Source organism: Halalkaliarchaeum sp. AArc-GB, assembly GCF_031432225.1.
In the GTDB taxonomy this organism is placed as follows: Archaea; Halobacteriota; Halobacteria; order Halobacteriales; family Haloferacaceae; genus Halalkaliarchaeum.
Genome location: NZ_JAVKGM010000002.1, coordinates 167,690 through 255,271, shown reverse-complemented (window position 1 = coordinate 255,271; position 87,582 = coordinate 167,690). Strand labels below are relative to the sequence as shown.

General features: G+C 62.1%; 83 protein-coding genes, 2 tRNA genes and 2 pseudogenes (1 of these 87 running past the window's edge). 42 read left to right on the top strand and 45 right to left on the bottom strand.

Features of this window, described 5'->3' with window-relative positions; all coding sequences use genetic code 11:
• Positions 1-372 (top strand): hypothetical protein (locus RH858_RS04800; RefSeq protein WP_310561249.1); only part of this gene is annotated, 372 nt, incomplete at its 5' end.
• Positions 373-692: 320 nt separating this feature from the next.
• Positions 693-2,027, top strand: coding sequence for a hypothetical protein (locus RH858_RS04795; protein WP_310561248.1), 1,335 nt, complete (start codon positions 693-695; stop codon positions 2,025-2,027).
• Positions 2,028-2,122: 95 nt separating this feature from the next.
• Here RH858_RS04795 and RH858_RS04790 read toward each other — a convergent pair whose 3' ends face one another.
• The 3 genes from RH858_RS04790 to RH858_RS04780 form a co-directional block, all read right to left on the bottom strand.
• Positions 2,123-2,359 (bottom strand): hypothetical protein, encoded by a 237-nt coding sequence (locus RH858_RS04790; protein ID WP_310561247.1) that lies wholly within the window; start codon positions 2,357-2,359, stop codon positions 2,123-2,125.
• A 1,231-nt stretch (positions 2,360-3,590) separates the two neighbouring features.
• Positions 3,591-4,262, bottom strand: a complete 672-nt coding sequence (locus RH858_RS04785) for an IS630 family transposase (protein ID WP_310561250.1) — start codon at positions 4,260-4,262, stop codon at positions 3,591-3,593.
• On the bottom strand, positions 4,240-4,725 hold the full coding sequence (locus RH858_RS04780) for a helix-turn-helix domain-containing protein (RefSeq protein WP_310561246.1): 486 nt from the start codon (positions 4,723-4,725) through the stop codon (positions 4,240-4,242). The genes RH858_RS04785 and RH858_RS04780 overlap by 23 nt, the downstream gene beginning before the upstream one ends.
• A gap of 147 nt (positions 4,726-4,872) precedes the next feature.
• On the opposite strand from RH858_RS04780, the gene RH858_RS04775 reads away from it, so the two are divergent.
• Positions 4,873-5,439, top strand: coding sequence for a hypothetical protein (locus RH858_RS04775; protein WP_310561245.1), 567 nt, complete (start codon positions 4,873-4,875; stop codon positions 5,437-5,439).
• Positions 5,440-5,564: 125 nt separating this feature from the next.
• On the opposite strand, the gene RH858_RS04770 is transcribed toward RH858_RS04775, so the two are convergent.
• From RH858_RS04770 to RH858_RS04755, 4 genes are all read right to left on the bottom strand, one after another.
• Positions 5,565-7,262, bottom strand: coding sequence for a hypothetical protein (locus RH858_RS04770; protein ID WP_310561244.1), 1,698 nt, complete (start codon positions 7,260-7,262; stop codon positions 5,565-5,567).
• A gap of 897 nt (positions 7,263-8,159) precedes the next feature.
• Positions 8,160-8,969 carry a hypothetical protein gene (locus RH858_RS04765; RefSeq protein WP_310561243.1) on the bottom strand — a complete coding sequence of 270 codons (810 nt, stop codon included), beginning with the start codon at positions 8,967-8,969 and terminating at the stop codon, positions 8,160-8,162.
• Positions 8,970-9,361: 392 nt separating this feature from the next.
• Complete coding sequence (locus RH858_RS04760) at positions 9,362-9,925, bottom strand: hypothetical protein (RefSeq protein WP_310561242.1); 564 nt, start codon at positions 9,923-9,925, stop codon at positions 9,362-9,364.
• Positions 9,926-10,322: 397 nt separating this feature from the next.
• Positions 10,323-10,397: transfer RNA gene (locus RH858_RS04755), tRNA-Val, on the bottom strand.
• A 123-nt stretch (positions 10,398-10,520) separates the two neighbouring features.
• On the opposite strand from RH858_RS04755, the gene RH858_RS04750 reads away from it, so the two are divergent.
• From RH858_RS04750 to RH858_RS04685, 14 genes are all read left to right on the top strand, one after another.
• Positions 10,521-11,480, top strand: coding sequence for a hypothetical protein (locus RH858_RS04750; protein WP_259535085.1), 960 nt, complete (start codon positions 10,521-10,523; stop codon positions 11,478-11,480).
• Positions 11,481-11,690: 210 nt separating this feature from the next.
• On the top strand, positions 11,691-12,794 hold the full coding sequence (locus RH858_RS04745; RefSeq protein ID WP_259535086.1) for a monovalent cation/H+ antiporter subunit E: 1,104 nt from the start codon (positions 11,691-11,693) through the stop codon (positions 12,792-12,794).
• Entirely contained in the window at positions 12,787-13,065 is a 279-nt protein-coding gene (locus RH858_RS04740; RefSeq protein ID WP_259535087.1) for a cation:proton antiporter, read from the top strand. The genes RH858_RS04745 and RH858_RS04740 overlap by 8 nt, the downstream gene beginning before the upstream one ends.
• Positions 13,066-13,067: 2 nt before the next feature.
• Entirely contained in the window at positions 13,068-13,463 is a 396-nt protein-coding gene (gene mnhG / locus RH858_RS04735; RefSeq protein WP_259535088.1) for a monovalent cation/H(+) antiporter subunit G, read from the top strand.
• 2 nt (positions 13,464-13,465) lie between these two features.
• Positions 13,466-14,032: a DUF4040 domain-containing protein gene (locus RH858_RS04730; RefSeq protein WP_259535089.1), complete on the top strand. Its 567-nt coding sequence runs from the start codon at positions 13,466-13,468 to the stop codon at positions 14,030-14,032.
• Positions 14,029-14,556, top strand: a complete 528-nt coding sequence (locus RH858_RS04725; RefSeq protein WP_310561241.1) for an MnhB domain-containing protein — start codon at positions 14,029-14,031, stop codon at positions 14,554-14,556. The genes RH858_RS04730 and RH858_RS04725 overlap by 4 nt, the downstream gene beginning before the upstream one ends.
• A complete protein-coding gene (locus RH858_RS04720) occupies positions 14,553-14,915 on the top strand; it encodes a cation:proton antiporter subunit C (protein WP_259535091.1) in 363 nt (120 codons plus the stop codon). The genes RH858_RS04725 and RH858_RS04720 overlap by 4 nt, the downstream gene beginning before the upstream one ends.
• A complete protein-coding gene (locus RH858_RS04715; RefSeq protein ID WP_259535092.1) occupies positions 14,908-16,500 on the top strand; it encodes a proton-conducting transporter membrane subunit in 1,593 nt (530 codons plus the stop codon). The genes RH858_RS04720 and RH858_RS04715 overlap by 8 nt, the downstream gene beginning before the upstream one ends.
• The gene (locus RH858_RS04710) at positions 16,497-18,323 is read left to right on the top strand and encodes a Na(+)/H(+) antiporter subunit D (RefSeq protein ID WP_259535093.1); all 1,827 of its coding nucleotides are present in this window, start codon (positions 16,497-16,499) and stop codon (positions 18,321-18,323) included. The genes RH858_RS04715 and RH858_RS04710 overlap by 4 nt, the downstream gene beginning before the upstream one ends.
• The gene (locus RH858_RS04705; protein WP_259535094.1) at positions 18,320-19,786 is read left to right on the top strand and encodes a proton-conducting transporter membrane subunit; all 1,467 of its coding nucleotides are present in this window, start codon (positions 18,320-18,322) and stop codon (positions 19,784-19,786) included. Before RH858_RS04710 ends, RH858_RS04705 begins: the two co-directional genes overlap by 4 nt.
• Before the next feature lie 22 nt (positions 19,787-19,808).
• Complete coding sequence (locus RH858_RS04700; protein WP_259535095.1) at positions 19,809-21,266, top strand: proton-conducting transporter membrane subunit; 1,458 nt, start codon at positions 19,809-19,811, stop codon at positions 21,264-21,266.
• A complete protein-coding gene (locus RH858_RS04695; RefSeq protein WP_259535096.1) occupies positions 21,263-23,104 on the top strand; it encodes a Na(+)/H(+) antiporter subunit D in 1,842 nt (613 codons plus the stop codon). The genes RH858_RS04700 and RH858_RS04695 overlap by 4 nt, the downstream gene beginning before the upstream one ends.
• Positions 23,105-23,203: 99 nt before the next feature.
• Positions 23,204-23,710 (top strand): hypothetical protein, encoded by a 507-nt coding sequence (locus RH858_RS04690; protein ID WP_259535097.1) that lies wholly within the window; start codon positions 23,204-23,206, stop codon positions 23,708-23,710.
• Positions 23,711-23,814: 104 nt separating this feature from the next.
• Complete coding sequence (locus tag RH858_RS04685; RefSeq protein WP_310561240.1) at positions 23,815-24,615, top strand: ZIP family metal transporter; 801 nt, start codon at positions 23,815-23,817, stop codon at positions 24,613-24,615.
• Positions 24,616-24,688: 73 nt separating this feature from the next.
• Here RH858_RS04685 and RH858_RS04680 read toward each other — a convergent pair whose 3' ends face one another.
• Positions 24,689-26,032, bottom strand: coding sequence for a sodium-dependent transporter (locus RH858_RS04680; RefSeq protein WP_310561239.1), 1,344 nt, complete (start codon positions 26,030-26,032; stop codon positions 24,689-24,691).
• Positions 26,033-26,230: 198 nt separating this feature from the next.
• Here RH858_RS04680 and RH858_RS04675 point away from each other — a divergent pair, with 198 nt between their 5' ends.
• The gene (locus tag RH858_RS04675; RefSeq protein WP_310561238.1) at positions 26,231-27,451 is read left to right on the top strand and encodes an ABC transporter substrate-binding protein; all 1,221 of its coding nucleotides are present in this window, start codon (positions 26,231-26,233) and stop codon (positions 27,449-27,451) included.
• A gap of 37 nt (positions 27,452-27,488) precedes the next feature.
• Here RH858_RS04675 and RH858_RS04670 read toward each other — a convergent pair whose 3' ends face one another.
• The 6 genes from RH858_RS04670 to RH858_RS04645 form a co-directional block, all read right to left on the bottom strand.
• Positions 27,489-28,193: an ABC transporter ATP-binding protein gene (locus RH858_RS04670; protein WP_310561237.1), complete on the bottom strand. Its 705-nt coding sequence runs from the start codon at positions 28,191-28,193 to the stop codon at positions 27,489-27,491.
• A complete protein-coding gene (locus RH858_RS04665) occupies positions 28,193-29,020 on the bottom strand; it encodes an ABC transporter ATP-binding protein (RefSeq protein ID WP_310561236.1) in 828 nt (275 codons plus the stop codon). The genes RH858_RS04670 and RH858_RS04665 overlap by 1 nt, the downstream gene beginning before the upstream one ends.
• On the bottom strand, positions 29,013-30,344 hold the full coding sequence (locus tag RH858_RS04660) for a branched-chain amino acid ABC transporter permease (RefSeq protein WP_310561235.1): 1,332 nt from the start codon (positions 30,342-30,344) through the stop codon (positions 29,013-29,015). The genes RH858_RS04665 and RH858_RS04660 overlap by 8 nt, the downstream gene beginning before the upstream one ends.
• On the bottom strand, positions 30,341-31,444 hold the full coding sequence (locus RH858_RS04655) for a branched-chain amino acid ABC transporter permease (protein ID WP_310561234.1): 1,104 nt from the start codon (positions 31,442-31,444) through the stop codon (positions 30,341-30,343). Before RH858_RS04655 ends, RH858_RS04660 begins: the two co-directional genes overlap by 4 nt.
• 99 nt (positions 31,445-31,543) lie before the next feature.
• Positions 31,544-32,164, bottom strand: a complete 621-nt coding sequence (locus tag RH858_RS04650) for a hypothetical protein (protein ID WP_310561233.1) — start codon at positions 32,162-32,164, stop codon at positions 31,544-31,546.
• Positions 32,165-32,234: 70 nt separating this feature from the next.
• Positions 32,235-33,314 (bottom strand): aminopeptidase, encoded by a 1,080-nt coding sequence (locus tag RH858_RS04645; protein WP_310561232.1) that lies wholly within the window; start codon positions 33,312-33,314, stop codon positions 32,235-32,237.
• A gap of 116 nt (positions 33,315-33,430) precedes the next feature.
• Between RH858_RS04645 and RH858_RS04640 the strand changes: the two genes are divergently transcribed.
• Positions 33,431-33,778 carry a hypothetical protein gene (locus RH858_RS04640; RefSeq protein WP_310561231.1) on the top strand — a complete coding sequence of 116 codons (348 nt, stop codon included), beginning with the start codon at positions 33,431-33,433 and terminating at the stop codon, positions 33,776-33,778.
• A 58-nt stretch (positions 33,779-33,836) separates the two neighbouring features.
• On the opposite strand, the gene RH858_RS04635 is transcribed toward RH858_RS04640, so the two are convergent.
• The 3 genes from RH858_RS04635 to RH858_RS04625 all read right to left on the bottom strand — a co-directional run bounded on the left by RH858_RS04635 (position 33,837) and on the right by RH858_RS04625 (position 35,889).
• On the bottom strand, positions 33,837-35,123 hold the full coding sequence (locus RH858_RS04635) for a tRNA pseudouridine(54/55) synthase Pus10 (protein ID WP_259535103.1): 1,287 nt from the start codon (positions 35,121-35,123) through the stop codon (positions 33,837-33,839).
• A gap of 106 nt (positions 35,124-35,229) precedes the next feature.
• A complete protein-coding gene (locus tag RH858_RS04630; RefSeq protein ID WP_310561230.1) occupies positions 35,230-35,421 on the bottom strand; it encodes a hypothetical protein in 192 nt (63 codons plus the stop codon).
• 141 nt (positions 35,422-35,562) lie between these two features.
• Entirely contained in the window at positions 35,563-35,889 is a 327-nt protein-coding gene (locus RH858_RS04625; protein WP_259535105.1) for a hypothetical protein, read from the bottom strand.
• A gap of 387 nt (positions 35,890-36,276) precedes the next feature.
• Between RH858_RS04625 and RH858_RS04620 the strand changes: the two genes are divergently transcribed.
• Positions 36,277-38,136, top strand: coding sequence for an ATP-dependent helicase (locus RH858_RS04620; protein ID WP_259535106.1), 1,860 nt, complete (start codon positions 36,277-36,279; stop codon positions 38,134-38,136).
• Here the strand turns inward: RH858_RS04620 and RH858_RS04615 are convergent.
• Positions 38,133-38,420: a hypothetical protein gene (locus RH858_RS04615; RefSeq protein ID WP_259535107.1), complete on the bottom strand. Its 288-nt coding sequence runs from the start codon at positions 38,418-38,420 to the stop codon at positions 38,133-38,135. The genes RH858_RS04620 and RH858_RS04615 overlap by 4 nt on opposite strands.
• Positions 38,421-38,470: 50 nt before the next feature.
• Positions 38,471-38,911 carry a metal-dependent transcriptional regulator gene (locus RH858_RS04610; RefSeq protein ID WP_259535108.1) on the bottom strand — a complete coding sequence of 147 codons (441 nt, stop codon included), beginning with the start codon at positions 38,909-38,911 and terminating at the stop codon, positions 38,471-38,473.
• Positions 38,912-39,096: 185 nt separating this feature from the next.
• Between RH858_RS04610 and RH858_RS04605 the strand changes: the two genes are divergently transcribed.
• Both RH858_RS04605 and RH858_RS04600 read left to right on the top strand, forming a co-directional pair.
• The gene (locus RH858_RS04605; RefSeq protein WP_310561229.1) at positions 39,097-40,515 is read left to right on the top strand and encodes a hypothetical protein; all 1,419 of its coding nucleotides are present in this window, start codon (positions 39,097-39,099) and stop codon (positions 40,513-40,515) included.
• A gap of 42 nt (positions 40,516-40,557) precedes the next feature.
• Positions 40,558-42,198: an ATP-binding protein gene (locus tag RH858_RS04600; RefSeq protein WP_259535110.1), complete on the top strand. Its 1,641-nt coding sequence runs from the start codon at positions 40,558-40,560 to the stop codon at positions 42,196-42,198.
• 25 nt (positions 42,199-42,223) lie between these two features.
• Here RH858_RS04600 and RH858_RS04595 read toward each other — a convergent pair whose 3' ends face one another.
• Entirely contained in the window at positions 42,224-42,655 is a 432-nt protein-coding gene (locus RH858_RS04595) for a universal stress protein (RefSeq protein WP_259535111.1), read from the bottom strand.
• A 331-nt stretch (positions 42,656-42,986) separates the two neighbouring features.
• Here RH858_RS04595 and RH858_RS04590 point away from each other — a divergent pair, with 331 nt between their 5' ends.
• The 5 genes from RH858_RS04590 (at position 42,987) to RH858_RS04570 (ending at position 49,340) form a co-directional block, all read left to right on the top strand.
• On the top strand, positions 42,987-43,430 hold the full coding sequence (locus RH858_RS04590; RefSeq protein WP_310561228.1) for a pyridoxamine 5'-phosphate oxidase family protein: 444 nt from the start codon (positions 42,987-42,989) through the stop codon (positions 43,428-43,430).
• A 31-nt stretch (positions 43,431-43,461) separates the two neighbouring features.
• Positions 43,462-44,973: a DASS family sodium-coupled anion symporter gene (locus RH858_RS04585; protein WP_310561227.1), complete on the top strand. Its 1,512-nt coding sequence runs from the start codon at positions 43,462-43,464 to the stop codon at positions 44,971-44,973.
• 304 nt (positions 44,974-45,277) lie between these two features.
• The gene (locus RH858_RS04580) at positions 45,278-46,834 is read left to right on the top strand and encodes a CARDB domain-containing protein (protein WP_310561226.1); all 1,557 of its coding nucleotides are present in this window, start codon (positions 45,278-45,280) and stop codon (positions 46,832-46,834) included.
• Between the two features lie 361 nt (positions 46,835-47,195).
• Positions 47,196-48,554 (top strand): glycine cleavage T C-terminal barrel domain-containing protein, encoded by a 1,359-nt coding sequence (locus tag RH858_RS04575; protein ID WP_259535115.1) that lies wholly within the window; start codon positions 47,196-47,198, stop codon positions 48,552-48,554.
• 120 nt (positions 48,555-48,674) lie between these two features.
• On the top strand, positions 48,675-49,340 hold the full coding sequence (locus RH858_RS04570) for a helix-turn-helix domain-containing protein (protein WP_310561225.1): 666 nt from the start codon (positions 48,675-48,677) through the stop codon (positions 49,338-49,340).
• Between the two features lie 291 nt (positions 49,341-49,631).
• Here the strand turns inward: RH858_RS04570 and RH858_RS04565 are convergent.
• The 11 genes from RH858_RS04565 to RH858_RS04515 all read right to left on the bottom strand — a co-directional run bounded on the left by RH858_RS04565 (position 49,632) and on the right by RH858_RS04515 (position 55,547).
• Positions 49,632-49,705: transfer RNA gene (locus tag RH858_RS04565), tRNA-Ile, on the bottom strand.
• A 130-nt stretch (positions 49,706-49,835) separates the two neighbouring features.
• On the bottom strand, positions 49,836-50,558 hold the full coding sequence (locus RH858_RS04560; RefSeq protein ID WP_310561224.1) for an FxsA family protein: 723 nt from the start codon (positions 50,556-50,558) through the stop codon (positions 49,836-49,838).
• A 67-nt stretch (positions 50,559-50,625) separates the two neighbouring features.
• Positions 50,626-50,979, bottom strand: coding sequence for an AzlD domain-containing protein (locus RH858_RS04555; protein ID WP_259535119.1), 354 nt, complete (start codon positions 50,977-50,979; stop codon positions 50,626-50,628).
• A complete protein-coding gene (locus RH858_RS04550) occupies positions 50,976-51,656 on the bottom strand; it encodes an AzlC family ABC transporter permease (RefSeq protein ID WP_259535120.1) in 681 nt (226 codons plus the stop codon). Before RH858_RS04550 ends, RH858_RS04555 begins: the two co-directional genes overlap by 4 nt.
• A gap of 69 nt (positions 51,657-51,725) precedes the next feature.
• On the bottom strand, positions 51,726-52,106 hold the full coding sequence (locus tag RH858_RS04545) for a hypothetical protein (RefSeq protein ID WP_259535121.1): 381 nt from the start codon (positions 52,104-52,106) through the stop codon (positions 51,726-51,728).
• Positions 52,106-52,408: a hypothetical protein gene (locus RH858_RS04540; protein WP_259535122.1), complete on the bottom strand. Its 303-nt coding sequence runs from the start codon at positions 52,406-52,408 to the stop codon at positions 52,106-52,108. Before RH858_RS04540 ends, RH858_RS04545 begins: the two co-directional genes overlap by 1 nt.
• A gap of 3 nt (positions 52,409-52,411) precedes the next feature.
• Positions 52,412-52,690: a ubiquitin-like small modifier protein 1 gene (locus RH858_RS04535; protein WP_259535123.1), complete on the bottom strand. Its 279-nt coding sequence runs from the start codon at positions 52,688-52,690 to the stop codon at positions 52,412-52,414.
• Positions 52,691-52,762: 72 nt separating this feature from the next.
• Complete coding sequence (locus RH858_RS04530) at positions 52,763-53,239, bottom strand: DUF5812 family protein (RefSeq protein WP_259536523.1); 477 nt, start codon at positions 53,237-53,239, stop codon at positions 52,763-52,765.
• Between the two features lie 73 nt (positions 53,240-53,312).
• Complete coding sequence (locus tag RH858_RS04525; RefSeq protein WP_259535124.1) at positions 53,313-53,843, bottom strand: hypothetical protein; 531 nt, start codon at positions 53,841-53,843, stop codon at positions 53,313-53,315.
• A gap of 213 nt (positions 53,844-54,056) precedes the next feature.
• On the bottom strand, positions 54,057-54,614 hold the full coding sequence (locus tag RH858_RS04520; protein WP_259535125.1) for a hypothetical protein: 558 nt from the start codon (positions 54,612-54,614) through the stop codon (positions 54,057-54,059).
• Between the two features lie 84 nt (positions 54,615-54,698).
• Entirely contained in the window at positions 54,699-55,547 is an 849-nt protein-coding gene (locus RH858_RS04515; RefSeq protein WP_259535126.1) for an NAD(+)/NADH kinase, read from the bottom strand.
• A gap of 119 nt (positions 55,548-55,666) precedes the next feature.
• Between RH858_RS04515 and RH858_RS04510 the strand changes: the two genes are divergently transcribed.
• Positions 55,667-56,650: a KaiC domain-containing protein gene (locus RH858_RS04510; protein WP_259535127.1), complete on the top strand. Its 984-nt coding sequence runs from the start codon at positions 55,667-55,669 to the stop codon at positions 56,648-56,650.
• 1 nt (position 56,651) lies between these two features.
• On the opposite strand, the gene RH858_RS04505 is transcribed toward RH858_RS04510, so the two are convergent.
• Both RH858_RS04505 and RH858_RS04500 read right to left on the bottom strand, forming a co-directional pair.
• Positions 56,652-57,011 (bottom strand): hypothetical protein, encoded by a 360-nt coding sequence (locus RH858_RS04505; protein WP_259535128.1) that lies wholly within the window; start codon positions 57,009-57,011, stop codon positions 56,652-56,654.
• A 133-nt stretch (positions 57,012-57,144) separates the two neighbouring features.
• Complete coding sequence (locus tag RH858_RS04500; RefSeq protein ID WP_310561223.1) at positions 57,145-57,942, bottom strand: PHP-associated domain-containing protein; 798 nt, start codon at positions 57,940-57,942, stop codon at positions 57,145-57,147.
• A 121-nt stretch (positions 57,943-58,063) separates the two neighbouring features.
• On the opposite strand from RH858_RS04500, the pseudogene RH858_RS04495 reads away from it, so the two are divergent.
• A pseudogene (locus RH858_RS04495) lies at positions 58,064-58,348 on the top strand (hypothetical protein); the annotation flags it as partial.
• Positions 58,349-58,441: 93 nt separating this feature from the next.
• Here RH858_RS04495 and RH858_RS04490 read toward each other — a convergent pair.
• The 7 genes from RH858_RS04490 to RH858_RS04460 all read right to left on the bottom strand — a co-directional run bounded on the left by RH858_RS04490 (position 58,442) and on the right by RH858_RS04460 (position 63,665).
• Positions 58,442-58,879: a transcription elongation factor Spt5 gene (locus RH858_RS04490; protein ID WP_259535130.1), complete on the bottom strand. Its 438-nt coding sequence runs from the start codon at positions 58,877-58,879 to the stop codon at positions 58,442-58,444.
• Positions 58,879-59,055, bottom strand: coding sequence for a protein translocase SEC61 complex subunit gamma (locus RH858_RS04485; protein WP_119816468.1), 177 nt, complete (start codon positions 59,053-59,055; stop codon positions 58,879-58,881). The genes RH858_RS04490 and RH858_RS04485 overlap by 1 nt, the downstream gene beginning before the upstream one ends.
• 103 nt (positions 59,056-59,158) lie before the next feature.
• Positions 59,159-60,307: a cell division protein FtsZ gene (gene ftsZ, locus RH858_RS04480; protein WP_259535131.1), complete on the bottom strand. Its 1,149-nt coding sequence runs from the start codon at positions 60,305-60,307 to the stop codon at positions 59,159-59,161.
• A 91-nt stretch (positions 60,308-60,398) separates the two neighbouring features.
• The gene (locus RH858_RS04475; RefSeq protein ID WP_259535132.1) at positions 60,399-60,995 is read right to left on the bottom strand and encodes a metal-dependent hydrolase; all 597 of its coding nucleotides are present in this window, start codon (positions 60,993-60,995) and stop codon (positions 60,399-60,401) included.
• 72 nt (positions 60,996-61,067) lie between these two features.
• On the bottom strand, positions 61,068-61,787 hold the full coding sequence (locus RH858_RS04470) for a phosphatase PAP2 family protein (protein WP_310561222.1): 720 nt from the start codon (positions 61,785-61,787) through the stop codon (positions 61,068-61,070).
• 149 nt (positions 61,788-61,936) lie between these two features.
• Complete coding sequence (locus RH858_RS04465) at positions 61,937-63,067, bottom strand: hypothetical protein (protein WP_259535134.1); 1,131 nt, start codon at positions 63,065-63,067, stop codon at positions 61,937-61,939.
• Positions 63,060-63,665 carry a FlaD/FlaE family flagellar protein gene (locus tag RH858_RS04460; protein WP_259535135.1) on the bottom strand — a complete coding sequence of 202 codons (606 nt, stop codon included), beginning with the start codon at positions 63,663-63,665 and terminating at the stop codon, positions 63,060-63,062. Before RH858_RS04460 ends, RH858_RS04465 begins: the two co-directional genes overlap by 8 nt.
• Positions 63,666-63,896: 231 nt before the next feature.
• Between RH858_RS04460 and proS the strand changes: the two genes are divergently transcribed.
• Complete coding sequence (gene proS / locus RH858_RS04455) at positions 63,897-65,378, top strand: proline--tRNA ligase (protein WP_310561221.1); 1,482 nt, start codon at positions 63,897-63,899, stop codon at positions 65,376-65,378.
• A 514-nt stretch (positions 65,379-65,892) separates the two neighbouring features.
• On the opposite strand, the pseudogene RH858_RS04450 reads toward proS, so the two are convergent.
• Together RH858_RS04450 and RH858_RS04445 are read right to left on the bottom strand one after the other, a co-directional pair.
• Positions 65,893-66,045, bottom strand: a pseudogene (locus RH858_RS04450) (IS5/IS1182 family transposase); the annotation flags it as partial.
• Positions 66,046-66,101: 56 nt separating this feature from the next.
• Positions 66,102-66,320: a hypothetical protein gene (locus tag RH858_RS04445; RefSeq protein ID WP_310561220.1), complete on the bottom strand. Its 219-nt coding sequence runs from the start codon at positions 66,318-66,320 to the stop codon at positions 66,102-66,104.
• A gap of 224 nt (positions 66,321-66,544) precedes the next feature.
• Here RH858_RS04445 and RH858_RS04440 point away from each other — a divergent pair, with 224 nt between their 5' ends.
• From RH858_RS04440 to trpG, 6 genes are all read left to right on the top strand, one after another.
• On the top strand, positions 66,545-66,745 hold the full coding sequence (locus RH858_RS04440) for a hypothetical protein (RefSeq protein ID WP_259535138.1): 201 nt from the start codon (positions 66,545-66,547) through the stop codon (positions 66,743-66,745).
• A 69-nt stretch (positions 66,746-66,814) separates the two neighbouring features.
• Positions 66,815-67,723 carry a winged helix-turn-helix domain-containing protein gene (locus RH858_RS04435; RefSeq protein ID WP_310561219.1) on the top strand — a complete coding sequence of 303 codons (909 nt, stop codon included), beginning with the start codon at positions 66,815-66,817 and terminating at the stop codon, positions 67,721-67,723.
• 175 nt (positions 67,724-67,898) lie between these two features.
• Positions 67,899-68,894, top strand: a complete 996-nt coding sequence (trpD, locus tag RH858_RS04430) for an anthranilate phosphoribosyltransferase (protein ID WP_259536524.1) — start codon at positions 67,899-67,901, stop codon at positions 68,892-68,894.
• Entirely contained in the window at positions 68,894-69,541 is a 648-nt protein-coding gene (locus RH858_RS04425) for a phosphoribosylanthranilate isomerase (RefSeq protein ID WP_259535140.1), read from the top strand. The genes trpD and RH858_RS04425 overlap by 1 nt, the downstream gene beginning before the upstream one ends.
• A complete protein-coding gene (gene trpE, locus RH858_RS04420; RefSeq protein WP_259535141.1) occupies positions 69,538-71,154 on the top strand; it encodes an anthranilate synthase component I in 1,617 nt (538 codons plus the stop codon). Before RH858_RS04425 ends, trpE begins: the two co-directional genes overlap by 4 nt.
• The gene (gene trpG, locus RH858_RS04415; RefSeq protein ID WP_259535142.1) at positions 71,151-71,789 is read left to right on the top strand and encodes an anthranilate synthase component II; all 639 of its coding nucleotides are present in this window, start codon (positions 71,151-71,153) and stop codon (positions 71,787-71,789) included. Before trpE ends, trpG begins: the two co-directional genes overlap by 4 nt.
• Here trpG and RH858_RS04410 read toward each other — a convergent pair.
• A complete protein-coding gene (locus RH858_RS04410) occupies positions 71,761-72,459 on the bottom strand; it encodes an SDR family oxidoreductase (RefSeq protein ID WP_259535143.1) in 699 nt (232 codons plus the stop codon). The two genes, trpG and RH858_RS04410, sit on opposite strands and share 29 nt — an antisense overlap.
• 95 nt (positions 72,460-72,554) lie before the next feature.
• On the opposite strand from RH858_RS04410, the gene crtI reads away from it, so the two are divergent.
• The 5 genes from crtI to RH858_RS04385 all read left to right on the top strand — a co-directional run bounded on the left by crtI (position 72,555) and on the right by RH858_RS04385 (position 77,127).
• Positions 72,555-74,063: a phytoene desaturase family protein gene (gene crtI, locus RH858_RS04405; protein ID WP_259535144.1), complete on the top strand. Its 1,509-nt coding sequence runs from the start codon at positions 72,555-72,557 to the stop codon at positions 74,061-74,063.
• Positions 74,064-74,076: 13 nt separating this feature from the next.
• Positions 74,077-74,931 carry a prenyltransferase gene (locus RH858_RS04400; RefSeq protein WP_310561218.1) on the top strand — a complete coding sequence of 285 codons (855 nt, stop codon included), beginning with the start codon at positions 74,077-74,079 and terminating at the stop codon, positions 74,929-74,931.
• A complete protein-coding gene (gene cruF, locus RH858_RS04395) occupies positions 74,928-75,809 on the top strand; it encodes a bisanhydrobacterioruberin hydratase (RefSeq protein ID WP_310561217.1) in 882 nt (293 codons plus the stop codon). Before RH858_RS04400 ends, cruF begins: the two co-directional genes overlap by 4 nt.
• 73 nt (positions 75,810-75,882) lie before the next feature.
• Entirely contained in the window at positions 75,883-76,014 is a 132-nt protein-coding gene (locus RH858_RS04390) for an HVO_2523 family zinc finger protein (protein ID WP_310561216.1), read from the top strand.
• 153 nt (positions 76,015-76,167) lie between these two features.
• Positions 76,168-77,127 (top strand): phytoene/squalene synthase family protein, encoded by a 960-nt coding sequence (locus RH858_RS04385; protein WP_310561215.1) that lies wholly within the window; start codon positions 76,168-76,170, stop codon positions 77,125-77,127.
• A gap of 36 nt (positions 77,128-77,163) precedes the next feature.
• On the opposite strand, the gene RH858_RS04380 is transcribed toward RH858_RS04385, so the two are convergent.
• Positions 77,164-86,388 (bottom strand): LAGLIDADG family homing endonuclease, encoded by a 9,225-nt coding sequence (locus RH858_RS04380; RefSeq protein ID WP_310561214.1) that lies wholly within the window; start codon positions 86,386-86,388, stop codon positions 77,164-77,166.
• A 502-nt stretch (positions 86,389-86,890) separates the two neighbouring features.
• On the opposite strand from RH858_RS04380, the gene RH858_RS04375 reads away from it, so the two are divergent.
• Complete coding sequence (locus RH858_RS04375) at positions 86,891-87,127, top strand: hypothetical protein (RefSeq protein ID WP_310561213.1); 237 nt, start codon at positions 86,891-86,893, stop codon at positions 87,125-87,127.
• 39 nt (positions 87,128-87,166) lie between these two features.
• Here RH858_RS04375 and RH858_RS04370 read toward each other — a convergent pair whose 3' ends face one another.
• On the bottom strand, positions 87,167-87,582 hold the 3' portion of the coding sequence (locus RH858_RS04370; protein ID WP_310561212.1) for a mechanosensitive ion channel family protein. The gene runs 448 nt beyond the window's last position; 416 of the gene's 864 nt are visible here — the last part of the coding sequence; its start codon lies off the right edge, out of view; the stop codon is at positions 87,167-87,169.

The window sequence follows — 87,582 nt, the reverse complement described above, 5'->3', positions numbered from 1 at the left end:
ACAAACATTAAGAAGGGTTCAGACAATCTCATTGAAGCTTTCACCCGATTAAGAGAGGGAGTGCACTATCTCTCTCGTTCACTGAGTATTTGGTTTGACAGACATCCAGTACTCAAGTGGATTATTTTAGCACCAGCAAGCGCAATAATCGGTGGCCTTGGAATCCGGCTATTGACTGGGGTTTACGTCTACTTTTTCGGGGCTACAGTACCGATCAGTAGAGACGTGAAGGTAGAGGTCTTCCCCGCTCCTATTGGCTTCACGCTTTGGGTATTGTTGTTTGCCTTCGTTCTATTCGTGCTACTGGCTTACTTTAGATTTGTCACTCTTCGCCAACGACTTGATGAACTTGAAAAACAAACTCAGGAGTAATATTTGTCAGACAGACTCGTCTCCCATACTCGCCTTCCCGTTCTGACAGTTACTGAAAGATTGTGTGAGGTGTATAAGATACATCGTGCGAATGCAGCATTAGCTTCGATGTGAACCCGATAACAGATCCCTTCAGGAGGTTAATCACCTTTCACGCAGCCTAATACTCGGACTCAGTTAAATCTGCCAAGGGTTGATTACGGGTGACCATGTTCTCCTCTAATAACTGAATGACTGGGGTAGATTGCGAATCCGAGTTAGAGCAGTACGAGTCATTGTTCGGTGACCTGTGGGAATCGGCAGTGATTCGTTCTTCAACTGTGAAACTGGAAGACGGCGTAACGGTCCCAAACGCTGAAATCATCCTTTCAGAGGAAGAATTGGAGCAGCAGGAGGTGATCCCATATTCCGAAGGTGCGTTCAAAATCGTAGAACAGACGGTAAACGATCCGTTTGACCTCCTATGGGATCTTGTTGAGGGAGAGTCGGTGGTAGGCGAGGGCGTGAACATCGAGATGTTAAAGCATCGACCAGAACAGAGGTTTGGAGGTGATCGTGAGGGCCGAGTATTCGAAGACCGGCCCAGCACGGAGGTTCACGTGGTCTTCACTGTTGAGCTCTCCTCCGACCAAGAAGACGAGTACAACACAGTCGTCAACGAGCTTGAGCATCGGATCCAGCGAGCGGAGGAACCGTACTACGACATAGCCAAATGTGAGTACCACTACTTCGACCACCACTTCCGCGGTAAGGCAAAATCCGATCCTGAGATCTTGGTGTTCGCGGAAACAAGGATCGAATTCACAGTCAGCGAGGACAACGTAGTCCATGTCGTCATTCCGGAGGAAATCAAAGACCAAGCCGCTGTCAGCATTCTGCCGCAACGACCCTACGGTACCCGGAAAGGATGGCGAATCGAATTTGCCGATGAAGACCTCAAGGAAACCGACGATGGGCGGCTCAAATTCACTGAGAACCCTGATTTCGACGAGGTCGAAAGAGCGTATATTCTCCTCTTTGTCGGCGATGAAATCTTAGGATTCAAAGATCACTACACCCGGAGCGGAGAAGGTGGCCTCTCGGTCAACTCACGGTACCGGATATTCGACGAATACGACCAGCGTGACACGCTCCCCGACTATCTTCAGGGTGACAATCCTGACGTCTTCGAAATAGCGGTCCTGAATACGTTAAGTACCGCGGGGTATCTCGTCCAGTGGTTCGGCGAATCTGACTTCAAAATTCCGAACTGGTCCCGTGAATCTGAAGGACTGCCTTACGACGAGGTGGACCTAGTAGCCCATAGACCGAATGGCTCCCAAATCCTGTTCGTGGAATGCACCAACAAACGGATCTCCGAGAAGGAATCAATCTTGGACCGGACTGAAGAGATTGCCGCGGTGATCCGCGAGGAAGATCCGGAATTCTCTGATATCGACATAATGGAAAGTTCTCTCCGGAAGATCGTTCCGGTAATCGCCACGCCACAGATGCCCGAGGAACTCAGCGACCAGGTGGTGGCTGAACTAACAGAGAAAGGCATTCTGGTTCTTGACGGCGAGAAACTGACCGAGATCTACAATCTGAGCGCTGAGCACAACGACCCGGTGAAGATAGATATCGACCGAGAGATGTGGAATCTCGATGCCTTCTAGAATAATAATAATGATCTTTTCAACATACCACAAGAGTGAGTATTTATGACACGCTCAATATAGAGTCAAGCGGGTTGATGAACTGTCCTTTCCAACTATGCTTCCCCATCGATTGGTGGACGAAGATCTCGTCCTCGGAAATCTATGATCTCTCCGCTTTCCAGTTCCACCCGAAATAGCATCCCATCCTGCTGTTCACCGGTTATTTCTCCTGCGTCGTCTTCCAGTGTCTCGACGATCGTTCCGTGGACTCCGTGATAGCGGTCGTGATCTGCGTCCGTTGTATCGGGAATATCAATCCGGATTCTATCGCCTTCGTCGAACTGCTTCATGCGGGATACTGGTGCAGAGGAACGCCTACGAATTAGTCTTGTCCCACCTTGACCATTCGCAGTCACACAACTTGCAGGTATAGCATTTCTTGATGCCGGTTCCTTCTTGCTTTTTGAACATCCATACGTTATTCGAACGGCTACACCGTGGACACGTCTCATCGATTTTGCGGGCTATTGGCATGGGCATCTTTTCGGTGAGTTCACAGGCCGCGTTATCTATAGAATTTGTAACACTCCCGGGACCGCCCGTGTCTGTACCCCGTTTGGTTTTTCTCCAGGAGAGAGACCTATGTCATGCTGCAAAAAACAGGGTACTGCGGGACGACTACGTCTTGAAACTCAGAGACTACATATAAACAGCGCAGTATCTCAGTCTCTCTCGTACCTACATGCAGGTACCGCTCGGGAGGGAGTCAACTGGCCTTAGAAGATCGTGAGAGCCGAGAAAACCCGCATTCTGAGATCAAACCGTCAAATACGCCTGTTCGCTCGTCAAGTACGATTGTCTGGAACCAGATAGGCGGGCATCGAGTACCCGTCGCTACTGCGCGAGTGAGCGTCGTGAGCTCATCATCGAAGCTGACAAAGGTCATCTCCCTACTCTCACAGAGGAGGTTTTCTCGGCTTTCATAGTGAGCGTGCAGGCTCGCGTGGGCGTACGCGAGGTCTGTATCAGACTCTCCCCGAAGACGCCTCTCGACCCTCAGATGGTTGATTTCATCGTTTATATACTATTGATTCCTTTCATCGTGGTTACCTCGCCTCAGTCTGGTGATTCTCGCACCATAACATATCGAGGTTCTCGTGAGATACTATTTAGTAATACTACAACCGAGACTACTATTCAGAGAACATCTATTAATGGGGGTTATGTGAATAATCAAGAGGGTACCAACTAAAGGGGAGATTAGGGGCCCACTTGGAGGAACATAGACGACAGTCTCCGAATTATCTGGTACACAGAGTAGAGGTCACTGCTGGACATTTACTTCTTTCAGAAGCCGACTTTTGATGGGTTTCAGTGACTCTTGTGGTTAAGTACAGTTCACCCAAGAGGGAAGCATGGTGCCACACAATAGACCCCTTCGTTATCCTCAGAACCTGAGTTTTCATATGTTCTTGCCAAATTCATGTATTCCGACGCAATGTACGGATTTCCGCCTTAGACACTGTCGGGTCAGTTGAAATCCCGTTCATTAAGTTGCTAAGTGTAGCTTCAACTCTAAATCTATAGGTTCTCTTTGAGTTCAACTGGATAGAGCTGGCGGAGCTTGATTCGAGCATCGTCAGTGGCAAATTGCCAGTCGATGGATCGATTGTCTGTATTGCGGCGCTTTTGCCACGCAGCGACCTCCGCACGGAGGGTCGCTGCGTGGTAGATACGTCGATCAAGACACTGTCGTTTGAGGACGCCAATTTCGATTTCGGCCATGTTCAGCCAACTCCCACGCTTGGGCGTGTAATGGAACTCAAACCGATCAAGATACGCCTGCGCTTGGTCTGGCGGGAAGAACTGGTAGAAGGCAGCAGGCTTGTGGGTATTGAGTTGATCCATCACAACCCGGATGCAGTCCGCATCCGGGTAGTGAATATCTGCGAGTTCGACCATTCGGTCGATCCATTCTGTTGTTCGCCTCTTCTCGGTAATTTCGACGTTCACCCAGCCAGTTAGCGGTTCTGTCGAGAGGTGGAGTCGCTGTTTCCCGTTGCGTTTGTAGCGGTGATCGGAACGAGCGACCGCTCCCGGTCGGGCCGGGAGCGGGTCGCGGTCGTGTCCTCGTAGAGCCTTGCTAGATTCGTCAAAACAGATGACTGGACGGGTTTCGTCGTACGGTTCGTGGTAGAGATTGAGAACATCTTCCATGTAGTAGACGAAGTCAGCGTCCTGTTCTGGAGGTATCTCCCAGTAGCTGGAGAGATGAGGTTTCAGGGCGTTTTTTTAACCGCTGTCGGACGGCCTCGTGAGAGATCGACTCGAAGTCGATCTCGTCAAGGGTAACGAGTTCATCGGCAAGGAGGTGTAGTGTCCACCGAGAGTGTCCTTCTGGCGGTTCGCTACACGCGAGTTTGATGAGATGAGCTTCGGCGTTGCCGTCGATCTTGCGTTCATACTCCCGGTCGGGCTTGCGGCGATGAATCGCCGCGAGCCCCCGTTCGGTGTAGTCCTTGCGGACGTTGTGGACGGTTTGTGGATGACAACCGACGTGCTCACTGATCGTCGCATCAGTGAGCCCGTCGTCAGCTTTCAGAAGGATGCGTGCGCGTGTGTTATCCTGCGCTCTCCGTTCACCGGTGGAAATGAACCATTCCAACGTCTTGCGATCTTCCTCATTGAGATCGACGAGATATTTCTTTCCTCCCATTCCAGTAGATGCGCGCCCAGAGGAGATAACGTTATACTGTCACGGTTGAAGCTACACTAAGGCTGTTCTCAAGGTTGTACAAGATACAGGATGCGTATTTAACATAAGTATTCAGTTTTTATATTGACGAACTTTGTTGACTACTACATGACCGTAGCCCGAGACTTTTTTGACCTCCGGATGGCTGGCCTATATCTCCCCGGCCTTGTTCTACTCATGATCAATCCGCGTGTCCCGTGGCTCTCAGACTGGTACCCTGAGTTTCCTTGGCTTCCACTGATTGCATTCTTCAGTTTACTTTCAGCGGTGTACTTCCACGGGCTATCACGAAACGTGTTCGGACCGGGTGGCCCAGAAGCAAACCCCCTGAAACGGGGTGAAGTTATTAGGGGAATTCAAGTGGCAGTTACTGGGAAGGGACCTCACACAAATCATCCTGAATCGTTCGTTGGAATGATGATGAATTTTCGTAAGAATCCGGAACTACTTGGAAAGAAAGGGACAGTCTTCGTGTTTCTATGGGTGGTCTCGTTTCTTATATGGACGGCCGCGATCCCTTTTTCTATCTACGTGGGTGCTACCCAGTTTGAGTCGTTGTCGGTGACTGCACAACTCCTTCTCTTTGCAGAAATCGTCTGGGTGCTTCAGTGGTATGTGTGGCGGTACTACTCCCCATCGTATCTTCTGGACCGCGATGATTTCAAAAACAGTTAGAACAAGAATAGTCGATTCGGTAGTATTCTCCTTTTGATGGATTGTCGAAGTTTGCCTCTATTGACTCGATACCCTCCAGAACATCACATTTTCCACAATCTGAAACTCTGAGATGGTGTTCGAGATCAACACGGTTTTGGAGGAATCTCTACATGATCATATTCGGGGTACTCTTGGACAATACTACGAAGTTGTTTCCACGTCTCTTCTGGGCTGAAGTTCGATCCAAACTGATTTTTGAACCACTCCCACGTTGGATTCCACCCATATGCTAAGTGCTTGCTTGCAACACTGACAAGCTCGGGATGGGATAACCGCTCAATGCCTTCTTGTTCGGCTGTTCGTTGATACCTTTCGGCGGCTGATTTTGGATTCTCTCGAGCAGGGTAGATACTCAGATTTTCTGGTGTTGTTGCGTTTGGACCTGAATTCGTCTTCTTTTTTTGAGCCAACTTCTCGGTCAACGGCTTTGATTTGGATTTTCCTGCCGATCCTATATCGTACCCCTCATTTTCTAAGTAATCAAATGCGTCTTGCCGACTTGCGCCTTCGCCTGTCAGTGCATGACCGACGACAGTCGCCTGCCACCGCTCAACGCGAAAGATTCGAGATCGGTTGCTTTTTCCGCCGATGATGACTACGTTCTCACCCACCTCGAAGTTCCACTTCTCGTAGTCGCGCTTGGAGAGTTGGAGCGGTGCGTGTTTGTGATCCTTCGTAAACTCTCTGCCCGCACAACCCCTCGCTCCATAAAAATACGCCGGAATCAGGGCATGGATCGGTCGGATTTTGTTCCCAGTTCTAACCTTCCTCCGGGCGAATGGCGTCCCCTTGACTTTCACGACTGCAATACTCCGAGAGCCCCCGGTTGCGAGCGCATACGGTGAGAACTCTTTGGCATTGTACTGATGCCATCTGATTGCCTCAATGGGACCATCTGGAGATTCCTTCTGTTCGATAAGGGGTGTTTCAATTTCCCGTTTATCACAGGAGACTTCCAACACTGTCTTGTCCGTATCAAGAGTTCGGAACAGGGCGTGAGGCCTATAGTCGGTTAGCTGCATTGACTTCGCTGTCAGAGAAGGCTTGAGGAAAACACCCCGTAGGACTGCCTCATACGTCTCTGGGATTTCTGCGGCAGATACAGATGCTTCTCGAATGATCCGGCTGTGTTCCCACTCGGGTTCAATTTTGACTTTCTGAAGCCCGGTCTTCGCATGTTCTACGCCGGGTAGTCGGAACAGTCGTTTTCGATCGTAGAGCGCACAGTCCAACTTTGCGTCTGTTTCTTCACAGAACGTCTTGGCTCGTTCTTTGAGCCGTTTTCGTTGGTTCTCTTCCGATACGAACCGGGGGACATGGACATGAATAGAGCGATTCCCTGAGAAGTATAACTCACATGTGGGGAACGGTACCTTGAGGTAGCCTTCCACGAATTCGTGGAACCATTCGATGAGGGTATCTGCCCCTTCCTCAGGGTACACGTCGCTCTCGACGTGGATTGGATAGAGAACTCGGTCGTTAACCTCGCACTCGTCTTGGAGTTTTGTTGCTACCGAGGTGTAATGCTTAACATCGTAGCCATTTTTTCGCTGCTGTTGGCGCTGATACTGTTCGCGTGTCAGTACATATACAGGACTGGCAGTCGTGGCGTCATCTGGGATCGGATCAAAGATACAACGGAGTTTTGGTGTGCGATTGGGGCCATTGTCCTTGAGGAAGCCATACTGAACGCAAGGAATTTCTTTCCATTGATCGGGAATGTCCGTGATCGCCGTATCGGTCGAAACTGTATCTGCCGTGGAATTATCTATTGTTGACATAAGGTCGGGTGATTAAGCTCTGAGCGGATGGCCTGTACAGGCCGCCTCATTCATGACGGAGATGTAACTCACTCCGTATGAACGAAGATAGACTCACGTCTGGGTTTATATACTCTGTCCGTCGATTATTTGCATGAACGGTTCACAGTCTGGTGATTCTGGCATCATAACATAGACTTCTCTCTCTTAGTGTAGAGTACGTCAGTTCGTGAATTAACAGACCGATAGCACGTACCTGCTACTGAATTATTAGTAGAATCGCTTCACAATATCTGCCTGACTGTTACTATTGCGTGTGGAGCCAATAGACACGGAGCCAACTGGCAGTTGCCCCGTGACGCCGATGATGGTTAGTTGAGGATTGTCAACGACTACAGAAAGCGAATTAATCGACTGGTATTGATCGTCTCCGTCAAGAACAGAAAGATTACTCACGGAGAATTCAGGATGGGCAAGTAGCTTCGCAAATGCTACTCGCTTGTATGAGGTGATCGTGTAGTGCGTGTCTGTTCCTTCCATATGAATCGCCGTCTCCTTTTCGAATGGTTCTCGATATGGATCTTCAGACAGTTGGCTCGGTTCGAGACGTGTTTCGAGGTTTTTCGTGCTTATAGACATGTATGTCTCTGAGGGGTTTCTAACTATTCTTAACAACACCACAACTGGTTCAACTGTGGTGAAGTTATGGCTGACCGGTCGGTGGAGATACTACATTAAGGGATATGATACCCTCCACTCCTGGATAACTGATTTCTCGCAGAACCCGTCGCACTTCTCCCCCCTTTTACAAATGATACCCAGACACATAAAAGTATCTATTTAACACGCAGATTTCATCATGTCTCGCCGTGCATGCGTGTGATTTAGGGTGTAACCATCACAATTATGAATTTGTGATTAAATATGGCTTGTTTTGGTGGTATCAAAATGAGTGCGGACAAACTCGGCAGAGTTTGAGTTGATCTCCATTATGTGCGATTCATGGCCGTGGGAAAACATATCCTCTCGCTCTCGGAAATCCCAGGTGAACGGTCGAAGATGAATCTTTAACCGGTCAAGATCCATTGCATCGTTCACAGTTTCTTCCTGATATGTCTTCACTCGGCCAGTATCTTTGCTCCCCGCAGAGTTGGTTACAACAGGAACGCGCCCCGTGTCCGGTGCCACTCGTATCGCACGGGTGAGCAGTCGGCGGGCGTTCTTGCTGGTAACACGCTTGCACCCATCCGGAATTGGACGAGGACGCCGGGTGAGATTGATATACTCCTTGGGAGTAATCTGTGCAAGTTCTTCGATTGTTACCGGAACACAAAATCGGGTTTCACCGAATCGCTCGGTTGCACCGTCATGTATCGTGTTCGGAAGACGAGTTAGCCGGGCGAAGTCCCGCCCGGAAACAACGTCAATGTAGTCGTCCAGATTGGTCAACCCGGTTTCGTCTTTGAGTGTTTCCAGAAAGTCATTGGTGTATTCTGCAACGCCGTTCCGGAACTGGTTGGCCGTCCCGATCTCTCGGTCCAGGGCTTCGAAATCCACGTACAGGTGGACGCCCTTGTGACCGGACAGCGAAGCCCGCCAGTATTGCTCGCGGTCGGCTTCTAACAGCGCCGTTGCAATCATCCGGGTTCGGACGAGAAGGGCGCTCATCTCTCGCGCCCACTCCGAATCCGGGGCGTCTTTTGAACCCTCGAAATCCAGGTCGATCATTAGCGTGTCGATCCGGGGGATGTTCTTGTTGTTTTAAATTTGGTGTCCATCAGGGAACGAGTAGATGGATATATAACCTGACTTTCACCATGGACTCGGTGATGTTCTGGATTATATGAGCGTTGGAGTACTGCCGTTTTATGTCTCTAACCGCGCCAGTTGATCGATGTTCCCGAAGTCAGGCGGGGGTAGTTTGAACACCATACTTCCATTCTTGCTGGTTATACAGCGTCAAAATAGAGATCCGGAACAGGTTCATTAGACAATAACTGTAGGGCATATCTTTGAATATCATAGTACACACGAGTTAGTTGATGTGTATCTTCGTCGGTCATCCAGCACACCTACCTACCGGATGTTTCAGCAAACAAAATAGCTAACTACGGAAATCACTATTCTCTGAGGTGCTGGAGAACCTGGAGGAACCTGAACGCAGGCTCGTCATAACTCTTCTTAGTACGAGCGGCTTCCTTCTCCAGCTCTCTAATCTTAACCGTGTAGTCTTCATTGATTAGAACCTCAATATCCTCGCCGTGTTTGTCCCGAAACCGTTCTTGCATCTCTTCAAATCCTTCAGGAAGCGTCCCTTTGGGAACGACCGGCGACCAGAACTGAAGACGATAATTATCAGCGTCATCGAAGACATCTTTGAGCAGATCGAGGTCTTCCTCGAATTTCTCCCAAAGTCGATTGAGTGTGTATTGATAGCCTTCATTCCCATACTTATTCCACCATCCTTCGTCGGGGGTACCGGAGTAGAGTGTGCCATGAAGATGGGTCACGACCTCACAGGCATAGACAGTTTGCTCGCCAGATTGCGATTCAACTCCGAGAACGTCAATTTCCATTTGGCGGCCTGCATCCTTCGATCGCTGGTTGTAGGAAACCAATTCGCAATCCTGGATAATACGAAGGTAGGAACCGACAATCAGTTCGCCAATCTGAGTTTGTATCATGGACTCGAACACGGACTCATTTGTGTTAAATGGTCGTCAATGCGATTTTTAAACCCGTTGAATACGCACGTTTTATCTAACAAATGCTTGGCCAGATAGGTATGTGAAATCACTCCCTTGAAACCAATTATATGAACGCTCCTCTTTTGACGTATTTCACGCGCTTGATTCAACAAGGGTGTATTCTGGATTAGGTGAGTAAGGCTGTACAGTGCCCCGAGTCAGATAACACTCTGTCAACAAGTAGCAAGCATTAAGCAGGTGGGCTTCTTCGGTAAAAACGCCACAAGGCTCCGGGACGAAGTAGGGAACCTATTGGAATGAACTGGCCAAGGAGGTCGGTTTATTATAAGGGCCCCTCTGCAGTCTGGGGATTCACGCGAACGAAGTGAGCGTATGGGTTGGGGCGGATTCGAACCGCCGGCCTGCTCCGTGTGAAGGAGCCGTCATAACCTGGCTAGACCACCAACCCGCGAACCAATCTACCCGACGTCCGAACTTAAGCATTGCTTTGTCTTTCGTCTCCGCCGATGCGCGACACCTCTCCACCATCTCCCGGCACAAAACACTCGTATCCCGACCCCGAACACCGACTATGCGCCGCCGTGCCCTCCTGTCCAGTGTCGCTGCCGTGTCGACCGCAGGCCTCGCCGGCTGTCTCTCCGTCGGTGGCGGCTGCTCCCAGGGTCGAACCGTCATCTTCTCTCCAGTCGATGCCGAGGACGTTGCCGACCGCGAGGCCGCCCCCGCGACGGCGGACCGCCCCGAACTGTTCGAGACGCTCCTCGATCGAGTGCTCGACGGCGACGACGTCGAAATCGAGACGATACACCGCGATCCGCTGGGGTGGGTGACCTACTACCGAACCGGCGACGACTACTACGAGTTCTCCTCGACGGTCGTCTCCGAGGGGGACGTGACGGGCCCACAGTATCGCCTCCGCAGAGACGAGGACGTTCCCGCGGAGCCGGAGCCGGCTGACACGCTGTCGTACGCGGAGCTCCCGTTCCAGGATCGGCTCCGCGTCGGCGAGGCTGTCGACTACCAGCCGGAACTGTTCGCGTCCCGGGAGCGCGACCGCGACTTCGAATCCCGACCGTTCGTCGTCGCGTATTTCGACCCCGACGACCAGGAGGATTCACACCTGGCGGCGGGAATCGAGGAATCGTATCTCGGGGCCGGCGGGGGACACTTCGCGATCGACGACCTCGGCGAGGGAACGTCGTCTGCACGCCGGCTCGCCTACGCCGCCGACCACGTCGCTGGCGACACGGCGGCGTTCGCCGACCTGATCTTTGCCGAACGGGGGACGACGATCGATTCACCGCCCGAGGAGGTCGAACAGCTCCTCCTGACTGCTCGCGAAGAGGACGGCCGACTGGAGGTGTGTGACGACGACCCGGGCGAGGAGGGTGAGGCGGATCCGAATCAGGGGGCTGCAAACGCCCTCCAGGACTACCTCTCCGAGCTGGAATCCGAGGTCCCCGGCGACCTCGAGTACGGTCGATACGAGGGAGAGTGGCACCGAATCGGGATCTCCGGATGGGACGTCTGACCAATCCGGTGGATTGTGACTGACTGGGCCGCATTTTACAGGTCGCGAGAGGTATCCAGGGACAGTCAGAGACCGGACAACGGGAATCGACGAAACGTATTTGACACGTTTCTGTGAACTAACACGTATGTGCGGGGTTCACACGGCACCGGTTCGTCAGCGGATGGGGGACGCGTGGCCGGCCGTCTCCGAAACGCCGAGGTGACTGCTGTGAACGTATCCAGTGACGTCCTTCTCCCAGTGTCGCAGTCGCCAACGTTGCCGGCGGTGATCGACGCCGCAGTCGAGCGGGCTGGCGACCAGGCTGTCGAATCGGACGCTCCGGTCACGCTGCATCTGATCCGTGTGTTGCCCCACGTTCGCGACGACGTCGAGGTGGCCACCGACCGCCAACTGAACCGGGCCGAAGAGCGCGCACGGGAAACGGCTCCCTCGTCGGTTTCCGTCACGACCGCGCTCGTCGCGCCGGATCGGTATCTCGCCGATCCCACCGACCACGCCGAGGAGATCCACCGGTACGTCGACGAGCACGGGATCGGACTCGTCGTCCTGGATCCGAACTACGCGATCGACGCGACCGATCCCGACCTCCACTCGATCGGTGCCGCGCTCGAAGACGAGGGCGTTCCGTACGACCGACCCGCGGTCACTGCCGAACGGCGGCTCCCCTCGCGGGCGGAGGTCGTCCGGTTCGGCGGCGTGTTCCTCCTCTCGTTCGGGTTCTATCTCGCCGTCGCGGGCGAGCGGTATCTCTACGCGACGGTGACGGGTGCGCTGACGGCACTCGTCGTCGCCGGACTCCTCAGGAACGTGGTTTTCGAAACCACGCCCAGGGCAGCGCGGGGTCCCCACGTCGTGGTTCGGGGCATCGCGTACGTTCCGTACCTCCTGTGGGAGATTCTCAAGGCAAACGTCGTGATCGCGTACGTGGTGTTGCATCCGTCGCTCCCTCTCGAAACCTATCTGGATCGGATCGACACGCCGCTTTCGGGTGGGCTTCCGGTGACGGGGTTCGCGAACAGCCTCACCCTTACCCCGGGAACGCTCACGGTGGACGCCGACGGTAACGATCTGCTGGTGCATTCAATGACCGCCGGCACTCGTCGCGATCTCCTCGAGGGAGGCCGGGAGCGGGCGATCCAGTTCGTCTTTCGGGGCCGATCAGCTTTGGACCTCCCGGGGCCGATCGAGCGGGACGCAGTCGTCGAACTCGTCGGTTCGGTCCCGATCGATCCCGCAAAGGAGCCCGAGGACATCCCGACGCCGGAAGCCGACGCCGGCGCGCAGGCCACGGAGGGTCCCGCGGATGAGTGAACTCGCCGGAACCGTGATGCTCGGTGCAGCCGGGCTCGTCATTCTCATGGCCGTCGTGGTGTCCTACCGGGTCGCGACCGGGCCGACCACCCAGGATCGGCTCATCGGTGTGAACGTCATCGGCACCTCGACGGTGATCGTCATCGTGTTCCTCGCTGCCGGCCTCGACCGCCCGGAGTACGTCGACATCGCGCTGGTGTACGCGCTGTTGAATTTCCTTTTGAGCCTCGCGATCGCCAGGTTCACATACCACGAAGGGAGGGTCGAGTGAGCATGACGATCCAGACTGCCGTCGTGATCGGGCTCACCGCCGCCGCCGTCTTCTTCACCTTCGTGGGCGCGGTCGGACTCCTCCGTCTCCCCGACATTTACACCCGGGCACACGCCGCATCGAAGGCCGACACCCTCGGGGCTGGCTTCGCCGTCGCTGCGGTGGCGATCCACTTCGGTGTCCAGATCGTGGTGGTCAAGATGCTGCTTTTGCTCGTGTTTATCTACATCACCAATCCGACGGCAAGCCACGCCATCTCCCGGGCGGCGTATCTCCAGGACGCGGCGGTCTGGATCAGGACCGAAGACGGGTCGGGGGAACTGGTCTCGCCGCGGTCGGACGTGGATGAATCACACCTCGAGGAGCAGTTTGCGGAAGGAGAGGGGAAGGAGCCGTGATTTTGGTCGAATTCGTTCTGGTGGCGTTCGTGGTCCTGATGGCAGTTCTCGTGGCGCTCCTCGAGGACATCGTGGGAGCGATTGCCACCTTCGCGGTGTTCAGTCTGGGGCTCGGACTGGTCTGGATCCTGCTTGCGGCGCCCGACGTCGCCCTGGCGGAGGCGGCGGTCGGGGGTGGTATCCTGTCTGTGCTGTACGTTCTCGCGGTGATTCTGACGAGCCGAGGGGTGCCCGACGCCGACCCCGAGGAAGAAGGACTGTTCCGGTCGATAAACCTCCGCGCACTCGCCGTGGTCGTTGCGCTGGCGGTTCCGCTGTTGTTCGCCATCACTGGGCTCCCGGACGTTGGCGACCCAACAGCACCGGCGGTAAGCGAGACGTATCCCGACGGATCGTTGACTCCGTACGGCTTCTACGTGGGACACACGCTCGAGGAGACAGGACTGTCGAACGCAGTCGCGGCGGTGCTCGTCGTTTTTCGGGGGCTCGACACCCTCGGTGAGGCCGTGGTCGTCTTCACCGCCGCTGTCGGCGTCCTGATCGTCCTCGAACGGGAGGTGCTGACGTGACAGATCCCGCAATCGGATCCGACTCCGATCCCGAACCCGGCCGGAACGCTGCCTCACCCACCGATTCGAGGGGCCCGAGTCATCCGCCGTACGTACGCAGTCCGATAATCACGACGGCGGCCCGGACGACAGCCCCGTTCGTGATGACGTACGGCTGGTATCTCGTTCTCTACGGCGCTCACGTTCCAGGCGGCGGGTTCCAGGGCGGTGTCGTTATCGGGGCGACGGTCGTGCTCCTCGGACTCGCGTTCGGACTCCAGCCGACTCGCGAGTGGCTCGACGACCGCGTCGTGACCGGCGGTGCCTTCGTGGGGTTCGGGCTGTTCGGCGCCCTCGGTGCGGGATCGATCGCCGCGGGCGGGGCGACCCTGGAGGTCTTCGTCTTCCCGATTCCGGTGACCATCGTTGTCGAAATCGTCGAGGTCGCGATCGGGCTCATCGTGGGCGGGATGGTCTCGGGTCTGTTTCTCGTCATCGGAGCCGGAGTTCGGGAGCCCGTTCGGGAGAGCGGTGATCGTGCGTGATCGACCCTGTCGTTCCAGATGTCCACCACTACTACCTGATGTTTCTCGCGGTCTTCATAATCGGTCTGTACACGCTGATCGACGACCCACACCTCGTGAAGAAGGTCATCGGGCTCGGTCTGATGCAGATCTCGGTGTTCATGCTGTTCGTCTCGATCGGCTACATCGAGGGTGCCAATCCGCCGCTGGTCGACGAACCGGGTCCGCACGCCAATCCCCTCCCTCACGTCATCGTGTTGACCGCGATCGTGATCGCGGTGTCGCTCAGTGCGCTCGCGCTGGCGATCGTGATCCGCCTGTACGCAGAGTTCGGCACGACCGACGTGAGAGAGATCGAGGAGGCGCTCGCCGATGAATGAGATCCTCCCTCTTTCGGCCGCCGTCGAGGTCACCTCCTGGCGTCCGTTCGCTGCCGTCCTCGTGACCGGAATCGCGGCGTTGTTCATCATGGGACTCGGTCGGTGGCCGAACGTCAGGGACGGGGTAACCGTCGTCGTTGCCCTCCTCAAGTTCGGCCTCGTCGCGAGTCTGGCCCCGGCTGTTCTCGCCGGACGACGCCCGACGACGGACCTCGGGACGCTCGTCCCCGGCGTCGAGTTCGCCTTCCAGGCCGAGCCGCTCGGGATGGTGTTCGCGCTCGTCGCCAGTGGACTATACGTCGTCACCGCCGTCTACAGTATCGGCTACATGCGGGGCCTGTCTGCGGACGAACAGACGCGCTTTTTCGCCGGACTCGCGGCGAGCCTGAGTGCGACGCTGGGTGTTGCGTTCGCCACGAACCTGCTCGTGTTGATCGTCTTTTATGAACTGTTGACGGTCGCCACCTATCCACTGGTCGCACACGACGAATCGAAAAGCGCCAGGGAGGCCGGTTACAAGTATCTCGTCTACGCGTTCAGCGGCGGTGTCGTCGCGCTCGCCGGGACGCTGGTCGTGTTCTGGGCGGCCGGGACGGTGACGTTCGATCCCGGTGGAATCGCCGGCCTCGCCGCGACGGATCCCTCGATCGCCCGGACGGCGTTCGCGCTGCTGGTCGTGGGGTTCGGAGTCAAGGCGGCGGTGATGCCGCTGCACTCCTGGCTTCCCAGCGCGATGGTGGCGCCGACGCCGATCTCGGGGCTGCTGCACGCCGTCGCCGTCGTGAAGTCCGGGGTCTTCGGCATCGCCCGGACTGTCCTCGAGGTGTTCGGTCCCGCTACAGCCGAGGCACTCGGGTTGGCCGTCCTGCTTGCGGTCGCAGCCGGTGCGACCATCCTCCTCGCCAGCCTGCTCGCACTCCGGCAGGACAACATCAAACGGCTGCTCGCGTACTCGACGATCGCACAGCTGTCGTACATCGTCCTCGGCATCGCCTTGCTTACGCCGGCTGCGATCACCGGTGCGCTACTGCATCTGCCGGCACACGCGTTCGCCAAGCTGACGCTGTTTTTCTGTGCCGGCGCGTTACACGTCGAACTTCACCTCGACGACGTGAGCGATGCGGTCGGAGCCGGAGCACGGATGCCGGTGACGATGGGAGCGTTCGCGCTTGCGAGCGCCAGTATGGCGGGCATCCCGCTTTTCGCCGGCTTCACGAGCAAGTGGCACCTCCTCCAGGGCGGGTTCGAGGCCGGCGAGATCGTCGTCGGGCTGTTCGTCGTCTCGGGGGTTCTCAACGTTGCATACTTCTGGCCGGTCGTCTCCGCCGCCTTCTTCGAGACGCAGGAGACCGCCGATCCGAAGCCGCTCATCGACGGGCCGTTCGGGGGCGGCGAGAGGGGCACTGACGCAGAGCAGTTCCAGCGGGTGGAGTCGTGGACTGACGAAACGTCGCTTCTCATGCTCGGGCCGATTCTCGCAACACTGGCGCTCGTCGTCGTCTTCGGGATCGTCCCGTGGGCGACCGGGCTGTACGACCTCGTCGGCCTCGCCGTCGAGTGGTCCACTGGGGGTGATGTTCCGTGACTGCTCCGACAGCCCTCTTCGCGGGGACGATTCCGACCGACGTACTGGCGTATCCACCTGCCGCAATGGTCCTCGTCGCTGCCGTGCTCGTCCTCGTACTTCCCCGACGACCGGCCCACTGGACGGCTTCGCTCGTCCTGCTCGGGGTTCTCGGCTGGATCGCACTGCTCCCGGACGGAACCGGGACGACGGTCCGGTTCCTCGAGTACGACCTGGTCGTCGTTGCGGTCGACGACGTCTCGCGGCTGGTCGGGCTGTCGTTTGCAGGCTTTGGCGCCCTCGCGGTCCTGTACGCCGACGCCGCGGGGTTCGACCGGTGGCATCTCTCGGCGGCGCTGGGCTACGTCGGCGCAGCGCTGTGGGCCGTTTTCGCGGGGGACTGGCTCGGGCTGTTGATCGGCTGGGAGATCATGGCGCTTTCGAGCACGCTCCTGGTGTGGCTTCACGGGGGGGACGCGGTCCGGGCGGGCTACCGGTACGCGCTCTGGCACGGCCTGGGGGGCGGCCTCTTTGCAGCCGGGGTCGCCGCACACGCCGTGGCTGGCGGTACGTTCACGGCGGCTGCACTCCAGTTCGACGGGACGGGGATCGCGCCGGGACTCCCGACGCTGCTGGTGGGGACTGCGATCGCGATTAACGCGGGGGTGATCGGGTTGCACGCGTGGCTACCCGACACCTACCCGCGACCGCACGTCGCCACCTCGGTGTTTCTCTGCGTCTACACGACGAAAACCGCTGTCTACGCCGCCTATCGAGCGTTCCCGGACGGACAGCTCCTCCTCGCGTACCTCGGAGGCGTGATGACGGTTTATGGGGCGGGATACGCGCTGGCACAGAAAGACATGCGCCGGCTGCTGTCGTATCACATTCAGGCGCAGGTGGGATACATGCTTGCGGGCATCGGAATCGGGTCGGCGCTCGGTGTCGCTGGCGGGTTCGCCCACCTGTTCAACAACGTCCTTTACAAGGGTCTGCTGTTCATGGTCGCGGGGATCCTGGTTCTCCGGACCGGGAGGAACCGCCTCGACGAGTTCGGAGCTGTCGGTACCACTGCTCCGGTTCTTCTCGTCGTGTTTCTGATCGCCGCACTGTCGATTTCGGCCGTACCGGGGTTCAACGGGTTCGTGAGCAAGGGGATGATAATCGACGCGAGCGTGGCGGCGGACCGTCCGGCGCTGCGGTGGCTGTTGATCGCCGGCGGGGTTGGGACGGTGATGTCGTTTGCCAAGTTCGGCTACTACGCGTTCCTCCAAGGAACCGGCGAGAGACTCGGGAACACGACCGGGAGGGGGCTCGGGGAGACGTCACTCCAACACGCGGCTGTCGGCGTCGCGATCGCGGTCGCCTGTGTCTTCTTCGGGCTCAATTACGGGGCGCTGTTCTCCCTGTTGCCGGCGACTGACGCCTGGGCTACGGATCCGTACTCGACGTCCCACCTTCTGGACGGGTTCGCGATCGTCGCAGCCGGTCTCGTCGGATTCGTGGTGGCCAAAGGTGTCCTCGATCGACTCCACGGTGGCGTTGACGTCGGCGTTCTCCAGGATCGAATGGCGTTTTACGGGACACGATGGTTCGTCGGAGCCATCAGCGCGACGTATCGCACAGTCGACGACCGGGCAAGCGCCACTGGCTGGGAGGTGGCGCGTGCCGTCCGCGATCCCGTCGAGACGATCGCCGGGCTGCTCCCCTCGAAATACGAGGACCGTTACCGTCGACGCGCCCGGCGTACGCCGGGTGAAACGGGGACGAAGTTCAGCTTCCGTTCGTGCCTGTACCTGACTGCACTGGTCATCGCGTTCGCACTCGGGGTGGCGCTCACATGAGCGAACTCGCCTGGCTGGCCAGCGTCATCGTCCTCGTCCCGCTTTTATCCGCCGTCATCCCGGTGGTCGCTAGCCTCCGATATGATCGCGTCGGCTGGTGGGTCGCCGCGGCCTCACTCGGTATCACGTTCGCCCTCACAGTGGTCCTCGCTGTGGAGATTTTAGCCACCGGCACGATCCGCTACGAAATGGGTGGAATTCCCGCACCCTTCGGCGTCGAACTGTACGCCGATGCCTTCTCGGGGACAGTGCTTCTCCTGGACATTCTCATGGCGCTGGGCGTGCTCGCGTACACCCGGACCGCCGGCCCGCGGGGGAACGCCTTTTATAGCGGCTATCTGCTGCTCACCGGCGGGATGATGGGAATCATCCTCACTGGCGACCTGTTCAACCTGTACATCTTCCTCGAGATGATGGGGATCGCGGCGTACGCGCTGGTCGCCTCCGCGGAGTCCCGATGGTCGACGTACGCCGCGTTCAAGTACCTGATCCTCGGGACTATCGGCGCGATGTTGTATCTCCTCGGGGTCGCGTTTGCCTTCGCGGCGACGGGAACGTTGAACATGGCGGATCTGTCGATCCGGCTGGCCGAAGTCGGCTACTCTGATCCGGTCGTCGTGGCGAGCTTCGCGTTGATGACGATCGGTCTCGCGATCAAAATTGCGCTGTTCCCCCTCCACACCTGGTTGGCCGACGCCCACGCGGCCGCCCCCAGCGCGATCAGTGCACTGATCTCGGGACTGTTACCGGCGGTCGCCGTCTACGCGTTCGTCCGGGTTATTTACACGGTCTTTACAACCGAGTTCCTCGCGGCCAATCCGATTATCGCTGAGGGATTGATATATGGAACGATCCTCAGTCTCCTGATCGGAAACGTCTTCGCGATCCTCCAGCGGCAGATTAAACTCATGCTGGCGTACTCGACAATCTCCCAGTTCGGACTTATCGTGGTTGGACTGATGATCGCAAACGAGACAGCGCTGTTCGGATCGATCCTGCAGATGTTCGGTCACGGGATCATCAAGGGCGGGCTGTTCATCCTGGCGGGGATGTTCGCGCTCCGGTTCGACGCGTACACGCTCGAAGAGTACGCCGGGCTGGCTAAGCGAGCGCCGATCCTGGGAGGGACGTTCGTTGCGCTTTCGATTACGATGATCGGGCTTCCCCCCTCCGTCGGATTCATGGGGAAGTGGTACATTGCGCTGGGGGCCATCGAGGAGGGGCTGTGGTTGATCGCGGTTCTCGTCGTCGTGAGCACGGTGATGACGCTGGCGTACACGGTGCCGTTCATCAACCGGCTGTACTTCAAACCGTTCGACGACGACCGACCGGACCGACCGAACGTCACGACCGGCATGGTGATCGCGGTCGTCCTCGCAGCGGCAGTCGGGCTCACGCTCGGGCTGGCGTCGGCGTGGATCGAGGCCGCCTTGCGCGAGGTCATCGCGACCCTGGTACAATGAACATCCCCGTAGACTTGAGACGATGATACTCACCGGACTGACGCTCCCGATTGCAGTTGCGCTTCCGTACGCGGGAGCCGTCCTCGCGCTTTACATGGGGCGTTCCGTCCGTCGCACAGGGTGGCCGATTGCCGCTGTGACGCTGAGTTCCACGCTGGCTGTCGTGGCCCTCATTACTGTACAGGTCGCCGCCTCCGGCGTCATCTACTGGGAGTACGTTTACGTCCCGGACGTTCGGACGGTTCCCTTCCAGGCCGACGGGCTGTCGGCGACGTTGCTCTTCGTCGGTGCGTCGATGACCGCCGGAGCACTCGCGTACACCCGGTCTGCAGGTCCTCGGGGGAATCGATTTTACGCCGGCTATCTCGTTCTCGCCGGGAGCATCAACGGGCTGGCGGTTACTGGAAATCTGTTTTATGTGATCGTGTTTCTCGAACTCACGTCGCTTTCGATCATCACGCTGGTCGCTGCAAGCGACAAGGAGGGGGCGACGTTTGCGGCGATCAAGTACCTGTTCCTGGCTGCATCCGGCGGCGTCGTCGCTCTCATGGGGGTCGGCGTCGTCTATACCCGGACCGGTACGCTGCTGCTTTCCGAGCTTCCCGATGCGATCGCGGCAGTCGGGTACGCCGATCCCGGATTCCGGATCGCGTTCGCCCTGATCGTCGTCGGCCTCTCGATGAAAGTCGGGCTGTTCCCCCTCCACGGCTGGCTGGCGGACGCCCACGCGGCGGCGCCGGACGCGGTCAGCGCCCTTATTTCCGGGGCGGTCCCTGCCCTCGCCGTCTTCACGTTCGTCCGGATCGTCGTCTCCGCGTTCACGCCGGATTTCCTGGCGGTCGTACCCACGCTCGAGGCGGTGTTCCTTTACGGCATGGTTGCCATCATGCTCGTCGGAAACGTGCTGGCTCTGTATCAGCGCCACGTAAAGCTCATGCTGGCGTACTCGACGATTGCTCAGTTCGGTCTCGTGGCGATCGGTGTGGCGCTGGCAAACGACACGGCCACGTTCGGGGCGATTGTCCAGATGGCGGGCCACGGGTTCGCGAAAGGGGGGCTGTTCATCCTGTCGGGGATGCTCTCTCTTCGGTTCGGAGCCCGGACGATCGAGGAGTACGCCGGCCTGGCCGATCGTGCACCACTTCTGGGTGGGACGTTCGTCGTGCTGGCTATCTCGATGATCGGCCTGCCACCGACCGTCGGATTCGTCGGCAAGTGGTATATCGCACTGGGTGCGATCCAGGAGGGCGCCGTACTCGTCGCCGCCCTGGTCGTCGTGAGCACCCTGTTGACGCTCGGATATACTGTGCCGTTCATCAACGCACTTTACTTCAAACCGTTCGATGAGGAACGATCCGACCGCCGCGACCGCCCCGCCGTTACGCGGGGCATGACCGCCGTCGTCGTCCTTGCTGCCGTGGTCGGCATCCTGCTCGGATTGACGTCGAACTGGATGCTCGAGGTGATGGTCGTCACATGATCGGGCTCGAACTCGTTCCGGCGATCCCGGTCGCAATCGCCGCCCTGCTTGCACTCGTCCTCCCGGACCGGATCAGCTACACGTTTGCCGGCGTCGTCCTGGCGGGGATCTCGATCTGGACCCTCCTCGTCCCCGCCGGTACGGGCCCTGCGGTCGGATTTCTGGGGTTCGACGTGATCCTCGTCGAAGTCGATGAGATCACGCGGCTCGTCGGGGTCGTCTTCGCCGGGTTCGGAACCGCTGCAGTCGGATACGGTGCGATCACGGACGCCGACCGGCGGCATCTCGCCGTCGCTCTCGGTTACGCCGCGGCCGCGTTCCTCGCTGTTTTCGCGGGGGACTGGCTCGGGCTGTTGATCGGCTGGGAGATCATGGCGCTTTTGAGCACGCTTCTGGTGTGGCTTCACGGGAGGGACGCGATCCGTGCGGGCTACCGGTACGCGCTCTGGCACGGGCTCGGCGGCGGGCTCTTTGCCGCCGGGATCGCTGCTCACGCGATTGCAGGAGGCGGGACAACGGCTACCGCGCTCCAGTTCGACGGGACGGGGATCACTCCGGGGCTGCCGACGCTGCTGGTCGGGACGGCGGTCGCGATAAACGCGGGCGTGATCGGGTTGCACGCGTGGCTTCCGGACACCTATCCCCGACCGCACGTGATGGCTTCGGTGTTTCTCTGTGTGTACACGACGAAGACCGCCGTCTACGCCGCCTACCGGGTGTTTCCGGAGGGGAACTTCGTTCTCGCATATGTCGGGGGCGTGATGACGATCTACGGGGCAGGATACGCACTGGCACAGAAAGACATGCGCCGACTGCTGTCGTATCACATTCAGGCGCAGGTGGGGTACATGCTCGCGGGGATCGGAATTGGATCTGCGCTCGGGATCGCCGGCGGATTTGCCCACCTGTTCAACAACGTCCTTTACAAGGGACTGCTGTTTATGATCGCCGGTGCGATCGTGGTCCGGACCGGACGGAACCGCCTCGACGAGTTCGGGGCGCTTGGGACCGCCAGTCCCGTACTCCTTGTCGTGTTTCTGATCGCCGCACTCTCGATTTCGGCGGTGCCGGGGTTCAACGGATTCGTAAGCAAGGGGATGGTGATCGACGCGAGCGTGGCGGCGAACCGGCCCGTGCTGCGGTGGCTGTTGATCGCCGGCGGGGTGGGGACGGTGATGTCGTTCGCCAAATTCGGCTATTACGCGTTCTTCGAAGGGGAGCCCGTATCGGTGCCGAAGACGGTCCGCGGGGAGTGGATCGTTTACGGCGGGATCGCAGCGGCGTGTGTCGTTTTCGGGCTCGCTTACGAACTTCTCTTCGGGCTCCTTCCGGCGAGGGACGCCTGGGGGACAGATCCGTATTCGACGTCACACCTCCTCGAGGGTGTCGCCATCGTCGCGACCGGCCTCGTCGGGTTCGTCCTCTCGAAGAAAATCCTCGATCGACTCCATGGCGGCGTCGACGTCGATCGAGTCGTAGATCCGCTGGCCTTTCGGGGGACGCGAGCGGTCTCACGTGCGATTGCGAGCGTCGCCGCAGGGGCCAACAGAACGACGGCCGACGCCGGCTGGTGGATTCTCGGGACGGTCCGCGATCGTGGAGGGCGGACGATCGGCGACGAGACCGCCGACACGGTGATTTACGCTGCGATCGACGTCGTTCGGGCTCCCCGGAATCGGATCGTTTCTGCCCTTTCACCGCGTCTCCTCGAGCGATATCACCGTCACCAGCAACGAACCCCATTCAGCGAAACGGGATTCAAACTGAGCGTGGAGACCAGTGTCCTCGTTCTCGCTTTCGTCCTCGCGCTGGTCATCGCACTTGCGCTGTACTTTTGAATGTCTCCCTAGTCGACTGCCGGGGATCCGTGCCAAGGTGCAACCCGGTCGTCAACGAGCCGGGCATACGCTGAAGCCGATCGAACCTAATGTGAACACATGACGCACGAACTCCGGTTCTTCGAGCGGATTCGACAGCACGTCGCCTCGCTGTTGCACGCCCCGATTTCGATTCTGGGGCTGTACGCAGAGCGGACGACGCCCCACGACCAGTACGCGCTCACGATTCGACAGCCTTACGAACTGTTCGAGGCTGAACTCCATCGACTGGGGTTTATCAGGAACCTCGTCTCCTCGCTCAAGCGACGGGAGTACGCCGCCCCCGCGGAGGTGACCGTCGCCAGCTGGGTGTGCTATCCCCGGGGAGCATTGCGGAGCCACTATCAGCTCCATCTCGGGCTTTATGTCGGCCCGGACGAGGAGTCGACCGACGTGTATGCCCACTGGGAGCCCTCCTGGATCCGGCATCCGATCCGACACTACCGTGCCCGGGAGGTCGACGCCGAAACGGGGGTACAGAAGATCAGGGACCTGCTGTCCGAGGCGGGGGTGGAGTACGTCGTGAAACCCGTCGAGGACCGTTATCCCCCCGCAGAGACGGCGTAGCACACGTTGGTCCCGACTGAGTAGCACACGTTGGTTTTGGGTGATGTGATCTCTCGGAGGCGAGACGGGCGGGTATTTATCCCGGGCGATGGAACGGGCGGACGATGCCACTGTTCGGCGAGCTGGCGATCGTTTTCGTAGCGGGGCTCGTCACCGGCCTCGCGACGGGACTCGGCGTGATTCCGTTCTTTTTCGTCCGGGAGATCTCCGGACAGTGGCTGGTCGTGTTGTGGGGGCTCGCTGCTGGCGTGTTGCTGTCGGCGGCGTCGTTCGGACTGCTCGTCGAGGGGGCTGCAGACGGGGAGTTCACACACGTCGCGGCTGGCTGTCTCGCCGGCGTCGGGTTCGTCTACGTCGTCGATCGGTTGCTCGAAGATTACGACCTGTTTACCGGTCCCGACGCCTCACCCGACCGACGGACCATGATCCTGGTGGTCGGTGTGCTCACGCTTCACAGTCTCCCCGAAGGGATCGCGGTCGGCGTTGCGTTCGCCGACCTTGATCCAACCGTCGCCTTCGTCGCCGGCGAGTTCGCGGTCTCGACGCTCGCGGTTTCGATGCTGATCGCGATCTCGATCATCAACGTGCCGGAGGGACTGGCGATCGCGATTCCGCTCGTCTCCTCCGGTATGGGGCGGTGGCGGGTCGTCGGCTGGGCGGTGTTTTCGGGGCTCCCACAGCCGATCGGGGCGGTCGGCGCGTACCTGTTGACTGCGAGTCTTCAGCAACTGCTTCCCGTGAGTTTCGGCTTTGCCGCCGGGGCGCTACTGTATCTCGTCGTCGCCGAGTTCCTCCCGGCGGGAGTCACCGCGGGCGAGGGGCTACCCGGTGGCGGCCGAGCCGAACTCGCCGTCGGAACCGTCGTCGGGTTTTTGGGGATGTTGGGACTGTTGACGCTCCTGTGACGGATCTCGTCTGTCGTTATCGAAAGACGGAGATGGCGATCCGAAAACTGCAGATTCGTCAGTCGTCAGCCGATCACAGCAGGTCGATCGCCTCGATCGTCTCAGGGAGTGTTTCGATCAGCCCCTGCACGCTGAGAACTAGCGTGATGCCGATGACGACCAGGATGATCGTCCGAACGTGCCACAGCCAGGCGCCGGGCAGCCACGCTACCGAGACGCCCTTGCTCACCTCGTCGAGCGCTTCGTCGTAGAACCAGCCGACGAACAGCACGAGCAGGAACACCGTAAGCGGGAGGAACAGCTCCGCAGTCACCTGGTCGTACAGCTCCAGGACGGCCAAATCCAGCGCCGTCGGGATTCCCAGAAGGAAGATCCCGCCGGCGACGATTCCCGTGGCGACGGGTCGGTCGAGCCCGAACCGGTCGATGAGGAACGAGACGGTCACTTCGGTGAGGCTGATCGCCGACGACAGCGCCGCCACGAGCACCGTACCGAAGAACAGCACGCCGATGATCCGGCTGCCGGGCAATCCAGCTATGGCGCCCCCGACGCCGATGAACAGCTCGCCCGCCCCGCCGGCGCCGGGCTCGACGCCGATAGTGAACAGCACGGGGAAGATCATCAGGCCGGCCATGATCGCGATCGCGGTGTCCAGGCCGACGATCCAGGCGCCGTCACCCACGAGGCTCCGGTCGTCGTCGATGTAGGAGGCGTAGGTGATCATGATCCCCATCCCCAACGAGAGGGTGAAGAACGCCTGTCCCGCCGCCGCCGGCAGGATCGACGTCCAGTTGGCCGCGACCGCTCCCGGCTCCGGCGAGAGGTAGTAGGCGTACCCCTGTACGGCGCCGTCGAGCGTGAACCCGTAGACGATCAGCACGATCATCAGGGCAACCAACGCCGGAACAAGCGCCTTCACCGCCATCTCGATCCCGCGCTGGATCCCGAGGCCCACGATGATCGCAGTGATGCCCATGAACAGGAGATGGAACAGCAGCGCGTCGGTTCCTGCGGCGATATCGACGAAGTACTCGGCCGGTTCGGCGAAGTACGCCCCCGTTGCACTCGCCAGCGTGTATCGGGTCACCCACCCGGCGACCATCGAGTAGAAGGACATGATGATGAACCCACCCATCACGCCCAGTACGCCGGCGGCTGTCCACGCCCGATAGCCCAGTCGATCGAACGCGTCGATCGGGTTCCGTTCGGACCGGCGACCGATCACGAACTCGACGAGGATCGCCGGCAGGCCGATGAGAAGGATAAATGCGAGATACACCACGAGGAAGGCGGCACCGCCCTCCTGTCCGACCTGGAACGGGAACCGCCAGATGTTTCCGAGCCCCACGGCGCTGCCGACCGCCGCGAGGATGAACCCGATACGAGTCGCCCATTGTTCTCTGTCAGAGGATGACATCCCAAGGTGTCTGTGCATCACTGTTCATTAAAAAACCACTGCATGACGACGGCGTTTCGGTGACGATTCAAAGGAAAAGTGGTGAAAAACCGCAAAATAGTGGGAATTTAAGTAAAACGTCGGGACCGTCCCGGCCGGCAGATATCGACGCTACCATCGAAGTCATTATATGTATGTCTCCCTGTCAATAGTGTGAGTATGTCACACAAGACAAGCAGACGGACCGTGTTAAAAGGCATTGGAGCCGCTGGATTGACAGCCGGACTGGCGGGTTGTGCCGGCGCTGGCGACGACCACGACGCAAGAGTGGGCGTGCTCCAGCCGGCCACCGGCGACCTGGGTGATCTGGGCGCACCGATTCAGGACGCCGGCGTGCTTCCGGGGCTCCAACTCGAAGACGAGGACGTGCCCTACGAAATCGAAATCCGTCGGGAGGACACAGAGACCGAACCCGAAGTCGGGATCGAACGCGCACAGGCGCTTGTCGACGCTGGCTTTCCGTCAGTTACTGGTGCCGCCTCATCGGGTGTCACGATTGCCGTCGCGCAAGACGTGTTTTTCCCGGAGGAAGTCGTCGGGATTTCCCCGGCGAGCACGTCCCCCGACATCACGGACATGCCCGGGGACTATCTGCTCCGGACCTGTCCGACGGACGCGCTGCAGGGGGTCGCAGCGGCGACCCTCGCGTACGAGGATCGTGGACTCGAAACGGCGTCGACGTTCTTCCTGAACAACGACTACGGGCAGGGTCTAAACGACGCGTTCGTCGAGAACTACCAGGAACTGGGCGGGGCAGTGTACGAACAGGAGGCGTTTGAAGCCGAACAACCGTCCTACGACTCCGCACTCGAAGTGGTTCTGGGTGACAACCCGGACCTCCTGTACGTCGTCGGATACCCCGACAGCGGGGAACAGATCTTCCGTGACTTCTACGAGAACTTCGACCCCGACGACACGCTGGTCATGGTCGCCGACGGGATGCAGAGCAATTCGCTCCCCGGAGACGTCGACAACCCGATGTCGAACGTGATCGGGACGGCCCCGGCGGCGGTCGGACCGGGCCGTGAAACGTTCGACCAGCTGTACAACACGGAGTTCGGCAGAAGTCCAGGCGTGTTCACCTCGCAGGCGTACGACGCGACCGCGGTTCACCTCCTCGCACAGTTCCGCGCTGACGAACTTTCGGGGCCGGCCGTCAGCGAACAGATCCGGGAGGTCGCAAATCCCGGGGGCGAAGTGATCACTCCCTCCACGCTCGCGGACGGCCTCGAGATGGCCGCCGACGGCGAGGAGATACAGTACCACGGGGCCTCCAGCGAGATCGTGTTCGACGACAACGGCGACCTCGACGCCGCGACGTTCGACATCTTCGAGTTCGACATCGACGGGTACACCGTCACCCAGCAATTCGAACTGTAACCGAGAAACGAACGTTCGATATTTCCGAGGTCGGAAATCAGCCGCCGAGGAAGTCCTGGCGAACCTGTTCGTCGGCGAGCAGCGCGTCCCCCTCGTCCACGTAGCGGTTCTGCCCCTGGACGAGCACGTAGCCGCGGTCACACCGCCGAAGGGCCTCCTTGGCGTTCTGCTCGACCATCAGGACGGCGGTCCCGTCGGCGTTGATCGCGTCGATCCGGTCGAACATGTCGTCGACGAGATCCGGGGCCAGCCCCGCGCTGGGTTCGTCCAGCATCAGCAGGTCCGGATCCAGCATCAGCGCCCGACCCATCGCGAGCATCTGCTGCTGGCCGCCGCTCATTGTGCCGGCCTTCTGGGCCTTCCGCTCCTCGAGGATCGGAAACCGGTCGAACACCCGCTGCAACCGGTCTCCCGGAACCTCGTCCAGGATGTACGCCCCCATCTCCAGATTTTCCAGCACCGAAAGCGAGGGGAACACGTTGTCGCTCTGGGGAACGTAACCGATGCCTGTCCGGATTATCTGTTCGGGTCGGAGGTCGGTTATCTCCTCGCCGCCGAAGACGACAGAGCCCCCCATCAGGGTCGTGAGCCCGAAGATCGACTTCATCACCGTCGACTTCCCGGCGCCGTTCGGACCGACGATTGTCACGTACTCCCCGTCTTCGACGACGAGGTCGACACCCTCGAGGATCTGGAGGTCCCCGTAGCCGGCGTCGAGGTCCGAGACCGAAAGCAGTGCCATCAGACTTCACCCCCCAGGTACGCCTCGATGACTTCCTCGTTCGACTTGATCGCCGCGGGCGGTCCCTCCGCGAGAACCTGTCCCTGGTGCATGACGACGACGTGTTCGCAATGGTCCATGATTACGTCCATGTCGTGTTCTACGAGCAGGAAGCTGTACCCCTCCTCCTGGAGGTCGTGAATCCGGTCCAGGAGCTTCCGCTCCAGCGACGGGTTGACCCCCGCCATCGGTTCGTCAAGCAGCAGCATCTCCGGATCCGTCGACAGGGCCCGCGCGAGTTCCAGTAGCTTCCGCTGGCCCCCGGAGAGGTTGCCGGCGTACTCTTCGGCGAGGTGGTCGATCTCGAAGAACTCCAGCGTCTCCCACGCGTGGTCCCGAAGCTCCGCTTCCTGTTTGACGACGTTCCCCCGGGCGATCGGGGCGACCGACCGCCATATCGACTCCCCGAGCTGGCCCTTCGGGCCGAGCATCACGTTCTCGAGGACGGTCATCTCGGGGAGCTCCCGGGCGATCTGGAACGTCCGGACGAGTCCCCGATTGGCGATCCGTTCGGGGGTTTCGCCGGTGATGTCGGTTCCGTCGAAGACGACCGATCCACCGTCGGGACGGTGGACGCCGGTGATGCAGTTGAACGTCGTCGATTTCCCTGCCCCGTTCGGGCCGATCAGGCCCGTGATCGACCCGCGTTCGACCGCGAAGCTCGCGCCGTCGACCGCCACGATCCCGCCGAACCGTTTCTCGAGCTCCTCGACTTTGAGGACCGGGCTGTCGACCCTCGTTTCGTCGGCGTTGTCCTCCAGTCGCGTCGCGGATTCGGTGTCACTCATCTGTACCACCTCCCTCGGGTCGGGAGAGATCCGTCGCTGCGGCGATCTCCTTGCGGTCGCCCAGCAGTCCCTCCGGGCGATAGATCATCAAACCCACCAGCACGACGCCGATAAGCACCCACCGGATCTCATCGAGGCTGCCAACGAAGTAGCCGACGAGCGGCATCGGATCCAGCGCGGCGAGTTCGACGAACGCGTCGTAGATCGTCGGTGGCGATCGAACGTCGAGGTTGGACCGAAGGATCGTCCGAACGAACCTGGGGCCCTCCCAGAGGAACGCCGCGAACACGAACCCGCCGACGACGCTTCCGGTGTTCGACCCCGCCCCGCCGACGATCAGGGCGACGAAGATGTAGAACGTGACGACCGGCATGAAAGACTCGGGCGTTACGAGCGACCGGCTACCGATCCAGAGGATACCGGCCAGTCCCATCAGCGCACACCCGAGCGTGAACACCTTGATCTTCGCCCGCTGGGTGTCTTTCCCGAGCGACCTGGCGACGATCTCGTCCTCCCGGATCGCCTTGAGGATCCGTCCGAACGGCGACCTGGCGATCCGTTGTAACAGGAGGTAAAACAAAAGGACGAACGCGATGATCACCAGCGCGTACAGCAGGCGATTGACGATTGACTCCGACACGCCGACCAACGCCCCGACGAGGTACAGCCCCTCCCCGATCACTCCGATCCCAGGCAGATTGAGCAGCCACGGAACGACGGTGTCGACGGGCGTGTATCTGACGCCGCTACCGCCGCCCGTCCCGTATATTCGGTCCCCGTATTCGATTCGGCGGAGGGTTCCCGACGTGATCGTCAGCCGGACGATCTCGGAGAAGCCGAGTGTGATGATCGCGAAGTAGTCGGCTCGCACTCGCAACGCCGGCAGGGCGATGACGGCACCGACGAGTCCGGCTGCCAGGGTTCCGCCGATAACGCCGATCGGGATCGGAAGCCCGAACCCGGCGGGGGTCCCGTCCGGAGACGCCGTCAGAATCGCCATCGTGTAGACGCCGACCGCCATGAACCCCGCGATGCCGATGTTGAAAAGCCCTGTGTAGCCCCAGTGGAGGTTGAGCGCGAGCGTGAGCAGGGCGAACACCGCCGCGAAGAACGTCACCGTCTGGAGGAAGCCAGCGGTTTCGTTGATCGAAACGCCAGTGAATATCCCCAGCAAGCCGAACGCGACGTACGTGGCGAAAACGAGACCCACGACGAGCAGCAAGTCGGATTTCCACCGACCGGCGCTGGCCGTGAGCGTTTCGGGGGCGTCTTCTCCGTCGGTTCCGTCTCTGCCGGTCCCGTTGCCGTCAACTTCTTCGCTCATGCTGTTTCTACCCCCCCGAATAGCCCGTCGGGTTTGAAGATCAACACGAGGATCATCAACGCGAAGGCCGCCACTTCGTTCAGGTCACTGGGGATCCAGACCAGCGAGAGGTTGATCGTGATGCCGATGACGAGCGACCCCGCCAGCGCCCCGTAGATCGAGCCAATCCCGCCCAGGATCACCGCCGCGAAGATCAAAAGTAGCAGGAACCACCCGAGGTTGATGGTGATCTGTGAGCGATCGAGGACGATGAGGTAGCCGGCGACGCCTGCGAGCCCCGAGCCGATGATCCACGTCGCCGTGATCACACGTTCGGTGGAGATGCCGGTCACCAGCGCGAGATCCCTGTTGTCCGACATCGCCCGCATCGACTTGCCGAGTTTGGTGTATTGCAAGAGGAGATGGACCGCGATGATCAACACGACAGCCGAGACGACCAGTGTCAATTCGTGGAGATTGACCCGGTCGATCGGCAGGGACGCGGGCTCCCAGAACGGCGCAGCCGCGACGACCCCCCGGGAGTCCTGGGTGTAAACGATCGCAACGATATACCGCAGTGCCAGTGCGACACCGACGCTGGCTATGAGAAGGGTGATCCCGCCGGCATCGCGGAGCTGTTTGTAGACGAGGCGATCGATCGCCAGCGCGATGAGGATCGTGAACACCGCCGCCGCGATCAATCCCAGCACGATCGCAAACGGGGAACCGACGATGCTCATCCCGAGAGCGCCGGCCCGGGCACCGCCGTCGGCGTCGAGCAACAACCTGCTTCCGAGCCCCGCAGCGCCGACGCCGCCGATCAGATAGGCGACCGTCCAGCCTCCGAACGCGCCGACAGTGACCAGATCTCCGTGCGAGAAGTTTGCAAACCGGAGAATGCTGTACGTCATCGACAGCCCGATCGCCGCCAGGCCGATGTAAAGCGAGTCGACGATACCGTTCCACAGGAGCGACGAGAGTCGTGACGTCGGAAGGTCACCGACGAAAACGAGCCGGACGAGATCCAGCATCAGAACCACGATCCCCAAAAGGAGTAAGAACCCGAACAGATCCTGTGCGGTCGGGTCCTCGACCCGCTCCTTCCACCTTGATATGTTCATCCGTGTCAAGGTACTTCCCCCATACGACATATACTTCACGCTACGTGCCGGTTTTTCCCGCCGCGGGTTTGGGAGGCGCGATCGATATCCCGTCCGGGGCTACCCCGGACCGACGACGCTGAAGTCCGCGGCGATTGCGCCCCCGGGGATTCCCCAGTAAACGAACCTGTAGGGACCGGTTCCGAGCGGCGGACAGACCGAAAGCGATGGCGACGCCTCGGTCTCGCCGAGATCGACGGGTCCGGATTCCTCGAGAGGAAGATCCCAGACGAATCCCTCGCCGGGACCGTGGACGGTCCCCGACTCGCCGCGTTCTCCGTCGAGCCATTCGTCGACGGATTCGTCGGTCGTCCCCCGGACGTCCTGCCAGCCGGCCTCGGTGGCCCGCTGGAGGCTGAACGCCGTTCTCGGGCCGGTCTCCCGGGGTTCGTCCGTCCGGTTTCGGAGGGCGACTCGGACCGTGCTCCCGTAGGCGATCGTCCGCCCGTCCAGCGCCAGTTCGAACAGTGGCTCGCCGTCCCCAACGAACGTCGTGTACGACACCTCGTCCTCCTCGAACGGCGGTTCGAGGCGGCGAAAGCCTTCGTCCTCGCAGACCAGATCCGCCGGCGTTCCCTCGGGCCCTTCAGGCTCCCTCCCGGCGCCTCCGAGACAGCCTGCCGATCCGACTGCAGTTGCTGCACCGAGGGCCGAAAGCAGTCCCCGTCGGGTAACTCGCATGGGACGGTCGAAGGACCGCAGCTAAAAGAGCCTGTCCGCCGTCGCCGATCCTGGCGGTCGAAATCGAAGGCTAGAATCCGTCCTCGAAGACGAACGTCCCGTCCCGCTGGATCGTTTCCCCGTCGACTTCGATGGTCGAGTCTTCGCTCATGTCGACGATCATGTCGACGTGTTCGGCCGACTCGTTGCGTTCGTTTCCGTCCCCGACCGTGTCGGGGTAGGCCGATCCGACGGCCATGTGGACGGTGTCGCCCATCTTCTCGTCGAACAGCATGTTGTAGGTAAACCGATCGATCGCCCGGTTCATCCCGATGCCGAGCTCGCCGACGTATCGGGAGCCCTCGTCGGTGTCGAGGATACTCTCGAGCAGGTCCTCGTTGCGACCGGCGCTGTGGCTCACGACGCTCCCGTCCTCGAACCGCAGCCGGACGTCCTCGATCTCCCTGCCGTATCGATACAGCGGCATGTCGAAGTGAACGGTTCCCTCGAGGCTCTCCCGGACCGGGGCGGTGAACACCTCTCCGCCCGGCAGGTTCGCCTCCCCGTAGTCGTTGAGCGCGGTGTTTCCCGCGATCGACATCGTGAGGTCGGTTTCCTCGCCCGACTGAATCCGCACCTGTTCGCCCTCGTCGAGGATCTCCTCGAGGTTCGCCTGTCGCTCCCGCTGGGCGTCCCAGTCCAGCGAGACGGCGTCCCACACGAAGTTCTCGTAGGCCTCGGTACTCATGCCGGCCAGCTGGGCGTGACCGGAGGTCGGGTACTGTGTGAGACACCAGGTCTTCGAGAGGCGCTCTGTTTTGACCGGCTCCATCGCCCGGTTGTAGTCGGCCGTCGTCTCCGGGTCGACGTCGCTTTTTTCGGTGACGTTCTTCCCGCCGCGGGCGATGACGAAGACGTCGGTCTCCTCGTACAGTGCGAGCCGATGCTCGGGGAGTTCGAAGTCGTCGCTCGATCGCTGAAACGCGCGGTCTGCGCGCTCGGAGTGGCTGAGATACACAGGGTTCGCTCCGCGATCGCCACACAGTTCGTGCAACGCGACGGCGAGGTCCTCGGCCTCCGGCGGCATCTGAATGACGATGTCGTCGCCGGCCTCGATGCCGGTCGAGTGATCGACGATGATCTCGGCGTGTTCGCGAACGCGCGGGTCCATACGCCTTCGGTTCGGGGGCGAGGACATACGCCTTGCGAAACGGGTCACTGCGGGTCGGCAGTTGTCGGAGTGCCCGCACCGACGCCGTTTTGAGGGGTAACTGTGAAATACCAGGCGTGAGCGAGGGGGACGACTGGCGAACGGCACTCTCTGAGGCGGGTGAACTCACCCCGGAGATAGCCGACGCCATCGTCTCGGCACACGGCGACCGCGGCCAGCGGGCGATATCCGCCGTCGGGGAGGGGCGAGTGAAGCAGTACCGGGATTTCACCGTCGTCGTCGGTCTCTCCGAGGAGTACATCGTCGAAAACGGGGACTGCCACTGCAAGGACAGCGAGTACAACCTCGACTCGACGGACCCGGAACAGCGGTGCTGGCACGCGCTGGCGGTCGACGTCGCGGAGGCGCTCGACGCCGTCGACTACCACGATATGTGGTACTCGGAAGTACGGGAGTTCCTGTAGTTGAGCGAGGCTCGGTGCGGCGAACCTCCCCGAGATCACTCCGAAGAGAGTCCGGAGATCACTCCCGGAAGTACTCCGGATCCTCGAACGGCTCTTCTTCGCCTTCCACCGCCAGGACGTCGAGTGCAGTCACCGTCGCTTCGACGCCCAGCAACCCTGCAAGGCTCGGTTCCGTCCGCCCTTCGTCTCCGGAGATCAGCTCCTTTATGTACAGACCACCCTCACCGTCGATCTCGACGGTCGCCCGTCGCGGTCCATCCAGCGTGGCCTCGATGTCGTACACCGTTCGCTCCCGGGTCTTGCTCGCGCGCCGGTGGTCCACGCGGTTGGGAGTGTACTGCTCGACGGTCACACCCTCGAGCGACTCGACTGCCTCCGAGAGCATCTCCTCGTCGACGTCCTCGTCGAACGTCACCGTCGCGCGGTAGCGCTTCGAGGCTGGCAGCCGTTTGACGCGCTCGACCATCTCGTAGGTCGCCAGCCGGAGCCCCTCGACTTCGATAGCTCCGTCGGCGAACGCGTTGACGTCCTCCTCCAGCCGCTCGACGTCGACGCGCCGTCGCGTCGGCTCCGAGACCTCGATCACGAACGGTCGCCCCGTCCCGAGCATCTTCGCGTCGACGTCCTCGCGCCCTGCGCCGTGAAAGGTCGCGTCTGTGCCGTCCATCACGTCCCTGACGATCGGGGCGGTGAGCTCCTCGACGCTTCTGTCGTACAGGTAGCCGGTCCCGCCGCAGTGGTCACACTCCAGTTTCCCCTGGCGCCCCGATCCGTGACACTCCCTGCAGGGCCACTCTGTCTGCGGGATGTCCCGCTCTATTTTCCGGTATCGCCCGTAGACGAACGCGCTGTTTATCTGACGCTCGACTCGGTCGTCGGCGACGTCGATGGTGAACTGGACGTCCGGCCGCTCGAAGGACACTTCCGTGTCGGTCAGTCGGCCGACCCGCTTTCCGACTTCCCTGTTTACCTCCGACTTGAGCGGTTCGCCGGCGTCGTCCTCGAGGCCGGCATCCTCCCTGAGAAGCTGTTCGTTCTCCGCGAGCAGCGGCGGGACGCGGGTTCCGACCTGATACGTCTCGAACTCGACGTCTTCGATCGTCTCGACGCAGCGACGTGCCCACTCGTCGAACCGTCCGCACAGCCCTTCACACACCCAGCAATCGTCGGGTTCGACGTCGTCTGGCTCCTCGTCGGAACGCAGCGCGAGCGCGACCCGGAGCGATCGGCCTCGCTGTTCGTTCGTGAGGCCGTAGCTTCGGTCCGCAAACGGGCGTCCGAGACACGCGTCGCACACGGGTCCTCCCGCCGTGATCCGGGCAGCGACGTCGAGTAAGTCGTCCATACTGTGAAAAACAGTCGTGGCGGTAAACCGTCTTGTGGTTCCGTTTTCGCCCCGGAGCCGTCGTTCGTCCAGTGGACGGTCGACGCCGATCGGGTACCGTCTCCTCTCAGACGACGGCCCGGTGTGCGACGGCGCCGACCGCCATCGCGCCGAGGTAGCCGACGACCGCGGGGAACGCGGCGGCGACGACCGCGACGGCCAGCGCCGCAAAGAAGCCGGCCACGAGCGCGGGGTTCTGTGACGCGTTCGCGGGGCGTGCACTGTGCTGTTCGTAGGGCGATTGGTTGGGGTCTAACATTGTCGTCTCCTGTCTTGTCGCAGTGCGTTTCGCACCCGGGAGACCCTGGAGGGCGTGTCGAGGTGCGATCGATTCGGCGTCAGCGGGGACCGTCTCGTTCCTCGGAGCCGTCAGCGGGGACCGTCTCGTTCCTCGGAGTCGTCAGCGGGGGCCATCCTCGGGGGAAGCCGGCGAGACGCCGACGAGTTCCGCGAGTTCACCGCGCAGGGCATCCGGCGAAGCCGAGGTTCGGAACTGTGCGGTCGCGTCCACGCTGAGATCGTTGAGACGCGGCCGGAGTTCGTGTACCTCGAATCCGACGAGCCGGTCGACCGCCGACGGCCTGGCGAGTTTTGTCTCGACCCCCTCCCGGAGGTCGCCACCGCAGTCGCGAGGAACCTCCACGCGAACGCGAACTTCGATCCGGGCCTGATCGTCGGCCTCGTGGCTGTCGGGGACTGTCCGCCTGTCGTGTCGTGCTGCTGCCATTGGATTCGGGGCTGGGTGGTGTGACGTTTGAAGGCCGAAACGGAGTCGGGGGCGACGGCGACACCTCGCCGGTCGGCACGCGGAGAAAGTGCAGCCGTCGCCGGAAACGTGCGTTACGCGGCGACGGCCGGGAGTCCGACCACGTCACCGCGAGCGAGACGCACGGACCACTTGGGGATAGTGGTCGACGGGTTCGCGGTTGGGTACGTGGTCATGGGTTGATCGACCCGGGGATCCGGGACAGACAGACCGTAGGATGGAGGGATATTAATTTTTGTTTGTGTATGGTACACACTGTCGGATCGTCGAACGACCGGTTTTTCTTCCGTTTTCACGACGTGACTGTAGCCACGTCGTTTATACGGGTTCGGGACCAGAGAACGTGTAATGAGTTCGGACCCGACGGTAACCCGGCTGTTCGGCGGCCCGGGGAGCGGAAAGACGACTGCACTTCTCGATCGGGTCGAGGAGCTGCTGGAGGAAGAGGACGACGTCACCTTTCGGGACGTCCTCGTCGTCTCGTACACCCGGGCGGCGGCAGCCGAGGTCCGGGAACGCCTCGCCGAGCGTCTCGACGTTTCCCCTCGATCGCTGCAGGGGAACGTCTGTACGATGCACGCGAAGGCGTACGAGCTGTTGAACCTCTCGCGTGGGGACGTCGTGGGCGAAGACGACAAAAAGGAGTTCTGTGAGGACTACGGCATCGACTTCGAGGACGAGCACAGCGGCGCCGGACGTCGGACTGCCCGGTCGACGACGATCGGCAACAAGATCATCGCCACCTCCCAGTGGCTCCAGCGAACCCAGCGTGACGTCGCCGACTGGTACGACGTCCCGTTCCAGTGGGACCTAGAGGAGGTCCGTCTCCCGCCGGAGATCGATCCGAACGCTCAGGAGGGCAACAAGTACACCCCGACGTGGCCGTCCTCGGACGACCGCATCGACGTTCCCCAGACGATCCGCGCGTGGCGGGCTTACAAGGGCGAACACGGGCTCGTCGGCTTCGCCGACATGCTCGAACGCGTCGCACAGCGATCACTGTTACCCAACGTGGACTACCTGGTGATCGACGAGTTCCAGGACATCACGACCCTCCAGTACGAGGTGTATCGGGAGTGGCGCCCCCACATGCGGAAGGTGCTGATCGCCGGCGACGACGACCAGGTCGTGTACGCCTGGCAGGGTGCCGACCCCGACCTCCTCCTCGATACCCCGGTCGACGAGGACGTCGTGTTGCCGAACTCCTATCGGCTTCCCTCGCGGATCCTCGACGCCGTCAACGCCGAAGTCAGACACATCGACAAGCGGCAGGAGAAAGACCTCAAACCCCGCAAGGAGGGCGGGCTCGTCGAGGCCCAACAGAACCCCTCGATGCTCGAGGTCGCCCGGAACGTCCGGTACACCGTCGAAAACGACGACGAGGAGACGATCATGGTGCTGTTTCGGGCCCGATATCAACTGTTCCAGTTCATCGACGAGTTCATCGACACCGGGATCCCCTTCAGCGCGCTCACCGACCAGCGGATGTGGACGGATCGACTCACCGACTACGTGCGGGCCATCGAAGCGATCGACGCCGACGAGCCGGTCACCGGCCTGCAGGCGCGCCGACTCGCCGACATGCTGCAGGCGTCAGCGTTCGGCACGAACGACCGCGAGGAGTTTTACGACTTGCTCGAGGAGATCGAAGAGGCGGCCGACGTCGACGACATCGCCAAGATCGACGTCGATCCCGACCGGATCCGCGATCGAGTCCCGTTCATGCCCGGCCCCGCAAGCGCCGGCGACATGCTCCGGAAAGTAACGAGCTTCCAGCGCAACTCCGTGAAGGCGTACTTCGCGGGCGACTACCACGGGATGGATCCCAATCGGGTGCGGGTCGGAACGATCCACTCCGCGAAGGGTCGCGAGGCGGATCACGTGTTCGTCGGCACCGATCTCACGGAGAAGGTGGTCGAACAGATGGCGGCTTCGGTGGACGATCCCGGAGACGTTCCGGGGATCGACGGAGAGTTCACCAAGACGACGAGCCCGGTGCCGATCGTGACCGACAACGAGCGCCGGGTGTTCTACGTCGGGATGTCCCGAGCCCGCGAGCGTCTCGTCCTGCTGGAGAACGTCATCAAGGGCGCGCCGACGCTCCCGATCAGCGTCCTCCTGTGTGGGGAGTCACGCGCCGAACCGATCGACGAACTGCTTGAGGAACTCGGAATCGCGCCGTCGGTAGAAGCAGAGACGGCGACCTAGTCCTGCGGTTCTGTCCCCTCGTCGCCGCCGTCGGTGACGCTTTCGTCGCTGTCGTCCACGCTCCGGAAGCGCCGCGGGAGCAATCCGGAGACGAGTGCTTTCACGATCCGCCCCGGATCGAAGAAGAACTGGGGCAACACGACCATCGCGACGGCGACGGCGACGAGCCCCGCCCCGAACAGCGTCTCCCCGCCCAGGATCCGGAGCACGCCGACGTTGGCAAGCGGGATGGCGAACACGAGCGTCGTCGCCAGCCCGATCATGTCGAACAGTCCGAAACGCATCACAGAGGCTACGCCTCTCGACGATAAAAGTTCCTCGTCCTCCGGATCGGTCACCCGAACAGGCGCGAACAACGGTCGGCCTCGCGGTCGTAACAGTCTGGACACTCATCGGGGAGGTCGACGAACCGGTCGAGCGCGCGGGCCACGTCGTCGCTCATCGCGTGTTCGAGCCGGCACGCCTCCTCGTGGAACCCCGTGGTCTTGCCCAGTTGTTCGACGAGGAACCGTTCGATCCGACAGTGTTTCCGCAGGACGCGTTCGGCTTCGCGCGTCCCGGTTTCGGTGAGCCGCGTCCCCCGGTGTTTCTCGTGGGTTGCGAGCCCCTGTTCGGCAAGCCGATCGACCATCTCGGTTACGCTCGGTGGGGACACTCCCAGCGAGTCGGCCAGCAGTCCAGTTTTGGCCGGCTCACCGTCCCGGGAGAGCAGATATATCTCCTTCAGGTACATCTCGACGCTTTCGCTGTACTGTTTTTCGGGTTCGTGGCTCATGACTCGTTTTCGACTCCCGTGGGTCGTCGTCCGGTGCGGCCGCGGACACGTCGAAGTTGTATCCTCCCGGTCAAGAGGTTTCCCGTTGTGACACTCGCGATTGCGGTGGGTTGTCGGGTGGTCCGGCTCTCAAAAACGGTAACTACACCGAACAGTATTTGAAGGGGTGGTAATAGCTGTGACATATGGTGCGTGATCTGGGGCGGACTCTCGTCGTGGGGTTTCTCGGTGTCGTGCTGTTGCTCTCGCTTCTGGGGGCCAACCTCGTCGTCGGGGTCGACAGGACTGCCCTCGAGGGCGACTTCGTGAAAGAGAGCCTCGAGGAGGAGGACGGGTACGCGGTTCTGCTCGAGGAGATGCAAGCGGGGATCACAAAACAGCAGGAACCGGCCGACGGTACTGCCGAGGGCGAGCCGGATCCCGAGGAACTGCTCGGCGAAGTGCTCACCGAGGAGTATGTCCAGGAACAGACTGACGCGAACGTCGACCGTCTGTACGCGTATCTGCACGGCGAGCGCGAGGAACTGTATCTCGCATTCGAGACGGCACCACTGAAGGACGACCTCGCGGCGAAAATCGCGGAGTCACTCGTGGACGTCGAGGAGATCGCCGAGACGGATCCGCGGTTCGCTGCGCTGCGGGAAAGCGAAACGGAGTTCGAAGCCACGAGAGCGGAGTTCGAGGAGGAACAGAAACAGCGCATTCAGGAGGAAACCACGCCGTACCTCACCGACGAGGAGCTCGAGGAGGCGTACGACGAATCGCGCGAGGAGATCCGCGAGGAGGCGATCGCCGAACTCGAAGCCGATCTCGCACAGGAAGAGTACCCGCCGGCGGTCGAACGCGCTGCACTCGAACTGGGGACGGTGTACGTCGACGGGTTGATCGAGGCGGACCTCACCTACGGGGAGTTCATCGAACGCGTCGAGAACGCCGAGGCGACTCTCCTCGAGGCGGCGGAAACGGCGGCGCACAACCAACTCGACGAGGAACTTCCCGACACCGTCGAATTGACCGAAGGGCTGACCGACGAGGACAGACAGGAGCTGGAGACGGTCCGTGACGGCGTGTCGCTTCTGAGTCTCCTCGCCATCGTGCTGCCGGTGATTGCCTTCGTCGTCTCGGCGCTCGTCGGCTGGGTCGCCGTCACCCGATCGACGAGCCTTCTCGTCGTCGGATCGGCGTCCGCACTCGCCGGAGCCGTCCCCCTCGCGGGCCTGACCGTGTTGCAGGACGTCGTCGTCGAGGAGCTGGAATCCGCCGCAGGCCACGGGGAAATCCAGCCAGAATTCGTGGAACTGTCGCTCGGTCTGCTCGATCGAACCCTGGCGGTGTTCTTCGCTCAATCGTGGGTGCTCGTCGGCCTCGGGCTGGTGCTGGTGGTCGGCGGTATCGCGATTCGCACCGGGATCGTTCCCGTCTCGGATCGGCCGACATCGGGCTCCGACGTCGCAACTGTGGACAGAGACGATGAATCGGTGGAAACCGACGACGGAACGGAGGACGACGAGTCCGGGCAGATGGACGAGAATCGGGAGGGAACTGAAGGGGAGTCGGATCCCGGCGGTGACGACAACTCCGACGACGACCCGACCGTCGGGTGACGTTCCAAAACGTTGATACAGGTGGACGGTACGTCTATCGTAATGGTGCTGTCGACTTCGTCGATTGATCCGCTCTTTCTCGGATACGTTCTGCTTTTCGCTGTTGCCGCGGCCGGGTCCTTCGCGAGTCTGGCGAAGGTCGACGCAGTCGACGACGAAGACACCCAGTGGGGACTGTACACGCTGCTGCTCGCGAGCGGTGCCTGGGCGACGACACACGTCGGCTATCTGCTCGCACCCGCCCCGTCGTTCCAGTATGGCTTCTACGTCGCCGGCCTGGTCGTCGGATTTGCCGCGGTCGGCCCGTGGTTGTATTTCTGTTCGGCGTACACCGGGCGATCGTTACACCGGGACGCCACCATCCGACGGCTCGCGCTCGGAGTGTATCTCGCCGTCGTCGCAGTCAAACTCACCAATCCGTTGCACGGTCAGTACTTTACGACCGAACTCGCGACGGTGCCGTTCTCCCACCTCGCGGTGCTTCACCAGCCGCTCCACTGGCTCGTCATGGGGCTGGCGTACTCGCTTGCGGTGGTCGGGTTCTTCATGCTGTACGAGCTGTTCTTTCAGGTCGGCGGCGACACCAAACCGCTCGCAGTTCTCGTGGCGCTCACCGGACTTCCGGTCGTGTTCGACGTTCTCGGGGCCGTTTCGCCGGTCGTCCTCCAGTTCACCTACTCGCCGATCGGTGTCGCCGCCTTCGCGATCGGGGTGCTTTTTGTCTTCCTCGATCGGTTCCAGCGGGTGCAACTGGCCGGCGCCAGAGACGACCCGGTCGTCGTCCTCGACGACGACGGAGAGCTGTGGGACTACAACCGTCCGGCCCTGCAGCTGTTCCCCGCGCTCGGCGGCGCTATCGGGAAGCGACTCGAGGCGGTCGTTCCACATTTTGCCGACCACGTCGCTGCAGGGGAGGAGCTCATCGAGATCGACCGCGAGGGAGACGTCCGCTACTACCAGCTCTCAACGAACCCGTTCACGACCGGCCACACCCGACTGGGCCGGGCGATTACGCTCACCGACGTCACCCACCGGGAGCGATATCGACAGGAGCTCGAGCGACAAAACGAGCGTCTCGAGGAGTTCGCGGGAATGATCTCACACGACCTCCGGAACCCGCTCAACGTCGCGACCGGCCGGATCGAACTGGCCCGCGAGGAACACGACAGCGAGCATCTCGAGGCTGCACGTGACGCACTCGAGAGGATGGAAGCGCTGATCGAGGACGTCCTCGCGGTGGCGAGACAGGGACAGCCGATCGACGACCCCGAACCCGTCGAACTGTCGACGGTCGTCCGGAACTCCTGGGGCATGGTCGAAAGCGAGGGCGCGGAGATACGGATTACAACCGACCACCGGGTACAGGCGGATCCGGATCGGCTGCAACAGCTGCTCGAGAACCTCTTTCGCAACGCGGTGGAGCACGGCGGTAAGGAAGTGACGGTGACGGTCGGTACCTCGCCGGACGGTTTTTACGTCGAAGACGACGGTCCGGGAATTCCGGAGGAAGAACGCGGGCGCGTCTTCGAGTCCGGAGTCACCACCAATCAGGAAGGGACGGGGTTCGGCCTCGCGATCGTGAACGGGATCGCCAATGCCCACGGCTGGACGGTCGAGATCGTCGACGGCGACTCCGGCGGTGCCCGATTCGAGTTCGGGAACGTGACCGTCCTCGGCGACTGAAAACGGTGGCTGTTGCGCTCGAGCGCTACGCTTCCTCGATCGGCGTCACCATCACCGAACACGGGGCTTCCCGAACCACGCGTTCGGTGACGCTGCCGATCAGGACGCGCCCGAGACCTTCCCGACCGTGGGTCCCCATCGTGATCACGTCGACGTCGTTCTCCTCGGCGTATTCGACGATGTACTTCTCGGCGTGGCCCTCCTCGATCACTGTCGTCACGTCCACGCCGTCGGGCGCGTTCTCCGCGATCTCCGCGAGCAACTCCTCCGCTCGCCGCCGGTGTGCTTCCCTGATCGGTTCACTGTCGAGATTCGCGAACGTCGGCAGCGCTTCCACCTCGATGACGTACAACGCGTGCAGTTCGGCGTCGAACTTCTCGGCGAGTTCGTACGCCCGCTCGATCGCGTTCTCGGCCGCCTCGCTCCCGTCCGTCGGTAGTAGTATCCGTTCGATCATGGTGGACTCCCGACGCCGCCGATCGGCGTCAATCGAAAGTTATCTCTGGATTACAAAAACTGTGCCGGAATCCGACTGTATGTTTAGTTGTCTGCTTTTTCCCTCGCTAGTTAAGATGATAAATTGGTCTCTGCTTGTGGTTTGGGCACCAATTTTGCTAATTCGAACTGGACGGAACTAGACGGGGCCGCTCACTCCCCGAATCTGTCCGAGGTGACCGGTGCGTGTCGGTTCGTCGGGAACCATGTCCACGAGCTTCCGCTGTTCGTTTGTAGTGTTTTCCCGCCGATCCCGTGCGAGCGTATATTACCTCCGGTGACGAACGGTCTCTATGGAAGATGTCAACTACGTGTACACTGCGGGGATGGACGAGGAGGACGTCGACTACCATCTGCAGTCCGGGGAACACGGCGTCCTCGGGTTGGCAGACGGCGACGACGCGTATGCGATCCCCCTGAGTTACCACTACGACGGCGATCGGTTTCTCCTTCGGGTGGGGGAATCCGGCTCGGCGGAGTTCGAGGAGGGCGAGAAGATGCGATTCCTCGAGACGACCGACACCGCGACGTTCGTGTGTTACGATGCCACCTCCGAGGAATCCTGGAGTATTCTCGTTCGAGGCACCCTCCACGAGTGGCAGACGGAACTGGACGACGCGACACTCAACGAGTGGTTCCAGCCGTTCCGGCTGTTCGACGAGGCGATCGAGGACATGCAGTTTACCGTCTACGAACTCCGGATGGTGGAAGTTGTCGGCAGAATGACCATCGAATAATTCGAGACTTCGAACGAACTCAACCTGGACCGTGCACGGACGTCTCACACGCGAGCGCATCGGGCTGCTCTTCGGACCGCTCGCGTTCCTCTCGATTTACTTTTTGAACCCGTTCGGGATGCCTCCCGAGGCAGCTGCAGTGCTCGCGGGGACGCTGTGGATCGCCATCTGGTGGGTGTCCGAAGCGGTCCCGATCGCCGTGGCGGCGTTGCTCCCTGTCGTGTTGTTTCCGGTGACCGACGTGGTTTCGATCGCGGAGGCAACGGCGCCGTATGCGGATCCGATCGTCTTTCTCCTTCTGGGCGGGTTTCTCCTGGCGCTGTCGATCGAACGGTGGGAGTTACACGAGCGTCTCGCATTGCAGGTTATACGTACGGTGGGATTCAGCTCCCGCCGGCTGGTTCTCGGGTTCATGGTTGCGACCGGCGGGCTCTCGATGTGGATCTCCAACACCGCGACCGCGATGATGATGGTCCCGATCGGCGGCGCCGTCATCCTCAAGTTCGCCGCGCTGTCGGATTCACCGGCGGAACGCGGGATGGAACTCCCACAGGAACCGGTCGAGCAGATCGTCTTCGACGCCGATCGGGATCCGGACACGCTCCCGAAGACGAACTTCGGGCTGGCGCTGATGCTCGGGATCGCCTACGGCGCCTCCATCGGCGGTGCGACGACCCTGATCGGGAGCCCGCCGAACGCGATCTTCGCCGGCGTCGCCGAAAGCTCCCTGGGGATCACCGTCGGGTTCCTCGACTGGATGCTGTTCACCGCGCCGGTGTCTGCCACCTTCATGTTGCTCGCGTGGCTGTTTCTGGTGTACACCCTCCCTCCGGAAACCGAGACGATCGAGGGCGGCGGCGAGGTAATCGAGCGGAGCCTGGATGAACTGGGGCGGATGAGCCGCGGCGAGCGGCGGACGCTTCTGGTGTTCGGGCTGGTCGTGGTCGGCTGGATCTCCCGTCCGTTCCTGATCGAGCCGATCGCCCCTGCGGTTTCGGACACCGTCATCGCGATCGTCGGCGGAATCTTGCTTTTCGTCGTTCCGGCCGATCGCACCGACGGGACGTTCCTGCTCGACTGGTCGTCGACCCGGCGGCTCCCGTGGGGAGTGCTCGTGCTCATCGGGGCGGGGTTTTCGATCGCGAACGCGTTCCAGGCGAGTGGCCTGGATCGATGGATCGCCGACCTGATCGGCGCCCTTCCCGAGATGAGTTTCCTGCTGGTTCTCGTGGCCGTCGCGGCCGTCGTCGTGTTCCTGACGGAGGTGAACTCGAACACGGCAACTGCGTCGGTGTTCGTCCCGCTGATGATCGGGATCAGCTACGCGCTGGGCGTTCCCTCGATCTCGCTTATGGCCATCACCGCACTCGTGGCGTCGTACGCGTTCATGCTCCCGGTCGCGACGCCGCCGAACGCGATCGTGTTCGGGAGCGGCTACATGACGGTCCCGGAGATGGCCCGGGTGGGGTTCTGGCTCAACCTCTTCGGGATCGTCCTGGCGACGGCGGCGACGTACCTGTGGCTCCCGTTCGTGCTGGGGTGACGGCAGAAGGCGAACGAAAGAGGTTCTCTCTCCGGGTCGTATCGCGACTGTATTGGGTGGCGGGGGGATTCTCGGTCAATCTATTCGAGTCGTGATTAGGGATCATCGTCCGTAGTCGTCGGTGTGTCGTGACGAATGGAGGCCTTGAGGTACTGTTCGACAACAGGGAACAAATCAAATCATCTTGATTGCGGGTTTGTGCAGTGGGATATGCGCACCTTGTGAGATATGCGACGCAGACGAACTCGAGGACTAATTCATTCGTGCCATAATTTTAACACACGATTGGGCTAAACTAGAGCTAATGAAGCGCCGAACATTACTGGCGACGGGCGCGACTGCTGCGGTTGGAGCTGTTGCTGGCTGTAGTGCTGTATCAGATAATTCTGTTGATGAACCGACGCCGGAAGGTACTGGTGAGGCAGGTGATAAGGGGCTTGAAGTCGCGCAGATAACTGTCCCATCGTTGGTCGGCTATACTGAGGTCATTGATATCGAAATTCGGGTGGAAAACACTGGCGACGCGGAGTTCACTGAAACAGTCGTTTTTGAAATATCGGGGCAACAGGAGGATAGCAGCGAAATTAGTGTTCCAGCTGGTGAATACCAAACCGTTCTGAGGACCGTCGACTTCACCCAATACGACGCAGGTCAACACACAGTGCGTGTGGCGACGGGGTCGGATACCGACGAAGTGCAGTTAATGGTCGGACAACCGGAACCGGCATCGTTTGTCGTCGACGAACTGAGCGTTCCGTCTGACGTGGACCACAACGAGACGTTTTCGATTGAGGCGTCGGTTAGGAATGAAGGAGATCAATCGGGTGAAAACCGTGTCGCTGTCGCTATCGATAACGAAGTATATGCTGACGAGTCAATCGCAGTTGAACCACGCTCGAGCGAAGTTGTTTCATTCGAAATCGAAGAGGTGAGGCTCTTCACTGGCGAATATAACCTCGAAGTTCGGACTGACGGCGACAGTAGAGGGATCAGTCTCAGTGTTTCGCACCCGAACCCGTACAACAAAGAAACGCTCGTCGTCGGACTCGCGCAGGAAGTGCCTGCGCAAGAAGAGATACACGATATCGTCGAGGTATCGCTGGAGTACTGGGAAGAAAACGCAGAAACATATGCCGGTTATCTGATCGAATACGATTATCGGCCTAATGCCGACGATGTAGACGTACTGATAACTGTCGTCGAGGATATCGTGACCTGTGGAACCCACACTGGTGAGATAATGGGGTGTGCTCCGCTGATTCAAACCAGAGCACCAGAGACAGCGAATATACGAATTGTCGCAGGTTATCGGCGCGAGTGGACGCAAGAGACGCTAAAACACGAACTCGGGCATACTCTCGGCCTCGATCACGACGATGAACCGGCGCATATAATGAGTAACGAGGCCGAGGATCGGATCCCCGATTACACTGACCGAATCGCAGCGGTTGACGCCTATAACGATGGAATATCGGCGTGGAACGATGGAATATCGGCATGGAATGAAGCAGTGGCGCATCTTGAAGATCGCGAGGATGCCGAAGCAGAAGAGTGGGCAGAAGAATCTTTCATCAGTTTCGGTGAGGCGGTCGCGAAGTTCGAGGACACCCGAAATGTATGCGAAGAACTTGAGGAAGGGGAATCAGCCGAGATTGGAGAGGAAGCTCGCACGAGGGCAGAATATATAATGGAAGGAGCGAGATCGCTACGCGATGCTGCACAGGCGTATCAACGGGGGGCATACCGGACGGGAGACAACCACGTTGATACAGCGATGGACTACGCTAATGAGTCCGACGAATACGAGATAGCTCCGACCTCAGATCTTCGTGCAGAACTTGGCTTCGCTGTCCTGGAGTAGGCTTTCATGTTTGTATAGAAGACTGGAATTTTGTGTCGGATCTCACCTTTGAAATCCCCGAATCTGCCAAAAACACGGCAAGCGGACGACTGATGGGGAACACTTTTGATTTCGAGTTCCGGAAAGAGCGGATACGACTTGGAACGGCAAGATGCTCCGCCAGGCCTCCCTCCCGAACGATGTCGATCGCAGACTAAAATCATCTCACCCGATATAAGTAGGTTATACCTATAAGCTACAGAGCAATGCGGTTGCGTGCCTTCTATTCTTTTATATGGGACAGGGAAACCATGCCAAAGATCAAGACAGAGCTACTGTATCAACATTCTACCATTACGCTGAATCACTGAAATAGATCCCAATGTCCGGAAACCCGAACCACCCCAGTGTCGACCAATCGGATCGTACCGTTCCCAGAAACCTTCGACAAACAGGCGACGCAGACGTCGACCTCCTGATCTCTACCCGGATTCGGAAGTCACCGTTTTGGCACCTCTCCGTCGAGGAGGGATGCTGGCAGGCGACCGTCTACAACGATATGTACCACCCTCGGGCGTACATCGACCCCGAAGAGGGGGGACTGGAAGCCGAGTACGAACTGCTGGTCAACCACGTAGCGCTGTTCGACGTCGCCGTCGAGCGTCAGATCCGCGTTAAGGGGACTGATGCCGAGGCGTTCGTCAACTACGTCATCACCCGAGACGCGACTGAAATCGAGACAATGCGTGGCAAGTACGCCATCTGCTGCAACCAGGACGGCGGGATCCTCAACGACTTCGTCCTGTTGCGACCCGACGACGACGAGTTCTGGTTCTCCATCGCCGACTCCGATCTGATGCAGTGGTTGCAAGGGGTCGCAGTCGGAACCGACTTCGAGGTCGACATCGACGAGATCGACGTCTCGCCGATGCAGATTCAGGGCCCGAAATCACTCGACGTGATGAAGTCGCTCATCGGTGACGACGCCGAAGGCGTTCCCTACTACGGACTGTTTGAAGCGACGATCAACGACGTTCCGGTGATGGTGAGCCAGACGGGCTTTTCCGGAGAAGAAGGGTTCGAAATCTACGTCCGCGAGGCGACGGAAAACGCCGAAGCGGTGTGGAATCCAGTACTCGAGACGGTCAAAGACCACGGCGGTGGCGTGACAGCAGTCTCCCATCACCGACGTGTCGCTGCCGGTATCCTGTCGTTGGGTCAGGACATGGACTCCGAGACGTCGCCGTTCCAGGTCAACCTCGGCTATCAGGTTCCCGACGACAAGGACGCAGACTACGTCGGCAAAGCCGAACTGGAACGCCAGAAGGAAGCGATCGAAAACGGGGAGTTCCCGTTCGCTCACAAACTGGTCGGGCTGAAAATAGCGGGCGAACCGATCCGGGAGTGGGCTCCGGACTTCTGGCTCATCTCGGACCCGGAGACGGGTGAGGAATGTGGCTACCTGACGTCGGCGTGGTGGAATCCGGAACTCGAGACGAACATCGGCCTCGGATACGTGCCGGCGGAGAAACTGCAGGAGGCGACGGACGTCCCCCTCGACGACTCGATATATGACGTCGACGCCGACGTCGAGTTCGGAGTGCACCTCCCGGACGAGTACGCCGAGGTGCCCGATGAACCCGTCTATGCGACGCTGGCGAAGGTTCCGTTCAAAGAGTCAGCCAATCCCAGTGCCCGCGAACAGGCCAAGATTCACGACAGGAACGACGTAGACGAGTAGAAGTCGGTTCTCCGAAGACGAGCTGTGACGGGGTCTGCGGATTCCTACTCCAAGACACGACTCGCATTCAGAAACTGTGATCGCAAATACTCATATGTTGAAAACTTCTACCCCACAGCAATGGCCGACAGTAAAGCGGTCGTCCGGGTCGAACATCCTGACATCGTGCTCACAGAGACCGTTACGCATGACCCAACTTCGAAAGTCAAGTCGGTGTCGGAGGCAGGAACTGACCCGACGTCGGGAAAATTCTTCTATCACATAACGTCGTCCGATTTCCGCCAGTTCGAAGAGGGATTACGGAATGACCGCACGATTGGTGAATTCGAACGGGTCATCGAAACCGGAGACGGGGAGGCGATCTATAGCTTCGTGTATACAGATGAGGCGAAGATCGTCTCGCCAGTAATTTCGGCTGCGAATGGGGTCATCCTCGACATGGAAAACGACGGGAGCGCCTGGATCCTCACAGTGTGGATGCCCGAGCGAACGGGTCTGGCTTCTCTCTGGGAGTATGCACAACAGAACGACATTACCATCGAGTTACTGCGCGTGAACGAATACGCTAGTTTGGGGAATACGAACGCCGGCTTGACCGATAGCCAACGGGAAGCGCTCCTCGTCGCGGTCGAATCGGGATACTTCGAAGAGCCACGGAACACAACTCTTAGCGAGGTCGCTGGCGATCTGGATATCTCTCAACCTGCAGCCAGTGGGCTCCTTCGACGTGGCATCAAGCGACTCATCATATCGTCACTGATGGACGATAGCGAAGAGCCAGAGTGACCGACGGGTAGCCGCGGCGGGACTTTCGCTTCAGGTGGAGCGGAACTCGATTGAGGCTGTGGCGACGATGACTTCTGTCCTCCGCTTCACGATTTTATAAACATCGGCGGAGGCCGACACGCCAACACACCCCCGGCTAACGAGGATCGCAGTACGCCGTGGACGTGTGGAATACGCTGTTCCGGTTCAAACCGCGAGACCGATCTCTCTCGGGGGTAGAATGCCGAAATTGGGTGGCTGGGGAGTTCCCGGCCCCAATCTCTCCCGGCCGAAAAGGGCCAGGATGGTAGGTGGGCCAACGCGGATTTGAACCGCGGACCTCCCGGTTATCAGCCGAGCGCTCAACCTGACTGAGCTATTGGCCCAGGTGAGCGCAATAGGTCGTTGCGCGGGTAACTGTTTAAGATTTTCCTTTCGATATCGCGTTTACGTCCGTCGATTTCCGGTGCTGAAACCGTCGTTCGGCGAGGTGATTGCCCCCGAGAGAACGGCCTCCTATCCGCGCGGGACGTCGCGAGCGTCCTCGTCTCCGTCGTCCTCGGAGGTGGTGTCGCCCTTCTCCGCCGTGGCGTCGTGGTTCCCGGCGCTGTCGTCGTCCCGGTCGACCTCGAAATCGACGTCGACGACGTCGTTGCCGTCGCCTTTCTCCGTCCCGGTCCTGGTGTCGTCCCCGCCGAACTCCTGATCTTCGTCGAACCGCTCGCGGCCGAATCCGACGCCGGCGCCCGGCCCACCTGGGCCGTCGGCGCCGTCGAATCGTCCCCTCCCGAACTGACTCCCCTCGAACTCGTCGGGGTCCGGGAAGCCGTGGGTCCAGACGCCCCCGGTGACGAAGCCGTCCATCTCCCGGTCGAGGTACGGCACCACGACGTACCGTTTGAGAACCTCCCGGATCGGATACCGCGTGATCGGGATCGAGATGAGGATCCCGATCGCGTCCGTGACCAGCCCCGGCGTGAGCAGGAACGCGCCGGCGGCGATCAACAGCGCACCGTCCATGAGCTCGTCGGTCGGCGGCTCCCCGCGGGCGGCCTTGCGCTGAAGCCGACGCAGGGTGTGTCTCCCCTCCGCGCGCACGAGCAGCATCCCGACGAGCGCCGTGAGCACCACCAGCGCGATCGTCGCGGCCGCGCCGATGTACCCCGCGACCACGACCAAAAGCAGGGCGTCGGCCAGCGGGATCAAAAGCAGCAGGCCGAGGACGTACCGGAGTCGCATACCCGCCCTTCGAGCCCCGACGGTAAAAACTGCGGCGGAGTCCGTCCGATCCGTTTTCGATCCTCCCTCACAGCCCGATGCCGAACCCGAACCGCAACAGCCACAGCGCGCCCATCCCGGCGGCGATCGTCAAAAACAGGTTCTCCGTGCGCCAGGCGACCCCGCCCGCGACCAGCCCCGCCGCGAGACGTTCGTCCATCAGTGAGGCAGCGAGCCCGACGTCGGGATCGATCGTCACAAGCGCCGGCGCGACCAGCGCGGCCAGCACCGCCGGCGGAACGAACCTGAGTGCCCGCCGAACGCGAGGGGGCACCTCGTCGACGCGGCCGAACAGGTAGATGAACGAAAACCGCAGCGCGAACGTCGCCACGCCGATGACGAGGATCGCGAGCCACACCGTCCAGTAGCCGTATTCGGTCACACGTTCTCACCTGCCTCGACCGCGAGGGCGACAACGATTCCAGTGACGGCGGCGATCAGAAGTCCCAGGTTGTACGGGACGCCGGCGGCTCCGACCGCGACGACGGCCGCCACGACGCCGGCTGCGGTCGTGGGACGGTCCTTCATCGCCGGCACCAGAAGCGCCAGGAACACGAGCGGCACCGCAAACGAGAGCCCCAGCTCCGGCGGAACGCCCGTACCGAGCAACACGCCCGCGACCGTGCCCACCTGCCAGACCAGCCAGATCGATCCAGCCACGCCCAGATAGTACGACAGCCGGTCGGTGTCTCCCTCGCGAGAGAACCGCGCTACCGACAGCGCGTACGCCTGGTCGGTGAGCACGTACGACAGCGGCGCCTGGATCCGACGCCGGAACGACCGGAAGTGTGGCGCGATCGACGCGGAGTACATTACCAGCCGGAGGTTGATGATCACGGCCGTCGCAACGACGACCGAAAGCGGGGCCGTCTCGCCGAGCAGCTCCAGCGCGGCGAGCTGTGCAGCGCCCGCGAAGACGATCACGGACGTCGCCACCGCCTGCACCGGGGTCAGTCCGGCCTCGACGGCGGCGATGCCGGCGACCAGCGCGAATGGGACGATACCCAGAAACAGCGGCGACGCGTCCCTGACTCCGGCTCGAAGGTCCTCCCCGTCCACACGGCAACGTGACGACCGGCAGGCAAACGCCTGTCGATTTCTCCGACGGAGTCCGGGAGTGGGCGCCGTTCACTCTCGACCGATGACGACCGCCTCGCGGATCTCGAGGGCGGCGTCGAACTCCTCGCGACGTTTGGATTCGGCGCCGACGCGCCAGAGCTGTCGTTCGTGTGCCCGTCGGAGCGCGTCCGCCTCTCTGTCGGTAACACCCAGCTCCCTGCCGAGTTCCTCCCAGTGTCCTGTCGGCACCAGGAAGACCGACCGGTCGGAGCCCTCCCGGACACACTCGTACTGTCGTCGATACGTCCCGATCCGCCCGGACAGCAACTCCTGTCCGTCGACGAGCAGCTCCGGCAGCCGGTTGGGCGCGACGCTCGCGGTGGCGGCGGCGTACAGCAACACCGGGCCGTCGAACGGCAGGTGCTGTTCGAACGGCTCTTCTTCCGACATCAGCCACCCGCCCGCATCGCCTTCCGTTTGAAGTCTTCGATCAGTCGGTCCAGGATCGCCGGTTCACCCTCGAACGTCACGGTTACCTCGGTGAGCGTTAGCGAGCGACCGATCTCGACGGTGTCCGTCGCGAGGGCCGCCCGCCAGCCGTTCCCTTCGATCTCGGTTGCCGATTCCGGCTCGGCGGCGTCGACGAACTCCCCGCCCAGGTTGCGGAGATATCTGGCGGCGAGCCGGCGAGATATCCCGCGGAAGGACCGTTCACGACGGTCCCACCCGTCGGGATCGATGCTGTCGACCACGGCTCACCCGCCGGCGACCGGGGGAAAGATCGACAGCGTGTCGCCATCCACCAGTTCCGTCTCCAGTCCGTCCATGTGCAACACCTCGCGTCCGTTCTTGAGCACGTTTATGTGTGAGGCCAGCTCCCCCTGGTCGAGCAGCCGCCCCTCGAGATCCGCGTACTCGGATTCGAGCGCCTCGAGGACGTCGCCGACGACGGCGTCGTCGGGGAACTCCCGCGTCGTCGTCTTCGTTCCGACGGTCTCGCGGAACGTCGCGAAGAATCGCAGCTCTAGTTCCATACGGGTAGGCTACGGTCCGCGAGGTTAAAATGTACGTCGGCACCGGCGGTCCTGGATACTCGGCCCGCTCGATCAGGGAAGGTATCGAACCGCGATCACGCCCGGCTCCGATCGGATTTCGACCCGAGAGACGCCCAGCCGGGCGGCCCGCGAGAGCGTCGCCTCCCTGTCCTCGAGAACGTCGGCGACTGCCGCCTCCGTCTCTGACTCCTCGACGGTTATGACGTGAATCTCCCCGACTCCGGCGCGTGTTTCCCGGGTGAGCTCGCCGACCGGTTGTGCCGTGGCGAGTTCCCGTTCGTGTGCGGTCGGCGGCTCGTCGCTCTCCTCGAGCGTGAGGCTGCGCTGCCCTTCGAACTCGACGAGCCGCCAGACAACGCCGAGCGACGAATCCGAGGAGACGACACCGTCCACCGCTTCGTCCTTTGACAGCCCCGGATTCGACTCCAGCGTGTGTACCTGTCCGTCCGCGACGTCTTTCAGTACGGCAGACTCCTCGTCGGCGTGTGTGACGAGAAACGTGCTCTCTTTCGTATCGTCGTCGGTCATCGACGGATGGTATCCGCCGGAGGGGTTTCCCCGTTTCGTCATCCCTCGACAACTGCGTGTACTCCCCTCCCGATCACCGAAAGAGCCGGTGGAACACGCCGATGAGGAGCGCCGCAACGAGGGGGAAAACCGGCGAGAGGAGCTGTGGAACCGCATACAGTGTGGCGACGACGGGAGCGGTCAGTCCCTCGGGAGGCGGCCGACACACCGTCTCGCCGTCGAGGAGGAAACACTCCGGCATCGAGGCAACTCCGCCGGCGTACACGGCCAGAAGAAACAGATAGCCGCTCGCCGCCATCGCGGCGTCGTACCGCCGGTCGTGGCCGGTGCCGCGACGGTGTCTGCGAGCCACCAGAAGCGTCGGCGCAAGCAGCGGTGCCACCAGCAGCACGCCGACCAGGAGTACGAAGCTCCGGGAAAACGAGAGCGTGCCGGCCCGCCCACCAGTCTGTCCGAGCAGGACGATCACCCCAAGGACGAACAGCGTCCCGATAAACGCGGCGACGAGCGTCCCGACGACGGCGTAGCTTTTGAACAGATACGAGTCGCTTTGTCCGAACGCGAACGGGATCGCGCCGACGACGCCGCGGTAGCCGTCTTCCATCCGGTCGAGCGTACGCCCCGTGGCCGATTAAATCCGCCGAATACGGCTGCGTCTGTTCGACTCTTCGGATCTCTCGTGTCGGTCGTTTCGTACCGCCACAACAGCCGTTCGATCGGCGTCGCTCCCCTGTTTATTTTTGTCATGTTAGTGTGTGGCATGAACTCGCGGATAACCCTCTCGGCGGCGATGCCGGGGGTCTCGTCGGGAGCCGGATCACCGTTCCGACTCTTCGACGAACTCCTCGTAAAACTCGGGAGAGAGCTGTTCGCGTTGCCAGGCACGCCGACGGTCCTCGTCGAGGGCCGCCGCCCACACCGCGAGCAGCGACGCGAAAAAGACGGCACCGGGGAGAATCAACGCGGCGGCGGAAACCAGCACTTCCACCGGGAACAATACGAACCCGAACCGGTCGAGCAGGCCGCCGATTTCGGGACCGAACACAGCCCACCGAACCGCGACCGGCAACACCGCGACGATAGGGACAGGGTAGACGACCGCGTTCAAGACCGGGCCGCCGCGCCCCCGGACGAATCCGACCGCAAACACCCCCCAGCAACCGAGGGATCCGAAGGCGCCGGCTATCAGGCTGGGTCCCCGTGGAGCTCCCGGCCCGAACGTCTCGAGTCCTTCGAAAAACAGCACTGCGCACCCGAGATATCCCGCCACGAACCCGGCCGCACCGACGATAACCAAAAGCGCGTGTCCGAGGCGAGTTTCCCCGGTAAACGCCGACAGCCCAACCGGGAGCTGTCTCTCTTCCGGTCGGGTCATTGACCGAAGTGGCGTCGGAGAACGGTTGAAACTTCCGACCTGGGCTTTTCCCAGTCGCACCGGTGTCGGTCCTGCCTGCTTCGTTCAGGAAAGCTTTCCGAGTGCTTCGAAGAAGTCCGAGGCGGGGCCGGCCAGCCTGACGGGGGGATCGCACCGTTCGATCGTCAGTTCGACGGGAACGGAAAGCTCGTGTGGGTTCCGGCCGTCGCTTACCACGACTACGCGCTCGGCGCCGGTGACGCGAACGGTCACCTCGGCGTCGCCGTCGACGACCAGCGGTGGCATCCCGCCGGATGCACACATCTCGTTGACGACGAACCCGCCGATCGATGGATGGACGAGCGGACCGCTCTCCGACAGGTTGTACGCAGTGGAGCCGGTCTGTGTCGCTACCAGCACTCCGTCGGCGTGGCCGCCGGAGTACAGCGAGCCGTCGACCCGCAGGTCGTAGTCGATGCCGCCCCCGTGTCCCCGGCGACCCCCTTGAACGACGATCTCGTTGACGGCAGGCCCCGACGTCCAGCTGTTCGTTCGTGCGCTCACCCGTGGTACCTCGCGCACCTCCTGTTTCCCCCGCCGGTACGCCGTCACCTCCGCACTGATCACCTCGACTGCCTCGGAGGGGGACACCGCGTTGAGGAAGCCGACCTCACCGAGATTGACGCCGAGAACCGGTGTCCCTCCGGCTCCCCTGGCGGCAAACAGGAACGTTCCGTCGCCGCCGATCGAGACGACGAGATCGCACTCGTGAAACGTCTCGACCGGGCGACCGATCAGGTCGGCCGGTTCCCCTCCGTCGACGGCTGCGAGCCGGTCTGCCGTCGCCTCGTCGAGACGGACGGCGACGTCGAGTTCGAGAAGTCGCTCGCGGATCTCGGACGCGAGCCTGGCGGCCCGGACGTTTCCCCGCTGTGCGACGATGCCTACCTCCATGCGACGCGGTTCGACACCCCTCGACAAAAGCACCACGGGTGCGATCCGACGGGCAAAGTTCATCACGCGGGGACTCGATTGTTCGGACAGCCGACACCGGCCATGGGGTCCCGACGAGTATGACCGACAACGACGACTGGTTCGAACGGGCGCTTCGTGAACTCGAAACGGACAGCGAACCGTCCGGCCGGCACGCGCGTCGATCCGACGCGAACGAAGACGCCGACACCGACGAGTTCGGGTTCGAACGGTTCGAGGAGGGGCCGGAATCCGCCCCGGACGATTTCGGTTTCGCCGACTTCGGCGATTCCGACGGATCGGCCGGCGATCCATTCGGCGGGGCAGCACCCGGCGAGACTCCCGGTGGATTCGACGCCGATCTCGAGGAGATGGAACTGGACTCCGACGTCGAGCGAGTCCAGATCGGAATCGACGGCCTCGACAGCATGATCCTCGGTGGTATCCCGAAGCGGTCCCTCGTCTCGGTGATCGGAAGCGCCGGAACCGGAAAGACGACGTTCGCCCTGCAGTTCCTCCAGCACGGACTCGAGGCGGATGAACGAGCTGTCTACCTCACACTCGAGGAGAGCAGGGAGGCGATCCTCTCGACAGCCGAGGAGAAGGGCTGGCCGTTCCGAACGTACGTCGACGACGACAAACTGGCTGTCGTCTCGATGGATCCCATCGAGATGGCGAACAGCCTCTCCAGCATCAGATCGGACCTCTCGCGGCTGGTTGCCGACTACGAAGCCGACAGGCTGGTCCTGGACTCGGTGTCGCTTCTGGAGATGATGTACGACCACCCGGCGAAGCGACGCTCGCAGGTGTTCGAGTTCACTCGGTCGCTCAAGGAGGTCGGAGTGACGACGCTTCTCACCTCGGAGGCGAGCGAGGAGAGCGCGTACACCTCGCGGTACGGGATCGTGGAGTATCTCACCGACGCAGTGTTCGTCCTCCGGTACGTTCGGACCTCGAACTTCCAGGAGACGCGTCTGGCCGTCGAGATCCAGAAGATCAGGGACGCGAACCACTCTCGGGAGACGAAGCCCTACGAGATCACCAACGAAGGAATCAACGTCTACCAGCAGGCGAACCTTTTTTGATTCAAGTCGACGATTGACACCGGTTCTCCACCCGCGCGTCGACGATCAGTTCGCCGTCGACGACGAGATCGTAGTCCTCGCCGGCGATAAACGCTCTGCAGTCGTCCAGTGAATCGAAGCTGAACTCGATCCGTACGCGTCGCTCGCCCGGGTGTCGGGTGAATGCAATGTCTCGGGGTGGACCCCACTCGACCATCCAGGAGATGACCTGGAGTAGCCACCACTCTCGATCGTCAGGGAGGTCTTCACCCATCTCGTAGACGATCTGGCAGTTGTACTCGCCGTCGCCGGAAAAAACGCAACCGGTTCGGTCGGCAGTATCGGGACCCGTCGATCCCGCTCCAAAAGCGATGAACGTCATTTAGCAGATTGTACACCCCAGCTCTACGAATCCGTACTGCTGTATATTATCTGTTTATTTAGGGAATTGTTTATCATGATGAATCCTGCTGTTGATCCGTATCGAGAACTGCCGTCGACTCCGCGGTCGTGAACTAGCTAAACCTGTGGGCTCCCTCGACAGTCACGTCGTCGAACCGGCCGCCGTACGCGACGTGGGTCGGGTGTGTCGGTTCGGTCCCCGAGAGGAACACGCGGTCGAACTTCTCGTAGCTGTTCTCCCAGAACAGGTGTGCGTACTCTTTGAGCCCCTGGAGACGGTGTCCGACGCCGCTGTGCCGCAACACTCGTCGGGGTGTCCCGTCGCGGAGTGCCTCGACGAGGTTAGTTTCCGAGTGGATCTCGGCGTCGAACTGCGTCCACACTTCGCCGACAGTTCTTCGGAGGTGAGCGTACGACGATCCGAACACCGGGAGCCCAGTTTCCCCCGCGATCTCGCGGGCCTTGCCGTTCTGATAGGGAAACAGTTTCGCGTTGTAGGTCTCGATGCCGTCGAGGCGACGGAGGTTCGAGTGGATCTCTGGCCCGGTGAGGCTCACCGTCGCGAACGCGGGATGGGGAACGAGCACGACTGCGTTCTGGCGCTCGAACTCCTGCATCGCGCCCTCGAACGTGATGAAGTCGGGAACTGGCTTGGAGAGCCCGACTGCAAGGAGATGGCGGCGCGAGTGCCAGTCGCCCGTGAACACCTCTCGGGCCGGGACGACCAGCAGTTCCTCGTCGCTGAAGCGTTCGGCCCGCCGTCTGATCTCCGGCAGCCGGGTGAAGTGTGGCGCGTACACGAGGACGTCTATTCCGCGATCCTTCGCACGCCTCGCGACCGACTCGTCGAGCACCTTCACGTGCATGTCGACCCGCGTCTCGGCGCCGCCGGCCGACGTGTTCGCCGCCATACACGGGGATTCGGATCCGCGAGTAAATCGGTTTCCTCTTCGGATTCCGAGGGAGCAGCCAACCGGATGGGGCCCCTCCAGACGGGAAAACGGTTAACCACTGCGGGGGCGTCGTGTCGGTATGGTCCGCTGGAACTGCGGTATCGACGGCTGTGACGCCGGGTTCGACACCGTCGAGGACGCGATCGTTCATCAAACGACTGAACACCAACGACACGAGTGTAACGTCTGTGGGACGATCGTCCCGGAGGGGTACTTTGCGATCCGGCACGCGTTCGAGGAGCACACCCGTGCCGAATACGTCAGGGCATACGACGCCGACTCCACTGCGGTTCGACTGCGGGAACAGGTGAAAGAACAGATCGAATCGGAAGCCGACCTCCAGCAGGTGGTCGAGCGCCTCGATGACGTCCGTGGCGGGGAAACGCCGCCGTCCGAGGGATCGGCCGACGGTTCGGCCGACGGTTCGATCGAGTCGTCGTGACCGGGACGCCCGCCGCTACCGTTCGTCGGAGTCGAGCACCCGGATCTGATCGCCGCGAACGGTGACCGGGATCGGAACGGTCGCCTCGTACAGTTCGACTGTGACCTGGTCTTTGCCCTCGTCGATCCGCTGTACCCGCGCCTTCTCGCCTTTGAACGGCCCCGCGATGAGTTCGACGATGTCTCCCTCGGCGATCCCTTCGACGTCCGGCGTCGGCGAGAGGAAATGCTCGACCTCGGCCATCGACGACTCCCCGGGGATGATGCTGCGCGCGTGGGGGATCTCGTCCATGATCCGCTCGATGACCGCGATGTTGTCCGACTCCACCATCACGTAACTCGTCAACGAGTCCGGAGCCAGCACCGCGTGGATCTCGTCTTCTTCCCTGTTTGCGATCATGTCGGCGACGGTCATCTCCTGGCTGGCCGTCGTCTTGACGGCGAACAGGGGCATCAGACACCCACCCCTGGGAGGAGGCTCATGATCGCGAAGATGAGGAATCCGATGAAGCCGACCAGAAGGATCCCCGCTCCTGCGATCTTCGACACCTGGATGAACTCCCCCCAGGTCGGGGTGCTGGCGAGTTTTAACACCCGAATGTAGCTGTTGAGGTCGTACGGGACGTCCATATCAAGCGCGGCTACGGTTTCGGAGGTTTTCTATCTGTTGATGGGAAGGCGGTCCGGGTCAATCGCGGATCGGCGGTCGTCGCCGATCACGGACGACCGGAGATCACTCGACGTAGTCGATGTCTTCGGTTCCCTGGATGGATTCGGCCGGGGGCTGACCGTCGGTTCCGCCGTAGATCTGCGGTGACTGGACGCCGGTGACGACGATCATCGTCCGCATCTGTCCGTCGAGTTCCTCGTCGATCGACGTGCCCCAGATGATGCGTGCGTCGGGGTCGATCCGGTCGTAGATCTCCTCGACGACGCCCTCCGCCTCCTCGATGCTCATGTCGGAGCCGCCGGTGACGTTCACCAGCGCGGAGTTCGCACCGGAGATGTCGACGTCCAGAAGCGGCGAGCGAAGCGCGGACTTCACCGAGTCCTGTGCCTTCGACTCCGAGTCCGACTCCCCGAGGCCGATCATCGCCACGCCACCCTTCTCCATCACTGTGCGGACGTCCGCGAAGTCGAGGTTGACGAGGCCGGGCATCGTGATCAGTTCGGTGATCCCTTTGACGGACCGCATCAGCACCTCGTCGGACACTTTGAACGCCTGACGGACCGGGAGTTTGCCGACCGCATCGAGCAGCCGGTCGTTCGGCACGACGATCACCGTGTCGGAGACGTCACGGAGTCGTTCGAGCCCCGCCTCGGCGTTCGTCCGGCGGACCTCCCCTTCGGCGGTGAAGGGCGTGGTGACGATCGAGATGGTGAGCGCGCCGGTCTCCCGGGCGGCCTTGGCGACGACGGGGGCAGACCCCGTTCCGGTGCCGCCGCCGAGTCCGGCGGTGACGAACACCATGTCCGACCCTTCGATTGCGTCGTAGATCTCTTCTTGGGATTCCAGGGCCGCCTCCTCGCCGACCTGCGGGAGCGATCCCGCCCCGCGACCCTGCGTCTTCTGTTGTCCCATCAGGATCTTGGTGTCGGAATCGACGTTCACCAGGTGCTGGACGTCGGTGTTGGCGGCGACCAGCTTCGCCCCGTGGATCCCCTCCTCGGACATCCGGTTTACGGTGTTGCCGCCGGCGCCGCCACAGCCTACGACGGTGATGTTTGTCTGGAGGTCCTGCAAGACGTCGCGGAGCTCGTCGTCGGACATCGTCCCGGTCGGCGTGGCGTCGCGGTTCGCCTCGCCGCCGAACTCCCCTTCGGGCGGATCCTCCCCCGGTTCCTCGGCCTCGTCAATCGCATCCTCGACGATGGAGTCCATACTCTTGCCCACGGGTTGTGTACCGAGCCTATTTACCTTTCCCATTCGTCAGACGCCCGTCTGACACCGGATATCGGCTGAATACGGGGGATCAGACGAGTTCTCCGTCGAGCCCGAGGTGGACGAGACAGCCGAGAAAGAAGCCGGCGACGACGACGACCGCCGCGATCTGGTAGGCCGGCTCGAACTCTCGGACCAGAAGCCAGATCCCGGCGGCGAAAAGCACCGTCAAAACGAAGTTGATCGGAACGCTGTGGGTCCAGTCCCTGTGTTGTCTGGTCACGACCCCGATGAGCGGATCCACGAGCGCAGCGCTCCCCAGCGCGAGCATCGCGATCCCGCCGCTCGCCACCATCTCCGTGGGTACGACGCCCTCCGAGAGCAGTTCCTCGACCGGAACCGCCGCGGCGAATTCGACCAGTCGTTCCCAGTGTAACAGGCCCAGTGAGACGACGCCGAACACAGCGAAGCCTCGGAAGATTCGGGTCGCCTTCCGTCGGGGGATCGAATTGTGGTGGTCGACGTCCGGATAGATCGAGCCGACGAACGTCGTCGCCGCCGCGCCGACTGCGGCGACGACGGCCAGGATCGGGAGCTCGAACGTTCCGTAGATTCCCACACCCACCGACAGAGCGACCACGACCGCCGCGCGACGACCCCATCGTGCGTGGGTCCGATAGTTCGGCATACTTCTCAGTATCACATCCCACAGTATACATCTCTCGACTCGGCTGTAGTTTTCCTGGCACGCGGTACAGATTCACCGACCGATCGCGCCGACGATGCGACGCTTGACCGCCGGCCGCTCGACCAGCTGCCAGCCTCCAGCGGCCCCGATCGTTCCGGCGGTCGCGAGCAGCGCCCGGGTTTCGCCGCCGCTTGCGGCCGTCGCGAAAAGCGCCACGCCGATCGCGACGGCGAACGCCCGCCGCGGGCGGAGCTGGGTTACGTACGCGATCCCGACGAGATACCCCACGCCGAACCCGACCGAGGCGATCACGTCGACGAGGTAGTGAACCCCGAGCGCTAGCCTGGAGGCACCGACAAGCAGTATCGCCGAGGCTGCCACTCCGAACCTGAGGTGGCGTCGCCCGAGAGTCGTCCACAGCGCCAGCGCTCCCCAGAAGACGGTCGCCGCCATCGTGTGTCCGCTGGGGAACCCGTGCTCGCTCGGGGTAATCGCGTGTAGTTCGGCCGGCGGACGAGGGAGCGCGAACGTCGCTTTCAACAGGACGATCAGCGCAAGTCCACCGAAGACGGTCGCGACGATGAACGCGGTGCGATCGGAGCAGAGCGCTTCCTCGCCGGCACGACCGTCGCTTTGACGCAGGCTCTCGGCGACGTCGACCAGATACAGGACGCCGAGGACCGGAACGATAACCGCGAGATCTCCGAGCACAGAAACCGCGGCGAACAGGGTGGTTGTCCACTCGGGGAGGAACTCCCGCAGGGCGACGGTTACACCGAGTCCACGGCTCATGGCGGTACGACGCCGTTCGAGCGACTAAACCGTCCCGGTTCGGAATCGGCGGAGTCGGTCGAGCGGATCGAGTCGGTCGAGCGGATCGAGTCGGTCGAGTCGGTCGACCCGACTGCGTTTCGGCTTCCCGTGTCGAACGTCTCGCGTCCTCAAGCGGAGACCAGCCGTTCCGCGATCCGATGAGCACCCTCCGCGGCCGCGAGATCCGGGCGGTCGGCGGTCACGACTGAAACCTCGCGGTCGAGTTCCGCCGACAGACGGCGCTTCCACTCCTCGGCGATCCCCGGAATACAGGCCATGCCGCCGGTGAGCGCGATCGGTTTCCCGAGTGCGATCTGGTACGGTTTCATGTAGCCGGAGGCGAGCTCCGGGAGGAACTCGTTTGCGACGACGTCGACCGCCTCGTCGACGTACCGGTCCAGCGGCTCCATTACCCCCCGCTCGACGGTGAACTCGTGGCTCCCGCCCCCGGGCTGCTGGACGACATCGGTGAACGGTTCGAACGACTCGAAGTCGGCGTGTTCCTCCTTGTATTCGCGGGCCGTCGTCCGGTCGACGTTGACTCGTCCCTGGGTCTCCTCCTCGATCGCGTTCGCGATCCAGCGGTCGGCCTCGTTGCCGGTGACCGCGCCGGTCGTGAACGGAGCGAGCTGTTCGCCGCGCCGGTAGGCACACGCCTCGAGGTTCGTCGACCCCATGTTGATCGCGACGAACACCTCCTCGATCGCCTCGAGGCCGTCGCCGTATGCGGGAATTGCTCCGCAAAGCGATTCGGGATACGAGCGGACGAGGTCGCCACCGATCGGGGCGTCCTCGATGACGTCCCGCAGATTGGAAAGCCCCTCCTCGTTGTCGATCGTCGGTACCGCATACACGACGGCGCTGTCCTCGGGCACTCCTTCGGCGCCGACCAGTTCATCGAAGTACCGCCTCGCCGTAGCCACGCGGTCGCCGTCTTCGGGGAGTCCAGAGCGGAGCATGAACTCCACCCGATCGGGGTATTCCTGGGCGGCGCGTTCGCCGTACAACACGCGTTCCTCCCCGGTCAGCGGATCGTCGTAGGTCGCCAGACACGTCAGCGTCCGGGAGCGGTGCAGGTCGCCGGTCCCGTTTCGGAACTCCACGACCGTCCGGGTGCTCCCGAGCTTCACGCCGACCGGCGTCGGACGATTCGTCTCCGCGAACTCTCCGCCGTTTCGTTGTTCTCCAGTCGCTTCTGACTCCTCTGCCGGTTCGTCGCTCGATTCTCCGTCCGTTTCGTCGGATGCGTCGTCACTCATGATCGTAGTCGTCCTTGGGTCCGTCTGTCGGCCTCGTGGCGTGGTCCTCCTTCGAGTCGGCCAATGACTCCGCCGTTGCCGCCCCACGCCCCGGGGCTGTCCCTCGATCCTCCGTTCGGGTGGCTTCGACCGCGGCGATCCGCCGCAGACAACACAGCGAGATCCGATGGTCCGCCGGCTCGTACGGTCGCCGATGTCGCGGCGACCGGAGTCCCGGGAGGCGTCTCTCCAGCGCCGACCGGGCCTCGGGGGCGATCCAGCCGATCCGTTCGTAGTATGAAAGCGCCTCGCTGGCGCCCTCCTGGCCCCCGATTTCGACCAGATACGAGAGCCAGTCGCCGACCAGACGCTCGGCAGAGACGCCTGTCGGTACAGTCTGCAGATACGGCCGCCCGGACGCTGTCGACCGCCCACGGGAGCCGAGCACCAGTTCGACGAACTGGGCGGTGTAGGCCCGCGCCTCGCTTTGATTTCGCGCCGGCGACGTCGACGATTCTCTGTCCGGAGCCTGTTCGACTCCGGCCGCTGGTGCTTCGTCCGGATGCGTTCCCGCGAGGGTACGCAGCTCCCGTACGTCGTAGTTCCGGGGGTCGTTCATCTGTCGGTTGGACGGTCATGTGTCGGAATGGGCCGGTGGACTCCGACCGCGGTCGATGCCGCTGTCTCTCTGTGCACAGGGGGCGGGTTTCAAGATTGTCCACCAGTTATCAGTCCCGAGAACCGACCGACGGGACGGCCGAGGCGATCGTCGCCGGCGACCGCCCCAACACTGTGACTCCTCCCCATCCCTTCGGTCCGTTTAAGTTCCACAACCGAGACGGATACGGTAATGAGCGAACCGACAACCGAGCAGGAACTCGGCATCACCAAAAGCAAGGAACACGAGACCGGCGAGTGGTACGCCGAAGTCGTCCGGAAAGCGAAGCTCGCGAGCTACGGCCCCGAGGGAATGAGCGGCTTCATCATCACCCGGCCCCGCGGCTACGCGCTGTGGGAGGCGATCCGGGACGACCTCGATGAGCAGTTCAAGTCGACGGGTGTCCGCAACGCGTACTTCCCCGTTTTCATCCCCGAGTCGTATCTCCAGCGGGAGAAGGACATCATCGAGGGGTTCGACCCCGAGGTGGCGTGGGTCACCCACGGCGGCCACGAGGAGCTCGAAGAGCGACTTGCCGTCCGGCCCACGAGCGAGTCGATCATCACGCCGTACATGAGCCAGTGGATCCGCAGCCACCGCGATCTCCCGCTGCGCGTGAACCAGTGGTGCGGCGTGGTGCGCTGGGAGGCCACCGAGACGAAGCCGTTCTTCCGGACCAAGGAGTTCCTCTGGCAGGAGGGCCACACAGCCCACCGGTCCCGCGAGGACGCTCTCGAGGAGACGTTCCTCCGGCTCGACCAGTACGAGTCGACCTACGAGGACCTGCTGGCGATGCCCGTCCTCAAGGGCGAAAAGCCCGAACACGACAAGTTCCCCGGAGCGGACACGACCACGACGATCGAAGCGCTGATGCCCGACGGCAAGTCCGTCCAGGGGTCGACGAGTCACTACCTCGGGACGTCGTTCGCGGAGGCGTTCGACATCACCTACGCCGACGAAGACGAAGAGCAGAACCTCGCACACACCACTTCCTGGGGGATCTCCTGGCGGGCGATCGGCGCGCTGATCATGACCCACTCGGACGATCAGGGGCTCGTGCTTCCCCCGACAGTCGCGCCCGAACAGGTCGTCGTCGTCCCGATCTGGCAGTCCGACACCAAAGACGACGTGCTCGCGTACGCCGAGGACCTGACCGAGGAGCTCGAGGAAGCTGGCGTGCGAGTAAAACTCGACGACCGCGAGGGACGCAACCCCGGCTTCAAGTTCAACGAGTGGGAGCTGAAGGGCGTCCCCCTCCGGATCGAGATCGGCCCCAACGAGGTCGACGACGACGAGCTCACGCTGGTGCACCGCTCCGACGGCGAGTCAGTCGTCGAGGACCGTGAGGGCGCAGACGAGACGGTGCAGGGCCACCTCGACGAGGTGTACGCGAAGCTGTACGCCAGCGCCGAAGAGGTCCTCGAGAACGGCGTCCGAGAGGCCGACTCCCGCGACGAGATCCTCGGAACCATCGGCCAGCACGGCGGCTACGTGAAGGCGCCCTGGTGCGGCGAGGAGGACTGTGAAACCGAGGTCAAAGACCAGATCGCCGCCGAGATCGTCATGGTCCCCTTCGAGGAAGAGGACGACCTCGCGGACGGCGACCACGACGAGACGTGTGCGGTCTGTGGCGACGACGCCGAACGGACCGCGTACTTCGCGAAGTCCTACTGAACGACCTTTTTTGACGGGGGCCTCGCTCACTGTGTTCGCTCACGGGTGGCTTCGCTCCCCGTTCGCGTCTTCGAGGCGCTCTCTTCGCTCGCGCCTCGCTCTGCGCGCTCACGGGTGGCTTCGCTCCCCGTTCGCGTCTTCGAGGCGCTCTCTTCGCTCGCGCCTCGCTCTGCTCGACCCCCGTCAAAAAAGCTCTCGCGCAAATCCAACGGATTTGCTGGATGCCACGGAGCTTCGCTCCGTGAGCAGACCAAAAAAGCCGATAGCTCGGGCCTCGGCCCTCGCTATCGGTGAGGTACTTCTTCCCCTTATATGGGTTGTCGGGCCTGTCCACGTTCGTTTAAATAGGTTGTCGGGCCTGTCCACGTTCGTTTAAATAACCCCTTTCGATGGCTGGCTCCTCCACGACGGCAGGAGGGCGTCGCGACGAACGGCGACGGCTGCTTCTCGCCGAAGTCAGTGGGCGACGGCGAGGATGGCGACGCCGAGGGTGATGCTCGCGTTCCGGACCTCGTGTTCGCCCCCGCTTCGAGTGGGCGAACACGTCGTACTCCAGCAGAAAAAAGAAATTGAAGTGTTCAAACAGCGGCACTGTCTCGGTAGCCGCGACGTTCAAGAAGTCGCCCACTGAAGCTATGTCTTGCAGGGTTGCGCTGGTGTTGGACACACTTCCCGCACCCTGCCGCTTCCTCCGTGGCGCTTTCTATGACACTCTCGTAGTGGTCAAACCCCACCGCCGCGATGATGGAGGTCACCTTCTCGAGGTGATGACCCGGAGACGAATACGACGACCGAAGTGACGATCAGCAGTATTCCGATCGACATGAGAGCGATCGACCACATCTCGACTGGCCCGAAGACGAGCGAGGAGGCGACCACGGCGAGTCCGATCAGCGAACCTATGACTCCAGAAATCTGATTGCTCGTGAGTGTATTCTCCATAGATTGACGGGCGTCTCTACTGACTTATAGGCACTGGCGATGTCGACTGCTGTTTCGCGGTCTGACGAAACGTGGTGAACTACCTTCTGTTACCCGGTATCGTCCCCGTTCTGGCCGCCGGGTGGGTCCGACACCGCACAACTGAAGAGATTTTCAGTAACGCCGCTTACAGAAATATCATTCAGATTATAGTTAAGTCGGTGGATCCCCTGTCTCTATTCACGATGCAACACTCGTCTCACACCCTGCAATGCGAGAGATCGACCGAATCGTCGAACAGAAACACCTGGTCGTTCGGCGGGTTGATCGGCTACCTGGCGGCGCTTTTGGCGCTGCCGCTGATGGTCGCCGAACCCGCGTTCGCCGGCGGGACCCTCTTCGGCGCAGTCATGCTGACGTTCCTGGAGCGAACAGGCGGTGGGTGACCGCCGCGCCGGAGTCGGCGACGTCTCCCGCCGGAACGATTTATGTCGGTGGAGTCATACGAGGGTTCCATGACCGGTCCGGAGTTCGTCGAAACCAGCGACACCGAGGCGGCGTTCACGGCACTCGCGGACGAGACCCGGATCGAAATCATCCGCACGTTGTGGGCGGCCGACGGCCACGAGGCGCGATTTTCCGAACTCCGCGAGGCGGTCGGCGTCCGGGATTCCGGGCGGTTCAACTACCACCTCGAGGAACTTCTGGACCAGTTCGTCGCCAAAACCGACGACGGGTACGAACTCGCCGAAGCCGGCATCTGGGCCAACGGGGCGATCGAACGGGGGGCGTACACGATGGAAGGCACCCTCGAACCCGTGACGCTCGAGGAGCCGTGTCGAACCTGTGGGGAACCGCGAACGCTGTACTACGAGGGCGAGACGGTCCGGATCGAATGTGAGTCCTGTCCCGTCAAAAGCGAATTCACCGTCCCGCCGAGCGTCTTCGTCGACGTCGATCGAGAGCAGGTTCCCGACACTGCCGGGCGGTATCTCCGATCGATGTTCCAGCACCTCGGCAACGGCTTCTGCTGGTACTGCGACGGCCGGATTCGACGGCGAGTCGGGCCGGCAGCCGATCCCGACGAGGAAATCCCGGAGGACGCGTCCGTCGAACTGTTCGAACAGCTACTCGAGTTCCCGCTGGTCGAATACGACTGTCGCCGATGTGGGGCGACGTCCTCCACGGGGATCGGCCACGCCCTGCTCGATCATCCGGCGGTCGTGGGGTTGTTCAACGAACACGACGTCGGCGTCGACGGGCGTTCTGTCTGGCGGTTCGCGGCGCTCGACACCGACCGCGCGCGGATCCTCGAGCGCGATCCGTTCCGTGCGGCGGTGACCTACGAAGCCGAGACAGAATCGCTTACCCTGACCGTCGACGGGAACTGTGACGTCCTCGAGATCGACGATTCCGACGCGTGAGTGCGGGGCGTCGACGTCGACTCCCGGACTGTGACGCCCCATTCGGGATGCTCTCGCTGTCGACTCCCGGACTGTGACGCCCCCGTCGGCGTGCTCCTGCTGCCGACAGTCTTATATTGATGAGCAGACTTGTACATTACAAGACGAACTCATACATTGGTGCAATAATATGGCTATCGAAACGTACCTCGAACGGGTAACGGATGGGGACGATCTGAGCCTGGCGGAGGCGCGGGAGGCCGCCTCGTTGGTGTTCGAGGAGGCGACGGAGGCACAGATTGGGGCGTTGCTGGCGGCGCTCCGGGCGAAAGGCGAGACCGACGCGGAGATCGCCGGCTTCGCCCAGGGGATGCGGGAGGCGTCCCGGACGATCGAGCCCGACCGTGCGCCGCTTGTGGACACCTGCGGCACCGGCGGGGACGACTACGACACCATCAACGTCTCCACGACCAGCGCGATCGTCGCCGCCGGCGCGGGGGCGGCAGTCGCCAAACACGGCAACTACTCGGTCTCCTCCTCCTCGGGCAGCGCCGACGTCCTCGAGGTGGCGGGCGTCGAGATCGACGCCGAACCGCCGGCAGTCGAGCGAATGATCGAGTCCGACGGGATCGGCTTCATGCTCGCGCCGGTGTTTCATCCGGCGATGAAGGCGGTGATCGGTCCCCGGAAGGAACTGTCGATGCGGACCGTGTTTAACGTCCTCGGCCCGCTGACGAACCCTGCGGGCGCGGAGGCGCAGGTGTTGGGCGTGTACGACTCGGACCTCGTTTCACGGATCGCCGGAGCGCTCACCAGGATGCCCGTCGAGCGCGCGCTGGTGGTCCACGGCGACGGCATCGACGAGATCGGCCTCCACGGTCCGACGACCGTCGCCGAGGTCGACGGCGACCAGGTAACCGAGTACACACTGACGCCCGAGGATCTCGGGCTGGATTCTGCGCCCATCGGCGCAGTCGCCGGGGGAACCCCCCAGGAGAACGCCGCCGAACTCGAGGCGATCGCGACCGGCGATCGCCAGGGGGCAAAGCGGGACATCGTGCTCGCCAACGCCGGCGCCGCCGTCTACGTCTCCGGGCTGGCAGACGATCTGCGAGACGGTGTCGAGCTGGCGGCACAGGCCATCGACACCGGGGCCGCCGCTGAGACGCTCGAAATCATGCGAGGCTCCTGATGGCCCGCGTGAAGATCTGCGGCATCACCCGCAGCGAGGATCTCCGCGCCGCGGTGGAGGCCGGTGCGGACGCCGTCGGCGTGATCGCCGACGTCACGGTCGACACGCCGCGGGAGGTCGATCTCGCGGAGGCGGCGGAACTCGTCGCCGAGGCGCCGCCGTTCGTCACCACCACGCTCGTTACGATGCCCGAGTCACCGTCGGACGCGGTCGACGCCGTCCGGACGGTCCAGCCAGACGTAATCCAGCTCCACGGGGAGTTCGATGCCGACGAACTTGGCTACCTGCGGAGCGAAACCGGAAGGAAGCTCGTCGTCGCGGTCGACTCGGGGGAGGCCGACCGTGCCCGGGAACTCGACTCCGCAGTGGACGCGCTGCTGGTCGACTCCACCACCGACGAGGGCGCCGGCGGAACGGGGCAGACACACGACTGGGAGGCGACCCGGGAACTCGCCCGGCAGCTCCGATCGCCGGTGGTGTTGGCCGGCGGGCTCACGCCGGAGAACGTGACTGAGGCAGTCCGGATCGCCGAACCGTACGCCGTCGACGTCGCGAGCGGCGTCGAACTCACCGGGGGCGTCAAAGATCACACGGCGCTCGCGACGTTCGTCCGAAACGCCGAGCGGTCGCCGGAGGTGGTGCAGTGACGGCGACGGATGTCGACGCCGGAAGCGCGTTCGAACTCGACCGTACCCGCGAGGAGTTTTGTGATCTCGCGGCGGGAGCCTCCGGTCCGGCGGTCGTTCGGCTGTCGGCGACTCTCGACGTCGACACCTCGCCGCTTTCGGCGTACGCGGCGCTTACCGCCGACAACGGCGACTACACCTTCCTCCTGGAGAGCGCACGAAAGGTCGCCTCCAGCGACCCGGACGGTGCGTTCGCCCCTGGATCGGACGTCGAACGTCACGCCCGATACTCCTTCGTCGGTTACGATCCGGACGCGGTGATTTCGGTGTATCCGGATCGGACGGACGTGGAGTCGTTCGGTCCGGCGGCCGAGGCGATCGAGGTCGACGACGCCGGTGACACGCTCGACCGCCTTCGGGCGTCGATGCCGACCGTCGAACCCGTCGGCTTTCCCGAGACGGATCGCCAGCAGCTGTCGGGGGGGCTGGTCGGCTTTCTCGCGTACGATTCCGTCTACGACATCTGGCTCGAGGAGGTGGGCGTCGACCGCCCCGAGCCGATTGTCCCGGACGCCCAGTTTTGCCTGACGACGCGGACGCTCGTCTTCGACGACGTCGAGGGGACCGTCGAACTGGTGTTGACGCCGTTTCTGCAGCCGGAGGACGATCCGGGCGACCGGTACGACGCGCTCGTCACCGAGGCACAGGAGGTCGCCGAAACGCTGTCTGCGGCGGCGAAGGAACCGGTCGCCACCGGGGACGGGATCACGATCGAGACCGAGCGCGCCGGCCCACGGGAGGAGTACGAGGACGCAGTTCGGCGTGCGAAGCGACACGTGCTCGACGGCGACATCTATCAGGGCGTCATCTCGCGAACGCGGGAGTTCGACGGGGAGGTCGACCCGCTGGCGCTGTACGCGGCACTCAGGGACGTGAACCCGTCGCCGTACATGTACCTCCTCTCGTACGGGGACCGATCGATCGTCGGCGCCAGCCCGGAAACGCTCGTCTCCGTTCAGGGGCGCCGGCTCGTGTCGAACCCGATCGCCGGCACCGGTCCCCGGGGTGACAGCCCCGCGGAGGACCGCAGGCTCGCCGGCGAGATGCTCGCCGACGACAAGGAACGGGCCGAACACACGATGCTCGTGGATCTTGCCAGAAACGACGTCAGACGGGTGTCCACGCCCGGCTCGGTTCGGGTCGAGGAGTTCATGAACGTCCTCAAGTACAGCCACGTCCAGCACATCGAGTCGACGGTCACCGGTCGTCTCGCCGCCGACGCCGACGCGTTCGATGCGACCCGCGCGACGTTCCCGGCGGGGACGCTCACCGGCGCGCCGAAGATCAGAGCAATGGAGATCATCGACGACCTGGAGACCACACCACGTGGGGTCTACGGCGGTGGGGTCGGATATTACTCCTGGACTGGCGATGCGGACATGGCGATCGTGATCCGGACGGCGACGATCGACCACGAGGAAACGGTCGACCGGCTCACCGTCCGGGCCGGCGCTGGTCTCGTCGCCGACAGCGAGCCGACAGCCGAGTACGACGAAACCGAACACAAGATGGACGGCGTTCTCGCTGCCGTCGACCGGATCGACTCGACGACCGACCTGGGGGCGTCACGATGAAGGTGCTCGTGATCGACAACTTCGACTCGTTCACCTACAACCTGGTCGAGTATCTCTCCGAACAGCAGGTCAGCGGCGCAACCGGGGACGATCACGAGGCTGTCGACGTCGAGGTGTACAAAAACACGGCGTCGCTCGCCGACGTCTCGGCGGTCGATCCGGACGCCGTCGTGATCAGCCCCGGCCCGGGACATCCGAAAAACGACCGCGACGTCGGCATCACCCGCGAGGTCCTCCGAGAAACGAGCAGCACCGTCCCCACGTTCGGGGTCTGTCTCGGGCTCGAGGCTGCCGTTTACGAGTACGGCGGTGAGGTCGGTCACGCACCCGCACCGATCCACGGGAAGGCCTCGCGGATCGACCACGACGGGCGGGGCGTGTTCAGTGGACTCCCGGACGGGTTCAGCGCAGCCCGGTATCACTCGCTGGTCGCACGGACGGTTCCGGACTGTTTCGAGGTGTCAGCCACCACCGAACACGGCGACGAGACGCTCGTGATGGGGATCCGCCACCGGGAGTATCCCATCGAGTGCGTCCAGTTTCATCCCGAGAGCGTGCTCACCGGGGTCGGCCACGAGGTGGTTTACAACTTCCTCGAGCAGTACGTCACCGCGTCGCCGACTTCCACGTCCTGAGGTCGATCCGTTCGCCGTCGAGGCTTTCCGGATCGGCCTCGACGGCCGCCCACACGAACATCGGGGCGACGTCCGCCGGGTCCCGGGCCCGATCTGCGCCCGTGAGATCGGTCGCCACGAGGCCGGGATCGACGACTCCGACCGCCTGTTCGAGGTCGGCGGAAAACGCCCGGGCGACCGCCTCGGCCCCGGCTTTCGACACCGCGTACGCACCCACACCGGACTTCGTCTCGTGGGCGACGCCACCCGACGGGACGAGCACCCGCGCGTCGGGCTGGAGGTGGGGCAGCGCCTCGCGGATCGTCGCGAACACTCCCCGGACGTTGGTCCGGAGCGTGTCGTCGAACGTCGCGTACTGCTCGGAATCGATCGGCGTCTGTCCCGGCGTGCCGTGAGCGACGCCGGCGTTCGCGACGACGACGTCGATCCCGTCGGCCACACCAGCGCGGGCGGCGTGTTCCATCAACCGTTCGACGTCGAATTCGTCGCGGACGTCGGTTCGGAGGCCGGACGCCGACCCCTCGAGCGCAGACAGCTCGGCTACCGTTTCCTCGATAGCCTCCTCTCCTCGCGAAGCGACGACGACGTGGTCGCCACGCTCGACGAACGCGCGGGCGACGCCGCGCCCGATCCCGCGCGTCCCGCCGGTGACGACGACCGTCAGAACCATACTCTCTCTTCGCTCGGCACAGCCTTAGTTGTTCAGCTCGTGGACGCTCTCTTGCCGGGGCAAGATTGACACTCGTGTCCGACCTATCAGGATGCATGGATTCGCCTCCGGATCTCGGTTCGCTCGCCGGTGAGTCCGTCGTCGTGATCGGCGGCGGGTTCGGCGGGCTCTCGACCGCCTGTTATCTCGCCGATGCTGGCGCCGACGTGACCCTCCTCGAGAAGAACGAACAGCTCGGCGGCCGTGCGAGCAGGCTGGAAGTCGACGGGTTCGAGTTCGATATGGGCCCCTCGTGGTATCTGATGCCCGACGTGTTCGAGCGGTTCTTCGGTCACTTCGGCCGGGAGCCGTCCGAGTACTACTCGCTGTCCAGACTCGATCCACACTACCGGATCTTCTTCAAGGACGGGGACCGTGTCGATCTGGTTCCGGATCTCGAAGAGAACAGACGGCTGTTCGAGTCCTACGAGCCTGGCGCCGGCGAGGCGCTCGCTCGGTACCTCGAGACGTCGAAACGGAACTACGAGCTCGGAATGCGGGAGTTCGTCTACGAGGACCGCCCTCGTCTCAGGGATTACGTCGATCTCGAGGTGCTGCGACACTCTCGGCACCTTTCGCTTCTGGGAACGATGCAGGGCCACGTCGAGGAGTACTTCTCGCACCCGAAGCTCCAGCAGATCATGCAGTACACGCTGGTGTTCCTGGGCGGATCGCCGCACAACACGCCCGCGCTGTACAATCTCATGAGTCACGTCGACTTCAACATGGGCGTCTACTACCCGGACGGCGGAATCGGCGCCGTCGTCGACGGGATCGTCGAGCTCGGGGACGAACTCGGCGTCGCGTTTCACACTGGCCAGCCGGTCCGAAAGATCGCCGGCAGACGCGGCGGGTTCGCAGTCAGAACCGAAGCAGACGGGGAGTTCCTCGCGGATCTGGTGGTTTCCGACGCCGACTACGCCCACACCGAACAGGAGCTGCTCCCCCCAAAAAAGCGGCAGTATCCCGCCGAGTACTGGGAGAGCCGGACGTACGCACCGTCGGCGTATCTCGTATATCTGGGGGTCGAAGGCGACGTCGAACCGCTCGCGCACCACACGCTGGTGCTTCCGACCGACTGGGACGACCACTTCGAGGAGATCTTCGAGGAACCCGCTTGGCCCGAGAACCCGGCGTACTACCTGTGTGTCCCCTCCGAAACCGACGACTCGGTCTCCCCGGACGGGCACAGCAACCTGTTTGCGCTGGTACCGATCGCGCCCGGGCTCGAGGACACGCCCGAGCGCCGGGCGGCGTTTCGAGAACAGTTGTTCGACGATATCGAGGCGAACACGGGCGTCGATCTCCGGGATCGGATCGTCGTAGAGGAGACCTTCTGTGTGGACGACTTCGCCGACCGATACAACGCGTACGCCGGCTCCGCGCTCGGACTCGCACATACGCTGTCACAGACGGCGCTGCTTCGCCCGAACCGAACGTCGACTGCGGTTGACGGGCTCTACTTTACGGGATCGTACACCACTCCCGGAATCGGCGTCCCGATGTGTCTCATCAGCGGCCAGCTGACTGCAGAACGGATGGCGGAGACGAGTGGGGAGAACTGACGAGCGATCGATCATGGGCTGGGATCGACTGTCGTATCTCATCACGCTGTCTCGCCCCCGGTTCTGGCTGTATCTCGCCGGCCCGGTGGTCGTCGCCGTCGCGTTCGGAGCGACTACTGTCTCGGAGCTTTTCACAGTCGAAACGGTTCTGCTCGCGGTGTACTTCCTCGTCCCGGCGAACGTGCTCCTCTACGGCGTAAACGACGTCTTCGACGCCGAGATCGACGCTGTCAACCCCAAAAAGGAGGCTCGGGAGGCCCGGTGGACGGGCGACTGGTTCGTTCTCCTCGTGGTGATCGCGTCCGGCCTCCTCGGGGTCGGCCTCTTTGCGATCACCCCGACGGGTGCCTGGCCATGGCTCGCTGGGTTCTTCCTGCTCGCGGTGGGGTACAGCGTACCCCCGGCCCGGTTCAAAACCACGCCGTTTCTGGATTCACTCTCCAACGGGCTGTACGTCCTCCCGGGAATCGCCGCCTACGTGACCGTCGCCGGGGGACAGCCACCGGTGGCGGGGGTCGTCGGCGCGTGGCTGTGGACGATGGGGATGCACACGTTCTCGGCGATCCCCGACATCGAACCCGACCGCGCGGCGGGAATCCAGACGACGGCGACTCTCCTCGGTGAAACGCGGACGTTCGCCTACTGCGGCGGCGTCTGGCTGCTGTCCGCGGTCGGGTTCGGTCTCGTCGACCTCCGTCTCGGTGCGCTTCTGCTGGTGTATCCCGCGGCGGTGCTTGTCGTCTATCGCTCCGACGTTGACGTCGCCCGAGCATACTGGTGGTATCCGACACTCAACACGCTCGTCGGCACCGTTCTAACGCTCGGGGCGCTGTGGCGGATCGTTCCGCTCACGGAGGTGATCGCGTGAGCGGACGTACCGTCCCCGAATGGGTCTCTATCGGAGCGGTCCGCGACCGACTGCCGAACACGCGACGGGAGTTCGAACGGGCACTCGACCGCACGGTCGACGAGAACCGATTCACGATCGCGGTCCTCTTCCCGACGGTCGGCGGGCTGCTCCTGGTCGCCAGTGCGGAGGGGCTGCTTCCGGAACCTCTCGCCTTCAACCCCTGGTTACTCCTGGTCGGCGTCGCGGTGATGCGGTCGCCACTCGTGGCCGGCGTGGCTCCGCTTGTCGACCGGCGGGCCGGTGCGTGGCTCGGACTGCTCGTGGCGTACACCTACGCGATCGAGCACGTCGGTGTCCGGACGGGCTGGCCGTACGGCCACTTCGAGTACGGAATCAGCCTCGGCCCGATGGTGGGGGGCGTTCCCCTCGCGTTGCCGCTGTTTTTCATTCCCCTCGTGGCGAACGCGTACCTGCTTTGCCTACTTTTGCTGGGGTCGCGGGCGAACTCGACCCCGATCCGGCTCGCGACCGTCATCGGGTTCGTCATCGCGATGGACGCCGTCCTCGATCCCGGTGCAGTCGCACTCGGATTCTGGGAGTACGACGGCGGTGGGATCTTCTATGAAGTCCCACTGTCGAACTACGCAGGATGGGTGCTGTCTGCGACGGTCGCGGTCGTCTCGCTCGATCGGGCGTTCGACCGTACTGGATTGCGTTCGCGCCTTCGTTCGACGCCGTTCATGCTCGACGACATGGTGAGTTTCGTGATCCTGTGGGGCGGCATCAACGTCTGGTTTGGCAACCCGATCCCCGCGCTGCTTGCGGCGGCGATGGCTGCGGGTCTGATCGCGACTGATCGCTTCGACTCGGAACTGCTGTGGCCGTGGCGCGACTGACGGACTTCGTGTGTCACCACGGCCGGTGTCTCGGCGCGAAAACGTCTTGTCCGTGCTCTCCCCTGTGTAATTCGTGACAGCGAACCCGACTGGCGGCGGTCGACCGTGCCCGCTCTGTGACCGCCCCATGGCCCGCCGCCACTGCAAGTATGTCTGTCCCAGCCACGGCGTCGTCTACGACTGTTCGGATACGTTCTGGCACTGACATACTCCCGCCGAACGACGGGTATTTATCTTGTCTCTGTGGTCTGTGGATCCGGGTTCGCACGAACTGTTATATGATTGGCACCCGTACTACGAAGGTGTAAAATGCGCCCCCGGAATAACACCTCGATAGCGACCCTGCCCGCCTCCAGAGATGATCGATGACGAACAGATCGCCCGAAGCAAGGCGATCCAACAGCGGACCGGGAAGACGTTTCACGTCGCCACGCGACTCCTTCCCGAGCGCGTCCGCGAGGCGACGTACGTTCTGTATGCGTTCTTTCGTGTTGCAGACGAAGTCGTCGACGATCCCGGTGGCAAGGGGCCCGCCGAACAGCGGGCGGAGCTCGAGCGGATCCGTCGGGCTGCACTCGGGGAGGAGTCGACGGACGATCCCGTCCTGTCGGCGTTTTCGGAGCTTCGCGTCGAGTACGGGATCGACGACCGGGACGTGAACGTCTTCGTCGACGCGATGGTAGCCGACATCGACACCTCCAGGTACGAAACCTATGGGGAGCTGGAGACGTACATGGACGGCTCCGCCGCCGCGGTCGGCCGGATGATGACCGCCGTGATGGATCCAGACTCGCCAGAAGACGCGCTCTCTCACGCGACTGCGCTGGGGGAAGCGTTTCAGCTAACGAACTTCCTCCGGGACGTTCGGGAGGACGTACTCGAGCGCGATCGGATCTACCTCCCGAAGTCGACGCTTTCCGACCACGGAGTCACCGAAGAGCAGATCGAACGCCTCCGGATGGACGAGGGGTTCGCTGCGGCGATGCGGACGGAGCTCGCGCGCGCGGAACGCCTCTACCGGGACGGTGTCGCCGGGATCAAGTATTTGCCGAAGGATTGCCAACTGGCAGTCCTGCTCGCTGCGGTACTGTACGCCGACCACCACCGACTCATCCGCAAGCGGAACTACGACGTCCTCTCGGAGACGCCCCAACTGTCGCTTTCCCGAAAACTGTATCTGCTGGCGAAAACCCGCTGGAAGTGGTCCTGGAACAAGGATCCGGAAGCCGTCTTTCGCGACGTCGCCGCGGGATTCGGGGAAGAACGGCCGAGTCCCGGACGCGGGCCGCACGATCCGCCGGCCGTGGGAACGGATTAACCGCCTTCACCGCCCGAAGGGAGTACTGGCGTTATCTCAACACTCCGACCAGCCACAGGACTCGCAGGTCTTACAGCCCTCCGAGTAGTACAGCGACATCGAGCCACACTCGGGACACTCGGGCGACTCTCCGGCGTCGATGAGCGCCTGGGTCGCGTCGACGCCGTCGTCCCTCCCGGCATCGGTACCGGCCCCGTTCTCGGCGAGTGAAGAGCCCCCGTCGGTTTCCTCGTCGCTGTCGACGTCGTGGACGTCGTTGTCGCCGACGGCCGCGGACATCCCGCCGGCGGCCTCTTCGAGACGCTGTTGCTGTGGGTAGCCCTTTTCGATTTCGTCGTCCAGGTACCGCCGCATCGCGGTGCCGATCGCGTCCGGGATGGACTGTATCTGTTCGCCTTTGTCCCAGGCGACTTTCGGCGACCGGGTCCCCTGGAGTTCGTCGACGATCTCGTGGGGGTCGACGCCCGACCGCAGCGCCGTCGAGATCACCTTCGCCAGCGCCTCCGTAAAGGAGTTGGTGAACCCGCCCGAGTGGCCGATGTTCGCGAACAGCTCGAACGGTTCGCCGTTCTCGTCCTCGTTGACGGTCACGTACATCTTCCCGTAGCCGGTGTCGATCCGCTGGGTGACACCGGTGAGCGAGTCGGGTCGGGCCCGACGCTCGGTGTACTTGGACCCGTCGTCGACCGACTCCAGCAACGCTTCGATCTCCGCGTCGAGCGCCTCCCGGACGTCGTCGTTCTCGAGGAACGACTCGAGCCCGCCGAACACCTCCTGGATCTGCTCGGTGATCGCCTCGGCGGCCTCGCTCTCGTCGGCGAAGTCGGTGTTCTTCGCCCGCGTGGTCAACACCTGCTTCGAGCGAGTGCCGTCCCGGTAGACTGTGACGCCCTTTCCGCCGTGATCGTAGATGTACCGGTACACCTCGTCCATGTCCTCGACGGTCGCCTCGTTCGGGAAGTTGCAGGTCTTGGAGATCGCAGAGTCGACACCTTCCTGACAGGCACACTGCACCGAGGCATGTTGCTTTCCAGATAGGTCTTCGGTGATGACGAACAGCTCTCCGATGGAGTCTGGCACCGTCGACAGCCCTTCGACGCCGTCAAACTCGTTTGCGGCCATCTGCTCTTGTGCCTCCTTTTTCACCGATGAGACGTCGATATCGTTTGCCTCGAGCACCCTAAGGAAGTAGTCGTCGAACTCGACGAGCATCTCGTCTCCCTGCACGTCGTCGGTGACGTTTTTGTAGTACGCGACGTTATATATCGGCTCGCAGCCACCTGTCGTATTTCCGAGCATCGAGGTGGTGTTGTGGGTGACGAACCCGTTCGCGACGTAGGTGTTGTTCGACGGGACGCTGATGTCCTTGGTGTAGGCCTTCTCCTCGGAGACGGTCTCGACGGTCGCCGCGTAGAAGTCCGTGAGACACCGTCCGTCCAGGTGTACCGTCTCGCCCGTCTCGGCTTCTACGTCCCGCACCAGCTTCCGAGAGACAGAACCGTTCCTCGGCGACTGGTTGACCCGGTGTTTCACCGAGCTGCTCACCGCGTCGTAGCCGTCGACGTCCCGCAGCGCCTCGACGATCGCCGGCGGATACGTGTCGTTCTTGTACGACTGGGCCGTGAGTTCGATCTCGGTCGACTTCGTGACGAAGCCGACCTCCTCGAGGAACCGCTTGTCCTCGCGCCTGTTCGCTCCCCGCAGACAGTGGCGCGGACGGTCGCCGTAGTGGTCCTTCCTGGCCTCCATCTCCAGGACGTCGCGGACGAACACGACGCCGAGGGAGAGCAGGAGCGTCTGGACCTGATCCGCCAACGTCTCCGAGACGGTCGAAAGCTCGACCTTCCGTGAGGCGGTCCCGTCGGCCTCGAACAGTCCGCGGAGGAACGCTTTCGCGACCGCTTCCTCACCCGCGAGCACTTCCTCGGGAACGAACGCGCTTGCGGCACCCTCGCCGGTGTTCCCGTCGGCCTTCTTCCAGCCGTTGTCTTCGAAGTACCGCGGGAGGTGACGACCGCCGAAGACGAGCACGTGTCGCGTGTCCCGGTCCTCCACTGTTGGCTCGACGCCGAACAGGGATTCTCCGAGTTCACGGAGGTACGTGTCCAGCTCCTCGGCGTCGGACTCGACGACGAGCTTGATCCCGACGTCGTCGTGGACGTAGCCGTCGCCCATGAAGTACCCGAGGAACTCTGCGAGTTCGGGCGTCATCTCTTCCGGGAGTGTCAGGTTCTCGTCGGAGTTCCAGTGGCGGTTCCCCTTCTCGCTGGTATCCAGTGACGTCCGCGGGCCGTTCTGGAACGTTCCCCGCTGCAGCATGACGGTGTCGCCCGGCTCGAAGTCGTCGGCCTCCTTCCAGGCGTACTCGCCGTCGTCCGTGAGCGCCCGGAACCGGTGGTTCGGGGTGGCGGCGACGCTGAAGCCGCCCTCGGTTTCGATCCGGCGCACGTCGGCGAAGCCGTTGTCGTACACGGCGGTCGCGGTCTTCGTCCCGCCGTCGGTCGAGACGCCGACCTCGATCTCGTCCCACTGCTCGAACTCGGCGGTCGTCTCGTCGAGGTTCTTGATCGGCTGCAGCCCCTCGTCGGTCGAGATCAGCGAGTCCTCGTCGACGCAGCCGGTCGGTGCGATAGTCGTGGTGTTGTGGTTCCGGATCGGGAACCCGTCTTCCCACTCGTCGGCGTCGAGTCCGGTGTGGTGCTCGAACCACTCGGCGTACTCGGTCGGGTTCGCGTACTTCGAGTCTTCCCAGTCGGCGAATGCGCCGCGATCCTCTGCCAGCTCGTGGGACGTCCACTTCGAGGTGTGGTTGATGTGGGTCATGAGCTGGCGGGCGATCTCGTTGCCGGTCTCGGAGCCGTACCGGACGCCCAGCTGGACGTACAGCTGCGCCAGCCCCATGATCCCGAGGCCGATCTTGCGCATCTCCCGGACCTTCTGTTCGATCTTCTCGACCGGGAAGTCCGACATCGTGACGACGTTCTCGAGGAACCGAGTGCCGCGATCGATCCGGTAGTCGAACTCCTCGAAGTCGATCGCCTCCTCCAGGAACGCCTCGACCGCCTCGGCCTGGCTGTCGTACTCGTCTTCGTGCTCGGCACTCCAGGCACGCCAGTCGGGTGCGTCGAGGGCCGCAAGCGTCGAGAGGTTGATGTGACCCAGGTTGCAGGCCTCGTATTCTTCAAGCGGCTGCTCACCACAGTTATGAACTACTATCCCATTTCCGATGAACGAATGTGTGTCTGTTTCCGTTAAATCAAACACTTCTTCAGTTCCGTCTTCGAAAACGGATTCCACAGTCGCCGTATACGTTTCACTGTACGGCCCGTGCGTGTAGGAGTCGATATGTGCCTCGAGTTTCGACTGCTTGTCTTCCCGGAGGAAGCCGATTTCGTCCCGGAACCGAACGAGATTATCCTTCGAAATGACGAGATCGTGGAATCCCTGGGTTTCGTACTCTTTAGTTCCTCCATTTCCGTCAGGAAGTTCTCGTTTTCCGGAGGATTTGCGCCCCTCGTATATCGTGCTCGCGATCCCGAAGTTCAAAAGGAGTTGCTGAACTTGAGCGAGAAGGTCGACATCTACACTCGCGAGTCTGACTGTTCGGCCGTTTTCCTTGGTCCCCTGTACGCTTCCATCCGCTGTAAACAGCGACTGTAGGAAGCCACGAACCATCTCTTCGCTTCCCTGGAAAACAGCCTCTGGAACCTGTAACTTGTCGGCTTCGAGGCCGAGGTCGGCTGCGAGTTCGTAAAGACGCTCTGATCGAACCCGCTCTTCTCTTCCGGCCTCGGAACGGTGACTCTCACGGCGCTGAATCTGTGTTACGCCGACCCCGTAGTCCGCATTTCCGATGGGGTTGCGGACGATTTCGTTTACGTATCCAGCAAACTCCTCGGAGAGTTCCGTGTCTCGATCGTAGAAGTGGAGAACGGCCCGTTCTTCCGAAGATTTCATCTGGCCGTCGCCGACCAGCCAGCCGAGCACGCGTCCCTCGGCGGCGGATCCGTGCCGGCCGAATTCGCCTTTCCGGTTCTGGACGTGGACCGTGTCGCCGGCGTCCAGGTCGGCGGCCTCGACCCAGCCGTCGTCGGTCATCACGCGGTGGTCGGCGGTCAGGCGGAGTTCGTACCCCTCCTCCGTGGTGAGTTTATATACCTCTTTCTCGCCGGTCCGGTAGACGCTGCTGGCTTCCTTGACTCGATCCTCGCTGAGCCGCCCGTCGACGACGACGTCGCGAGCGACGCCCTGCTCGTACAGCTCCTCGGCCGGGATCAGCCCGCTTTCGGTGCTGATGAGCGTGTCGCCGGTGACGCACGGATTCGTGGCGAGTATGCGATGATCCGGATGGTCCTCCACGTCGAACGAATGCTCCTTGTTCACCCGCTCGAGGTAGATCACGCCGGGCTCGCCGTTCTCGTGGGCGCCCTCGACGATGTCCTGCCAGATTTCGGCCGCCGGTACCGACAGCACCTCGCCGACCTCGACGTACTCGCCGAGGCCGAACATGTCGTACAGTTCCTTCGTCTCCGGGGTCGCGACGTGGGGCTCGCCGGTTCGCGGGTTGGTGAAGGTGAACTCCTCGTCGTTGTACAGCGCTTCCATGAAGTCGTCCGTGACGCCCACGGAGATGTTGAAGTTAGAGAGGTGTCCCTCGACGGCGTTCCGGAGATGTTTGGGGACTCGGCCCTCGTCGTCGATGAGTTCCCGTGCCTCCTCGAGCGCCTCCTTGAAGGAGTTGTGCGTGTAGTCGTCCGGATCGTTCAGCCGCAGCGAGTGAGCCAGCGAGACGTCCTTGTTCTTCGCGTGGATGAACTGGATGACGTCCGGGTGAGAGACGCGCATCACCCCCATCTGCGCGCCCCGGCGGGCACCTCCCTGTGCGATAGTCTCGCAGTTGTGAACGACAACGTCCTCGGCGACGTATGTGTGGGTACCCGCGACTTCGGCGTTGTAGACCGGTCCACTGTAGTGCGTCCGTTCGATCGAATCGATCGCAACGACTTCTCGACCGTTCGCCTGCTTTGTCCGATCCCGTGGAGCGAACCCGTCGGGAACCTCCTCGAAGAGGCATTCGAGTGGGGTTCCGAGTGCAGTACTCACGCTCGCACTGACCGAGTACGTCGGCTGCCGGTCCTCCGGGGTCCTATCGTGGCGAGAGAACTGGACGCCACAGCGGACTCCGACCTGGAAGACGAAGTCGACGATCTCCTCGTTGGCCAGCTTGAGCTGTACGCGCTGACTCTTTCCACGCTTTTCGAGCCGTCCGTCGCCCTCGAACAGCGTCTCCAGCACGCGTGCCTGAACGGAAACGGGTGCGTTCCAGAGGAAACGGGGGACCGACTTCTCCGACGCGCCGGTGCCGAACGTTCCTTCGATGAAACCCGCGAAGCTGGTATGTTCCGCGTGAACGTGGAGCGTGTTCCGGTCTTCGACTTCGCGGATCCGCGAGTCGACCCCGAAGGAGTTGAGCGCTTCCCGGATCTCTTCGGCCGCCGCCCGCTCGTCGTTGTTCAGCGTAAACGTTACTGTTGAAGGGATCCCCCGCTGGTAGCGGATACTTCCTTCCGCGAGATACCAGCCGGCGACCGTTGCGAAATCCTCCGTCGGGACCTCGGATTCGAACGCCGCCGGGGGCGTCCCCTTCGAGACGCCGTAATGCTCCCGGTTGATTACGACCCCTCCGTCGGTGAAGACGAGGGGACCGGAGGCCACCTCGGTGAGGTCTATCGTTCCGTCGATAGCGATGTCGTTTTCGGCCCTCCAATGTCCCAAGACGAGACGGTCTCCTTCCTCCAGATCGCCGGCATCGACCCACTCGAATCTGTCCTCACGGACGACTTTGAACGGGTGTTCTTCGGTTACGCGAAGTGGCTTGTTGATCCGCTTCGGCGTGAGTTCGACGATATCCTCGTCGACGAATCGCTCCATCGTCTCAGTGACCGGCTGTGCGTCTCCGTTCTCGTCGATTACCAGTTGACCCTCGTCCAGTTCTTCGATCGGTGTCGTCCCGTTGGGAGTGAGGATTTTCGTTCCCGGGACGAAACACATCTGGTCATAAGTCCTCATAAATGTGATAGGTCCGGAGGCGATCCCGCCGGTCGACCCCACCGCGTCGCCGTAGGGGCGGAGCTTCCAGAACGCGTATCCCATTCCGCCGCCGCTGTTGTGAGAGACCACCGAGCTCGCGACGTACTCGGGCTCCTCCTCGACGGTCACGTCGTAGACGACGTCGGTGCCGGCCGCCTCGACGCGTTCGACCGGGACCTCCCACGTCGAGCCGTCGATCGTTCCGAACGTCGTCCCCGCGTGATCGATCTCGGCCAGTTCCGATCGCATCTCCTCCGTTCGGCCGTCCACGAAGCCGACCAGGTCGGCGAACCGCTCGAGGCCGACCTCCCCGGTCGGACCGACGTTGTCGTAATCGCGATCCGTGGAGTCGTGCTCCCACGTCGCCGCCGGAATTCCGAGACCGACGAAGAGCTGCTGGACGTCGTCGATCAGTTCCGCGGAGGCGCTCCACAGCCGGGGATACGCTCCCTTCTGCAGGCTGCCGTCGGTGGAGTACAGCCCCCGGAGGAATCCAGCGATGACGTCGCGGTCCGCGCGCCGGACGGGCCCGGGTACGGACGCGGTCGTCGACTCGGGGTTCGCGTCGCCGAAGTTCTCGAGCCAGAAGCGCCTGATCTCGTGGCTGTGCAACACCGCGTCGTAGCAGTCGTCGGCCCACTGCCAGTCGAGCCCCTCGTCGAACAGCTCCCGGCACAGCCGGTCGGCGTGCTCGAGCGTCTCCTCGCGGCGCAGATGGAACCGAATCCCGTCCTCGTGTGTCGACCCGTCGCCGACCCACATACCCACAAGTTCGGCGAGGTCGGCGGTGAGCGTCGTCGGTTGGGTGACGGCCTTCGCCGGGCGACCGTTCGGCTCCAGCGACTGCTGCTCCCGGTACCGGGCGACCGACCGCGGCGAGAGGCGGGTCTCGGCGGCCAGTTCGCCGTCGGTGGGTGTCGAGATCGACTCCCGTACGCCGCTTTCGACGGACGCGAGTTCGACCTCCTCGCCGATGTCGGGAATCCAGCCCAGCCGAACGGAGAGCGCGTCGCCGGGCTCGATCTCGTCGATCCGGGTCCAGTCGCCGTCCACGAAGAGTTCGTGGTTCGGCGTGCCCGTGAGCTCGATTCCCGCCTCCGTGACGACCCGGAAGACGGGTGCGTCGTCGTACGCATGGGTTTCCTCGACCCGTCGCGTGCGGTGTCCTTCCCCGTCGCGTCCTCGAATCTCGTCGCCCGGCTCGACGTCCGCGATCGAGACGAGCCCCTTGTCCTCGACGAAGACGGTGGTGTCCTCGGTGAGACACTGGAACACCTCCGCCGCCTCCTTCATCGTCTGGTGGATGTCGGTGATGTCGTCCTCGGGAGAGTCGACGAAACAGGCGGAGAGCTGCTGGAGTTCGTCGCCGGCGTTCATTATTGTGGGGCTGTTGTGGCTCACGAACCCCTCGACGACGTACGTGTTCCGGCGGGGAACCTGCATGTCTTCGACCGCCATCGTACCGAGTTCCGTGATCGAGACGACCGGCTCGTAAAACTGGTCACGTTCGACGTGTTCTGCGACTGGTGACTCCCATAGTTCGGGGTACGTTTCTGCGTACGTTTCGAACAGTTCCTCGCCGATTTCCTGATGATACTCCGACGTCGGATCGATAAGGAACTGCGAGAGGTCTTTGTAGGCGTCGTGGTCGAGGTCGCTTTCTCGATACCACTCGAGGAGCCGTTCGGTCTGGTTCGGGATCTTCAGCGATGTGGCACTGTCCGCGACCGTTTCGAACCGTTTTGCGTGACTTCTCTTTCGGTCACTTATGAATCCGACCTGCTCGACGAAGCGCTTTCCACACCGGTTCTTTCGAATACTGACCCGATAGCCGTCACGTTTCTCCCGGATCGTCGAGCGGATCCCGAGTCCCAAAAGGAGTTTCTGTGCCTGTGAGGCGAGGGCTTCGCTGTGGGTATACAGCTCGATCGACCGCTCTCCGACTGTGCCGTCGGCTTCGAACAGCCCCCGCAAGAACCGTGCTACGGCTGTTCGCCCGGACCGGAGTACGGTGTCCGGAACCGTCGCAGTTTTGGAACTGTCCTTCAATAGGTCGTTCCCTTCCAGGAAATCGTACAGTTCGCGTCGACTTGCGCGTCCGATAATACACGCTGCCTCTCCGTGAGGTCCGGCAGTCGGTTCGAATCCGAAGACCTTCTCTGTCAGGGAGCTCCAGTGCTCGACGAGATCTTCGTCGGCGTCGTCGAACGCCATTCTGACCCCGCTTTCGCGGGCGGTTCCGTCTCCGATGTACAGGCCGAGCCACTCGGCGAAATCGGGTGTAACCGTCTCGGGTGTTTCGATCGAAAGCCGGTCCCGTCCCAGCGAGGGGAGACTGGCGGACGTCCCTCCGTCAGTGGCGTGTGTTTCTGTTCGGAGTACGGGCTGTTCCCCGTCGTCGTCCAGGAAGTTCCGCTGGAGAGCGATCGTGTCTCTCGGTTCGAGTTCTTTCACCTGGCGCCACGCGTACTCCCCACGTTCGTCGATTACGCGGAAGTAGTGCTCCGGTGTTGCCCGTACTGTATATCCGGAATCCGTTTCGATCTCCAGAACTGGTTTCTCCCCGTTCTGATACTTCTCTTCGACGTTGGCGTTTCCATCCACGTCGTCGTACACGCGTTCCCCGGGTTCGACATCGGTGAGCGGTTTCATTCCACCGCCTGCAGCGACCAGCGAATCCGGCGGAACGCAGTTCGGAACGAAAGAAAGGTCCTCCATGATCTTCCGGAACTCTTCGGCCTTCTCCTGGACTACTGCGGCGATTTCCGGCGGGAGTTCCGGAACGATCGTCTCGTAGGCGAATTTGTTGACGTTGTAGACAGAAAGCGTGGTTTCCGCGTCGTCCTCGGAAGTGACGCCTTTTCCGAACACCTCCTCGGCGAGTTCGTCCCGCCGGGGATGGTCGGGCTTGAGCTGGTCCGGCGTCACCGTGACCTCGACGCCGCGCTTTTCGGCCTCGAACACCGCCTCGGCGAGCGCGATGTTCTCCGCGATCCGGACGAACAGTTCCTCCTGTGTTTCGATCAGTTCTCCGTCGGCATTTTTTCGGAGATATCGGGCCGGCAGGATGTTCTCGTAGGCGTTGTCGGTGAGGCGCTCTTTCAGCGTCTCGCCTTCGGTGCGTTTGATCGGCAGATCGATCTCCTCTACCGTCCGTTCGGCGTCGCTCATTGCGTCATCACTCCACGATGCGTGCGAGGCGGCTCTCGATTGCTGTGTGAATTCCCGGTATCCATGGGTTGTTCTCTCGGTGAGTGGGCCCCTTCATGTTTGCGTTTCCCGGGCCCGATGGGTCGGTACCTCTCCAGGTTCTGACCAGTTCTCCCCCCGCGACAGTTACGGCGTCGCGTACACACCACCAATACAACGGAGCGTTGCATATAACGGTATCTAGAGCGGAGTGAAAGTAGTATTAGAGACTAACAAACGCAGTACAGCAGTGGTACACACAGTAGAAGTGAGGGGGTTTTTTGGCTGATCGTTTGGGAGGCAATTCACGTCCGAGACAGCCATTCCGTAACGGCTACCTCTGTCAATCACTGCCAGTTTCTCCCTTTTATATAATATCCTTTATATTAGGGTGTTACCTCATCACATGGGGTCTCGTGACGCACGTCCTGCTGGCGTCAGACGGGCGCCCAAAGCTTATTCCCCCGTCCACGCAACGGAGGGTATGGCACTCTCATTCGACGCGGCCGTTTTGGGGATCTTTGGGATCCTCCAGGGCGTCCCGGTTCTCCAGGCTGGACTCTTCGCGACCCCGATCGGTCAGCTCCTGGTCGTGCTCGTGGGTATTGCGGTAGTCATCCTGATCGGCCGGCTCGTGTTGCGGATCGCCTGGCGGCTGGTCACTATCGCCGCGGTGATCGTCGCAATCGCGCTCGTGCTCTCGATGATCGGCCTGTTGTGAACAGCGACGCAACTCCTGATCCCGTGATCGGCGCGCCGATCACTCGTCCGATCCTCTGGCCCGTTCGACGAGTTCGACGCTGCCGGTGAGCTCCCGGTGGACGTAGGGGATGTCGATCCCCTCCTCGTCGAACCGTTCTTTCACCGCCTGAACGTACTCGGAGCGAACGCGCATGAAGTCGGCGCGATCGGGTTCCTCGATCCAGATCCGCGCCTGGAGTCCGACGTCGGAGTCGCCCAGATCCACCAGCCGAACCGACGGCGCCGGATCGTCGAGGATCATCGAGTGGTCTTTTGCGGCCTCGATGATGTAGTCGGTCGCCTCGTCGATGTCGTCGTCGTAGCCGATCCCGAAGACGAACTTCTGGCGGAGCGTCTCGTAGGCGACGGGGTTCGTCACCGCGTTGTTGGCGAGATCACCGTTCGGGACGGTGATCCGTTCGTTGTCGAACGTCC

Excerpts from the sequence above, each read along its gene's own strand:
- RH858_RS04605 (WP_310561229.1), top strand. The coding sequence starts at position 39,097 with ATGGTGCGTGATCTGGGGCGGACTCTCGTCGTGGGGTTTCTCGGTGTC.
- RH858_RS04790 (WP_310561247.1), bottom strand. The coding sequence starts at position 2,359 with ATGAAGCAGTTCGACGAAGGCGATAGAATCCGGATTGATATTCCCGAT.
- RH858_RS04590 (WP_310561228.1), top strand. The coding sequence starts at position 42,987 with ATGGAAGATGTCAACTACGTGTACACTGCGGGGATGGACGAGGAGGAC.
- RH858_RS04385 (WP_310561215.1), top strand. The coding sequence starts at position 76,168 with ATGATCGATGACGAACAGATCGCCCGAAGCAAGGCGATCCAACAGCGG.
- RH858_RS04580 (WP_310561226.1), top strand. The coding sequence starts at position 45,278 with ATGAAGCGCCGAACATTACTGGCGACGGGCGCGACTGCTGCGGTTGGA.
- RH858_RS04570 (WP_310561225.1), top strand. The coding sequence starts at position 48,675 with ATGGCCGACAGTAAAGCGGTCGTCCGGGTCGAACATCCTGACATCGTG.
- RH858_RS04620 (WP_259535106.1), top strand. The coding sequence starts at position 36,277 with ATGAGTTCGGACCCGACGGTAACCCGGCTGTTCGGCGGCCCGGGGAGC.
- RH858_RS04520 (WP_259535125.1), bottom strand. The coding sequence starts at position 54,614 with ATGACCCGACCGGAAGAGAGACAGCTCCCGGTTGGGCTGTCGGCGTTT.
- RH858_RS04490 (WP_259535130.1), bottom strand. The coding sequence starts at position 58,879 with ATGCCCCTGTTCGCCGTCAAGACGACGGCCAGCCAGGAGATGACCGTC.
- RH858_RS04650 (WP_310561233.1), bottom strand. The coding sequence starts at position 32,164 with ATGCGAGTTACCCGACGGGGACTGCTTTCGGCCCTCGGTGCAGCAACT.
- proS (WP_310561221.1), top strand. The coding sequence starts at position 63,897 with ATGAGCGAACCGACAACCGAGCAGGAACTCGGCATCACCAAAAGCAAG.
- RH858_RS04775 (WP_310561245.1), top strand. The coding sequence starts at position 4,873 with ATGACCGTAGCCCGAGACTTTTTTGACCTCCGGATGGCTGGCCTATAT.
- RH858_RS04665 (WP_310561236.1), bottom strand. The coding sequence starts at position 29,020 with ATGAGTGACACCGAATCCGCGACGCGACTGGAGGACAACGCCGACGAA.
- RH858_RS04475 (WP_259535132.1), bottom strand. The coding sequence starts at position 60,995 with ATGCCGAACTATCGGACCCACGCACGATGGGGTCGTCGCGCGGCGGTC.
- RH858_RS04610 (WP_259535108.1), bottom strand. The coding sequence starts at position 38,911 with ATGAGCCACGAACCCGAAAAACAGTACAGCGAAAGCGTCGAGATGTAC.
- RH858_RS04615 (WP_259535107.1), bottom strand. The coding sequence starts at position 38,420 with ATGCGTTTCGGACTGTTCGACATGATCGGGCTGGCGACGACGCTCGTG.
- RH858_RS04780 (WP_310561246.1), bottom strand. The coding sequence starts at position 4,725 with ATGGGAGGAAAGAAATATCTCGTCGATCTCAATGAGGAAGATCGCAAG.
- RH858_RS04465 (WP_259535134.1), bottom strand. The coding sequence starts at position 63,067 with ATGAGTGACGACGCATCCGACGAAACGGACGGAGAATCGAGCGACGAA.
- RH858_RS04625 (WP_259535105.1), bottom strand. The coding sequence starts at position 35,889 with ATGGCAGCAGCACGACACGACAGGCGGACAGTCCCCGACAGCCACGAG.
- RH858_RS04375 (WP_310561213.1), top strand. The coding sequence starts at position 86,891 with ATGGCACTCTCATTCGACGCGGCCGTTTTGGGGATCTTTGGGATCCTC.
- RH858_RS04575 (WP_259535115.1), top strand. The coding sequence starts at position 47,196 with ATGTCCGGAAACCCGAACCACCCCAGTGTCGACCAATCGGATCGTACC.
- RH858_RS04740 (WP_259535087.1), top strand. The coding sequence starts at position 12,787 with ATGAGTGAACTCGCCGGAACCGTGATGCTCGGTGCAGCCGGGCTCGTC.
- RH858_RS04410 (WP_259535143.1), bottom strand. The coding sequence starts at position 72,459 with ATGGTTCTGACGGTCGTCGTCACCGGCGGGACGCGCGGGATCGGGCGC.
- RH858_RS04645 (WP_310561232.1), bottom strand. The coding sequence starts at position 33,314 with ATGGACCCGCGCGTTCGCGAACACGCCGAGATCATCGTCGATCACTCG.
- RH858_RS04655 (WP_310561234.1), bottom strand. The coding sequence starts at position 31,444 with ATGAACATATCAAGGTGGAAGGAGCGGGTCGAGGACCCGACCGCACAG.
- RH858_RS04765 (WP_310561243.1), bottom strand. The coding sequence starts at position 8,969 with ATGATCGACCTGGATTTCGAGGGTTCAAAAGACGCCCCGGATTCGGAG.
- mnhG (WP_259535088.1), top strand. The coding sequence starts at position 13,068 with ATGACGATCCAGACTGCCGTCGTGATCGGGCTCACCGCCGCCGCCGTC.
- RH858_RS04630 (WP_310561230.1), bottom strand. The coding sequence starts at position 35,421 with ATGTTAGACCCCAACCAATCGCCCTACGAACAGCACAGTGCACGCCCC.
- RH858_RS04380 (WP_310561214.1), bottom strand. The coding sequence starts at position 86,388 with ATGAGCGACGCCGAACGGACGGTAGAGGAGATCGATCTGCCGATCAAA.
- RH858_RS04770 (WP_310561244.1), bottom strand. The coding sequence starts at position 7,262 with ATGTCAACAATAGATAATTCCACGGCAGATACAGTTTCGACCGATACG.
- ftsZ (WP_259535131.1), bottom strand. The coding sequence starts at position 60,307 with ATGGACTCCATCGTCGAGGATGCGATTGACGAGGCCGAGGAACCGGGG.
- RH858_RS04680 (WP_310561239.1), bottom strand. The coding sequence starts at position 26,032 with ATGTCATCCTCTGACAGAGAACAATGGGCGACTCGTATCGGGTTCATC.
- RH858_RS04670 (WP_310561237.1), bottom strand. The coding sequence starts at position 28,193 with ATGGCACTGCTTTCGGTCTCGGACCTCGACGCCGGCTACGGGGACCTC.
- RH858_RS04485 (WP_119816468.1), bottom strand. The coding sequence starts at position 59,055 with ATGGACGTCCCGTACGACCTCAACAGCTACATTCGGGTGTTAAAACTC.
- RH858_RS04435 (WP_310561219.1), top strand. The coding sequence starts at position 66,815 with ATGACCGGTCCGGAGTTCGTCGAAACCAGCGACACCGAGGCGGCGTTC.
- RH858_RS04705 (WP_259535094.1), top strand. The coding sequence starts at position 18,320 with ATGAGCGAACTCGCCTGGCTGGCCAGCGTCATCGTCCTCGTCCCGCTT.
- RH858_RS04715 (WP_259535092.1), top strand. The coding sequence starts at position 14,908 with ATGAATGAGATCCTCCCTCTTTCGGCCGCCGTCGAGGTCACCTCCTGG.
- RH858_RS04470 (WP_310561222.1), bottom strand. The coding sequence starts at position 61,787 with ATGAGCCGTGGACTCGGTGTAACCGTCGCCCTGCGGGAGTTCCTCCCC.
- RH858_RS04685 (WP_310561240.1), top strand. The coding sequence starts at position 23,815 with ATGCCACTGTTCGGCGAGCTGGCGATCGTTTTCGTAGCGGGGCTCGTC.
- RH858_RS04425 (WP_259535140.1), top strand. The coding sequence starts at position 68,894 with ATGGCCCGCGTGAAGATCTGCGGCATCACCCGCAGCGAGGATCTCCGC.
- RH858_RS04595 (WP_259535111.1), bottom strand. The coding sequence starts at position 42,655 with ATGATCGAACGGATACTACTACCGACGGACGGGAGCGAGGCGGCCGAG.
- RH858_RS04545 (WP_259535121.1), bottom strand. The coding sequence starts at position 52,106 with ATGTCGGAAGAAGAGCCGTTCGAACAGCACCTGCCGTTCGACGGCCCG.
- RH858_RS04760 (WP_310561242.1), bottom strand. The coding sequence starts at position 9,925 with ATGATACAAACTCAGATTGGCGAACTGATTGTCGGTTCCTACCTTCGT.
- RH858_RS04750 (WP_259535085.1), top strand. The coding sequence starts at position 10,521 with ATGCGCCGCCGTGCCCTCCTGTCCAGTGTCGCTGCCGTGTCGACCGCA.
- RH858_RS04440 (WP_259535138.1), top strand. The coding sequence starts at position 66,545 with ATGCAACACTCGTCTCACACCCTGCAATGCGAGAGATCGACCGAATCG.
- RH858_RS04695 (WP_259535096.1), top strand. The coding sequence starts at position 21,263 with ATGATCGGGCTCGAACTCGTTCCGGCGATCCCGGTCGCAATCGCCGCC.
- trpG (WP_259535142.1), top strand. The coding sequence starts at position 71,151 with ATGAAGGTGCTCGTGATCGACAACTTCGACTCGTTCACCTACAACCTG.
- RH858_RS04675 (WP_310561238.1), top strand. The coding sequence starts at position 26,231 with ATGTCACACAAGACAAGCAGACGGACCGTGTTAAAAGGCATTGGAGCC.
- RH858_RS04515 (WP_259535126.1), bottom strand. The coding sequence starts at position 55,547 with ATGGAGGTAGGCATCGTCGCACAGCGGGGAAACGTCCGGGCCGCCAGG.
- RH858_RS04510 (WP_259535127.1), top strand. The coding sequence starts at position 55,667 with ATGACCGACAACGACGACTGGTTCGAACGGGCGCTTCGTGAACTCGAA.
- crtI (WP_259535144.1), top strand. The coding sequence starts at position 72,555 with ATGGATTCGCCTCCGGATCTCGGTTCGCTCGCCGGTGAGTCCGTCGTC.
- RH858_RS04535 (WP_259535123.1), bottom strand. The coding sequence starts at position 52,690 with ATGGAACTAGAGCTGCGATTCTTCGCGACGTTCCGCGAGACCGTCGGA.
- RH858_RS04600 (WP_259535110.1), top strand. The coding sequence starts at position 40,558 with ATGGTGCTGTCGACTTCGTCGATTGATCCGCTCTTTCTCGGATACGTT.
- RH858_RS04560 (WP_310561224.1), bottom strand. The coding sequence starts at position 50,558 with ATGCGACTCCGGTACGTCCTCGGCCTGCTGCTTTTGATCCCGCTGGCC.
- RH858_RS04445 (WP_310561220.1), bottom strand. The coding sequence starts at position 66,320 with ATGGAGAATACACTCACGAGCAATCAGATTTCTGGAGTCATAGGTTCG.
- RH858_RS04400 (WP_310561218.1), top strand. The coding sequence starts at position 74,077 with ATGGGCTGGGATCGACTGTCGTATCTCATCACGCTGTCTCGCCCCCGG.
- RH858_RS04500 (WP_310561223.1), bottom strand. The coding sequence starts at position 57,942 with ATGGCGGCGAACACGTCGGCCGGCGGCGCCGAGACGCGGGTCGACATG.
- RH858_RS04690 (WP_259535097.1), top strand. The coding sequence starts at position 23,204 with ATGACGCACGAACTCCGGTTCTTCGAGCGGATTCGACAGCACGTCGCC.
- RH858_RS04460 (WP_259535135.1), bottom strand. The coding sequence starts at position 63,665 with ATGAACGACCCCCGGAACTACGACGTACGGGAGCTGCGTACCCTCGCG.
- RH858_RS04660 (WP_310561235.1), bottom strand. The coding sequence starts at position 30,344 with ATGAGCGAAGAAGTTGACGGCAACGGGACCGGCAGAGACGGAACCGAC.
- RH858_RS04525 (WP_259535124.1), bottom strand. The coding sequence starts at position 53,843 with ATGGAAGACGGCTACCGCGGCGTCGTCGGCGCGATCCCGTTCGCGTTC.
- RH858_RS04635 (WP_259535103.1), bottom strand. The coding sequence starts at position 35,123 with ATGGACGACTTACTCGACGTCGCTGCCCGGATCACGGCGGGAGGACCC.
- RH858_RS04530 (WP_259536523.1), bottom strand. The coding sequence starts at position 53,239 with ATGACCGACGACGATACGAAAGAGAGCACGTTTCTCGTCACACACGCC.
- RH858_RS04505 (WP_259535128.1), bottom strand. The coding sequence starts at position 57,011 with ATGACGTTCATCGCTTTTGGAGCGGGATCGACGGGTCCCGATACTGCC.
- RH858_RS04700 (WP_259535095.1), top strand. The coding sequence starts at position 19,809 with ATGATACTCACCGGACTGACGCTCCCGATTGCAGTTGCGCTTCCGTAC.